Origin of the sequence: Gottfriedia luciferensis (assembly GCF_001712755.1) — a bacterium.
GTDB lineage: Bacteria > Bacillota > Bacilli > Bacillales > Bacillaceae_G > Gottfriedia > Gottfriedia luciferensis_B.
On the sequence record NZ_MDKC01000023.1, the window covers coordinates 115344 to 230686 of the forward strand.

General features: G+C 32.9%; 132 protein-coding genes, 3 tRNA genes and 2 pseudogenes (2 of these 137 cut by a window edge). 33 read left to right on the top strand and 104 right to left on the bottom strand.

Going from position 1 to position 115343, the window contains the following annotated elements:
- The 11 genes from BED47_RS13715 to BED47_RS13765 form a co-directional block, all read right to left on the bottom strand.
- On the bottom strand, window positions 1-487 hold the 5' portion of the coding sequence (locus BED47_RS13715; protein ID WP_069034131.1) for a 5-formyltetrahydrofolate cyclo-ligase. It extends 77 nt beyond the left edge of the window; the window shows 487 of its 564 coding nt (coding positions 1-487); its start codon is at window positions 485-487; its stop codon lies off the left edge, out of view.
- 117 nt (window positions 488-604) lie between these two features.
- Window positions 605-754: a 50S ribosomal protein L33 gene (rpmG, locus tag BED47_RS13720; protein ID WP_056475024.1), complete on the bottom strand. Its 150-nt coding sequence runs from the start codon at window positions 752-754 to the stop codon at window positions 605-607.
- An 85-nt stretch (window positions 755-839) separates the two neighbouring features.
- On the bottom strand, window positions 840-1826 hold the full coding sequence (locus tag BED47_RS13725; protein ID WP_069034132.1) for a sugar phosphate nucleotidyltransferase: 987 nt from the start codon (window positions 1824-1826) through the stop codon (window positions 840-842).
- 118 nt (window positions 1827-1944) lie between these two features.
- Window positions 1945-2598 (bottom strand): phosphate signaling complex protein PhoU, encoded by a 654-nt coding sequence (gene phoU / locus BED47_RS13730; RefSeq protein ID WP_069034133.1) that lies wholly within the window; start codon window positions 2596-2598, stop codon window positions 1945-1947.
- 23 nt (window positions 2599-2621) lie between these two features.
- Window positions 2622-3449 carry a phosphate ABC transporter ATP-binding protein PstB gene (gene pstB / locus BED47_RS13735; protein ID WP_286162566.1) on the bottom strand — a complete coding sequence of 276 codons (828 nt, stop codon included), beginning with the start codon at window positions 3447-3449 and terminating at the stop codon, window positions 2622-2624.
- A gap of 247 nt (window positions 3450-3696) precedes the next feature.
- On the bottom strand, window positions 3697-5865 hold the full coding sequence (locus BED47_RS13740; protein ID WP_069034134.1) for a peptidoglycan D,D-transpeptidase FtsI family protein: 2169 nt from the start codon (window positions 5863-5865) through the stop codon (window positions 3697-3699).
- 102 nt (window positions 5866-5967) lie between these two features.
- Window positions 5968-7185 carry an MFS transporter gene (locus tag BED47_RS13745; protein WP_069034135.1) on the bottom strand — a complete coding sequence of 406 codons (1218 nt, stop codon included), beginning with the start codon at window positions 7183-7185 and terminating at the stop codon, window positions 5968-5970.
- A 115-nt stretch (window positions 7186-7300) separates the two neighbouring features.
- Entirely contained in the window at window positions 7301-7909 is a 609-nt protein-coding gene (locus BED47_RS13750; RefSeq protein WP_069034136.1) for a superoxide dismutase, read from the bottom strand.
- A 225-nt stretch (window positions 7910-8134) separates the two neighbouring features.
- A tRNA-Ser gene (locus BED47_RS13755) sits at window positions 8135-8224 on the bottom strand.
- Window positions 8225-8236: 12 nt separating this feature from the next.
- Window positions 8237-8313: transfer RNA gene (locus BED47_RS13760), tRNA-Met, on the bottom strand.
- 12 nt (window positions 8314-8325) lie between these two features.
- Window positions 8326-8400 (bottom strand) — tRNA-Asn (locus BED47_RS13765).
- 314 nt (window positions 8401-8714) lie between these two features.
- On the opposite strand from BED47_RS13765, the gene BED47_RS13770 reads away from it, so the two are divergent.
- From BED47_RS13770 to ispG, 3 genes are all read left to right on the top strand, one after another.
- Window positions 8715-9473, top strand: a complete 759-nt coding sequence (locus BED47_RS13770) for a DUF1189 domain-containing protein (protein ID WP_069034137.1) — start codon at window positions 8715-8717, stop codon at window positions 9471-9473.
- A 119-nt stretch (window positions 9474-9592) separates the two neighbouring features.
- Window positions 9593-9925, top strand: coding sequence for a hypothetical protein (locus BED47_RS13775; protein ID WP_069034138.1), 333 nt, complete (start codon window positions 9593-9595; stop codon window positions 9923-9925).
- Window positions 9926-10042: 117 nt separating this feature from the next.
- Window positions 10043-11143: a flavodoxin-dependent (E)-4-hydroxy-3-methylbut-2-enyl-diphosphate synthase gene (gene ispG / locus BED47_RS13780; RefSeq protein ID WP_056475001.1), complete on the top strand. Its 1101-nt coding sequence runs from the start codon at window positions 10043-10045 to the stop codon at window positions 11141-11143.
- 59 nt (window positions 11144-11202) lie between these two features.
- Here the strand turns inward: ispG and BED47_RS13785 are convergent, their stop codons facing one another.
- From BED47_RS13785 to BED47_RS13800, 4 genes are all read right to left on the bottom strand, one after another.
- Window positions 11203-12285 carry a sulfate/molybdate ABC transporter ATP-binding protein gene (locus tag BED47_RS13785; RefSeq protein ID WP_069034139.1) on the bottom strand — a complete coding sequence of 361 codons (1083 nt, stop codon included), beginning with the start codon at window positions 12283-12285 and terminating at the stop codon, window positions 11203-11205.
- Window positions 12286-12296: 11 nt separating this feature from the next.
- Window positions 12297-13178 (bottom strand): sulfate ABC transporter permease subunit CysW, encoded by an 882-nt coding sequence (gene cysW / locus BED47_RS13790; RefSeq protein WP_069034140.1) that lies wholly within the window; start codon window positions 13176-13178, stop codon window positions 12297-12299.
- Between the two features lie 2 nt (window positions 13179-13180).
- Window positions 13181-14011 (bottom strand): sulfate ABC transporter permease subunit CysT, encoded by an 831-nt coding sequence (cysT, locus tag BED47_RS13795; RefSeq protein WP_069034141.1) that lies wholly within the window; start codon window positions 14009-14011, stop codon window positions 13181-13183.
- Window positions 14012-14119: 108 nt separating this feature from the next.
- Window positions 14120-15172, bottom strand: a complete 1053-nt coding sequence (locus BED47_RS13800; RefSeq protein WP_069034142.1) for a sulfate ABC transporter substrate-binding protein — start codon at window positions 15170-15172, stop codon at window positions 14120-14122.
- Between the two features lie 441 nt (window positions 15173-15613).
- Here BED47_RS13800 and BED47_RS13805 point away from each other — a divergent pair, with 441 nt between their 5' ends.
- Together BED47_RS13805 and BED47_RS24390 are read left to right on the top strand one after the other, a co-directional pair.
- The gene (locus tag BED47_RS13805; RefSeq protein ID WP_069034143.1) at window positions 15614-16378 is read left to right on the top strand and encodes an arylamine N-acetyltransferase family protein; all 765 of its coding nucleotides are present in this window, start codon (window positions 15614-15616) and stop codon (window positions 16376-16378) included.
- Between the two features lie 114 nt (window positions 16379-16492).
- A complete protein-coding gene (locus BED47_RS24390) occupies window positions 16493-16624 on the top strand; it encodes a hypothetical protein (protein ID WP_286143856.1) in 132 nt (43 codons plus the stop codon).
- 221 nt (window positions 16625-16845) lie between these two features.
- On the opposite strand, the gene BED47_RS13810 is transcribed toward BED47_RS24390, so the two are convergent.
- Window positions 16846-18456: a M20/M25/M40 family metallo-hydrolase gene (locus BED47_RS13810; protein ID WP_069034144.1), complete on the bottom strand. Its 1611-nt coding sequence runs from the start codon at window positions 18454-18456 to the stop codon at window positions 16846-16848.
- A gap of 239 nt (window positions 18457-18695) precedes the next feature.
- Window positions 18696-19151 (bottom strand): hypothetical protein, encoded by a 456-nt coding sequence (locus BED47_RS13815; protein WP_069034145.1) that lies wholly within the window; start codon window positions 19149-19151, stop codon window positions 18696-18698.
- A 280-nt stretch (window positions 19152-19431) separates the two neighbouring features.
- Between BED47_RS13815 and BED47_RS13820 the strand changes: the two genes are divergently transcribed.
- Window positions 19432-19863: a VOC family protein gene (locus tag BED47_RS13820; protein WP_069034146.1), complete on the top strand. Its 432-nt coding sequence runs from the start codon at window positions 19432-19434 to the stop codon at window positions 19861-19863.
- Window positions 19864-20027: 164 nt separating this feature from the next.
- On the opposite strand, the gene BED47_RS13825 is transcribed toward BED47_RS13820, so the two are convergent.
- Window positions 20028-20810, bottom strand: a complete 783-nt coding sequence (locus tag BED47_RS13825; RefSeq protein ID WP_217493001.1) for an SDR family NAD(P)-dependent oxidoreductase — start codon at window positions 20808-20810, stop codon at window positions 20028-20030.
- A 1049-nt stretch (window positions 20811-21859) separates the two neighbouring features.
- Here BED47_RS13825 and BED47_RS13830 point away from each other — a divergent pair.
- The 3 genes from BED47_RS13830 to BED47_RS13840 all read left to right on the top strand — a co-directional run bounded on the left by BED47_RS13830 (window position 21860) and on the right by BED47_RS13840 (window position 23508).
- A complete protein-coding gene (locus BED47_RS13830; RefSeq protein ID WP_069034148.1) occupies window positions 21860-22102 on the top strand; it encodes a hypothetical protein in 243 nt (80 codons plus the stop codon).
- Window positions 22103-22447: 345 nt separating this feature from the next.
- Window positions 22448-22822: a hypothetical protein gene (locus BED47_RS13835; protein ID WP_069034149.1), complete on the top strand. Its 375-nt coding sequence runs from the start codon at window positions 22448-22450 to the stop codon at window positions 22820-22822.
- Window positions 22823-23022: 200 nt separating this feature from the next.
- The gene (locus tag BED47_RS13840; protein WP_139116359.1) at window positions 23023-23508 is read left to right on the top strand and encodes a hypothetical protein; all 486 of its coding nucleotides are present in this window, start codon (window positions 23023-23025) and stop codon (window positions 23506-23508) included.
- 544 nt (window positions 23509-24052) lie between these two features.
- Here the strand turns inward: BED47_RS13840 and BED47_RS13845 are convergent.
- From BED47_RS13845 to BED47_RS13855, 3 genes are all read right to left on the bottom strand, one after another.
- On the bottom strand, window positions 24053-24766 hold the full coding sequence (locus BED47_RS13845) for a DsbA family oxidoreductase (RefSeq protein WP_069034151.1): 714 nt from the start codon (window positions 24764-24766) through the stop codon (window positions 24053-24055).
- 25 nt (window positions 24767-24791) lie between these two features.
- A complete protein-coding gene (locus tag BED47_RS13850; protein ID WP_069034152.1) occupies window positions 24792-25436 on the bottom strand; it encodes an NAD(P)-dependent oxidoreductase in 645 nt (214 codons plus the stop codon).
- A 155-nt stretch (window positions 25437-25591) separates the two neighbouring features.
- Window positions 25592-26251, bottom strand: a complete 660-nt coding sequence (locus tag BED47_RS13855; protein ID WP_069034153.1) for an SDR family NAD(P)-dependent oxidoreductase — start codon at window positions 26249-26251, stop codon at window positions 25592-25594.
- 329 nt (window positions 26252-26580) lie between these two features.
- Here BED47_RS13855 and BED47_RS13860 point away from each other — a divergent pair, with 329 nt between their 5' ends.
- Window positions 26581-27162, top strand: a complete 582-nt coding sequence (locus BED47_RS13860) for a TetR/AcrR family transcriptional regulator (RefSeq protein ID WP_069034318.1) — start codon at window positions 26581-26583, stop codon at window positions 27160-27162.
- Window positions 27163-27331: 169 nt separating this feature from the next.
- On the opposite strand, the pseudogene BED47_RS24180 reads toward BED47_RS13860, so the two are convergent.
- The 7 genes and pseudogenes from BED47_RS24180 to BED47_RS13885 all read right to left on the bottom strand — a co-directional run.
- A pseudogene (locus tag BED47_RS24180) lies at window positions 27332-27478 on the bottom strand (IS4 family transposase); the annotation flags it as partial.
- An 89-nt stretch (window positions 27479-27567) separates the two neighbouring features.
- Entirely contained in the window at window positions 27568-28077 is a 510-nt protein-coding gene (locus tag BED47_RS13865) for a DinB family protein (protein WP_069034154.1), read from the bottom strand.
- 424 nt (window positions 28078-28501) lie between these two features.
- On the bottom strand, window positions 28502-30550 hold the full coding sequence (locus BED47_RS13870; protein ID WP_069034155.1) for a LamG-like jellyroll fold domain-containing protein: 2049 nt from the start codon (window positions 30548-30550) through the stop codon (window positions 28502-28504).
- Window positions 30551-31001: 451 nt separating this feature from the next.
- Window positions 31002-31166 carry a DUF4083 family protein gene (locus BED47_RS23250; RefSeq protein WP_084006918.1) on the bottom strand — a complete coding sequence of 55 codons (165 nt, stop codon included), beginning with the start codon at window positions 31164-31166 and terminating at the stop codon, window positions 31002-31004.
- A 146-nt stretch (window positions 31167-31312) separates the two neighbouring features.
- Entirely contained in the window at window positions 31313-31723 is a 411-nt protein-coding gene (locus BED47_RS13875; RefSeq protein ID WP_069034156.1) for a Fur family transcriptional regulator, read from the bottom strand.
- A 7-nt stretch (window positions 31724-31730) separates the two neighbouring features.
- Entirely contained in the window at window positions 31731-32567 is an 837-nt protein-coding gene (locus BED47_RS13880; RefSeq protein WP_069034157.1) for a metal ABC transporter permease, read from the bottom strand.
- Window positions 32564-33340 carry a metal ABC transporter ATP-binding protein gene (locus tag BED47_RS13885; RefSeq protein ID WP_069034158.1) on the bottom strand — a complete coding sequence of 259 codons (777 nt, stop codon included), beginning with the start codon at window positions 33338-33340 and terminating at the stop codon, window positions 32564-32566. The genes BED47_RS13880 and BED47_RS13885 overlap by 4 nt, the downstream gene beginning before the upstream one ends.
- A gap of 266 nt (window positions 33341-33606) precedes the next feature.
- On the opposite strand from BED47_RS13885, the gene BED47_RS13890 reads away from it, so the two are divergent.
- From BED47_RS13890 to BED47_RS13900, 3 genes are all read left to right on the top strand, one after another.
- A complete protein-coding gene (locus BED47_RS13890) occupies window positions 33607-34476 on the top strand; it encodes a YitT family protein (protein WP_069034159.1) in 870 nt (289 codons plus the stop codon).
- A 318-nt stretch (window positions 34477-34794) separates the two neighbouring features.
- A complete protein-coding gene (locus BED47_RS13895) occupies window positions 34795-35046 on the top strand; it encodes a DUF2624 family protein (RefSeq protein ID WP_069034160.1) in 252 nt (83 codons plus the stop codon).
- Between the two features lie 118 nt (window positions 35047-35164).
- Window positions 35165-35464 (top strand): hypothetical protein, encoded by a 300-nt coding sequence (locus BED47_RS13900; protein WP_069034161.1) that lies wholly within the window; start codon window positions 35165-35167, stop codon window positions 35462-35464.
- 544 nt (window positions 35465-36008) lie between these two features.
- Here BED47_RS13900 and BED47_RS13905 read toward each other — a convergent pair.
- Window positions 36009-36902, bottom strand: a complete 894-nt coding sequence (locus BED47_RS13905) for a deoxyribonuclease IV (RefSeq protein WP_069034162.1) — start codon at window positions 36900-36902, stop codon at window positions 36009-36011.
- 127 nt (window positions 36903-37029) lie between these two features.
- On the bottom strand, window positions 37030-38337 hold the full coding sequence (locus tag BED47_RS13910; RefSeq protein ID WP_069034163.1) for a DEAD/DEAH box helicase: 1308 nt from the start codon (window positions 38335-38337) through the stop codon (window positions 37030-37032).
- A gap of 225 nt (window positions 38338-38562) precedes the next feature.
- On the opposite strand from BED47_RS13910, the gene vrrA reads away from it, so the two are divergent.
- Together vrrA and BED47_RS13920 are read left to right on the top strand one after the other, a co-directional pair.
- Window positions 38563-39351 (top strand): VrrA/YqfQ family protein, encoded by a 789-nt coding sequence (vrrA, locus tag BED47_RS13915; protein ID WP_069034164.1) that lies wholly within the window; start codon window positions 38563-38565, stop codon window positions 39349-39351.
- Window positions 39352-39432: 81 nt separating this feature from the next.
- A complete protein-coding gene (locus tag BED47_RS13920) occupies window positions 39433-40377 on the top strand; it encodes a 4-hydroxy-3-methylbut-2-enyl diphosphate reductase (protein WP_069034165.1) in 945 nt (314 codons plus the stop codon).
- Window positions 40378-40436: 59 nt separating this feature from the next.
- Here the strand turns inward: BED47_RS13920 and BED47_RS13925 are convergent, their stop codons facing one another.
- The 18 genes from BED47_RS13925 to BED47_RS14010 form a co-directional block, all read right to left on the bottom strand.
- Entirely contained in the window at window positions 40437-41555 is a 1119-nt protein-coding gene (locus BED47_RS13925) for a Nif3-like dinuclear metal center hexameric protein (protein WP_069034166.1), read from the bottom strand.
- Window positions 41552-42259, bottom strand: a complete 708-nt coding sequence (locus BED47_RS13930) for a tRNA (adenine(22)-N(1))-methyltransferase (protein ID WP_069034167.1) — start codon at window positions 42257-42259, stop codon at window positions 41552-41554. Before BED47_RS13930 ends, BED47_RS13925 begins: the two co-directional genes overlap by 4 nt.
- Before the next feature lie 107 nt (window positions 42260-42366).
- Entirely contained in the window at window positions 42367-42723 is a 357-nt protein-coding gene (gene cccA, locus BED47_RS13935; RefSeq protein ID WP_056474948.1) for a cytochrome c550, read from the bottom strand.
- A gap of 794 nt (window positions 42724-43517) precedes the next feature.
- A complete protein-coding gene (rpoD, locus tag BED47_RS13940; protein ID WP_069034168.1) occupies window positions 43518-44636 on the bottom strand; it encodes an RNA polymerase sigma factor RpoD in 1119 nt (372 codons plus the stop codon).
- 29 nt (window positions 44637-44665) lie between these two features.
- Window positions 44666-46474 carry a DNA primase gene (gene dnaG / locus BED47_RS13945; RefSeq protein WP_069034169.1) on the bottom strand — a complete coding sequence of 603 codons (1809 nt, stop codon included), beginning with the start codon at window positions 46472-46474 and terminating at the stop codon, window positions 44666-44668.
- Between the two features lie 543 nt (window positions 46475-47017).
- Entirely contained in the window at window positions 47018-47830 is an 813-nt protein-coding gene (locus BED47_RS13950) for a pyruvate, water dikinase regulatory protein (RefSeq protein ID WP_069034170.1), read from the bottom strand.
- 20 nt (window positions 47831-47850) lie between these two features.
- On the bottom strand, window positions 47851-48489 hold the full coding sequence (locus BED47_RS13955; RefSeq protein ID WP_069034171.1) for a helix-turn-helix transcriptional regulator: 639 nt from the start codon (window positions 48487-48489) through the stop codon (window positions 47851-47853).
- Window positions 48490-48586: 97 nt separating this feature from the next.
- Complete coding sequence (gene recO / locus BED47_RS13960) at window positions 48587-49372, bottom strand: DNA repair protein RecO (protein WP_069034172.1); 786 nt, start codon at window positions 49370-49372, stop codon at window positions 48587-48589.
- Window positions 49373-49399: 27 nt separating this feature from the next.
- The gene (locus BED47_RS13965; protein ID WP_069034173.1) at window positions 49400-49543 is read right to left on the bottom strand and encodes a YqzL family protein; all 144 of its coding nucleotides are present in this window, start codon (window positions 49541-49543) and stop codon (window positions 49400-49402) included.
- Between the two features lie 233 nt (window positions 49544-49776).
- Complete coding sequence (era, locus tag BED47_RS13970) at window positions 49777-50685, bottom strand: GTPase Era (protein ID WP_069034174.1); 909 nt, start codon at window positions 50683-50685, stop codon at window positions 49777-49779.
- Complete coding sequence (locus BED47_RS13975; protein ID WP_025671606.1) at window positions 50678-51076, bottom strand: cytidine deaminase; 399 nt, start codon at window positions 51074-51076, stop codon at window positions 50678-50680. Before BED47_RS13975 ends, era begins: the two co-directional genes overlap by 8 nt.
- Window positions 51077-51122: 46 nt before the next feature.
- The gene (locus tag BED47_RS13980) at window positions 51123-51503 is read right to left on the bottom strand and encodes a diacylglycerol kinase family protein (protein ID WP_069034175.1); all 381 of its coding nucleotides are present in this window, start codon (window positions 51501-51503) and stop codon (window positions 51123-51125) included.
- A complete protein-coding gene (gene ybeY / locus BED47_RS13985) occupies window positions 51484-51960 on the bottom strand; it encodes an rRNA maturation RNase YbeY (protein WP_056474934.1) in 477 nt (158 codons plus the stop codon). Before ybeY ends, BED47_RS13980 begins: the two co-directional genes overlap by 20 nt.
- 9 nt (window positions 51961-51969) lie before the next feature.
- Window positions 51970-54072, bottom strand: a complete 2103-nt coding sequence (locus tag BED47_RS13990) for an HD family phosphohydrolase (RefSeq protein WP_069034176.1) — start codon at window positions 54070-54072, stop codon at window positions 51970-51972.
- Window positions 54073-54145: 73 nt separating this feature from the next.
- Complete coding sequence (locus BED47_RS13995) at window positions 54146-55108, bottom strand: PhoH family protein (protein WP_069034177.1); 963 nt, start codon at window positions 55106-55108, stop codon at window positions 54146-54148.
- A 3-nt stretch (window positions 55109-55111) separates the two neighbouring features.
- Window positions 55112-56299: a sporulation protein YqfD gene (gene yqfD / locus BED47_RS14000; protein WP_069034178.1), complete on the bottom strand. Its 1188-nt coding sequence runs from the start codon at window positions 56297-56299 to the stop codon at window positions 55112-55114.
- Window positions 56300-56347: 48 nt separating this feature from the next.
- The gene (yqfC, locus tag BED47_RS14005; protein WP_091022830.1) at window positions 56348-56596 is read right to left on the bottom strand and encodes a sporulation protein YqfC; all 249 of its coding nucleotides are present in this window, start codon (window positions 56594-56596) and stop codon (window positions 56348-56350) included.
- A 343-nt stretch (window positions 56597-56939) separates the two neighbouring features.
- Window positions 56940-57404 carry a hypothetical protein gene (locus BED47_RS14010; RefSeq protein ID WP_069034180.1) on the bottom strand — a complete coding sequence of 155 codons (465 nt, stop codon included), beginning with the start codon at window positions 57402-57404 and terminating at the stop codon, window positions 56940-56942.
- Window positions 57405-57805: 401 nt separating this feature from the next.
- Here BED47_RS14010 and BED47_RS24395 point away from each other — a divergent pair, with 401 nt between their 5' ends.
- Window positions 57806-57934, top strand: a complete 129-nt coding sequence (locus BED47_RS24395) for a hypothetical protein (protein WP_286162567.1) — start codon at window positions 57806-57808, stop codon at window positions 57932-57934.
- Window positions 57935-58000: 66 nt separating this feature from the next.
- Here the strand turns inward: BED47_RS24395 and BED47_RS14015 are convergent, their stop codons facing one another.
- From BED47_RS14015 to BED47_RS14035, 5 genes are all read right to left on the bottom strand, one after another.
- Window positions 58001-58450, bottom strand: a complete 450-nt coding sequence (locus BED47_RS14015; protein ID WP_069034181.1) for a GatB/YqeY domain-containing protein — start codon at window positions 58448-58450, stop codon at window positions 58001-58003.
- Window positions 58451-58464: 14 nt separating this feature from the next.
- On the bottom strand, window positions 58465-58638 hold the full coding sequence (rpsU, locus tag BED47_RS14020; RefSeq protein ID WP_003152957.1) for a 30S ribosomal protein S21: 174 nt from the start codon (window positions 58636-58638) through the stop codon (window positions 58465-58467).
- A 162-nt stretch (window positions 58639-58800) separates the two neighbouring features.
- Window positions 58801-59472, bottom strand: a complete 672-nt coding sequence (deoC, locus tag BED47_RS14025) for a deoxyribose-phosphate aldolase (RefSeq protein WP_025569238.1) — start codon at window positions 59470-59472, stop codon at window positions 58801-58803.
- Window positions 59473-59625: 153 nt separating this feature from the next.
- Window positions 59626-60843 (bottom strand): MFS transporter, encoded by a 1218-nt coding sequence (locus BED47_RS14030; RefSeq protein WP_069034182.1) that lies wholly within the window; start codon window positions 60841-60843, stop codon window positions 59626-59628.
- Window positions 60844-61193: 350 nt separating this feature from the next.
- Complete coding sequence (locus tag BED47_RS14035) at window positions 61194-61805, bottom strand: sterol desaturase family protein (protein ID WP_069034183.1); 612 nt, start codon at window positions 61803-61805, stop codon at window positions 61194-61196.
- 172 nt (window positions 61806-61977) lie between these two features.
- On the opposite strand from BED47_RS14035, the gene BED47_RS14040 reads away from it, so the two are divergent.
- A complete protein-coding gene (locus BED47_RS14040) occupies window positions 61978-62289 on the top strand; it encodes a hypothetical protein (RefSeq protein WP_069034184.1) in 312 nt (103 codons plus the stop codon).
- 30 nt (window positions 62290-62319) lie between these two features.
- On the opposite strand, the gene BED47_RS14045 is transcribed toward BED47_RS14040, so the two are convergent.
- The 3 genes from BED47_RS14045 to BED47_RS14055 all read right to left on the bottom strand — a co-directional run bounded on the left by BED47_RS14045 (window position 62320) and on the right by BED47_RS14055 (window position 64886).
- On the bottom strand, window positions 62320-62787 hold the full coding sequence (locus tag BED47_RS14045; RefSeq protein WP_069034185.1) for an RDD family protein: 468 nt from the start codon (window positions 62785-62787) through the stop codon (window positions 62320-62322).
- A 144-nt stretch (window positions 62788-62931) separates the two neighbouring features.
- A complete protein-coding gene (locus tag BED47_RS14050) occupies window positions 62932-63645 on the bottom strand; it encodes a WxL domain-containing protein (RefSeq protein ID WP_025568177.1) in 714 nt (237 codons plus the stop codon).
- A 401-nt stretch (window positions 63646-64046) separates the two neighbouring features.
- The gene (locus BED47_RS14055) at window positions 64047-64886 is read right to left on the bottom strand and encodes an SAM hydrolase/SAM-dependent halogenase family protein (protein WP_069034186.1); all 840 of its coding nucleotides are present in this window, start codon (window positions 64884-64886) and stop codon (window positions 64047-64049) included.
- A 729-nt stretch (window positions 64887-65615) separates the two neighbouring features.
- On the opposite strand from BED47_RS14055, the gene BED47_RS14060 reads away from it, so the two are divergent.
- Entirely contained in the window at window positions 65616-66050 is a 435-nt protein-coding gene (locus tag BED47_RS14060) for a hypothetical protein (RefSeq protein ID WP_069034187.1), read from the top strand.
- A 148-nt stretch (window positions 66051-66198) separates the two neighbouring features.
- On the opposite strand, the gene BED47_RS14065 is transcribed toward BED47_RS14060, so the two are convergent.
- The 9 genes from BED47_RS14065 to BED47_RS14105 all read right to left on the bottom strand — a co-directional run bounded on the left by BED47_RS14065 (window position 66199) and on the right by BED47_RS14105 (window position 72995).
- Window positions 66199-66378, bottom strand: a complete 180-nt coding sequence (locus tag BED47_RS14065) for a hypothetical protein (RefSeq protein WP_025568179.1) — start codon at window positions 66376-66378, stop codon at window positions 66199-66201.
- Between the two features lie 6 nt (window positions 66379-66384).
- The gene (locus tag BED47_RS14070; protein WP_025568180.1) at window positions 66385-66681 is read right to left on the bottom strand and encodes a ferredoxin family protein; all 297 of its coding nucleotides are present in this window, start codon (window positions 66679-66681) and stop codon (window positions 66385-66387) included.
- Window positions 66682-67977 carry an FAD-dependent oxidoreductase gene (locus BED47_RS14075; RefSeq protein ID WP_025568181.1) on the bottom strand — a complete coding sequence of 432 codons (1296 nt, stop codon included), beginning with the start codon at window positions 67975-67977 and terminating at the stop codon, window positions 66682-66684. It abuts the gene before it with no gap.
- Window positions 67961-69001 (bottom strand): electron transfer flavoprotein subunit alpha/FixB family protein, encoded by a 1041-nt coding sequence (locus tag BED47_RS14080; protein WP_025568182.1) that lies wholly within the window; start codon window positions 68999-69001, stop codon window positions 67961-67963. The genes BED47_RS14075 and BED47_RS14080 overlap by 17 nt, the downstream gene beginning before the upstream one ends.
- On the bottom strand, window positions 69002-69829 hold the full coding sequence (locus tag BED47_RS14085; protein ID WP_025568183.1) for an electron transfer flavoprotein subunit beta/FixA family protein: 828 nt from the start codon (window positions 69827-69829) through the stop codon (window positions 69002-69004).
- 186 nt (window positions 69830-70015) lie between these two features.
- A complete protein-coding gene (locus BED47_RS14090) occupies window positions 70016-70879 on the bottom strand; it encodes a VOC family protein (protein WP_069034188.1) in 864 nt (287 codons plus the stop codon).
- Window positions 70876-71235, bottom strand: coding sequence for a DoxX family protein (locus BED47_RS14095; RefSeq protein WP_069034189.1), 360 nt, complete (start codon window positions 71233-71235; stop codon window positions 70876-70878). The genes BED47_RS14090 and BED47_RS14095 overlap by 4 nt, the downstream gene beginning before the upstream one ends.
- Window positions 71236-72170: 935 nt before the next feature.
- Window positions 72171-72620, bottom strand: coding sequence for an RrF2 family transcriptional regulator (locus BED47_RS14100; RefSeq protein WP_025568186.1), 450 nt, complete (start codon window positions 72618-72620; stop codon window positions 72171-72173).
- A 171-nt stretch (window positions 72621-72791) separates the two neighbouring features.
- A complete protein-coding gene (locus tag BED47_RS14105) occupies window positions 72792-72995 on the bottom strand; it encodes an alpha/beta-type small acid-soluble spore protein (protein WP_025568187.1) in 204 nt (67 codons plus the stop codon).
- 296 nt (window positions 72996-73291) lie between these two features.
- Between BED47_RS14105 and BED47_RS14110 the strand changes: the two genes are divergently transcribed.
- Window positions 73292-74326 carry an LLM class flavin-dependent oxidoreductase gene (locus BED47_RS14110; protein ID WP_025568188.1) on the top strand — a complete coding sequence of 345 codons (1035 nt, stop codon included), beginning with the start codon at window positions 73292-73294 and terminating at the stop codon, window positions 74324-74326.
- Between the two features lie 46 nt (window positions 74327-74372).
- On the opposite strand, the gene BED47_RS14115 is transcribed toward BED47_RS14110, so the two are convergent.
- The 5 genes from BED47_RS14115 to BED47_RS14135 all read right to left on the bottom strand — a co-directional run bounded on the left by BED47_RS14115 (window position 74373) and on the right by BED47_RS14135 (window position 77372).
- The gene (locus BED47_RS14115) at window positions 74373-74834 is read right to left on the bottom strand and encodes an SRPBCC family protein (RefSeq protein ID WP_069034190.1); all 462 of its coding nucleotides are present in this window, start codon (window positions 74832-74834) and stop codon (window positions 74373-74375) included.
- 196 nt (window positions 74835-75030) lie between these two features.
- Window positions 75031-75312 (bottom strand): type II toxin-antitoxin system RelE/ParE family toxin, encoded by a 282-nt coding sequence (locus BED47_RS14120; RefSeq protein WP_084006922.1) that lies wholly within the window; start codon window positions 75310-75312, stop codon window positions 75031-75033.
- Window positions 75312-75575, bottom strand: coding sequence for a hypothetical protein (locus BED47_RS14125; RefSeq protein ID WP_069034191.1), 264 nt, complete (start codon window positions 75573-75575; stop codon window positions 75312-75314). Before BED47_RS14125 ends, BED47_RS14120 begins: the two co-directional genes overlap by 1 nt.
- A gap of 206 nt (window positions 75576-75781) precedes the next feature.
- Window positions 75782-76210, bottom strand: a complete 429-nt coding sequence (locus tag BED47_RS14130; RefSeq protein WP_069034192.1) for a DUF4395 domain-containing protein — start codon at window positions 76208-76210, stop codon at window positions 75782-75784.
- 235 nt (window positions 76211-76445) lie between these two features.
- Window positions 76446-77372 (bottom strand): helix-turn-helix transcriptional regulator, encoded by a 927-nt coding sequence (locus BED47_RS14135; RefSeq protein ID WP_069034193.1) that lies wholly within the window; start codon window positions 77370-77372, stop codon window positions 76446-76448.
- A 169-nt stretch (window positions 77373-77541) separates the two neighbouring features.
- Here BED47_RS14135 and BED47_RS14140 point away from each other — a divergent pair, with 169 nt between their 5' ends.
- Window positions 77542-78000 (top strand): VOC family protein, encoded by a 459-nt coding sequence (locus BED47_RS14140; protein WP_069034194.1) that lies wholly within the window; start codon window positions 77542-77544, stop codon window positions 77998-78000.
- Between the two features lie 82 nt (window positions 78001-78082).
- Here the strand turns inward: BED47_RS14140 and arsC are convergent, their stop codons facing one another.
- From arsC to nagZ, 8 genes are all read right to left on the bottom strand, one after another.
- Entirely contained in the window at window positions 78083-78487 is a 405-nt protein-coding gene (arsC, locus tag BED47_RS14145) for an arsenate reductase (thioredoxin) (RefSeq protein WP_069034195.1), read from the bottom strand.
- Between the two features lie 22 nt (window positions 78488-78509).
- Window positions 78510-79553 carry an ACR3 family arsenite efflux transporter gene (gene arsB / locus BED47_RS14150; protein ID WP_069034196.1) on the bottom strand — a complete coding sequence of 348 codons (1044 nt, stop codon included), beginning with the start codon at window positions 79551-79553 and terminating at the stop codon, window positions 78510-78512.
- A gap of 19 nt (window positions 79554-79572) precedes the next feature.
- On the bottom strand, window positions 79573-80010 hold the full coding sequence (locus BED47_RS14155; RefSeq protein WP_069034197.1) for an ArsI/CadI family heavy metal resistance metalloenzyme: 438 nt from the start codon (window positions 80008-80010) through the stop codon (window positions 79573-79575).
- Between the two features lie 57 nt (window positions 80011-80067).
- Window positions 80068-80385 (bottom strand): ArsR/SmtB family transcription factor, encoded by a 318-nt coding sequence (locus tag BED47_RS14160; protein WP_069034320.1) that lies wholly within the window; start codon window positions 80383-80385, stop codon window positions 80068-80070.
- Window positions 80386-80587: 202 nt separating this feature from the next.
- Window positions 80588-81214 carry a sporulation-specific diadenylate cyclase CdaS gene (gene cdaS / locus BED47_RS14165; RefSeq protein ID WP_025568198.1) on the bottom strand — a complete coding sequence of 209 codons (627 nt, stop codon included), beginning with the start codon at window positions 81212-81214 and terminating at the stop codon, window positions 80588-80590.
- Between the two features lie 130 nt (window positions 81215-81344).
- Entirely contained in the window at window positions 81345-81731 is a 387-nt protein-coding gene (locus BED47_RS14170; protein WP_069034198.1) for a RidA family protein, read from the bottom strand.
- Window positions 81732-81809: 78 nt separating this feature from the next.
- Entirely contained in the window at window positions 81810-82046 is a 237-nt protein-coding gene (locus tag BED47_RS14175; protein WP_049813506.1) for a hypothetical protein, read from the bottom strand.
- 103 nt (window positions 82047-82149) lie between these two features.
- On the bottom strand, window positions 82150-83787 hold the full coding sequence (gene nagZ, locus BED47_RS14180) for a beta-N-acetylhexosaminidase (protein ID WP_139116360.1): 1638 nt from the start codon (window positions 83785-83787) through the stop codon (window positions 82150-82152).
- A 188-nt stretch (window positions 83788-83975) separates the two neighbouring features.
- On the opposite strand from nagZ, the gene BED47_RS14185 reads away from it, so the two are divergent.
- Together BED47_RS14185 and BED47_RS14190 are read left to right on the top strand one after the other, a co-directional pair.
- Window positions 83976-84893: an alpha/beta hydrolase gene (locus BED47_RS14185; protein WP_254664601.1), complete on the top strand. Its 918-nt coding sequence runs from the start codon at window positions 83976-83978 to the stop codon at window positions 84891-84893.
- A 189-nt stretch (window positions 84894-85082) separates the two neighbouring features.
- Window positions 85083-86039 carry a hypothetical protein gene (locus tag BED47_RS14190; RefSeq protein ID WP_069034200.1) on the top strand — a complete coding sequence of 319 codons (957 nt, stop codon included), beginning with the start codon at window positions 85083-85085 and terminating at the stop codon, window positions 86037-86039.
- On the opposite strand, the gene BED47_RS14195 is transcribed toward BED47_RS14190, so the two are convergent.
- From BED47_RS14195 to BED47_RS14210, 4 genes are all read right to left on the bottom strand, one after another.
- Window positions 86026-86253 carry a hypothetical protein gene (locus BED47_RS14195; RefSeq protein WP_025568204.1) on the bottom strand — a complete coding sequence of 76 codons (228 nt, stop codon included), beginning with the start codon at window positions 86251-86253 and terminating at the stop codon, window positions 86026-86028. The genes BED47_RS14190 and BED47_RS14195 overlap by 14 nt on opposite strands.
- 73 nt (window positions 86254-86326) lie before the next feature.
- A complete protein-coding gene (locus tag BED47_RS14200; RefSeq protein ID WP_025568205.1) occupies window positions 86327-86614 on the bottom strand; it encodes a hypothetical protein in 288 nt (95 codons plus the stop codon).
- Window positions 86615-86767: 153 nt separating this feature from the next.
- A complete protein-coding gene (locus BED47_RS14205) occupies window positions 86768-88039 on the bottom strand; it encodes a helix-turn-helix domain-containing protein (protein ID WP_069034201.1) in 1272 nt (423 codons plus the stop codon).
- Window positions 88040-88325: 286 nt separating this feature from the next.
- Window positions 88326-88892, bottom strand: a complete 567-nt coding sequence (locus BED47_RS14210) for a DUF1643 domain-containing protein (protein WP_025568207.1) — start codon at window positions 88890-88892, stop codon at window positions 88326-88328.
- Between the two features lie 216 nt (window positions 88893-89108).
- Here BED47_RS14210 and BED47_RS14215 point away from each other — a divergent pair, with 216 nt between their 5' ends.
- A complete protein-coding gene (locus tag BED47_RS14215; protein WP_069034202.1) occupies window positions 89109-89897 on the top strand; it encodes an HAD family hydrolase in 789 nt (262 codons plus the stop codon).
- A 526-nt stretch (window positions 89898-90423) separates the two neighbouring features.
- Window positions 90424-90987 (top strand): hypothetical protein, encoded by a 564-nt coding sequence (locus BED47_RS14220; RefSeq protein WP_069034203.1) that lies wholly within the window; start codon window positions 90424-90426, stop codon window positions 90985-90987.
- A gap of 68 nt (window positions 90988-91055) precedes the next feature.
- Here BED47_RS14220 and megL read toward each other — a convergent pair whose 3' ends face one another.
- Window positions 91056-92252, bottom strand: coding sequence for a methionine gamma-lyase (gene megL, locus BED47_RS14225; protein ID WP_069034204.1), 1197 nt, complete (start codon window positions 92250-92252; stop codon window positions 91056-91058).
- 748 nt (window positions 92253-93000) lie between these two features.
- Here megL and BED47_RS14230 point away from each other — a divergent pair.
- Window positions 93001-93186, top strand: a complete 186-nt coding sequence (locus BED47_RS14230; RefSeq protein WP_025568211.1) for a hypothetical protein — start codon at window positions 93001-93003, stop codon at window positions 93184-93186.
- A gap of 36 nt (window positions 93187-93222) precedes the next feature.
- Here BED47_RS14230 and BED47_RS24400 read toward each other — a convergent pair whose 3' ends face one another.
- From BED47_RS24400 to BED47_RS14240, 3 genes are all read right to left on the bottom strand, one after another.
- Entirely contained in the window at window positions 93223-93354 is a 132-nt protein-coding gene (locus BED47_RS24400) for a hypothetical protein (protein ID WP_282439847.1), read from the bottom strand.
- A gap of 552 nt (window positions 93355-93906) precedes the next feature.
- Entirely contained in the window at window positions 93907-94575 is a 669-nt protein-coding gene (locus BED47_RS14235; protein WP_069034205.1) for a response regulator transcription factor, read from the bottom strand.
- A gap of 21 nt (window positions 94576-94596) precedes the next feature.
- Entirely contained in the window at window positions 94597-94911 is a 315-nt protein-coding gene (locus BED47_RS14240; protein ID WP_069034206.1) for a sensor histidine kinase, read from the bottom strand.
- Window positions 94912-94940: 29 nt separating this feature from the next.
- Between BED47_RS14240 and BED47_RS23255 the strand changes: the two are divergent.
- Window positions 94941-95213: pseudogene (locus BED47_RS23255) on the top strand (IS3 family transposase); the annotation flags it as partial.
- A 58-nt stretch (window positions 95214-95271) separates the two neighbouring features.
- Here the strand turns inward: BED47_RS23255 and BED47_RS14245 are convergent.
- A complete protein-coding gene (locus BED47_RS14245; RefSeq protein ID WP_069034321.1) occupies window positions 95272-95967 on the bottom strand; it encodes an aspartate/glutamate racemase family protein in 696 nt (231 codons plus the stop codon).
- A 121-nt stretch (window positions 95968-96088) separates the two neighbouring features.
- Here BED47_RS14245 and BED47_RS14250 point away from each other — a divergent pair, with 121 nt between their 5' ends.
- A complete protein-coding gene (locus tag BED47_RS14250; RefSeq protein WP_069034207.1) occupies window positions 96089-96628 on the top strand; it encodes a helicase in 540 nt (179 codons plus the stop codon).
- 3 nt (window positions 96629-96631) lie between these two features.
- Here the strand turns inward: BED47_RS14250 and BED47_RS14255 are convergent, their stop codons facing one another.
- Both BED47_RS14255 and BED47_RS14260 read right to left on the bottom strand, forming a co-directional pair.
- Window positions 96632-97000, bottom strand: coding sequence for a DUF4180 domain-containing protein (locus BED47_RS14255; RefSeq protein WP_069034208.1), 369 nt, complete (start codon window positions 96998-97000; stop codon window positions 96632-96634).
- Window positions 97001-97307: 307 nt separating this feature from the next.
- Window positions 97308-97700 carry a spore coat protein gene (locus BED47_RS14260; RefSeq protein WP_025568217.1) on the bottom strand — a complete coding sequence of 131 codons (393 nt, stop codon included), beginning with the start codon at window positions 97698-97700 and terminating at the stop codon, window positions 97308-97310.
- A gap of 333 nt (window positions 97701-98033) precedes the next feature.
- On the opposite strand from BED47_RS14260, the gene BED47_RS14265 reads away from it, so the two are divergent.
- From BED47_RS14265 to BED47_RS14275, 3 genes are all read left to right on the top strand, one after another.
- The gene (locus BED47_RS14265; RefSeq protein WP_069034209.1) at window positions 98034-98669 is read left to right on the top strand and encodes a pentapeptide repeat-containing protein; all 636 of its coding nucleotides are present in this window, start codon (window positions 98034-98036) and stop codon (window positions 98667-98669) included.
- A 42-nt stretch (window positions 98670-98711) separates the two neighbouring features.
- The gene (locus tag BED47_RS14270; RefSeq protein ID WP_069034210.1) at window positions 98712-99596 is read left to right on the top strand and encodes an RCC1 domain-containing protein; all 885 of its coding nucleotides are present in this window, start codon (window positions 98712-98714) and stop codon (window positions 99594-99596) included.
- Between the two features lie 120 nt (window positions 99597-99716).
- Entirely contained in the window at window positions 99717-100235 is a 519-nt protein-coding gene (locus BED47_RS14275) for a cysteine hydrolase family protein (RefSeq protein WP_069034211.1), read from the top strand.
- A gap of 169 nt (window positions 100236-100404) precedes the next feature.
- On the opposite strand, the gene manA is transcribed toward BED47_RS14275, so the two are convergent.
- Together manA and BED47_RS14285 are read right to left on the bottom strand one after the other, a co-directional pair.
- A complete protein-coding gene (manA, locus tag BED47_RS14280; protein ID WP_091022383.1) occupies window positions 100405-101349 on the bottom strand; it encodes a mannose-6-phosphate isomerase, class I in 945 nt (314 codons plus the stop codon).
- Window positions 101350-101372: 23 nt separating this feature from the next.
- Entirely contained in the window at window positions 101373-102245 is an 873-nt protein-coding gene (locus BED47_RS14285) for an ROK family protein (protein ID WP_069034213.1), read from the bottom strand.
- Between the two features lie 380 nt (window positions 102246-102625).
- On the opposite strand from BED47_RS14285, the gene BED47_RS14290 reads away from it, so the two are divergent.
- On the top strand, window positions 102626-102865 hold the full coding sequence (locus tag BED47_RS14290) for a hypothetical protein (RefSeq protein WP_069034214.1): 240 nt from the start codon (window positions 102626-102628) through the stop codon (window positions 102863-102865).
- Window positions 102866-103278: 413 nt separating this feature from the next.
- On the opposite strand, the gene BED47_RS14295 is transcribed toward BED47_RS14290, so the two are convergent.
- The 6 genes from BED47_RS14295 to mobB form a co-directional block, all read right to left on the bottom strand.
- The gene (locus BED47_RS14295; protein WP_069034215.1) at window positions 103279-103965 is read right to left on the bottom strand and encodes an ABC transporter ATP-binding protein; all 687 of its coding nucleotides are present in this window, start codon (window positions 103963-103965) and stop codon (window positions 103279-103281) included.
- A gap of 460 nt (window positions 103966-104425) precedes the next feature.
- Window positions 104426-105076 (bottom strand): SMI1/KNR4 family protein, encoded by a 651-nt coding sequence (locus BED47_RS14300; protein ID WP_069034216.1) that lies wholly within the window; start codon window positions 105074-105076, stop codon window positions 104426-104428.
- Between the two features lie 400 nt (window positions 105077-105476).
- Window positions 105477-106721 carry an NAD(P)/FAD-dependent oxidoreductase gene (locus BED47_RS14305; RefSeq protein ID WP_069034217.1) on the bottom strand — a complete coding sequence of 415 codons (1245 nt, stop codon included), beginning with the start codon at window positions 106719-106721 and terminating at the stop codon, window positions 105477-105479.
- A 344-nt stretch (window positions 106722-107065) separates the two neighbouring features.
- Entirely contained in the window at window positions 107066-107713 is a 648-nt protein-coding gene (locus tag BED47_RS14310) for an MOSC domain-containing protein (RefSeq protein ID WP_069034218.1), read from the bottom strand.
- Window positions 107714-107852: 139 nt separating this feature from the next.
- Window positions 107853-108509, bottom strand: a complete 657-nt coding sequence (gene modB / locus BED47_RS14315) for a molybdate ABC transporter permease subunit (protein ID WP_025568234.1) — start codon at window positions 108507-108509, stop codon at window positions 107853-107855.
- Window positions 108510-108552: 43 nt separating this feature from the next.
- Complete coding sequence (mobB, locus tag BED47_RS14320; protein ID WP_069034322.1) at window positions 108553-109086, bottom strand: molybdopterin-guanine dinucleotide biosynthesis protein B; 534 nt, start codon at window positions 109084-109086, stop codon at window positions 108553-108555.
- A gap of 168 nt (window positions 109087-109254) precedes the next feature.
- Between mobB and tnpB the strand changes: the two genes are divergently transcribed.
- On the top strand, window positions 109255-110406 hold the full coding sequence (gene tnpB, locus BED47_RS14325) for an IS200/IS605 family element RNA-guided endonuclease TnpB (RefSeq protein ID WP_069034219.1): 1152 nt from the start codon (window positions 109255-109257) through the stop codon (window positions 110404-110406).
- A 265-nt stretch (window positions 110407-110671) separates the two neighbouring features.
- Complete coding sequence (locus BED47_RS14330) at window positions 110672-111028, top strand: DUF2294 domain-containing protein (RefSeq protein ID WP_069034220.1); 357 nt, start codon at window positions 110672-110674, stop codon at window positions 111026-111028.
- A gap of 40 nt (window positions 111029-111068) precedes the next feature.
- On the opposite strand, the gene moaC is transcribed toward BED47_RS14330, so the two are convergent.
- The 7 genes in view from moaC to BED47_RS14365 are tightly spaced (at most 43 nt apart) and all read right to left on the bottom strand, a layout consistent with a single transcriptional unit that may run on beyond the window.
- Complete coding sequence (gene moaC / locus BED47_RS14335) at window positions 111069-111551, bottom strand: cyclic pyranopterin monophosphate synthase MoaC (RefSeq protein WP_069034221.1); 483 nt, start codon at window positions 111549-111551, stop codon at window positions 111069-111071.
- Between the two features lie 35 nt (window positions 111552-111586).
- Window positions 111587-112156, bottom strand: coding sequence for a molybdenum cofactor guanylyltransferase (locus BED47_RS14340; protein WP_069034222.1), 570 nt, complete (start codon window positions 112154-112156; stop codon window positions 111587-111589).
- Window positions 112153-112647 carry a MogA/MoaB family molybdenum cofactor biosynthesis protein gene (locus BED47_RS14345; RefSeq protein ID WP_069034223.1) on the bottom strand — a complete coding sequence of 165 codons (495 nt, stop codon included), beginning with the start codon at window positions 112645-112647 and terminating at the stop codon, window positions 112153-112155. Before BED47_RS14345 ends, BED47_RS14340 begins: the two co-directional genes overlap by 4 nt.
- A 33-nt stretch (window positions 112648-112680) precedes the next feature.
- Entirely contained in the window at window positions 112681-112917 is a 237-nt protein-coding gene (moaD, locus tag BED47_RS14350; protein ID WP_069034224.1) for a molybdopterin converting factor subunit 1, read from the bottom strand.
- A complete protein-coding gene (locus BED47_RS14355) occupies window positions 112914-113384 on the bottom strand; it encodes a molybdenum cofactor biosynthesis protein MoaE (protein WP_025568241.1) in 471 nt (156 codons plus the stop codon). The genes moaD and BED47_RS14355 overlap by 4 nt, the downstream gene beginning before the upstream one ends.
- 43 nt (window positions 113385-113427) lie before the next feature.
- Window positions 113428-114717 carry a molybdopterin molybdotransferase MoeA gene (locus tag BED47_RS14360; protein WP_069034225.1) on the bottom strand — a complete coding sequence of 430 codons (1290 nt, stop codon included), beginning with the start codon at window positions 114715-114717 and terminating at the stop codon, window positions 113428-113430.
- Window positions 114718-114736: 19 nt separating this feature from the next.
- Window positions 114737-115343, bottom strand: the 3' portion of a protein-coding gene (locus tag BED47_RS14365; protein ID WP_069034323.1) for a molybdopterin-synthase adenylyltransferase MoeB. The gene runs 410 nt beyond the window's last position; only the last 607 of its 1017 coding nucleotides appear in the window; the start codon falls outside the window, past its right edge; the stop codon is at window positions 114737-114739.

Below are 115343 nucleotides of genomic sequence, written 5' to 3' on the forward strand. Positions count from 1 at the left end.
CAATAATTTGAATGTCATAAGCTAAGGCTAAGAGTTGTTTATTATAATCTTCTAAGTAGCGATCATAATAACCACCACCATATCCTAGTCGTTCACCATTTTTTGTATATGCTACTCCAGGAACAATTATTAGATCAATACGTTCTTTTCTTATTTCCTCGCATTTTTCTTCGATCGGCTCTTGTATTCCAAAATAACCTTTCTTTAAATCATCAAATGAATTGATTTTGTAAAAATGCATTTTTCTAGTCTCATGGTTGCATTTAGGGACAACAACTGATTTATTCATTTTCCAACAAGCAGTGATTAAGTACTTAGTATTTATTTCATGCTCCATCGGCATCGTTGTTGCTATTATGTCTGCACTCTTCATTTGTTCAGTATTTAATAATTTATCTATAATTTGTTTCGACTTTTCGTCTCTTTCCGAAACTGAAATATTTTTCAAGTTTTTCATCATAGAATTTCTAATTTCTTTTTTTTCCATAATATTGGCCTCCTTAGGTCAGAATCGAGTTTTCTAAAGTAAGTTTTACTGATATGTATTCTAATTAAAATTATAAGTATTTAAATATAAAAAAAACAGTAGGAAAATTCCTACTGTTTACTTTGTTTCGCGATGAACTGTAACTTTTTTAAGTCTTGGGCAATATTTTTTAAGCTCAAGACGGTCTGGGTTATTACGTTTATTTTTAGTAGTGATGTAGTTACGATCTCCGCATTCTGTACATGCTAATGTAATATTTACGCGCATTTTATTTTCCCTCCTGACATAGTGACATAATCAGACTTGTATATAATAACATTCTTTCGCGATAATTTCCATAGTTTTTATTGATTCAATGTATTTCTTTTGATATTTTTTTTATTGAATTATGTACAAACTTATTCTCATAATTCAGAGTATATTTTTGAAAGACAGCTTGATGATGTAATACACTGCCTGAATCGATTCGAATATTAGAACTAATCGACACATATGGGCCAATTACACAGTTCTCTTCAATCGTAACATCATTTCCAATAATAACGGGAGAAACAATCTTAACATTATTATTTATCGTTACATGCTCACCTAAATAGATTCTCGGTAATATTTGAACAGCAGGAATAGGTAAGTTTAATTTCTCTTCAATCCAATCTACGTTTAGCTTCGCAAATCTTCTAGGTGTTCCATAATCAATCCAGTAACCTTTTAAATGAAAAGCATTTAAATAGATATTATTTTTCAACATTAATGGAATCAGATCATTACTAATGTCAAAATAACGATTTTCTGGAATCAGATATAATAATTCAGGATTTATAATATAAATTCCAGTATTAACTAATTTACTAATTTCACTACCTTCATTCGGCTTTTCTATAAAATCGATTATTTGTCCATTTTTTACTTTTACATTTCCGTATGAACCACACTTTTCAACTTGTTTTACAAACATAGAAAATTTACTTTTACTTTCTAAATGAGTTTTTAATGCATCTCTAATATCACCGTCAAATAAAATATCACCATTCACTAATAGAAAAGGTTCATGAAGAAAATGCTTAGATAGTCTTAAACAACCAGCAGACCCTAAACTTTTTTCTTCTATAATATAATCAATTGAAACATTTTTTAATTTCATTGCATTGATCGTCTCGATTATTGCTTGGGACATATAATGAAGCTGAATAATAAATTCATTAAACCCAAGTCTAGTTAAATGTAATATTAAATGCTCAATTGCCGCTCTATTTGCGATTGGTAATAGTGGCTTAGGAATGTTGTTAGTAATTGGTAAAAGCCTTTGACCGTATCCTCCAGCTAAAATAACAACCTTCATTTATTACCACCTCAATATCTTATACTAGTTAAAGAAGTATGCTTAATATTACATAAATATGACAAAAGGGCATTCAGGTAAATTTTGTCTGAACACCCTTTTATCTTATTTGACTGTTTTATTGATTTAATAAATAATGTTTCCCTTTAACTAAATAATAAATATTCTCTGCAATATTAGTTGCATAATCTGCAATTCTTTCAAGATATCTACAAATAAATGCCATTTGCATGATATTAGATACATGCTCAGGAGAATCTGCAATGCTTGACATCAGTGTTCTAACAGTTGTTCCATATAATTCATCAACAATATCGTCTATTTCACCAATCTCTTTAGCTGCTTGTAAATCCTCTGTACGATATGCTTCTGAAGCTTTTGTTAACATATCTAAGCCAAGTTCATGCATTTTTTCTATATTCTCTAATGGTAAGTTTTCTTGACGACTACGAATACGAATTGTCGATTTTGCAATATTTACTGCGTAATCTGCAACTCGTTCAAGATCATGAGCAATCTTGATAGCAGTTAAATTTCTTCTTAAGTCGACAGCAACTGGTTGTTGTCTTGTAATAATGACTAAAATTAATTCATTTACTTCTTTTTCTAATTTATTGATGCGATCATCTTCGTCAATTACTTCTAAAGCTAGTTCAATATTTTCAGTACGAAATGCCTCCATACTTTTAATGACTGCTTTTTTTGTTTTCTCAGCTAATTCGATAATCATTTCTTGTAATGATTTTAAGTCTGCTTCAAATTGATTTCTCATCTCTTTTCACCTGTTCCCTTCTATTATCCGAATCGTCCCGTAATGTAGTCTTCAGTACGTTTATCTTTAGGTGTTGAGAACAGTTTATTTGTATCTGAGAACTCAACTACTTCACCGCTTAAAAAGAAAGCAGTTTTATCAGAAACACGAGCTGCTTGTTGCATATTATGCGTAACAATAATAATACTAAAATCTTTCTTTAAATCATGAATTAACTCTTCAACTTTTAAAGTTGAAATAGGATCTAGCGCTGATGTTGGCTCATCCATCAAAATAACATCTGGCTCGATTGCTAAACAGCGTGCGATACATAAACGTTGTTGTTGCCCTCCTGATAGACCAAAAGCATTCTCATGTAAACGATCTTTAACCTCATCCCAAATTGCTGCGCCTTTTAAACTTTTTTCAACAATCTGATTTAATGTGGCTTTATCTTTAATACCATGTATTTTTGGTCCATATGCAACGTTTTCCCAAATTGATTTAGGGAATACATTTGGTTTTTGGAATACCATTCCTACGCGTGTTCTTAATTCTTCAACAGGATAGTTTTTATCGAAGATATCTTGTTCGCGGTAAAGAATCTTCCCTTCTGTTCGAACTGAAGGAACTAACTCAACCATACGATTTAACGTTTTTAAGTAAGTCGATTTACCACATCCACTAGGTCCAATAATCGCAGTAACTTCATTCTCATAAATACTTAAATTTATATTTTTTAATGCTTTATCTTGTCCATACCATAAATTTAAATCTTGAGTATCATATACAATTGATTTTTTCACGTTTGTATTTGTCTCTTCAAGGTCATCATTTTTAATAATATTCTCTCTATTTAATGTCATTGTCATAACTTTCGATCCCCTCTCATCCTAAAGGAAGCTTTCTATTTTTGATATATAAAATATTAACTAAACAATAGATAAACTTTATAATCGTTAAAATTCATTAGTACTTACATGAATAATCATATTCTCAAACTATTAAACCTGTTTTAACCGAATGTAAAGATTATGTAAATAAGTTCAGAATGTGAAGGAAGGGTGTAGAAAAGGAGATTTCCAAATAAAAAAGAGAAGGGTTTAATCCCTTCTCTTCTTATTGATTTTTATTTTGAGTGTCTTGGTTATCTTGACTATTTTGATTGTCTTGATTATCTAAAACGTCTTTTGGTTCGTCATTATAAATTGATTGTCTATCTTTTTTCAATTTAAAGTATTCATCCATAATATCTCGACCAATGTATTTATTTACTGGCGCTTGGTCAGTTTGTAACCAAGGAACTACTACTACAAAGGCAATTTCTGGATCGTCATATGGAGCATAACCCATTAATGTTTCATTATAAGTTTTTTGTGGCCCATTGTATTTTTTACGATCTGGACCGTCGTATACAGATTGGGCTGTACCTGTTTTACCGGCTATTTTATAGTCTACCCCTATGAAGTATTTGCGAGCAGTACCACCAGTCTCATTATATACTTTGATCAAACCTTGTTTAACATGATCGATATATGATTGTTTCATATCTATTCGATTTAATACTTTAGGTTTTACTTCTGTTCTAATAACACCATTATCTTCACCTATAGAAGGCTGTCTTATTTCTTTTGCAACATGCGGTTGAATTCTATAACCGCCATTAGCGATTGTAGATACATATTGGGCTAATTGAAGTGGCGTATAAGTATCATACTGCCCAATCGCCATATCTAGAAGGAAACCTGGGCTTTTGTCTACACCTTTAAATCCAATTGCTTCATTTGGTAAATCAATTCCCGTTTTAACACCAAGTCCGAATTGACTGAAACTATTTCGGAATGTATCAAACGCTTTTACATCGATATCTAAAGGCCTATTCTCTACGTAATGTGCATGTCCAATAGCCATTGCCGTTCTGAACATATAAACGTTTGATGAATACTTTAGAGCATCTAAATCATTAATCCATCCGAAGTTTTTATATGACGCTTTTACTGGTGTACCAGCAATTTTAATCGGTGTATCGAATTGCCTTTGACCTGGAGTAATTGCCCCCGTTTGATAACCAGTTAAAAGAGTTGCACCTTTAACTGTTGAACCCATCTCATAAGATGAAGTAAGATTTCCAGTTGCGTAATCGACTACTTTATTTTTTCCTGTCTTTTTATCTTTAACAATTTGCTTTCCTGACATAGCTAAAATTTCACCCGTTTTCGGGTTAATCATCGTAACAAATGCTCTGTCCAAATATCGACCATTTGACGTGGCTTTAGCTTGTAAAAGCCTATCTTTAATTATTTCATCAACCTTACCTTGAAGTTCCATATCAATTGATAGTACTAAATCACTTCCGGGTTCCCCTTCTGTAATCACTTTCGTATCAACAACATTTCCATTTGAATCAATAACATTTTGTGCCTTACCTTTTGTACCACGTAAAACATCTTCATATTGCTTTTCAATATAACTTTTTCCTACACGATCATTACGGTCATAACCACGTGCTAAATAATAATCGACATTCTGAGCAGGTAATCCTTCTTTTTCAGAAGTAATATTACCTAAAATTGTTCGGAACGTATCACCATAAACGTATTTTCTTTCCCAATTAGTCGTTACATCTACACCTGGAAGTTGGTCCAAATGTTCACTAACTGTTGCATATTCTTTTTCAGTAACTCCCTCACTTTTAATTGTTTGTGGAGTTAGTGCATAACCAGCACTCATTTGCTTGTAAATTGCAAGGATCTGTAAGTCATTTGCACTAAGTGAATTGATATCATCTGCTGTAATTTTATCAAGCTGTAAGTTATAGTAAGCTTTATTGTAAGCAGCGTCATCATCTTTATTTTGAGCTTTTAGTGTTTTATCCTCTTCTTTTGATACTAATTTTTTTGCATCTTTAGGATTTGTTAATAACCAATAATCTTTTTTATCTCGTTCAGTTATTTTATTAGTTGGCATTTTTAGATAAGTTTTTAACTTTGTAGCCATTGTTAATAACTCACCTGAAGTTGTCCCTTTTTTTCGTGTATACGTAATTGTACGTAAAGGCGTATTATCTACGACAACCTTTCCGTTACGATCTAAAATTTTCCCCCTTGGTACAGCTTGATCGACGGTCATATTTTCTGTACGCTCTAATTCTAATTTATAGTCTTCACCTTTAACTATTTGTACGACACCTAATCTTAGAATTAAAAATGAAAATAAGACAAACACAAGAAAAAATAGTGTATTCAGTCGGGTTGGTAATGTGATTTTATATTTCTTAGGCTTATTCATTTTTTCTCCTCTTTTTTCTACAATTACTAATTCTACATATTAATATTTTAATGAGTCGGAAAAGGAATCACTGCTAAGTTTTTGACAATTTAGTGACAATACTTAAGCGTGCTTATATTCTAATTTCCTCATCACGAAATAGACCAAAAAGTGTCCTGCACCAAATAAACACATTAATAATGGAATAACTTGTTCTGGTTCGAATAGTGATGTACATACAATGAAAACTGCAATCGAAAACATTCTACCGCTATTTAAATACACTTCACGTATTACGATATATTCCACTCTATATTCCCTGGCCTTATACGATTTTCCTATTATATCATATGTTAAAGATAAGTAAGGTACTAAAATGATTGGATATGCCAAAGAAATTATTGCACCGTAAATGATTAATAAAGGAAACGAAACTTTAAAAGCGATTACAAAAACGGCGCAAAATAGTAAAAAGCCACCAATAAATATAGCTTTCATTCTAAAATTTTCTTTTATAATTCTTGTAACAATATAATAGGTAATAAAGCTAATTAACGATGTAATTAATCCGTATTTCCCTAAAGCAAATTCACTTCCAGTTGATAAGAAAATATAAATTGAAATAACAAACATAAAAATCCCTTCACGAATCCCCTGAAAGAAATTAGCATAAGTTACTTTCCGCCAATTTTCATTTAATTTTCTTTCCTGAATGACACGCTTAATATTGAACTCACTATCAAGTTCCCGTCTAACTAAGAAGCAACTTAAGACCACTGCACATATAAATAAAATAACAGCAGCAAGAAACACAAAATGATAACCTTTATTTCCAATCATTGAAGAAATAATTGCTCCGGCTATAAATGGGCCAAGCATTCCCGTGAACGAATTAATTAGCCCTAAAAAACCATTAAAAAATTGTCTAGTTTCGGGTTCAGTAACTTCAAACGTTAATAAGTTAAACGCCAAATAGTAACATCCATTTCCAATTCCTAAAATCGCTCCAATCAAAATTGTTGCTAATAATGTCTTCGTTTCGAAAAGTAAAACGACTATGTAGAATATTGCCAAAAAAGAAATACCCACCCTTAAAATGACTACTCGATCAATTGTTTTAGCTAATCTGCCTGCTATAACGAATGTAAGGGCTTGAAAAAATGCGATCGAAAATTGGTACGAAGCAATTGGTAAATAATTATTTGATTGCTTCCACAAATAAACATTTACAAATGTGCTAGATAAAGCGGTCGCTAGAGTAAACAATCCACCGACACTTAGTAAAAGAATTAAATCTTTATTTAAATCTACGTCACCTAATAAAAATTTCCACTTACTCATAATAAACTCTCCTTTGTCTCATGAACTAGTTTTCCGAGTAAATGAAAATTTATCCTTTTTTAAACATAAAAAAAACACTACTTAAATAAATTAAGTAGTGTTCATTTTTTATAAATTATTTAGCAGCTTGGTATAATTCTTCTACTTTTTCCCAGTTAACTACATTCCAGAATGCACCAACGTAGTCAGGGCGTTTGTTTTGGTAGTTTAAGTAGTAAGCATGCTCCCAAACATCTAAACCTAAGATTGGAGTTTTACCTTCCATTAATGGTGAATCTTGGTTAGCTGTGCTAGTCACTTCTAACTCACCATTGTTTACTACTAACCATGCCCAACCAGAACCGAAACGAGTTAATGCAGCTTGAGTGAAAGCAGATTTTAACTCATCTAAGCTACCGAATTTAGCGTTAATTGCTTCAGCAACTTCTCCAACTGGAGTGCCAGTGCCTTCTGGAGTTAATAAAGTCCAGAATAAGCTATGGTTAGCATGTCCACCACCATTGTTACGTACAGCTGTACGGATACCTTCTGGAAGTGCATCTAAGTTTGAAATTAATTCTTCAATTGAAGAAGCAGCTACTTCTTTACCTTCTAAAGCAGCGTTTAAGTTTGTTACATATGTATTGTGGTGACGAGTGTGGTGAATATTCATTGTTTCTTTATCAAAGTGTGGCTCTAATGCATCATAAGCATAAGGTAATTGTGGTAATTCAAATTTTGACATTTTTTATTTCCTCCCAAAGATAATAGTGAATTTCAATTTAAAGTTATCAAATATACTGAAAGATTTCAATAGTAATGCTCAGAAAAGGGAAAGAAAGTAAAAAAGATTAATTTTTGGAAGAAAAATTAATCTGGACCGTAAGCTTTAAAATCAACCTTTATTAATTTAAAAACTAAAACGAAAAAAGTCTTCAACATGATAGTTGAAGACTTTTTTCACTAATTAAGGAGTAAGAGGGATTCGAACCCCCGCGGGCTTTTACACCCCTGTCGGTTTTCAAGACCGATCCCTTCAGCCGGACTTGGGTATTACTCCATAATAAAATATTGGTAGCGGCGGAGGGAGTCGAACCCACGACCTCACGGGTATGAACCGTACGCTCTAGCCAGCTGAGCTACACCGCCAAAATATATAAATGGCTCCGCAGGTAGGGTTCGAACCTACGACCACTCGGTTAACAGCCGAGTGCTCTACCACTGAGCTACTGCGGAATAATTCTTGTTGTCCTTAAGACAATATTTAATTTACCATGTTTCAAACTAGACGTCAACACTTTTTATTATTTTTTTATTATTAATTTATAATAACTATTTTTTAGTGAAAATAAATTGGTTTAATGGGATTTAAAGCCAAGCTTAAATACAATTCTTAAAACCATTGTCTTACTCTTCTTATTTACTCTTATCATTTTAATTAAAGTTTAATATTCAATTACCAAAAAAAGATTATAATATACAAAATAGCCCGAAAGTTACATAATAAATTTCGGGAAGTGAAATAACATTATATAAGAAAGGATGAGTTTATGAATATATTTAAACAATTTTGGTTTAGTTTATACTCTCCAAAAACAATATCAAGATATAGACTCCAAAAAATCGGTAAAACAATCTTTTTTCTTTTCCTACTTGCAATTTTATATACTCTTCCGGGTTTCTTTTCATTTGAAAAAAACGTGAAGCTTCAGGTGAACAATGTTTCTCATTTGCTTAAAGATAATATTCAGTCAATTTCTTTAAACAAAGGAGCTATATCAATTAACGATAATACGCCGTTCGAACGAAATATCGGCGATTATAAATATGCTTTTTATCCAAATGAAACAGTTATTCCTTCAAAATTAAAAAATGAACAATTTGCTGTTGTTGTTTTAAAAAATAGAGTAATTATTAAAAATGATAAAGGCGAGCAAGATTTCCCTTACCCTTCATTAAAATCTAAAAAAATAAACAAAGCAGACGTTTCAAATTTTATTAAAAATATAAAAGAAGCTCTTCCAGTATTTTTAATCGCATTATTTTTCTTATTTTATTTAGGATCTAGTATCTTCATATTTATAGTTGCTACATTATTAGCGTTTTTAACAGCTTTATTTAAGTCGACTAAGCACTTACCTTTTAGACAACGCTTTGCAATGGTTTCATATAGCTTAACACTACCGACTGTTATCTATTTATTGCTAGGATTATTGAAAATCAATATACCATTCCAAACATTAATTTTTATTTTAATAACAGTTGCTATGTACACTTTAACAATTAAAAATTTACCTACTAAAAAATAATGTTTACTGAAGTGTGACTCACACTTCTTTTTTTTTTGCTAAAATATTTATTAGTCCAAGCTCCTAATAGGAATATTCGTTGTGGACAAGCATATAGTCTACAAAAGGAGTGATTATTAATGAAAAAAATAGCTTTTTTACTTGGTTCTTTATTGCTTGCATATATAATATTCTTTGATTTACAAGTAGGGACGATCCCAACTAAACATATTGCTACAGTGGCAAAAGCAACAAAATCTGAAACAAAATCAACCTCACTTCCAAAATTTGAAAAAATTCAAGTTAAAAACGGTGACACTGTTTTAGGAATTATCGAAGACCTTAACCCCGATTTTAACCAGCCAATTAGCCAAATCACAAAAGATTTTAGTGCGTTAAACAATGGTCTTTCACCTACTAAAATTCAAAGTGGAAAATCATATAAATTCCCAATTTACTCTTCACAAAAATAAAATTTGTGATATATTTCTTTAGAACCAGTTGATAAAATGAGTAATCATGAAGAAAATATGATAATGTAGATTTATACAAAATAGAAATAAAGTTATTTTTGAAGGAGCGAGTTACTCGTGAACGAAATTACACATAGAAGTAAAACACGTGCAGTTAAAGTAGGTAATGTGGTTGTTGGTGGAGCAAATGAAATTTCAATCCAAAGTATGACTACAACAAAAACACACGATGTTGAAGCAACAGTTGCAGAAATCAAACGACTAGAAGAAGCTGGATGTCAGATTGTTCGAGTGGCAGTACCTGACGAAAGAGCTGCAAATGCAATCGCTGATATTAAAAAACAAATTAACATACCACTTGTTGCAGATATACACTTTGATTATAAATTAGCCTTAAAAGCAATTGAAGGCGGAGTAGATAAAATAAGAATTAATCCAGGTAATATCGGTCGTAAAGAAAAAGTTGAGGCAGTAGTAAATGCTGCTAAAGCTAAAGGAATTCCGATTCGTATCGGTGTTAATGCTGGTTCATTAGAAAAACGAATCTTAGAGAAATATGGTTACCCAACTGCTGATGGAATGGTTGAAAGTGCATTACATCATATTAAAATACTTGAAGATTTAGATTTCCATGACATCATCGTTTCGATGAAAGCATCAGATGTAAACCTTGCGATTGAAGCATATGAAAAAGCTTCAAAAGCATTCGATTATCCTTTACATTTAGGTATTACTGAATCAGGTACATTGTTTGCTGGTACTGTTAAGAGTGCCGCTGGTTTAGGTGCAATCATTAGTAAAGGGATCGGAAATACAATGCGTATCTCATTAAGCGCAGATCCAGTTGAAGAAGTAAAAGTTGCAAGAGAATTACTTAAATCTTTCGGTTTATCATCAAATGCTGCGACATTAATTTCATGTCCTACATGTGGTCGAATTGAAATTGACTTAATTAGTATTGCGAATGATGTTGAAGAGTACATTTCAACATTAAAAGTACCAATTAAAGTTGCCGTTCTTGGATGTGCAGTAAACGGTCCTGGTGAAGCACGTGAAGCAGATATCGGTATTGCTGGAGCTCGTGGTGAAGGATTACTATTCCGTCACGGGGAAATCGTACGAAAAGTACCAGAAGCAACAATGGTTGAAGAACTAAAACGCGAAATCGACATCATTGCCAAAGAAAAACTAGCTGAACTAGAAGCAGCAAAAGGTTAATAATAACAAAAAGGTTAAGGACATTGCTCCTTAACCTTTTTTATACTTTTCTAATCTTGTCAGATCGAATAATCTTGAGGAATAAATACCTTCAATTCATTTGGACGGACAAATACCCTTTCTCCAAGTTGAATATTTAGCTCGTAAAATAATTCGTTCATGAGTTCAATTTCAACATAATCATTTGTATCCTCTCGTAGAACCTCCACATATACGATCGGTCCTACAGCATGAATATGGGTTACGATTGCACTGATCGAAGTTTGATTTGTTTCAAACTTTTCGATTGTAATTTGATGAGGACGAACATAACCGGTAACCTCTTTATGTTCTTTATGTTCTTGTTCAACTAATTCTGGTAATGGAATTTCTAATCCTCCACTTATTAAGCTTCCTTTATTTATTCTTCCATGAAATAAATTTACTTTGCCAAGAAAATCATAAACAAACGGACTTGCTGGTGTATGGTAAACTTCCTCAGGTGTTCCAATTTGTTCAATCGTCCCGCCATTCATAATGACAACTCGATCTGCAACTTCAAGTGCTTCCTCTTGATCATGCGTTACAAATATACTCGTAATATGAATTTCATCATGGAGTTTACGTAACCATCTTCTTAAATCCTTTCTCACTTTTGCATCCAATGCCCCAAATGGTTCATCTAATAATAATACACTTGGTTCAACAGCCAATGCTCTTGCTAATGCAACACGTTGTCTTTGGCCACCAGATAATTGAGAAGGAAATCGATTTGCAAAGCTTTCTAATTTTACTAAAGATAGTAATTCCATCACTTTCTCATTAATTTTTCTTTTTAAAGGACGTGTAGCTCTTGGTCTAACCTTCAAACCAAAAGCAATATTTTCAAAAACAGTCATGTGCTGAAATAAAGCATAATGCTGGAATACAAATCCTACATTTCTTTCTTTCACTTGCACATTTGCTACATCCTGATCTTCAAAAAATATTTCACCCAAATCTGGATTCTCTAAACCGGCAATGATTCGCAACAATGTTGTTTTACCAGACCCAGATGGACCTAATAAAGCAACTAATTCCCCTTTTTTAATATTTAAATCAATTCCTTTTAAGGCAGTTTCATTTTCATAACTTTTCATTACATTTGAAACTTTAATTGACATACAATCCTCTCCTATTGTTTCTCTTCCTTTAGAACTTTCCATTCAATAATATTTTTAATAACTAATGTCAGAATCGCAAAAATGGACATGAGTGACGCAACTGTATATGCTTGTGGAAATTGGTACTCATTATATAAATTTTCAATTTGAAGTGGCATTGTAATTGTTTCGCCGCGAATATGTCCAGATACAACAGATACAGCACCAAATTCTCCAACCGCTCTTGCATTGCATAATATAACGCCATACAAAAGTCCCCATTTAATTTTCGGAAGTGTCACCTTCCAAAAAATATGCCATCCGTTCGCACCCAAAGTTAGCGCAGCCTCTTCTTCAGCACTGCCTGTTGCCTGCATAACCGCAATTAATTCTTTCGCAACAAAAGGCAAAGTGACAAAAATTGTTGCTAAAACAATTCCAGGTGTTGAAAAAATGATTTTCAAATTATGTTCCTTTAACCAACCACCAAAAATCCCATTATTCGGACTAAATAATAGAACAAATAAAAATCCTGCTACAACTGGCGACACTGCAAAAGGTAGTTCAATTAAAGTTACTAATATATTTTTTCCTTTAAAATTAAATTTCGTTGTAGCCCAGGCAATCGAAACACCAAAAATTGCATTAAGCGGTAACGTAATAATCGTTACCAAAAACGTCAATTTAATTGCTGCTAACGTCTCATCATTTACAATCGCTTCTTTATAAACTCCAAAACCATCTTGTAAGGCCTTTATAAAAATTGAAACTAATGGAAGAAATAAAAATAACGCTAAAAAAAGTATGACAATACTAATTAACATGATCTGAATCGTATTGCCGTTCAATTTTGCTCTTTTATCAGTATTAGCATTCACTTCTAGTTCTCTCACAATCTTAAATTCTCTTTCCATTCTTAACCCTTACCCCCTTGAACAAAAGCACGATTTGCGTATCTTTGAAAAATACTAATGATCAATAAGAGTAAAAAAGAAGTTACTAATAACACAACAGCAAGTGCGGTTGCGCCCGAGTAATCATATTGCTCTAATTTTGTCATAATTAACAAGGGTGTAATTTCAGTCTTCATTGGCATATTTCCCGAAATAAACACGACAGACCCATACTCACCTAAGGATCTTGCGAATGCTAAAGAAAATCCAGTCAATAATGCTGGTAAAATCCCCGGAAAAATTACTTTCCAAAAAATTTGAAAACGGTTTGCACCTAGACTTGCTGCTGCTTCCTCAACATCTTTTTGAAAATTTTCAAGAACAGGTTGAACCATCCTAACTACAAATGGTAACCCGATAAATGTAAGAGCTATAATAATCCCAAGTGGTGTATAAGCTATTTTGAAAGAGAAAAATTTACCAACCCAACCATCAGGAGAATACAATGTAGTTAAAGTAATACCAGCAACTGCAGTCGGTAATGCAAAAGGTAAATCAATGAATGCATCTACAATTCGTTTACCAGGAAAACGATAACGTACAAGCACCCAAGCTACTAATAAACCAAAAACAGCGTTAATAATCGCAGCAATAAAGGCAGTTCCAAAACTTACTTTATAAGACATTAGTACTCTATGTTCACTAACAATTTTTATAAATTTTGACCAACCTATATCGAAAGAATGCAAAAACAGCACCGATACCGGAAGAAAAATAAAAAAACTTATATATAATATTGAAAATCCAAATGTTAATCCAAATCCAGGTAGGATTCTTTTCTGCTTCTTAAACAAATTTTGTCAATCCTCCTTAAAATAAAAATCAAATAAAGAAGACTTGGCTTAAGCTCTAGTAAAACGCCCAATAAAGTCCAATGTCCTCCTTATTTTCCACTTACGTGATTATTGATAAATTTGGTCAAATACTCCACCATCATCAAAATGCTTCGATTGAGCTTTACCCCATCCTCCGAAATCTTTATCAATTGTTAACAGTGGCAGGCTAGGATATTGTTCACTATATTTAGCGAGTATCTCTTTATCTCTTGGACGATAATAATTTTCGGCGATGATCTTTTGACCTTCTTTGCTATAAAGATAAGATAAGTACGCCTTTGCTACTTCTTCGGTTTTCTTTTCCTTCACATTTTTATCAACAACCGCAACAGGTGGCTCAGCTAGAATACTAATCGAAGGATATACAATTTTATATTTCCCCTCACCTAATTCCTTCTCTGAAAGTAATGCTTCATTTTCCCATGCAATTAACACATCTCCAATTCCTTTTTCAACAAATGTAGTTGTTGAACCACGTGCACCAGTATCTAATACTGGAACGTTTTTATATAATTTCTTCATAAACGCTTTTACTTTTTTCTCATCGCCATTATATTTTTTGTCTGCATAGCCCCAAGCAGCTAAATAATTCCACCTTGCACCACCCGAAGTTTTTGGATTTGGAGTAATGACTTGAACTCCTTTTTTCGTTAAATCATCCCAATCCTTAATATTTTTCGGATTTCCTTTCCTTACTAAAAAAACAATTGTTGATGTATAAGGAGTTGAATTGTATTTAAATTCTTTTTGCCAATTAGGGGATATTAGTTGTGCCTTTTCATTGATCGAATCAATATCATATCCAAGAGCTAGTGTAACTACATCAGCATCTAAACCGTCGATTACTGCTCTAGCTTGCTTTCCAGAACCACCATGAGACTGCTTAATTGTTACAGTTTGGTGATGTTCTTTTTCCCAATATTTACTAAAAGCTTTATTATAATTTTCATATAATTCACGAGTTGGATCATAAGAAACATTTAACAATTCCACTTTTTTATTTGCCGCTTCAGTATTAGTAGCCTCAGATTTATCATCCTTCAAGGTCGCATACAATACTCCCGAAACTGCTAATACAACAACTACTGAACTAATAACCCATTTCTTTGCCCCCACAATAATCTGCCCCTCTCAATTTCAATTTTCCGATTTTTATTTGTACCCACCTCTACACTTCAACACATTAAAATCTCCCCTTTAAGGCACAAATGTAAAGAAAACTCGTCGATTGCCTAGCCTTTTAGGCGAAGGCAGAGACGTAGTTGCACTTATACTTTATTCCTATAATTGGCCACTACGCCGAGTACTCCTCATCGCTGCCAATTTATCCTTTTTAAAGTGCAAAAAGACCCTTAACTAATGAAAATAGTTAAGGGCCTTTGGTCTTCCAATCAGCCATATTGATTTTTTATATAAGCTTAATAATAAACAGACTATTCCTATGTGTCAACTATGATTTTAGAAAATTTTAAATTATTTCTCTTATTTTTAACTTTTTATACAATCCTCATTGTATACTCATTATATTTACTATTTACATTAAATTTTATGGAGGATTTCATGCTAATTGAGTCATATTTTAAACACATCCGTTTAAATAAACCCCAAACAATTTCATATTCCTCATTAAAACAAATTCATAAACACCACTTACTTTCAATACCATTTGAAAATATCGATATTATTTCTCAAATACCGCTCTCAATGAATCCTTCTGAAATTATGAAAAAAATAGCAAATGGTAAGCGTGGTGGGATTTGTTTTGAAACGAATTCATTACTTTTTTCAGTTCTACAGGAATTAGGTTTCAATGTATCATTTATTTCAACTAAATTTTGGAATGAAGAAAAACAGTGTTGGAATCCCGAATTTTCACATTTATCAATATTAGTCAAAATTGACAATCAAAACTATCTCGCAGACGTAGGAATTGGTGGCGGTTTTTTAGAACCACTCTTGCTTCGTGACCATTATGAATACTCAGATTCAAATGGATCCTATCGAATGATTAAACAAGACGATTCGAATTTCATACTTCAAAAATTCAGTGGAATTTGGAAGGATTTACTTTTCATTTCAACTATCCCAAAACAGCTCCAACAATTCGAAGAACAATTTCTATACTTCCAAACTAGTAATGAAACAATTTTCACCCAATATAAAATCGTCAACTTATTAACGAAAGAAGGAAGAATTTCATTATCAGATCACCAATTAAAAGTAACGAAAAATCATAGAATCTGTCTAACTGAAATAAAAAGTCAAAATGAGTGGCAATCCATTTTTAATAATCTATTTAATCAAAAAGCAGAAATAAAAGGTTAAACGATTTTGCCATACCTGAATATTTCCCTTTTACTCCCTTTACTCCTAAAACTTCTAATAAATTAGTTAATTTTGCACAAATTAACTGTAATCGAAGTGAAGGGAGCAAATAAATTGAAAAATCGCGAAAAGCAAAACAGCAATATAAGAGAAAGAAGAGAAGACGAAATAAATAATATAAATCAGAGCCAAAAAAATAACCAACCACTTCCTCAGGCAAAGGATATTGAAGAAATAGAATATTAAATAAAAATAAACCTTCTTTTTTAGAAGGTTTTATTATGTAGACAAAATACTAAAATTTGATTTTCAGACTGATTGCAAGCGCTTGTCTTTCGAGGCGCGAAGCCTGGTGAGGAGCGGAGTTACCTTAAACGGTAATGAGCACCGCAGACAGGCGAAGCAACGAAGAAAGCGAGCGTTTGTCAACAGTCTGAAACCTTCTAATTTAGAAGGTTTACTTTTTGTCATCTCATTTTACTAATCATATGAATCACTTCTTCTACTATATAAGGCACTTCTTCAAAAGCATTTCTAATATGTAATCTCTCCGTTAACTTATGGGCATCTTTTCCGAACGGTCCGATATTTAATACAGGCGCATTTAATTTTTCCATTAAACTAAAAGGTAAATTATAACTATCTCCCCATACAGGTGTGTTCAACTCGAATGCCGTCCATCCGCCAGTCGAATCGCTGTAATTAACATAACTTAAGTCGCTTATTCCATTAAAATAGTGAATACGTTTTACAGGTAAATTAAACTGGTTATTAGCAAGCTCAGAAGAAAATTTAATACACTGCTCTACCAACTCATCTTCAGTAGAATTTATTGCTGGATAGTAAGGTGGCGCAAATAATATGATAATAGCAGGTGCAAGCTCCTGACATTCAATCATTAAATTGTCTGCAATTCTAAAGGACTTCTCACGATCATCCCACTCACTGTGCGAATGAATTTCTTTTTTTAGGTTCAACACATATTCTTCGCCGAGCTTTTTTATTGCATATTGCTGCAAGTCTGTATATTGGATAACTTTTACTTTTCCAATTGGATTTACGTTATGTCTTTTACAAATATTTTCATATTCAAAATTACATTCTTCAGCAGCTTCATGTGCTATTTTTTCGAATAAATTAAAAACCTCAGAAGCATTTCTTTTCATTAAAAACACATTGTATAGCGCACATGAACGAAAAGGTGTTTGAGTCGAATACTCTAACCTCAAGTCCTTCTGCTGTAGTGTAACTGGTAACGGAGTCTTCTCACCAAAATCAGTCTCTTGAAATTCCTCATTCCACTCCATTTTTCTAGTTAAAAAAGATGCAATATATGGAGATGTTATCCCACTTAATGGTTCCCCAGCATGAGTTTCTTTTCCATAAAATAATGCTGCTGGCATTATTTTACCAATTGTACCAGAGTAAATATAATACTTTGGATCTCCTGGTTCTTGTGAGAATACGGGCTCACCATTTAAAAATAACTTAATATTCAAATCATATTCTTCCTGTAGATTGACAAGTGTTGAGACTGCGTCACGCATTCCAGCCGAATTTACCTCTTCATCAGGAACAGTTAATAATAAAAGATTAATTGGCCATTCCTCAATACTAGCTTTCTCAATAAGACTCATATGCATCGCAAGTCCCATTTTCATATCCATCGAACCACGACCAAATATATATTCACCAGAATTCAAATCATTTTGAACTTCTTTCGAAAATTCATTTAGCCGTTCATGAAAAGCATTTGTTAAATCCTCAATTTTTGTAGACAGATGTTCAAGCTCACCATATTCTTCTGTATTTACCGTATCAAAATGACTGATCAGACAAATGGTATCTTTTATATCTGGCCTTTTATACAATGCAGTTAAAAATTTCCGACCTTTATCTGAATCATGTAACTTCAGTTGATGTGGTAGGTCTTTAAAATATTGCAAACCAGATAGCTTGTTAAATAAATTAATTGGAAATTGCCGTTCCCCATCTGTTAACGTTATACTTTTCCAACTAACTAGCTCTGTAAGTAATGTTTTCAAGTTTTCAGGTGAATTCCATAGCATCTTATTCATATCTGTCCCCCATAATCATTCTGTAGTTTAAGTTTCAATATCTCTAAGATTGTTAATAGGTAATTCGATCAATATCTCACCTATTCTAGAAATGTAACTTAATACCTTTTTTTAATAGTAGAAACGATAAAAAATAAAAAACCATCTATTACTAGATGGAAAAAATTAAAAGCAGTATATTGTCAGAGTAGTCCTTAAAACTTAATCTAATTACGAGCGCTTGGCAGGCTGTCTGACGCTTAATATTGAGCACCATTTATATTCCATACAATAAAAGTACACACAAAAATTAGTCCAAATAAGAACATCAATATAAATCCCGATAATTTTGCTAACCCTTTTTCTTCTTTTATAATTGCTATTACACCTGTAATTAAGCTTGCAAAAAGACAAATATAATAAATATAAAATGATAAAACTTTTATTGTATTTAAAGTTTCGATTGTAAATGCAAAAATTGCACTTATTAAACTCCCCAAAACAAAAAAGTATGCTAACTTACCAATTTTTTGGCTAAACTTTATTACGCCATTTGTAATAATTCCAAAACAACTAATTAAGGAAAGCCAAAAAATTCCTTCTAAGATTCTTCTACTAACAATTGGCAATGGCTTAGCAAAATGTCCTATTAATGAAATAAATATGACAAACAATAATATGAAGACATTTCTTCTATATTTTTTGAGCTCCTGCAAACCACTCAGCCTCCTAGGCTATAAGTTTATTAAACATCTTGCCCCAATGCATACTATTCAACAATAGAGACAATTCCCCTCTATTTAACAGATAAATTAATAAAAAAAAAAAGAACAAAAGTTCCCGTTTCATGTCGAAAAACTTTTATAAAGCCCACATTGCAAACGTATGTTCTTTATTTTATAATTTAGATATGGATAGAATAGAATATGGTACTGGATAGACAGGCGTTCAGAATATTTGAGTCATATTTCTTTCAAATTAAGGAGTGAAGTGGACATGTCATTAGAATTAATCCCTTATTTAATCATGGATGGAAATGCTCAAGAAGCAATCAATTTTTATGAAAAAGCACTTGATGCAAAGGTATTATTTAGTCAAACTTATGGAGAAGTTGGAGACGATTCAGAAGGAAAAATACCGTCTGATGCTAAGAATTTAATTATGCACGCAACGATCCAAATCGGAAAATCCGTATTAATGCTTTCAGATACTTATCCTGGTTACCCGTTCCAAAGTGGAAACCAAGTAACAATTTGTATTTCCACAAATGAAATTGAAATTTCAAAACGATTTTTTGAAGGCCTTTCAGAAGGTGGCGAAGTAGAATTACCTTTACAAGATACTGGATTTAGCCCATGTTACGGTAAAGTAGTAGACAAATTTGGCGTACTATTCCAAGTATTTACACACCCTGCTGGACAGCAATAATCTTATTATTAATTCCTCACCTATTCTTGAATACATTGCTTGTTTAATTTTACATATTTCTAAACTTCCAGGTACCAAAAAATTAAAATTTTTAGTTAGAAATTTATACATAATTTACAACAAAAAAACGACTCGGCAAAATATGTCTGAGTCGTTTTGATAAATTATATTCTTCTTTGGATATACCTTACAACGTTCGTAACTAATTTTCTTGGCATAAATCGAACAGAATTTGCTAGTATTTTATTCGTCATTCCTGGAATCACAATTGTTTTTCCACCTCTAAATCCCTTATATGCTACTTTAGCAACATCTTTTACATTCCCAACGCCACTTTGGAATAAATTTGATTCATGCATATTAGCACGTTTTCCAAAATTAGTTTCTGTTGCACCAGGACAAACAGCCGTTACATTAACATTTGTTCCTTTCAGTTCATTGGAAAGTGCTTCAGTAAAAGAAAGAACATAAGACTTTGTAGCATAATAAACAGCCATTAATGGTCCGGGTTGAAATGCTGCAGTGGATGCAATATTCATTACTCCACCTTTATTTCTTTCAATCATCCCTTTTAAAAACAGTTTTGTAAGATGTGTAACTGTACGTATATTTAAATCAATCATGTTTAACTCTTCGTCTAAACTTGTAGTTGCAAACTCCCCAAATAATCCAAACCCAGCATTATTCACTAAATAATCAATTTGTATATTTTTAGCATTTAGTTCCTTTTGTAAAGAAACTATTTCCTCTTCCTTAGATAAATCCTTTGAAAATAGTTGAATCTTTACTTTCGACATTGATTCAATTTCACTTTTTACTTTCATTAAATTATCAATCGATCTTGCTACTAAAACTAAATCGAATCCATCTTTTGCAAATAAAATAGCTAATTCTTTACCAATTCCTCCAGATGCCCCTGTAATTAATACGGTCTCGTTTGTCTTCATCATTTTTTCTCCTTACTGTTCACACTTATATTATTTATCGATTAATCCTAATTGAGATTATATGTTTAAACATTTAAACATATTGGATGAAACTTACTATACCTTATAAAAGATAAAAAGACAATCATATATTGCCCTGAGAATGTTAAAATAAGCAAGCATGCTTAACTTATTTCACAAGTTTCTTTTCAATCTGCTCTGTTAAAGCAGATTCTTGATTTTCTTTTGAAACTAAATGGCAGTAGATAACACAATAACTGATTATTTATATTATCTTAAATTAGGAGTGAACTATAATCAATACGATTATAAGAATAACAGGAATTGCTTTATTTATTATAAGTATACAAGTTTTAATTAGGGGTATTGTTCCTAGGTTCAATAGCGATCAGTTTAAATTCAAATTTATTTTATCACTAGTTCCAGATCAGTATGCTTTATTAGCTTATATCATTATCCTCATTATTGGCCTTTTCCTTATAACTATTACAAAAAAATTTGATAATGAGTAAAAGGATTATCAAAGCAAGGTAAAGTTATTGAACTAACTCATTGATTTAGTTATATAAGATATTAGGAGTGAGTTGGAAGAAATGGATATGATAATTAAGGAAATAAATGAACTTTTTCTGACCTTAAATTTTAATAAAATAGTGATTAATGATATAGAAAACTTTGAATTCAATGGCGAGTATTATATGCTAACAAATTCTGGAAGTAACTACTATCTAGAATGTGTGTGCATTATCATTAGAAGAAGCATATGAGGATTTGGAGGCATATTCTTCAAAACTATATTCATTTGATGAATTAAAAGTAAATATTAAGAATGATATTACGAAACTCTTATTCAAATAATGCAATGCATTGGTTAAAGATCACGAGTTGTTCACAGCTCGTTTTTTTATTCAACAAAATGGCAGATTAGTACAATAAGGAATTTGCAAACTTATAGTTAAAAATGGAAAAATATATTAATGTTAGTAGTATCATCTTAGGAAAATCTTCTTAGTGAATATAATAAATTGAGTAACTAAAGGAGAATAAAAATGAAAAAAATTCTTTTGTTTTCAGTAAGTTTTATCATATTATTTGTTGCTTTAAATGTATTCTCAGGTATGCTTTTAACGGTATTTTATCAGCCTGATATAGCTAATCAATGGAGTAATATTTCAAAATTGCCAAATGAGGTTGTTTTTGTGGAAAATTCATCTGTATCTCCATTCATTATTACAATGTTATCGGTTATTATCGCATTTGTTATACAAAACCGTTTTGCTAATGCTAATTAAAATATAATTGAGTTAACTAACTAATGCGATTCTTCAATAACGAAGGAACGTTTAATGAACTACTTCATATGTCCATAAATCATCTTTCATAGTTCTTAATGAAGTAATGAAACTACCTTTTTTCTTTATTTCAGTAGGAGAGATCACGAGTTGCTAACAGCTCGTTTTTTTTATGCAACAAAATGGCAGATTAGTTAAATAAGGATTTCGCTAAAAATAGTAGTTCTTTTTCTTCATGTAATAGGAAAATATCTTCCAATTGATTCATCTTTAGGTTCGTAGAAGGATGTTGTATTGCTTGAGTGGAATGTAACTTTAGAAAATAATTAAAAAAAGGAGATTTATATGAGGAAAATTTTAATGATGTTTTGTTGTACACTACTTTTATTTGGTTGTTCGATGAACTCGAAAACAGAAAGTAAAGCTAGTCAAACTGTTGCAATTGTTGCCGTTACGTCAGTTAACACAATTGTTTATACCTCAAAAGAAAACAGTGACCAATTAAAAGAAATTGAAAAAGGGTTTGACGCAAAAAAGGTGCAATCTGGACAAAACGAAACCCCAACGACTGATTTAACTCTCTCGTTTATCAATGATTCGGGTAAAAAAGTGGAATACAATGTGAACTACAAACAAAATTTAGTAACTGCTTTAGGTGGAAAAGTATACAAACTTGATTCTAAGACAATCCAATCTCTTCAAGAACAGTTTATGAATTAATTATGTTCAACTAACGCAGTGCATTATTTGATAAACGTGATCGACGATTTTGTCGGTCCTTTTTTATTGAACAAAATGGCAGATTAGTTCAATAAGAAAAAGAAAATTTTCACTATGGTATATCATTTCAGGACTAATTAATTGGTATAATCATATAGAATTAATTTTAATTAAAATACAATTTAATAAAGGGGTTCAATATGACTAAAATGAATTTACCGTATGGAGTAACAGGGGGATATTACATGCCTGGAGAGGATCCTGAGCCACCCTCAATAAATAAGTTCGATTTTTATGAAAGATGTAAAAAAATAGCATTAAAAAAACATATACAATATGAGATATTAAGATATTTAGAAGAAGATTGTAATAATTTCTATGCAGTAAAGTTTTTCTTTCTACCCCAACCTATATATGCAGTTGTAAATGCGGCACATCCATTTATAGCATTTTGTCTTGATGATGAATACAGTAAATTTGGAAACTCATTCCCATTGTATTTTATCGACTATGAAGAGTTGGCAGAAGAGTTTTCGGGGTATACAGTTATGAAAGTAATTGAATTGAACAAGCAATTTAATATTGAAGAACATGAGGAGTTAAGAAATATTCGTACTATTAAAGAACAAGTCAAATATTGGAACCCTATAACAATTGGTGATGTAATGTTTAATTATTGGGATTAATCTTGGTATCGCCTTTAAATTTCGTATAAATCAATTTAAATAAAGCTTTTTCTTGTTCAACTAAAGCATGCGTTAGCTTAACAAGCCACAGTAAAAAGTCGGTTCCTTAGCGCACAGGAATTCGACTTTTTTTAGATTGGAATTTACTTAGCGTCTGTTTCCCGTGTTTTGTTGGTAGGACCCGGGTACAGACAACAAGTCGGAAAAATAGTACGTTAAGGCTACAAGCTTTAATATGAAAGGAAAGTACCGTTAACGAGTGTTTTGGAACTAAAAACTAGTTAGTTTAAAATGTACCCAAAATCGCTAGTTTTTAGTTCCTAAACCTATTCCCCAAAAACAAAGTTCCATCAAAACAAATCAAAAACCTTTTTGAAAGTCTTTAGAGAACTCAAAAACAGTCCATTTCCTTCTTAAAATTTGCATAGGATACAAAAATTCCAAAATGATGGCGGCACCACTTCAAGATTTGGAACAACAATACCTGATCCTTGAAATACTATATTATTCTTTTGAGATTTCTGTATCTTTTTTTGAGTATTCATTAAAATTTACATGTTCCATCTGAACAATAATCATCGTGCGACGACTTTAATTTATACTTTTCAACCTTAGCATTCGCGTACTCTTCTTTCCAAACCCGTTGTAATATTTCTAAAAATACTTGGCTAGGTTGTGCTCCAGAGATGGCATATTTATCATTCACTACGAAAAAGGGCAAGCCCTGAATCCCAATTTTTGATCCCTCGGCTCTATCAGCTGCAATATTCTTGCTATATTTATTATTTGCTAAAACATTCAAAGCTTCGTTGGCATCAAGACCTATCTCACTTGTAAGTCGAGCAAGTGTTGCATGGTCACCGATATCTAGTGAATCCGTGAAGTGAGCTTTCATAATACGCTCCATAAACTCCTGCATCTTCCCATTCTTTTTTGCATAATAAGAAAGGAGAAGCGCATCATATGAATTCGTAGGAATCATTGTATCAAATTGATAATCTAACCCAACCTCTTTCGCTTTCTGTATAAATTGATTGTTCAATGCTTTTGCTTTTTCATATGGGATACCATGCTTGGATGATAATACTTGATGGATATCCATTCCTGTATTTTTTTTCGCATATGGATCTAATTGAAAACTACGCAATACGACTTCTACCTCTTCTTTGTGTTTAAACTGTTCTAACCCTATTTCAAATTGACGTTTGCCAATATAACAAAATGGGCAAACATAGTCCGACCATATCTCAATTTTCATTTTGAATGCTCCCTTTTAAGCTGATTTAATTATTATAGACAATGGGCATTCTTCTGATCAATTGGCTTTGTCGAGCAGCAGTATACATGAATTTCGCCACATTTTCCCTAGAGACGGACATTTTACCTGGCTGATCGCCGAATGAATAATCATAAGATTGCCCTTTGTATTTGACATTAGGATTAATAATTCGAACGACTGTCCAATCCAGGTTCGAATGTTTAATAATTCCTTCCAGCTTTTTCATTTCGACATAACCGTTTGGCAAAAAGATCTTGGCCAATATTCCCGGCACCACCGTCGATAAGTTTTTCTTATCGTCTTCAGATTGCAAGGCCGGTGTCGCGAGCGTAATCAACCTTTTTTTATTGAACTTCTTCATCGCTTTGACAATCAGGTCATGTCCATCGGCGACCGGCGTTCCTTTAAGCTTTCGCGACATATCAGACGGAGGTCCTAAGGCGCTGATCACGACATCCGCTTCCTCAACTGCCGTTTCAATGGCTGAAGCGTTCGAGAGTTCCCCCGTTACAAGCCTCAAATTGGAATGATTTAGCTTTATTTTCTCAGGGTTTCTAACATATGCCGTAACGAAATCTCCGTTGTCTAATGCAAATCGCGTTAAAAGTTGACCGATTGCACCGCTTGCACCAAAAATAGTGATGTTCATGGTCTTCTGCCTCCTTGTGTTATGGTGTCTTGAATAAAATCCTTCCATTTCTGTGCCTCGATTAGCGTAGCCGTTTCTCACATCAAAAACGGCTACCTTTTTGGTGATTGATGACGGATTTATACCCGAGATGATTGATTTTTAATCTACCCGATTCATACTTTATCTTCCGTAATAAATTCTTCGACTCGATCTCTTTTGGTGTACATGTCGTACCAAATTTCGGCGATTTTGTCTTGAACTCCCGAATTCGGCTGCATCCAGATTCCGATCGAAATGTGCCCTGCATAAATACCTTTGTCGTTTAATTCACTGTTCAAATTGAAGATATAATTACGAAGACCCGAAACTGCAATTCCGACATTGCCCATCATTGGTACTGGATTGATTGCGGCTCCACCTGTCGTAAATAACAGAGCTCCACTTTGTTTATCCAACATATCCGGAAGCACTTCTCGAATACTCGATATCGCACCTAAAACGTTGAATTGAAATTGGTATAGCGCATTTTCTTCTGTTACATCTAATGCGGTTGTTACTGTATCGATACTTGGAGTTGGACTGTATTCAACCACATCAATAAATCCGTATTTCTCTTTGATCGTTGCGAAAGCTAAACTAATTTGGGCTTTATTTAATATATCAGCTTGAAATGATGCTGCTTCAATGCCTAATTGTTCTAGTTCAATAACCAGTTGGTTCAACTTTTCTTCATTCCGGGCTATAAGCGCTACACGAAATCCGTTTTTTCCGAACTTCTTCGCAATAGACATTCCTAATCCTGGTCCTGCCCCAACAATTACAATATTTTTCATAATATAATTCCCTCCATAACTTCTTAGCTAATTATTTTTTCTAAGAGAGTTCATTTGATACAATAGGTACTACTTTATTTATTAAGAACCAATCGCATTTTCAATCTTTTGGGTATGATTCTGAATGATCACAACAATTTTCTTGATCAAAACCATTCCACAAAAACATGTGTTATTTAAGCAACGCGCGTTGTATAGTTGATGATAAGATGAAAAAGAACTATTAACAACCACCAAAATGGCTAATATGTTGTTTACACAACACTTCTATTGTATTGTCGTTTTTAAACACCATTGTGTAGCCTAAAAAGGAGAAGAAAAAATTGATTATGCCAAAAAAAGATCCGAGAATACTTCGTACTAGACAATTGATTGTAGACTCTTTTATTTCGTTAGCTAGTGAAAAAGATTTCAACAATATAACGGTACGTGATATCACTGAAAAGGCTGCTATTAACCGCGCTACATTTTATGCGCACTTTGACGATAAATTTGATTTATTACATTCCACCATCACCAATACTTTTACAGACAAATTGAAAAAAGGACTAAATGGTCACGAGGGATTCAATGAAGAAGTCATTACAAATATTTTTCTAGCCATGTGTGATCACCATAAAGAGTTAAGCGACTTATGTCCTAAAGGTTATAATTCTTTAGGAACTATTATAGAAAGTAAAATAAAAGAAGAGTTACAAAAGCTAATAGCTGATTTTGTGCTAAAAGGCACTAAAAATACCATTGTATTAGAGGATAAACATTTGGTAACGACCCTATCTACTATACTGAGTTGGAGTATATACGGAGCTACATACTCATGGAATAAGGATGGAAGACCTATTTCACCAGAAGAGCTAGTGACTAAGACCCTACCTATATTTAAAAATGGCATGAGTAAGTATTTCTTTTAATAAAACTTATGTTAAATATCAATTCTTTTTGGGGTTCAGCCGCATGTCCATCAAGGTAACGATAGAGAAAAGATATCCCAAATAAGATCGGGCTGTTTTCCATGAGCTTCAAATAACCAACCAGAATTTTAGGCATACTTAAATAAGCCTTCAGACATTACATTTTTTTCTATGCAATAGTTTGAAGTCTTTGTTTATGCCCATATACTACACCCAGGATGTCAAACACCGTTTTCTTCTCATACCGATGGAACTTGCGCCCATTCTTTTCGATCATTTGAAAATGTCGATGAAAAACTTGTCCGACATCCTGTGTTAAGGGGTGCAGTCTACAGGAAGATTCTTTTTTTGATGCTTCTTAACTAACAAATGCGAAATTAGGTTTTTTCATTAATTCAAAAATACTTATAAGTATTTATCAACAATCACTTTCATATGGTGTAACTCGTGCCCGGCAATGCCATAAGCAATGGTACTTAACGAAACAGGCTTGTTCATTACAGTTCCATTACGATTCCACGCTGCATCATCAATTGTGGAAATAAGGTTTAACGTGTTGGAGCGTACCGTATCTAAACCTGCTAGTAGTTTCTCCCAGGATAATTTGTTGAAGTTTGCCGCAGAAACGTATTGATCTTGATCCATTGCTGGGAGTGGTTCACTTTCATTTCGTGCAATGGCAAGCATTCGATACGACATAACACGTTCCGAGTCTGTCATATGCCCAATCACTTCTTTTAAAGTCCATTTTCCTGGTGCATATGCCTTCCTTGCTGACTCCTCTGATACGCTGCTTAAGAGGGTAATGGTCTTAGTTCGTTGCTTACTAAGTATTTCTATAATATCTCCCTCTGGTACAAGACTAACATACCTATCATTCTCTGGATTTTCAATAGATAATGGTCGTGGACGCACAAGAATCCTCCTTATCGGAATAATTAATTATGGTTCTAGGCAAATTATATTCGTCTGACAAGAAGATATTTCCATTATTTTTGATAACTACTAATACTATCATTTTATTGCTTCTTTATGCTCATATTTGAATAACTTTGTTTTTGTTAGACCTTTAGGAAGGTTAGCCATGTTCATTCGGGATGGTTCAACGGCTAATTATAATGTGTCTAGACTACGGATGGTTCCATCTTGATCCACAGGAAGTATTGTAATTTTTAATGCATAACTAAGTTTTTCTTCTAGACCTTTTAAGCAGACAGTCCTATTAGTCGTCACGATTTTAGAAATAACATTCCTCTTTTTATGAAAGGGACTAAAAGGAGAATTCATGAAATCAGGTACATTTTTCTTAATAATGAAAAATGTACCTGTTTTTTACTTTCTATTTTTTGACTTGAAACAGTCCTGAAGGAAGTTGTGCATCCCAATTTTCTGGGATATCTAAACGTAGAGCATGAGCAACGACGGCAGCAGTATCTATATTTTCTACATCCGACAATACGGTGCCAGGCTTTAGAGACTTTCCTTTAGCAGTCCAGAAAATGGTCTGTTCTTCTGGGGAGGAACCACCATGACCATAACCTTTCCCTCCATGATCCGCTGTGATGATAATTAGAGTATCTTCTATCAGTCCTTCTTCTTCTAAAGTTTGGACAATTTGCCCAACATGCTGATCCGCTTTTTGTAATGCCTCATACCATCTCTGGCTGCCATAGCCATAGTTGTGACCTGCTCCATCCACTTCATCCAAATGAACAAATATATTACGACTGTTTTTACCTTCTGCTTTGATGTAGTCCACTGTTTTTTGTGTCGTATTATTATCGTTCCCACCATTTACTTTATAAGCACCTGCAGAATCTTCAATAATTCCTTTGTTGATTGGAGACCACGTAGTAAAGGAAGCTTGATTAAGCATAGGACGCTCCTGTTTTAGTAGTTTCATATAAGATGGATAAGGATTTTTTTCAGGGTAAGGATTACCTAGATTGTCGTTGTTCAGACCATGTTTTGAAGGTACAACTCCATGGAGCATGGATCCCCAGTTATGCCCGCTAATCGTCGGCATCATTGCTTTTGCTTCATATGTTCCAGCGCCTTCACTCATTAGCGTCTTTATATTTATTGCATTTGCTTGTGGGTCTTTTACCCCGTTTCCTGCTCCATCGATTCCTATGAATACTACTCGCTTGTAAAGAAAATCATTCTTGTAAGGAGCCAGCTTATCTTTTATCATTTGCACATCTAATTTATCCACTTTTTTATCATTGTTAATATCCGCTATTTGTGCATGCTTCCAACGTTTGTCACCTTCACGACTATTTTGGTTTTTCAGAATGAGTTTTAGATCATTATCAGTTAACAACCCATCTCCCGACACGTCAATGGAGTTGGATACATGTACGTTAGCTGTAGCTGTTTTACCACCATCGACCGTTTTGGCTGTAATCGTTGCTTCGCCCGCCTTCACTGCAATAATCGTAGGACGGTTGTTAAGCATTTCGATTTTTGCGACTGATCCATTACTAGAGGTCCATTCCACATCTTTTACCGTCGCATCTGATGGAGAAACCGTTGCTGTCAGTGGCATAGGTGCTCCTGCCTTCAGATTGAGTTCAGTCTGATCCAAAGAAATTGATTCTACTGATGTCGGTTGAAGTGGAGGTGCATTATCATACATGGCGCGGACTTCCGATTCACTCAAAACATTTCGATAGATTTTAAGATTATCCACTGCTGCATTAAGAGTAGAACCATAATTTCCTGTACCATCTTGTCCGATTTTCGTCGTAAATGAGGTATCAAGAGTTCCTTTCATTCCAGAAATATCTATAGAATGAACTAAGCTACCATCTTTATAAAAGCGTGCACTCCCATCACGATCATGCGTTACAACAATGAAATGCCATTGATTATCAGCTACATTTTCCATATTATAATCTTTCCGATCGCTTCCGGATGTCTTGAAGTTCCAATCAAGTTGTTTTGAACTGTTCAACGCTAAATTCCAACCTGTATTGCTTCCAGAATTCCAATTCTTATTTGAAATGATAGCAGGATCTCCTTGAATATTGTCTGATTTAACCCAGAAGGCAACAGAAAAATCTGTGGTCTCTCCGAAACGTAAATCGTCACGATTGCCCAGGTCCACATATTGTCCTTTTGATGTAAATTTAATTGCTTGATTAATTCGTCCTTGAACATATCCTGGATTGCCTTTGATTTGAGGAGTTATAGTACTTGAAGAGCTATCCTCAACATTGTTGTCAAAATTAATGTCAAGAACTGTTCCCTCACTAGCAAACGCAACGGACGACATACTACTGTTGGATAAAACATTAAATGGGAGATATGTACTTTTTACAGAAAGTGATATCGCCAAAGTTAATGAAGTTCCCACTACTACTTTTTTAAACATGTTAGATTTCATTATTTTTTCCTCCAATTTAAAATAATCTGACATGTCAATTGTAGAGAGGGGATGTAAATATATGAGTAGATTTTTGTAAATCTTTTTAAAATATAGGCAAAAAATCGGCAATACTTTTGTAAATTCTATTAAAATGTAGGCAAAAAAATGGCAATAAAAGCCTGATCTACATATAATTCCTTTGTTATATAGCTATTAATCTACGTCGAAAAAATCAACATGAACGATAAGATAAGAATTGTTACTCTAGAAAAAGTTAAAAAACATACCGAATGAATAGATATTAATTTATATCAATCATTCGGTACGTTTTATAATATTCACTTTTTTCTACCCTGTTCAATTGTTTCCCAAATACATTTTCTAAATCCTAATTACGAGTTCTGTAGGATATTCAAATAGTGGTTTAAATACTGGTAAGACTTATTACTATAAAATTAGATAAGGCCAACTAATCTTTTTTTAAGTTTTCGTTTATTTTATCAAGCTTTGTTTCAACCCTTTGCATTTGAAGCCTATTTTTTCTAATAGAACGAAAAATAAATATAACAAAACTAATAATAGCAACTGGTATTAAAAATACAATCAACTGAAAGATTAAATCTCCTATAGCCATATTTTTATACTCCTTTGTTTTTTAGTGTATTAAATTGTTCTAATTTAAAGTATAAACAAAATTGGAAAATTATGTAATACACTATTTGTTTCTCGAACAAAAAAAAATAGAGAGTACTATTTGTACTCTCTAAAAGTGGATCGAATTCAACTACATTCCGGACAAAGTCCGTATATTTCAAATTTATGACTTTGTACTGTATAACCAGGTAAATCAACAGATAAATTGTCCATAGGGCATCGATAAATACTTTTTGTATTACCACAATCTAAACAAATAAAATGATGATGATGTTCTGAAGACGAACACTTCGATCGGAAACGTTTTTCACCATCTAGTTCTGTAACTTCTACTACATCAACCTCAATAAATGTGGATAAATTACGATAGATTGTATCGAAGCTAAGTCCTTTGTATTTATCTTTTAATGCTTGTTGAATATCTCTTGCAGTTACATATTTATTTTGCCTAAAAATATATTCAAGCATATCATATCGTTTAGGCGTATTTTTGAAGCCTCTTTCTTTTAATAATTTTGATGCATCTGCTAATTTCATTTAATCACTACCTTTGACTCGTTCTTAATTTCTTCAAACCTAAAGTAAAAATAAGAATAAGGATTTGCAGGATCACAATCGTACCACCAGGCGCGAGATTTAAATTATAAGAAAGCAAAATACCTGCAACAACTGAAAACTCTCCGAAAATAATTGAAAAAATAATTGTTTGCTTAAAACCTTTTGAAATTCGTATACTCGCTGCTACTGGCAATGTCATTAGAGAAGATACTAATAAAACACCTACAACTCTCATAGAAATGGACACTACTAAAGCAACTAATAAGATAAACAAATAATGAATCCATTTTGCATTAATTCCTGAAGCAACTGCATATTCTTCATCAAATGATAATAGGAACAATTCTTTATAAAGTACTATGATAGATATTACTACAAAAACAGCTATAATTATGACAGTAATTAAATCTTCTTGTGACACAGCACTAACACTACCGAATAAATAACTAAATAGATCTGTATTAAATCCATTAGCTAATGAAATTAAAATGACACCTAATCCCATTCCTCCTGAAAGAATGATAGGAATTGCTAACTCTTGATAATGTTTATAAACACTTCTTAATTTTTCAATTAAAAATGCTCCTGCAACTGAAAATGTCATACCCATAAATAATGGGCTAATAAAGCCAGATGTAAAGAAATATTTTTCAAGTAAAAGACTTGCTGCAACTCCTGATAAAGTCACGTGACTCAATGCATCAGAAATAAGTGATAATCTTCTAAATACAACAAATACACCTAATAATGGAGCCATAACTCCAATAATCATACCAGTGATTAATGTATTTCTTAGAAAATCATAGTGAAAAAAATCCATCATATTCTATCTCCTCCATCCTCGTGATTGTGAGATAGTACATGCACAGAATGGCCATATAGAAGAGACAAATCCTTCTCAGTAGCATCTTTAAACTTATCTCGACTACCATGGAAGTGTAATCTTTTATTTAAACATGCAACATGTGATACTTTATCAGTAATAATGCCTATGTCATGAGAAACTAATAATAAAGTAATACCAAGCTTATTATTTAAATCGCTAAGTAATTGATAAAAGCTTTCTACATTTTCAGCATCTACCCCAACGGTTGGTTCATCGAGTATTAATAGTTCGGGATTACTTACAAGTGCGCGCGCAATAAAGACACGCTGTTGTTGTCCACCTGAAAGTTCGCCGATATTACGATTTGCAAATTCATACATTCCAACTGATTTTAACGCTTCAGCGACTTTTTGTTTATCCGAATTTTTAAAACCGTTAAACAATCCAATTTTAGAAACAAGACCTAATGATACTACTTCAAAAACCGATGCTGGAAATCCAGAGTTAAAACTATTCGCTTTTTGAGATACATAACCAATCTTATCCCAGTTTTTCATTTTTCGAATATCTGTACCAAATATCTCTATTTTTCCTTCATCTGGTTGCTGGATACCTAATATACATTTTAGTAAAGTTGATTTGCCACTACCATTTGGGCCAACTAGACCTAAAAAGTCTCCTTTTTTTACTAGAAGATTAATGTCTGTTAATACCTTTTGACGGTCATAGCTATAAGACAAATCTTCAATTTTTATGATATCTTGACTCATTTATTAAAACACCTTCATCTATTTAGGAATAATTACGTTTTACTTCAAGTTCTTAGTATAAGAGAATACTTCTTATTTGTAAACAAAGAAAACTCGGCAAAATATATATTCGATTTTCAATTAATTTCATCCTCATCAAAACTTTAAATCCCTTAATTTTCCGATAAATTTTTTAATGTATTTTTAATAAATAAGCCTTATCACTTTGTGATGAAAAATACAATATGTTACAATTAACATATAAATATAGATAAAGAGGTGGTTTTTTGAACGCTATTACACATCGTAAGCTTTCAAACTTTAAGATTATTAGACGGGGGTTTTTTATTACATTAGGTGCTGCTTTGATGGCAGCTTGCTTAAAAGCATTCTTTATTCCAACTGATATCATTGATGGTGGAATCGTAGGTATCTCTTTGATCCTCTCCCATATTACTTCGATTAATCTCGGTATTTTTCTATTCTTGTTAAACTTACCTTTTGTAATAGTAGGTTATAAGCAAATCGGTAAAACATTCGCTATCTCAACTTTATTTGGTATCACTGTCCTTTCAGTATTTACCTCTCTTTTTAAAGACATTCCTCATTTAACTAATGACCCTTTACTAGCTGCATTATTTGGTGGATTAGGTTTAGGAATTGGCGTAGGTTTAGTAATTCGTAATGGTGGCTCACTTGATGGGACTGAAATTATAGGAATACTTTTAACAAAATCATCACCTTTTTCAATTGGTGAGGTTGTTATGGCATTTAATGTATTTATTCTCGGAAGTGCAGGATTTGTATTTGGATGGGATAATGCTATGTATTCATTAATTGCCTATTATGTAGCATTTAAAACAATCGATTTAACAATTGAAGGATTCCAGGATACTAAATCTGTTTGGATCATTAGTGATAATGATAAAGAAATCGGTGATGCATTAAATGCCCGATTAGGTCGAGGAGTTACATATTTTCATGGCGAAGGTGGCTTTATGGGTGAAGATAAAAAAATCATCTTTACAGTCATTTCAAGACTTGAAGAAGCAAAATTAAAATCAATTGTTGAAGACTATGATGAAAATGCCTTTGTAGCAATCGGAAATATAGCTGACGTTAAAGGTGGAAAGTTTAAGAAGAAAGCAATCCACTAATAGTAAACAATTAAGCTTGAATTCTATCGTGAATTCAAGCTTTTCTATTTTAATAGTTTAATTGAGTTGTTCATTTAATTCGCTTTTACAATGCTTTTGTTTTCCAGTAAGAAGATTTACTGCGAATAAGAGCTTATTTTGGTTGCTTCTGAATCTCCATGTGAAATCATAGAAAAGTCAAAGTTTTTTGCACTTCCTCCCACTGCAATACTTATTATTTTTGAAAAATCAATTGAGATTTGTGTCCTGTGCTCATTATTTAGAATAACCTCTCATAAAATTTATTGATGAAATATTTCACCTAAGAGGAGGTTCAGAATGAATATTATCCAAACTCTCATAAATAAAAAGGTAAATAGTATAACACCAAAGGATTTATTAAAATTAAGCCAACAATATCAAGTGTATATTACGCCAGATCAAGCCAATAAAGTGGCTGCAATATTAAACGGGAAAAATTATAATATCTATGACGCTGAACATAAAAAACAAATTCTTTCCCAAATTGCAAATGTTACCTCTAAAGCCACTGCACAACAAATTGATATTATTTTTCAAAAGCTAACTTAAGCTTGGTTAAAATGTTCATTAAAAAGCTTTAATTTATAACTCTACTCATTTCACAAATCATATAATGCTCATACAAAGAATCACCTAACTATTTTAAAACGAAATGAGAGGGATTAATATGGATTTGCATGAGCTACATTATGAAATAATTTATTTAGACAAAGAAACAGATGACGAAGTGAAATTCAAACACATGTTTCATATGGATGATTTAAGCCATAACTTAGCTCTTAATATCGCTAGTAGTTTAATCGAACGTGACAAGGCACATGTGGTCTATATTAAATTATTGCACTTAGACGAACATGATCACGAATTAGTTAGTAATGTTGTCACTGTGAAAAGAATTAAAGAAGGAAAAATAATCGCTTCATATTTGGATAGTAAGTTAAAGAAAGTAGTAGAAATAGAATTATAAAATAAATCGAATGGGCTATCTCTTATGTTGGATTAACTGACATATGGGTGCCCTTTTTTTATTACTGGGGGAGTATCTATACAGCGATTTTTATTTGTAGCTGATAAAACCGCTCTATTTAAAATATAATTAGCAGTTTTTTATTCAATTTAGTAAGAATAAGAGCAAATTTACTAGTTTTTCATTTAAAATTATCTTCTTATATCTGATTTTCATGTCGTAATACCTTAAGGGGTATGGGTAATTTTGGCTTTTATTTGCGATTCTTTGGAATTTAATTGCAGTTTTGCTAAATTTATTTGCGGTTTTCTAAATTTAATTGCAGTTTTACCAATTTTAATTGCGATTATCAGAATTTATTTGCAGTCTACATGCACTATGTCTTAATACGCTCAAAGACACCGTCTTTTTTTAATTAAGGATTTAATAGCCACTCATTATTTAGAATTCAAATCTGTTAAATTGAGCAACGATGAAGTTCGAACGATTAAACTAAGAAAATAAAAAACCAGCCCATTATTTAAAATGAGCTGGTTTCTTTGAATTAAGCTTTCAATAATTCTTGAATTAAGTTTTCATTGAACTCTTGATTGCGTAACATTTCGATTTCTAATTTATATGGTGGTACCTTGTTGTTTTTATCTTCACCAACATATGGAGTTTCTAAAATTTTAGGGATGTCCATTAGTTGTGGATGATGAACAATATAGTTTAATGCTTTAAATCCAATCGATCCAAAGCCAATGTTCTCATGTCGGTCTTTTCGACTTCCCATTGGATTTTTACTATCGTTAATATGAAGTACTTTTATTTTACCGATCCCGATTAATTGATCGAATTGCTGTAAGACACCATCAAAGTCATTAACGATATCATATCCAGCGTCATTAATATGGCATGTATCAAAACAAACTGATAATTTATCGTTGTAGTGTACACCTTCCATAATTCTCGCTATTTCTTCGAATGATTTACCACATTCTGATCCTTTTCCAGCCATTGTTTCAAGCGCAATTTGTACTGGAGTTTCAGCTGTTAATACTTCATTTAAGCCTTGAATAATTCTGTCGATTCCAGCATCTTCACCAGCGCCTACATGAGCACCTGGATGTAATACGATTTGTTTTGCTCCTAATGCTGCGGTACGGTCTATTTCTTTTTGTAAAAATTCAACACCTAATTCATAAGTAGCTGGATTTGTAGTATTTCCAATATTGATAATATATGGTGCATGGACTACTATATCAGCAATTCCATTTTCAGCCATATGTTTTAAACCTGCTTCAATATTTAAATCTTCAATTGCTTTACGACGTGTATTTTGAGGCGCACCTGTATACACCATAAATGTATTAGCACCATAGCTTGCAGCTTCTTCACTAGCGGCTAAAAACATCTTCTTACCGCTCATTGAAACATGAGATCCTATTCGTAACATTCTTTCAGCTCCTACCTTAATTAATCATACTTACCATTTTAACATGAAAATCAATCATGGTTAAATGGTTCGCCTGCTTATAAAATAAAAAGAAAGGAATATTCTTCCTTTCTTTTTTGCAAGCTATCTATCTACTCGTTTTTCTTTTCACTTTATTTTTAAATGATTCTCTTTGTTCATTCAGTTTACGTTTATAGCCAGGTTTAACTTTAGATGGCTTTTTAATCGCCTTACCAGCAACTGCATCAAGATTTCGATCAGTTCTTTTACGTAGCTTACGTTTTGAGCGAGGTCCTAAATCAACCCATTCACCTTTTTTTAGTTCACGATGCTCAAATGTAATTCCACGATCTTGAAGTTTGTCTAATGCTTGTTCGTCTTCTTGATCATAAATTGTAATAGCAGTTCCAGAGAAGTTTGCACGCCCTGTACGACCTACACGGTGGACATAAAAATCTAAATCTGCTGGTAGTTCAATATTTATTACATGACTTACCCCTTCAATATCGATTCCACGGGAAGCTAAGTCAGTGGCAACAATATATTGGAACTCTAAATCTTGAATTTGCTTCATCATTTTTTTACGTTCACGAGGACTTAAATCTCCGTGAATTTGACCAACTTTTAAGCCATATGATGATAATTGAGTAGCAACTTCTTCAGCTTTTTTCTTCGTATTTGTAAAGACAATTGCTAAATATGGCTGAAAACTTAATAAAATATCTTTAGCCATTTTAACTTTGTCTTTATGGCGACTTGGAACAATAATATGTTCAATTTTCTGAGCTGAAAGTTGTTGCGGATTAATATGAATATGTTCAGGATTTTCCATATACTTTTTCAAAAACGGTTTAAGCTTTTCAGGAATTGTCGCTGAAAAAACAAGCATTTGAAGTTTCTTTGGCATTTTTGATGCAACTTGGTCCACATCATGGATAAATCCCATATCTAACATTAAATCCGCTTCATCCACTACTAAATACTTCGTAGTATGAACTAATAATACATTATCATTTACTAAATCTTTAATACGTCCAGTAGTCCCAATTACGATATGTGGCTGTTTTTTTAGTTTTTCAACAGTACGTTTGTAGTCGGTTCCTCCAACGAAGTTTTTTGCAGTTAATTGCTCATCTTCTGGACAACATTCAATGATCGCTTGAACATCATTATAAATTTGAGTCGCTAATTCTCGAGTTGGAGCAGTTATTACTAATTGCACTTGATCTAAAGATGGATCTAATGTATTAATTGTCGGAATTAGATATGCATGAGTCTTTCCTGACCCTGTTTGCGATTGACCGATTACACTACGTCCAGTTTTAACTTGAGGAATGATCTTTTGTTGAATTTCTGTTGGTTCTGTAAAGTGTTTCTTCTCTATCGCTTCCAAAATAAATGGTTTTAATTGAAAATTTTTAAATGAAATTGCCATATAACTCACCTTCTTAATTTAAACTTTCTATGTAATGAGGAATCTATTTCCTCGTACAAAATAGCTACAATTATCTATTATACAATAGATTTGCCCAATAAAGCTAATTCTAATTTTTCTTTCTTCTTTAGTAGCATTTTTATTTTTATTCTGTCCTATACTAACCATTTCAAATTATGTGCATAGCCTAAGTAATAAAGAGTATTTTCGAAAGGAGGTATTAGATTGGGATTACTTGATAAATTTAAGAAAAAAAATAAACAGCCTTTTCCAATGAACGGTCCAAATTTTTATAATAGTTATCAACAGCCTTATCAAAATTTACAAAATCCATACAGTGCAGGACCAAATTTTGATCAGCGATATCCATATCCCCAATCACCGCAACAACCATATATGCAACATCAACAACAGTTTTATCCACCTGTCCAACAAATTGTTGGGCAACAAGGTCATTATCAGCAACCAATTTCATATCAACCGCAGTTAAACGCGCATCAACAATATATAAGCCAAAATAAAATTTTACAACCTGTTCCGTTTCAAAACCAGCCAGTAATGCAGCCACAAGGCGGTAGTAATTATCAGCAACAAGGATCACAGAATCAATACCCAATGACTGGGCAACCACCCGAAAAAGAAGATGATGGCAGTCCAGGCTTTTTCTCGCGATTAATGGGAGGAGACACTTCTATTACAGGTGTCATCGGTGGTATGCAAAAAGCTGTTCAAGCAGCTCAACAAGTCACGCCAATGATTCAACAATACGCTCCTGCTATTAAAAATTTCCCTTCAATCTACAAAATATTTAAAGCAGTAAATACCGACGACCCGGTTGATACAAAAAAAAGTAAAAAAAATGATTCAAATGGAATAATAGATGTTGTGCAAACAGAAGAAACAAAACCAAAAAAACGAAAAAAAGCTCCAATTAAGTCAGAAGTAGTAGAACCATCTAATATTATTGAAGAAACTACATCAAACATAAATCCAAAACCAAAATTGTTTATGTAAATTTTCTTTTTCTTTGTATAGTAGTATCTCCCTCCTTTATAATAAAAAATGAAAACAATATTATAAAGGAGGGGCTACTCCATGAAAGTTATTAAAGTTACCCCACGAGGCTATTGCTACGGAGTTGTAGATGCAATGGTCATTGCTAGAAATGCAGCTAAAGATCCATCACTACCAAGGCCAATTTACATACTTGGTATGATTGTTCATAATAAACATGTTACAGACGCATTTGAAGAAGAAGGCATCATTACTTTAGATGGTCCAAGCAGATTAGATATCTTAGATAAAATTGAAAAAGGGACTGTTATTTTTACGGCTCACGGAGTTTCTCCAGAAGTAAAATCAAAAGCAATTAAAAAAGGGCTAACGACGATCGATGCGACTTGTCCAGATGTAACGAAAACACATGATCTAATTAAAGAACGAATGGCTGAAGGCTATCACTTTATTTATATTGGGAAAAAAGGACATCCGGAACCAGAGGGCGCAGTTGGAATCGCACCTTCTATTGTTCACTTAATTCAAAATAAATCTGATATCGATGCTTTAGAAATCCCAACTGATAAAATTATCATTACAAACCAAACAACTATGAGCCAATGGGACGTAGTAGATTTAATTCAATACGCAATTAAAAAGTATCCGACTGCTCATGTTCATAAAGAAATTTGTATGGCAACTCAAGTTCGTCAAGAAGCAATTGCTGATCAAGCAGCCCAAGCAGATCTAACAATTGTTGTAGGTGACCCAATGAGTAATAACTCAAATAGACTTGCACAAGTTTCGCATGAAATTGCAGGAACAAAGGCATTTCGTATTTCAGATATTACTGAACTTCAGTTAAAATGGTTAGAGGGCGTTGAGACTGTAGCAGTTACGTCTGGGGCTTCTACTCCAACACCGATCACTCGTGAAGTTATCGCATTTTTAGAGAAATATGATCCAAACGATGAAAGCACTTGGAATACAAAATCAGGAGTAGAATTAAGTAAAATATTACCTAAAGTTAGAATTAAAGACTAAAAAATAGGACTTCTGGATTTTTAACCCGGAAGTCCTATTTTTTAATTCGCAAAAAACGTTTAAATAAAAGTAAATGGATCAGTATGGATCGTTGAAGCGATAATTTCGCAAGCCAGGTTTTTTTCTTTTAATTTATGATCTAAAAGACGTTTAACACCTGATTTCATTACTTTTTCGATATTATGACCTGCATCAACTATATTTAAATTTAGCATTTTCCAATCCTGTGCTACGTGGTAATAGATATCACCACTTAAATAAACATCTGCGCCATTTCTTTTTGCATGATAGGCAAACTTATTTCCGTCTCCACCTACAATTGCAACCTTTTTTACTCGATCGCTTAAGTTCCCAACCACTCTTACACCTTGTAAATCTAATTTTTCTTTCACATAATGCGCAAATTCTTCTAATGAAATTTCTTCTTTAAGGCTTCCAATTCTCCCAATCCCGAATGTTTTGCCTTCATTTTCTAATGTGTATGTATCATATGCTACTTCTTCATAAGGATGAGCCTTTTGCATCACTTTAAGAACTTGTTTTAATTTTAATTGTGGAACAACTGTTTCGAGCTTTACCTCATCAACTTCTTCTAATTGACCCTGTTGCCCGATAAATGGTGTTGTTCCCTCTAACGGCATAAATGTCCCTGTTCCATTCGAACTAAAGGTACAATGGCTGTATTGACCAATATGACCCGCTCCAGCATCACAAATTGCATTTAAAACAATTTCAGCATGTGTTTTCGGTACATATACAACTAACTTTATTAATTTTTCTACATATGTAGGAGCGAGAACATTCGTATTTTCTAATTGTAAAGCTTCAGCTAAAAAATCACTCACACCGTTTTCTGCAATATCAACATTTGTATGTGCTGCAAAAACAGCTATATCATGTTTAATACAAAGCTCCACAATTTTACCCGGTTCACTGTCTGTATCAATCTTTTTTAAAGGACGATAAATAATAGGGTGGTGAGCAATAATTAGGTTTGCACCAACTGAAATTGCCTCTTCTACCACCTCTTTTGTGACATCTAATGCAATTAATACCTTTGTCACTTGTTTTGATAATGTACCTATTTGAAGGCCATTTGGATCACCTTCCTCAGCTAAATGCTTAGGGAATAGTTCTTCGAATTGCTGTACTACTTGAAAACCATTTATCGATTTCATGAAAGCACCTCTTTTATCCACTCAAGTTTCTGATCAACTTCTTTCATTTTCTGAACCGATTCCTCTGTTTGTTTTGCTGACTCAAGTTGAGTTAAGATTCTTTCAAAATTATTTTTTTCATGCTCCCATTTCTTCTTAAATGCATCATTTTTGTTTTTTAATAAGTAAGGACCTATAAATAGCTCCATCTCTTTCTTTTCACTGTATGCACTATTCGGATTTGATTTAGAAGCTACTAGTATTTCATAGATTTTTCCATCCTCTTCTAATATATCTTCTTCCACAAGAGAATATCCTTCATAATCAAGCCAATTTCTAATATGATGTGCACCAATATTTGGTTGCAATACTAACGTTTCAACACCTTGAAGTTTTTCTTTGCCTTTTTCTAATATGCTAGAAATTAAAGAACCACCCATTCCAGCTATTGTTATGACATCCACTTCGTTTGGCACTAAAACCTCTAGCCCGTCTCCCATTCTCGCTTCTACGATTCCTTCTAAACCACTTTGACGGATCGTAGAACGTGCTGAATTATATGGACCCTCTGTAATTTCCCCTACAATTGCTGAGGTACATCTTTTATTTAAAACTGCATAACAAGGTAAATAAGCATGATCTGACCCAATATCAGCTAATTTCGTGCCCTCTGGTATGTAATCAAATACTCTTTTTAAACGCTTTGATAAATTTACTTCATTCATAACAAAATCACCATTTCAATTTATTTTTCATAACATCATTTTACACTATAGTAGTCAAGAAACCAAAATGACCTCTTCTTAACGAAGAGGTCATTTTATATGCTTGCTTATTTTTTCTCAGATAACCATTTAGCAACAGCATCCAATTGTGGTCCTTGAAGTAAACCAGCTGGCATTCCGCCTTCTTTACCGTTTTTAAGAATGTCTTTGATTTGATCTTCTGAGTATCTTGAACCTACTTTAGTTAAGTTTGGTCCTACTACCCCTTGTAATTGATCACCATGACAGCTAACACATGTTTGAGCATATATTTCATCTGGCTTAGTTGATGCTGTTTGCGCCGGTTTTTTATCACCGTTAGCAATCTCATCAGCCTGTTTTGCTCCTTTTAATGAAATAATTAGCATGACTGCGATTCCTAGTGCTGCAATTAGAGCAAAAGGAATTAATGGATTTCGTTTCATTATGATCCCCCTTATGTAACCCCTTAAAAAAATAAAATTAATTACTATAACATTATTATTGTATACGATTAAAAACAATAAAAAAAGTATTATATTGGATAAATTTAAAAATTGTTAAACGATTTCAAAATTATATAAACCTTCCTACTATAAAGAATTAAATTCTGTATAGCATATTTGCAAATTATATTTGTATAAACTCACCTCTTGATAAATGAAATAAGTAAGTTTTTTTAAGAAACCATTTAAAACCATCGTCACCCATTAAACTTTTACTTTGATCTTAATTATTTACACAATAATGCTTAAGCAAAAAATTTAACTTATTCTATTAAAAACGCTAATAAATAATTGCTATTACGATATAGGTAATATGTCTTCAAACCATTTATTTTATATTTAGTAGTATTGAACTAATTATAAAAATTATTAAAAAAGTAAAGAAAATGAGTATTTGCAAATTTAAAGACAATTCTGTAAAATAAAGTAAATAGGTATCCAATTGTTTAAAATGATGGAATTCGAACTAGCGTCTCCATAATAATTTATAATAACCATTTTTACTTAAATTATCCTTTGATTCATCTTTAGAAAAAATTATTAAAAGATCACCCGTTTTCGCAATACTTAGTATGTAGCATAGCACTACATTTATCTATTTAGTACGGACATTCGATATATTTTGACAAAATTTTAATCATGACATATTTACTAATTAAAACGTTTTCATTTTTAATTTTTTAAATGAAAATAAAAAAGTTTACCCAATAAAGGATAAACTTTTTTAAAACATCCTATTCTAAGAAATCTTTCAGACGTTTGCTGCGGCTTGGATGACGTAATTTACGAAGAGCTTTTGCTTCAATTTGGCGAATACGCTCACGTGTAACTCCAAATACTTTACCAACTTCTTCTAAAGTACGAGTGCGTCCATCATCTAAACCAAAACGCAGGCGTAAAACATTTTCTTCACGATCTGTTAATGTATCAAGAACATCTTCTAATTGCTCTTTTAGCATTTCATAAGCTGCATGCTCAGCTGGTGAAGTTGCTTCAGAATCTTCAATGAAATCACCTAAGTGTGAATCATCTTCTTCACCAATTGGTGTTTCTAATGAAACTGGTTCTTGAGCAATTTTAAGGATTTCTCTAACTTTTTCTGGTGGTAAATCCATTTCTTCTCCAATTTCTTCAGGAGATGGCTCGCGACCTAAATCTTGAAGCAATTGACGTTGAACACGAATTAATTTGTTAATTGTTTCCACCATATGAACTGGAATACGGATCGTTCTTGCTTGGTCAGCAATTGCACGAGTAATCGCTTGACGAATCCACCAAGTAGCATATGTACTAAATTTATAACCTTTACGATAGTCAAACTTTTCAACGGCTTTAATTAATCCCATATTACCTTCTTGAATAAGGTCTAGGAACAGCATACCGCGTCCTACATAACGTTTTGCAATACTTACTACTAATCGTAAGTTCGCTTCCGCTAGGCGTCGTTTCGCTTCTTCATCGCCTTCTTCAATACGTTTCGCTAAATTGATTTCATCTTGTCCAGAAAGTAAATCAACTCGGCCAATTTCTTTAAGGTACATACGTACTGGGTCATTAATTTTTACTCCAGGAGGAACACTTAAATCATTTAAGTCAAATTCTTCTTCCTTCTCTAATTGAGTTCCTCTAGGTTCATCATCAGCGTCACCAACAATATCAATACCTTGTTCACCTAGTTGCTCATAAAATTCTTCAAGTTGATCTGAATCAATTTCAAATCCATTTAAACGATCTGCAATTTCTTCATATGTAATTACACCACGTTTTTTACCATTTTCAATTAATAATGCTTTTACTTGATCAAGTGTTACTTCTGTTTCCGTATCTTTAGAACGAGCCGATTTATCAGCCATCTGTTCCCCTCCTTCGAAAAGTTCGCGAATCATTTAACATATTTCATACTAGATCTTAGCTGTGTGATTTGTTGGAGAATCGTTGCAGCTTTTACAAAATCTCCTTCACGTTCGGCTTTTTTCAGATCTATTTCTTTTTCACGTATACGTTGTTGTTTATCATAGTTGTTTAATGCATCTAAATAATCCTTTAACTCTCGCTCTGTTAGTTCAGGTGCTATCTGTAAATTGACAATTTTTGAAACTACTTCAAGTAACCTTTTTGAAGGAAGGTAATTCATAAATTTACTTATATTAGACTCATTGCCCTCTTCATAATAAGCATAAAGATGGATTATAATCTCGGAATAATCATTATTGTAGAATAGACCCTGATATTGCTGTCTTACTTTTTCAGCCACGTCGCTGCTATTTAACATATGAGCTAAAAGTAATTGTTCCGCTCGAACATGTGCAGGAAGAAGTGTCTTAGTAGTAATATCGCGTTTGATATCAGTTTTTACTTCTGTTACATTAGATATACGATTTGCCTGATTACTATATTGTCCAAATTCCTTCTTAAGTACTTCAATCGAGATAGAAAACTCTTTAGAGAGTTGGTTTAAGTAATAATCTTGTTCGATCAGTTGACTTAGTTTAGCAATTTCTTGTAGCATTTCTTTTATATACTGAAATTTAACAGTTTCATCTAAAAGATTTTTTCCTTTTCGATGATATTGCATTTTAAAACTCATTAATGATACACTAGCTTCAATAATAGAGGTATTAAATTTTTCTGGACCAAATTTTCTTATATATTCATCAGGATCTAAGCCATCAGGCATTTGTGCAACTTTAATTGTAAATCCTTCTTTTTGAAGAACTTTAGCTGCTTTATCAGTTGCGTTAATACCAGCTTGATCTGAATCATAGCAAATAATAATTTGATCAACAGATGTTTTCAAGACTTTCGCTTGATCCTCTGTTAATGAAGTTCCCATGGTTGCAACTGCATCATGGACACCAGCTCTAAACGCAGAAATGACATCTGCAAAACCTTCCATCAGAATTGCCCGATTTTGCTTTCGCATGACATTCTTTGCTTGGTAAAATTGATATAATAATTTTCCTTTATGGAAAATTGAAGATTCAGGACTATTTAAATATTTTGGTGACCCTTCACCCATTATTCTTCCACTGAATGCAACAATTTTTCCTTGATGGTTATGAATTGGAAAAATTAATCGATTTCGAAATCGATCATAGTAATTACCATCCCGTTCACTTCGAACAACTAGACCAGCTTTCTCCATGATCGGCATTGGATAGCCACGTTTTTCTAACACCTTAGTAACAGCATCCCAAGAATCTAAAGCAACCCCAAGCTCAAAATGCTTTATTTCCTCTCTAGAAATTCCTCTGTTAAGTAGGTATTCTAATGCCTGTTTACCTTCTGTTGTGTTAACTAATAGATGATGATAGTACTTTTTGACAAACTCATGAGCTTCAAGCATAATGCCTTGTTCAGTAGCTTGTGGATTCTTGACTGTGTCAACTGTATCTGAAGGTAAAGTGATATTTGTCTTTATTGCAAGCTGATGGACAGACTCTTGAAAGTTAAGTCCTTCAAGCTGCATAATGAAAGAAATCGCATTTCCTCCAGCACCGCATCCAAAACAATGAAAAATTTGTTTTTCAGGAGACACAGAAAAAGATGGTGTGCTTTCTCCATGAAAAGGACAAAGTCCAAAATAATTTCTTCCTTGTTTTTTCAGAGGAACATACTCACTTACTACATCAACTATGTCAACTGACTGACGAACCTGTTCGACAAGTTCATCGGGAATTCTGTTTCCCATACTGACAGCTCCATATACTATTTTATTCGATAAAACTCACTGTATTCCTTCATGATTCGACAAAAATATTTCCATATATTTTAACTTAAGTTAATTCACTTTATAAAGTCATATATGAATTAATAATTATCTAAAATGAAGTGCTAAACAGTAGTTCATAAGCATTGCATTCAACTGCTGGTTCTGGTTTTCTTAAAACCCATTTATTTATCGCTTATGATTAATTTCTACACGTCTTTTGTAATTCCTTCAAAACATGTATCGATTTATGTAGTTTTATTTCCATCTTTCAATAAACTAGGAAGCACATATTCATAGTTTATTCGTAAGTATAAAAAGTTAAACCTATTATTAGTTCATTTCATACAATTTTTTATTATAATCTATTTTAATTAAGAAATCTAGCAATAAGTACTAAAGAAATTTATCTTTTACAAACGCTCCTAATTTAGCTAAATTCCTATTTAAAAAAGATGAAAACACATTAGATTACTCTAATGTGTCAGTCTAAATAGATCGATCATCATTTTTAATTTTAAAAAATTATCTAATCTGCTTATTTTGGTAATAGTAATTTAATATTACATTAGCGGATTCTTCAACTGCCTTACTTGAAACATCTACAACTTTACAGCCAATTTGTTTAACAACATTATTGAAGTGTTTTAGTTCTTCTTCAATTCTTGAAATATTAGCATAACTAGCTCCGTCGTGAAGTCCTAATGAAATTAATCTTTCTTTTCGAATATGATTTAACTTTTCTGGAGAAATCATTAGTCCAATACACTTTTCTTTTGGAACTTTAAGTAGTTGTTCTGGTGGATCAACTTCTGGAACTAAAGGCACATTGGCAACTTTAAATCCTTTATGAGCAAGATATTGTGATAAAGGAGTCTTTGATGTTCTTGATACACCGATTAAGACTATATCAGCTTTTTCAATACCTCTTGGGTCTCTTCCATCATCATATTTAACCGCAAATTCAATTGCTTCTATACGTTGGAAATAATCTTCATCTAGTTTGCGAACAACACCAGGTTCATTTCTAGGTTCAAGTTTATGAATCGTTGAAATTTTGTCGATTAATGGACCGATTAAGTCATAAACGATTACACCAGCACTTTGCGATTCTTCTAATAATTTCTTTCTCATATCAGGTTTTACTAATGTAAATACAATAATACCATTATTTTCTTTTGCTACTTGAACTATTTCAATTAATGTTGCATTATCTTCAACGTATGGTACACGTCTAATCTCGAATTTTTCATGAAATTGACTAATAGCCGCCTTTACGACATGCTCTGCTGTTTCACCAACAGAATCTGATACAACATAAACGATTGAATTGCCCATATGTTCACCTCTTAACTTTACTAAAACATATCATTGTTCATTAAGTCTACAATCGCACGAGTAAAATTTGTTTTTGTAAATCGACCAATTACCTCAAGTCCATGCTCACTTTCACGAACAACAGGGACAGCATCAATTTGTTTTTCAATTAAACTCTTAGCTACATTATAAATTGTATCATCTTTATAGCAAATTGTAATGTTTGGCATTCTTGTCATGATAATATCTACGGGTAATGTATGCAAATCTTTATTTCCTATGCTTGCACGGAGTAAATCTTTTCTCGAAAGTACTCCTGTTAAAATCGAATTTTGATCAACAACAAATAACGTTCCTACATCTTCAAGAAACATTGTAACAATTGCATCATACACTGATGAACTTCGATCTACTACAACAGGAATCGCCTGAAATTCCTTTACAGTCAATTTTTTTATTCTGTCAATGACTTGTGCACCGCTTGTTCTTCCTGTGTAATAATATCCTACTCGTGGTCTTGCCTCTAAAAAACCAGTCATTGTAAGAATAGCTAAATCCGGGCGAAGCGTAGCTCTTGTAAGTGCTAGCTTATCAGCTATATGTTCACCTGTAATTGGTCCATTATTTTTTACAATTTCAAGTATTTGAGTTTGTCGCTTTGTCAGTTCGATTTCCCTCACCCCTAACTATCCAATATGTTATACTCTCTAATAAATATTATATACTATTTTTACAATTTAAAAAAGAAAGAAGGAAATAGGTAGCCTATTTCCTTCCTTAGGTTTCTGAATTTTTATTAGTTTTCAGAAAATTATCCATATTTTTTAATTGCTCTAAAAATTTGCGGGACTTTAAATAGATTCCACTATATTCATCATAATAAGAAAATAAAATTTGTTGTAAGTTCTTCTTTGTCGCTTCACTAACCTCAATTTTCCCAAGTCGATTTACATCAAAATGATAAAATAACCTCATTAACTTAACCGATTTTTCAGTAACAGAAAAAGCATATGGATCAGTGTGTTTACAACGCTGACATAAAAACCCACCTTCTTTAACTGAAAAGGCTACAAATATATTTTCATTTGCACTGCATCTACAATTCACACATTGATCAAAAAATGGATGATATCCTAATACAGGTATCATTTTCGTCATAAATAAATAAGTCAAAACTTCAGCGTCTGCACCTTCATTCATGTGCTGAAGTAATTGAAGGACTAATTCAAATAAATACGGATTATTTTTTTTCTCTTCAACCGCTTTATCAGTAAGCTCTACAACAATCGAACCATACGCAGTTGCAACTAAGTCACTTCTTAATTCACGAAATGAATCAATCAGTTCTCCTTGACTTAAAGTACCTAAGCCAGATCCTTTTTGAATTAAAAACGACCCATATGTAAAGAGTTGTGTAACAGAAGCAAGTCGACTATTTGTCTTCTTTGCTCCTCTTGCCACAACTCCTATCTTACCTAATTCTCTTGTTAAGAGAGTAATAATAACATTTGATTCTCCATAAGCGTTTGCCCGTAATACAATTCCTTCTACACGCTGTAACAATTAACTCACCATCCAATTGGATGAAGGTTAAGTATGTAGGGAATCAATATCAGCTATTTCTTCATCAATGTAACTTTTCTGATCCACATGTTCCTGTTCAAGCTGCTTAAACAATAAATATGTCTCAACATTTCCAGTTTTAGAAAAGACATCCCAGGTAAAATTCAACATTGAGAAACCACCTTTCAAGAATAGCTACAACTCATTGCTCATTACCTATAGCCAATTACTTTCCCTGCTTACTTATAATGTGACCTTCTCTCCCGATTTTCATGTGTATAAAATTTATTAAAATAACAAATAAAAAGCTTGCAAAACCAAGAAAAATATGTTGGGCCTTTTTGAACAAGTGGTAATATTACTGGACCCCTGATACTAAGCCCAAATTCCTTGATTTTTGCCTATTAATACTCATCCTCACGGAATCCTAAATCTCTTAATTGAGACATACGGTTACGCCAATCTTTTTGAACCTTAACCCATAACTCTAAAAATACTTTTGTATCAAGCAAGTTTTCTATATCTAAACGAGCACGCTTGCCAACCTCTTTTAACATGCTGCCTTGCTTACCGATAATGATTCCTTTTTGAGAAGACCTTTCAACGACAATTGTTGCATTCACGTAGATCGCATTTCCTTCTGGTCTTCTTTCAATTTGCTCAATAATAACAGCAATTGAATGTGGAACCTCTTCTCTAGTCAAATGCAATACTTTTTCTCTTATTAATTCTGAAATGATAAATCTTTCAGGATGATCTGTTACTTGATTTGCAGGATAATATTGCGGACCTTCTGGTAAATAAGTTTTAATAACTTTTAATAAGCGATCGACATTATTCCCTTGTAATGCTGAGATCGGAACAATTTCAGCAAATTGGTATAAATCTTTGTATTTATTGATTAAATCAAATAACTGATCAGGATGAATTGTATCAATTTTATTAATAACTAAAATAACTGGACTACGACTTCCTTGCAGCTTCTCAATAATGAATTCATCTCCACGACCAAATCCTTCATTGGCATTTACCATAAATAACGTAGCGTCAACATCCTTAATTGAGTCTTGAGCTACTTTTACCATAAAATCACCAAGTTTGTGTTTTGGTTTATGGATTCCTGGCGTATCGATAAAGACAATTTGTGCATCATCTTCTGTAAAAACGCCTTGAATTTTATTACGAGTAGTTTGAGGCTTATCACTCATTATAGCTATTTTTTGACCTATTACTCGATTTAGGAATGTACTTTTCCCTACATTTGGTCTACCTATAATTGAGACAAAACCTGATTTATAACTTTCTTTATTCATTCAAATCCTCCGATGTAAATGCTCCTGGCAATAATTCTTTTACTGATGTTTCTTGGATTGCTCCATTTAAGTTTGCTAAATATACGATTGTATCTGGACCACTAAGTTCAAATAAAACTTGACGGCATGCCCCACAAGGAGCAACAGGTCCCTCGGTATCAGCGACTACTGCTACTGCTGTAAACTCCGTAATGCCTTCTGAATAAGCTTTGAATAATGCAGTACGTTCTGCACAATTCGTTAGACCATATGATGCATTTTCTATATTACAACCACGAATAACTTGACCATCCTTCGTAAGTAATGCTGCACCAACTTGAAATTTCGAGTATGGTACATATGCGTTTACTCTAGCTTTTATCGCTTCATTTATAAGTTGTTGTTTATCCATTTATGTAGCCTCCTATTATAAGCCCGAACACGAAAGTGGGGTCTTATTAACGTAGTATAGTAAAATACGGAAAAAATAGCAAAGCACCTATAATGATTGAAACGATTGCAGCGACTAACACCGCCCCAGCTGCTACATCCTTCGCTTTTTTTGCTAAAGGATGTTTATTAGGTGATGCTAAATCTACAACTGCTTCAATTGAAGAATTAACTAGCTCTAGCGAAATGACAATTGTAATAATAAGCAGAAGGATTAACCAATCTATTCGACTAATATGTAAATAAAACGCAAGGCCGATTGAAATAAGAGCTGCAAATAAGTGGATTTTTATATTTCTTTCATCTTTAATGACTTTAAAAATACCACTAAATGCAAAACCAAAAGAATTAAATAATGGCGCTCTTTTTTTAGAGTCTTTCAAGGCCATATTTTTCTAATATTTCCTTTTGTTTTGTAAACATCACTTTCTCATCAGCTTCATTCATATGATCATAACCAAGTAAATGTAAACATCCGTGAACTGCTAAAAAACCTAATTCACGTCGGAACGAATGACCATACTCTTCAGCCTGTCTTTTAGTAGTGGGAATCGAAATGACAATATCACCTAAAGTACGTGGTAAGTCCACTCCAATGATTTCAATTTCTCCTTCTCCTAATTCTTCCATTGGAAATGAAATAACATCAGTAGCACGGTCTTTCTCTCGATACTCTTTATTAATTTCATGAATTCTTTCATCATCTACAAATGAAACTGCTATTTCAACCTCACCCGTTACACCCTCATATTCAAGTGCGCACTCTAGTAAACCCTTTATATCAGATTGTTGTTCATTAGTCACTTCATTTGTTTCATCTATAAAATCAATTTCTAGTTGAACCATTTTCTCACCTTATCTTTCATCTGGATACTGTATTCTTGAATGGAAAGTTCCTTTTAAAGTCTCACACAATGATTTCTCAACAATGTGTAATTCTTTTAAGTTTAATTCACACATTGCAAACTGACCATCATTCAAACGATCATGCATAATGGAAGAAACTAATACCTCGATTTTTTCCATATCAGGGTCCTTTAACGAACGAACTGCTGCTTCAACACTATCAGCAATTCCTACAACTGCCGATTCCTTTGAATGAGCTTTTGGACCTGGATATCTAAAATCACTTTCTTTAACATCAGGATTCGTTTCTTTTTCCTTATAATAAAAATACTTTAATAAAGTTGTACCATGATGCTCCGCTGCAATATCAATTATATCTTTTGGCAAATTATATTTTTTTAGTATTTTTACACCATCACTTACATGCCTTAAAATGATATCTTTACTTTGAATCGGTTTAATACGATCATGAGGATTATGACCACCCATTTGATTTTCAATAAAGAATCCTGGATTATTCGTTTTACCAATATCATGATAATATGCTCCTACCCTAGCTAACAAGCCATTTGCACCAATCGCTTCACAAGCACCTTCAGCTAAATTTGCAACCATTATACTATGATGGTATGTACCAGGAGCCTCTAATAATATTTTTCTTAATAAAGGATGATTTGGACTACCTAACTCAACAAGTTTAAATGAGGATACCATTCCAAACGAATCTTCTACAAAAGGTAAAATCCCCATCGTAATGACACTTGATAAAACTCCGGAAGTAAGTCCCATTAATAAATAAATCCCAATTTCCACTGATGAATATTGTCCATTTCGTATTAAAATCAAAGAAAACAGAGTAGCAATATTAACAAGCGAAATTAAAAATCCTGCATGGAGAATCATTGAACGCTTATTCTTGACCTCATTTAAAAATAAAACGGCGATTGAACTAAATAAAATATAAATTCCAGTCGAGTAATTAATTGCGCCATTTACATCTTCGTTAAACATTAAACTACCGCAAATAGAGAAAATAATAGAAGAAACCATTAAATATCGATTACCTAATAAAAACTTTATCAATAAAGTTCCAATCGCAACTGGAGCTACATATACAAGGCCAGAAAACTCAACTTTTTGAAACAAGCTTACAATTTTCAAAATTAAGATTGTAAAAATTACAATGCTATAGTATGTAACGATGTATATATTCCCTTTTTCTTTCAATGAAGCCGTTTGCTTCAATACGAAGTACGCCAATACTCCAATTAATAGAATTAATCCAATATACGGTTGAATCGACTGTTTGTTTTTTATTAAGCCAACTAATTTTAATTGATCATATTTTTCCTTTGTAATTGTCTCTCCAGCTTTTACTAAGACTTGTCCTTGTAAAATATAAACACTATCTACACTTTCACTTTCTAGACGTTTTCTCTCTTTTGTCTCCTCTGCATCAAAAAAGTAGTTTGGCACAATCGCAAATTCACCAATTGAGATCATCGCATCCTTTAGTGAGGGATTAACGCTTACATATGATAATTCGTTTCGTAGCTTCCCACGAGATTCTTCGATTTGGTTCGTCGTGATTTCCTCAGACATTACATTGTTAATCGCCGTATTTAACGAAGCTTTCGTAATATTTAACTGTTCTTCTGACGATCTAACTAAAGTGCTAAATACACTATCTTCTAAGTTTTTACGAATATCGTCAGGCAGTTTTTTCTTAACATCACTTGTTTCTTTATCAATTAATGCTTGTCCTGTCGGATTATCACTTTTTGCATTTTCATTTTTCACTTCTGTAACAATATCAAAAATTGAATTTACTATGTCGATCCGTTTTTGTGTATAACTTTCCTCATATTTATATACATCCTCAACTCTTGCTGCAGCCTCAAGTCGCTTTTTAGCCGTAGCTCCTTTGTCCTCAATCGTGATAGGTGAATAAATATTATCATCAGCAATTGATAATAGCTGAATGTCGTATTTTACCGGTCTAACATGACTAACTAAAAGAAGAAAACTTAATAAGCTGAATGCAACAGTACATAGTAAAATGACAAGAGTTTGATTCTTAAAACGCTGAATTAAAGCTTGCAAACTATTCATTGTTTCCCCTTTCTAGAAATGCACCTCATCATAAAAATACGAAATGACCCTATCAATGTAGGGTCACTACGAATCATTCTTTTGCTAAATCATAAGCTTGAATAATCTTTTGTACTAGTGGGTGACGAACTACGTCAGTTTGTTCCAAGATTGTCATACCAATACCCTCAACACCTTTAAGTGTATTTTGAGCTGATATTAAACCAGACTTTACTCCTTTAGGTAAATCAACCTGTGAAGGGTCTCCTGTTATAACCATTTTAGAGCCAAATCCTAAACGGGTCAAAAACATCTTCATTTGAGCCATTGTCGTATTTTGAGCTTCATCCAAAATGACAAAGGCATCTTCTAACGTACGTCCCCTCATGTAAGCCAAAGGAGCAATTTCGATTGTTCCTCTTTCAATTAAACGTACAGTATGCTCTTGTCCTAAAACATCGTGCAAGGCATCATACAATGGTCTTAAATATGGGTCAACCTTTTCCTTCAAATCTCCTGGTAAAAATCCTAAACTTTCTCCAGCTTCCACAGCAGGTCTTGTTAAAATAATTTTACTTACTTTATTATTTTTTAGTGCTTGAACAGCCATGACAACTGCAAGATATGTTTTACCTGTACCAGCAGGTCCAATTCCAAATACTAAATCATTTGATTGAATTGCACGAAGATAATGTCTTTGTCCAAAAGTTTTAACTCGAATTGGTTTACCTTTTGAATTCTTAATAATTTCTTCGTCATACAACCTAGCAAATGATAACAGCCTTCCTTCTTTAGCCATTTGAATTGAGTATGTAACATCCCTCGATGTAATACTCACTCCATTTCGAATAACCTCTAAAAGAGCTTGAATGATTTGCTCAACAGTTTTCACATCTTCATTCGTACCTGAAACTTGTACAGATTGACCACGTGACACAATCTTAACATCAAGCAAATTTTCAATTATTTCTAGATGCTTATCGTTTGTACCAAATAAGGCAATTGCTTCGTTTGGATCCTCTAGTTGTTGATTAATCGTTAGTAGTTGTTCTGGCATTACTCAGTCCCCTTGAACAATAGTTTTCGTTTTTGTGATATCTTCTAAAACTTTATAATACATTCTTAAATTAACTTTACCATTGTCTATTGACTCGTGCAAAACTTTTTCTTGTAAAATTTTGGCATCCGGACTTAACTTTTTCATTAATTCCTTCTTACCAATTTGTTTTCCAAGTTGAGCAGCCTGCATTTTAGAGTATGTTCTTACATATTTTTCACTTTCCAGAGTAGTCTTTTTACTGAAAAAAATCGGCAATTTCCATTTTAAAAATTTAAATTGATACGAACTATTTTCATCTTCAAAAGACTTATATTTATTCTTATCAAAACCCCAAAATTTTATTTTATTTTCCTTAGTTCCAATATAATAACTAGTTTTTCTCTCTCCTGTAAGCACCGTAAACGGAGTATCTAAAGGAACACTAATAATTTCCTCTCTCCAAACTTCCCCCATGATTTTGCCCACTGCGGGAACTAAAATAGGATGTTCTTCTGTTCCGATTATTCCAGATACTAATATTTGACCTTTTTTCACAAAGTCATTCTTTACGACAAGAGGTTTCCCCTTTTCGACAAACATACTTGAAATGACAGCTTCTTCACTTGCAATAATATGACGTGGACTTAACGCCTTCTCAGGCTTAGGTATATGCTTTTCAACTACCTCAAAATGAAAGGTAGTCCCATTTAATTGTACACCAATCCAGGTTAATGTTGGATTATCATCTTGGAGCTTTTTCTGGATTGTTTGCATTCTAGGTAAAGTAAATTGAGAAGCTCCAGTCTTAACACCCATCGCAGTTAAATCTTTCCGGAGTTTATATTCCACTTCAGGTGAAGCACCCTTTATATCTATTCGCCAAACCATATTTGAAAGTAAAAATAATACAACTAAAAAGCCAACAACCCCTACAACAAATCCAAAATACTTCCATGCTCGTTTAACTTCAAAAGGCAGCCCTTTCCTGCCAATAAAATAAACCTTATACTCTTTTTTGCGAGGAATATTCTTGATCCGTTTATAATCTTTCAACTCAATTGTAAACGTGATTGAATTTGTTCCACTTTTCTTCACATCACGAAGTGGAATCCCCTTTCGCATACATTCATTTAAAAAACGTTCTGGTCCAAGCCCAATCACTTTTACTTGAACCATCCCCGTAAGTTTTGAAGTCCATTGGTTTTTCATCCTAATCCCCCATGTTCATTAGACTGATCATGGTGTAAGTTCTAGATGTTATTCATTAATAAAATACACATGCTCAATTTCGCCTTCCAACAAAATCTCCTCAGGTAACATCGTCTTCAAAATAAAATCTTTCCCCTTAATCAACAACTGCCCTTGCTTCATTAACAAACGCAATTCATTGTCCGAATACACAAGTAAGCCTCTATGGTTTTCAATATAAATATGTAGTTGACCTAACATCGTAATACGTGGTAATTCCAATAGTACATCTGGTGGTAAGTCCATCTTACTTGACATCCATGTTTTTAAATTATGCGCTAATCTTTTCAAGATAGACTCCTCCCCCTTTCATATCATATTTATGATGAATTTTGAGAAGGTATGATATAAAAAGTAAAAGGTAAAGGAAATTTAAGATGTATAGTTGGATTTTATAAAGGTATGGGTTATTGATTTTTAAATGATGAAGAGGAAGCTGGGTTTTATGGGTACTGACGTCTGTGTTGTACGGAAGATCAATCAATGAATTTAGGGTTCGAATGTCTCTATAATGAGCCCACTTATAATTAATTTTCAGTTATGGCACATAGTAAAAAACCGAGAACAAATAACTATTCTCGGTTTAAATTTATTTACGTTTTTACATTCTTTTTTGGATTGTAACATCTTGATAAACATCTTGTTTTCCTTGTGAAGTAGCAACCCACCAAAGTACCCCTTGTGTGAGAAAGAAAAGACTCCACATTACTACAAGACCAATTGAAGTTAGATCACTTTTCCCATCACCGTATATCCCTTTGACTGTAACATAAGTGATGAGTACACTTACGATCAAAACTATCAACTTAATAAATATCGGCCTTTTAGCCATAGTTGTTTCCATTTGTGGTGAATGATTTGTTTCTGTTTTGACTAGTTTTTTATTTAATCTAGCATAGTCATGAACCCCTTGCTTAATCTCATCTTGAAGTCGTTCTTCATCACCAATTGCCATCTCTCTTGTAATATAGATTAATGTAAATGCAAATGGTACGACAATTATTAACCAACCTAAAGCAAATGCTATTCCACCAAGATCATTGTGTAAATCCCCGAACGGTGTCATTATTCATCTCTCCCTTACCAGTAGATGTTAAACAAATGCATTGTTTATCTGAATTCATCATACCGAATAACTTTAATTTTATATGTGATATAAATCACACACTTAGTTAAATATTGACTAAAATATTAATAATTTTTTCATTGACTCTTTAGATGGGATTTTTCTCTAAATTGGAATTATGCAGATTTTAAAAAGAAGGAAGAAATTTACAACCAAACTGGATATGGGAGCTTAATTAAAAGATAAAGTTTACACCTTGACTAAAGAAGGTGAAGCTGTGGGATTGTGGATAAAGAACTAATTAGCGGTTTTATAAGAAATTAGGTTATTTTTTTAGTGAACCGTATTGTTTTGTGAAAATTTAAGCAGATTTATGTGATTTAATGGACTGAAGCATCATTTTGAAGAAGTTAATTGCAGTTTTTGAATTTTTATTTGCACTTTCGATGATTTTAATTGCTGTTTCGGAAATTTTATTTGCACTTTCGAAGATTTTAATTGCAGCTGGTGAAATTTATTTGCACTTTTGAACATTTTAATTGCACTTCCGAAGTATTGCAGTACTCAAAAAAAAATAAACGTCTATAAATAGACGTTTATTTTAACAGACTTGCTACAGCTTTATTCACAGAAGAGCCATCAGCTTGTCCTTTTACTTTAGGCATAACTGCACTCATTACTTTCCCCATGTCAGCTTTTGATGTAGCACCGACTTCTGAAATTGTAACACGTACAATTTCAAGAAGTTCCTCTTCAGATAATTGTTGAGGCAAGTATTCTTTTAGAATCAGTAACTCTTGCTTTAATTTATCCACAAGGTCTTGACGACCAGCTTTTTCGAATTCCAGGAGGGAGTCTTTACGTTGTTTCACTTCACGAGTTAAAATTGTTAACTCTTGATCAGCTGACAATGTCACATTATTCCCTAAGCTAATTACTTCATTTTGTAATGACGCTTTCACCATTCGAATAACTGCTAACTTGTCTTTGTTTTTTTCCTTCATCGCTTGTTTCATATCTGAATTCAAACGTTCGAGAAGACTCATAGTAACACCCTCTCTTAGAATTTACGTTTTCTCGCTGCCTCTGATTTTTTCTTACGTTTTACACTTGGCTTTTCATAAAATTCGCGTTTTCTTGCTTCTTGTAGCGTACCAGTTTTAGAAACTGAACGTTTAAAACGACGAAGAGCATCTTCTAAAGATTCGTTTTTACGAACGACTGTTTTAGACATCTTACTTTTCCCTCCCTCCAAGCTACCACTTACAATCAATAAAACACTGTAAAAAAGAAACACTTTTCCACATGTCTTTTACGATTATAATACATAAACTATTGATAGGTCAACAGGTAAATGTCAAGTTTGAAACTTAACACCCTTTGCCATTAAAAGGAATCAATAGCCTTCTGTTGCTACGTTTCCTTGGACAATTGTGATTCCATTACTTGTGCCTATTCGAGTTGCTCCGGCTTTAACCATTTCATTGACACTTGCTAGATCACGTACGCCGCCAGATGCTTTAACTCCAATATCAGGGCCAACTGTTTTTCTCATTAATGCTACATCCTCTACAGTTGCACCACCAGTTGAAAATCCTGTAGATGTTTTAACGAAATCTGCTCCAGCTTTTACAGAAAGCTTAGAAGCCATTTCTTTTTCTTCATTCGTTAAAAGACTTGTTTCAATAATTACTTTTACTAATGCTTTACCTTTTGCTGCATTAACAACTGCTGCTATATCTTGTTCAACAGTGTCATAATCCTGATCTTTTAAAGCTCCGATATTAATCACCATATCGACTTCTCCGGCTCCATTTTCAATTGCATTCTTCGTTTCAAACGCTTTTGTTTCTTTTGTATTGGCACCTAAAGGAAACCCAATTACAGTACAAACTAAAACTTCAGAGCCCTTTAACAAATTTGCACAATGACTGACCCAAGTTGGATTCACACAAACCGAAGCAAAATTATGTTCTTTTGCTTCTTGACATAATTTTTCTATTTGAGATTTAGTTGTTTCAGGTTTTAAAACTGTATGATCAATCAATTTATTGATATTAGTTGTCATTTTGTAGTGCTCCTAACTAATGTTTTTTTCAAAAATACTCTTTAAAGACACTGAAATATCAGCATTGATTATTATTTGTTTTTTCATTTTAATTATGTGAAATCTGAGCTTAAAATTAAAAAAACTCAGCCAAAAAAATTCAAAGCATCAAATTTATATAGATGCATTTGAATTTTTTTCAACTGTTTTATGAATATCTTTTACTTTAAGCATCATAAAGAATGAAATTGTAATAAAGAAACAACCATACAAGAACATGAACTTGTATCCAATAAAATCCATAATTGCACCTAATAATGGTGGTGATATAATATTAGCAATTGATGAAAACAAATAATATAAACCTGTATATGTTCCAATAAATCCAATCGGTGCCATCTCGGCTAAGAAAGGATAAGAATTAATATTTACTAATGCCCATAAACATCCCATAATCAAAAAGACTATTCGGATGAATAATAAATCCTTTAAGAAAAATAAAACAACAAAACCAATGATAATTCCAAATATACCGATTAATATGCTTCGTTTCTTACCAATTTTTGTTCCTATAAACCCGGCAGGAATGGCAAAGATTAAAAATGCTAATGATATGAAAGCAAATGAAAACGCCGCTGCACTAACTTTTACTCCTAAATAAACTTCCCCATAACGTGTAAAAAAAGTTTCAATTCCATTAAATCCCGTGAACCAACTCAGAATTGCTAATAATAGAAATAATGCACTTTTATTTTGAATAGCTGAACGAAAACCTTCTCTTAATTTTACCTTTTCTTCAGCCTGTTCATAATATAGGACATCTCTTTTTTCTCTAATAAAGAAAAAAAGAATTAGAAAGCTAAATAACATTAAAAATCCTGCCAAGTAAAAAGGAAATCCTTTATTTAGATCCCACAAAATTGAACCTACAAAGAACGCAATTAAAGCACCAATTCCACCCATAAAATTAATGACACTATTCGCCTTGCTTCTTTGTTCAACTCTTGTTAAATCAGGCATAAGTGCTATTACCGGAGAACGAAAAATACTCATACTTAAATTCATAAACACAATAAAAAAGATCAACATAAAAAGTGTTTTATGCACTGGAATTAAAAAGGTAAATAGTGCTGCAAGTGGCATACCGACCATTAAAAATGGAATTCTTCTACCAAATCGTGTATCTAAACGATCACTATACATTCCTACGGCAGGTTGTAAAAATAGTGCAAAATAATTATCAAACGTCATAATAAATCCGATTAAAGCAGATGACTTTAAATAATCGCTTAAAAGTTTTGGCATAAAAGCATTATAGACCGACCAAGTAAGACTTATTGCAAAAAATCCAAATCCTAAAAGCATAATTTTTTTGTAATTTAGTTTAGGCATTCGAATTTCTCTCTTCTGATCTGTCTATAAACATTTTCTAAATGAGTTTGATCTAATGACACAATCATCCCCCCCTTATTCTCAGTATAGTAAGCACACCAATCAAATATTTACCCTTTTTTCAATTTTTATAAAATATTAATTTATTAGGAAAAGTTCATAAAATAGAGGTGTTTCATAATAAAAGAAGCTTTAAACCGACAAAAAAACCTAGTGTAAACACTAGGCATTTTCATTCATTATTTTAATAATATAAAACGTACAACCGGCAATAACGCAGCAACAACTACCATTTAAAAATGATAAAAAGTAAATCATTTTTCCACCAAGATACCTTTTTCCCTTGCAGTTTACATTCTTTCTTCTAAGGCTTTCGCGGTATTACTTGTTACTACTTCCTTCTCATCCTTTAATGTACCAAAAATCCCATCAAAAATAGGTGTCGATACACCATACCAAAAGTTTTCATTTTTGAAATGATGCAGGATATGTAGCTTTTTAATCTGTCGTCCTACTTTCGTTATAGGTTTAATTGGCCTGTGAGCTACATAATGTTTCCATTCGTACACGAGTAACATAAAAACTAAACCTGAACCAAATGCGATTGTTTGAATTAGATCTTTCGATATCAAAAAATAAATTATACAAAGTGATCCTAAATTCGGAATGCTATACCATATCGGTAAAAATAACAATTTCAAATCATCTGGATACGTATGATGATCGTAATGAATTCTTTTCATAAATTTAAGTAATAGTTTATTTTTTGGTGCCTTTATGTGAAAAATGAAACGATGTGTTACGTACTCACTAAACATAAAAAAGATTAATCCTATAATAAAAATTAAGACAGTAATCCACGAAAAATGAAATCCTATACTATAAATAATTCCAACTAAAAAAAGTACCCCCATTACAATAATATCGAAATGAAGAAAAAAGTCTCGATATAGTCCCTTCATAAAATCCCCCCTCATCTATACCTAAATTATCTTAATATCAAATTTATATTTCAATATTATTTATGTAATTCCTTTTTAAGTTCTATTTGAGCTGATTATTAATTTTGAATAAAGCACTGGTCGGTGAGGATAATAAAAACGATAACCAAAAATACGTAAAAGGGAGATTTATATGGAAAAAAGGAGATATTATGTGTCCGTTCAAGCAAAAACAATTGTTCCAAATCAAGGGGACGCACCTTATGAGTTGGAAATCGATGCTACAATCGATGAAAAACATAGACTCGAAAGAATTTTCCATCAGATTGACAGTTATGATGAAGCAGCAGGTATTCAAACTGCTTTCATCATTCCAATCACAAATTGGAGCCAAGAAAACAATGATGGATATGACTATTTTTTAAAACAAGCCTATGCAATGATTTATGAATTAGGTACTGAAGAAACACGTGCTCATATACAACAAATGAAAATTTTAAAATAAAAAGAAAGCTCACTGAGCTTTCTTTTTATTTTAAACATCAATTACTATTGTATTTGCAATTAAATCATGTAGTGTTCTTCGTTCAGAAGAAAAAATGAAAAACGGATCAATAAATGCAACACAACCTACTAATAATGAAAAGTATGGTATTTTTATGTATCCTAAAATGAAAAAAATTTCTCTAATAATCATCGTCTTTAAATTTACTTCTTGATCACCAATCTTAACGACTGCAATATTTAACCAGCGCTTTCCAATTGTTTGACCTTTCCAAACAAATGTAGGGATCAGTATAAAAACTATAATGATACTAATAATGGATAGTATGGAAGATCCAATATCAAATTTGTCTACTCTATTAGGATTAAAAAATGCTGAAAACTTTGTCATTCCAGTAATTATCGAAATGACAAAAATAAAAAGAAAAGTTATAAATCCATCAACCAATATTGCTAACAACCTACTTGATCTACTTGCTAATTTAGTATGCGATTCCAATAAAATCTCCACCTTTAGTTTCTAAGATGTTCTTAACGACAGTTTAAATTATACAGAATTTTTAATCGGAAAAATATAAAAGCCTAATAGAAAGTACCTATCAGGCTAATAAAAAATCGATTAAGCTTTTATATGTAGATTCAATTATACACCTGGAGCATCGACTAGTGTCCAAGTAACAACAGCTTCATGATTTCCTATTGTTGCAGAACCACCAGGAATTTGTAATGTTACATTATTATTTACTGCACCATCATTAACATCAGGATTTGGGCCTAACCATCTTGTTAACCAAGTACCAAGTCCCGTACCAGGTTCAGCTGTAACAACTGAAGATTCAGTTAATCCATCTGTATTTAGTGTAATCGTTTGAGCAGGCGTTGGGGGTGTTCCACTACCTGGTGTTACAACTGAACCATTTTTAAAAGTAAGAATCGCTCCAGGTAGTGTTTCAGTTGTACCGTTTGTAAACTTACTAGCTTTTGCTGTCACTTTCCACCCTGCACCAGTACCTCGGCGATCAGAAACTTGAATAAAAGGCTTTTTAGATGTAGAAGAATAAACCTGTTCACTTGTTGAAACTTCTTTCGAACCAAATTGAACTGAAGAAACAAAGTCCAAAGTTAACGGACCTGTTTCACCTGTAGGTGGATCTGTTGGATCAGTAGGACCAATTGGCTCTAATGGTGTTGATGGGTCGGTTGGATCTACTGGTGTTACAGGACCAGACCCTTCTGTAAAATTAATAGCTGCTTTTGAATTTGCTTGAGACGTAACAGCTGCAAAAGATGTATTTGCCGCTCCTACAAGTGTTGAAAAACTTACTACGCCAATTGCTACAATTTTTGAAACTTTCATTTAATCAAAACCCCTTACAAAAATTTTTCATATAAAGATGCTTTCAAAAAAGGACTTAGCATCTCTAGAAGTTACACCCAATTATAGTAAACGAAAATACAATTGTCTGTGAATAATTTGTGAAAACATTCACTAAAATTTTACTATTAATTTTACAAATCCCCTAGATATTAGAAATTTAATAGATTAAAAAATATATATTTCGTGAACTTTTTCACGTAATTGTATAAATTTTAATTCAAAATCTCCTATTTCCCGATTTAAATTCACTGCAAAAAAAGAAGCTTACTTAAATACAAGTAAACTTCCAAGTTAAAATTCCAATGAAAAATTACTTAAATTTTGAATTAGGAAAAATAAAACTATTTCTCCTAACCCCAAAGTACTTGTACGATCTTTCTCTACTTACTTTTAAGTGTTATTTCCCATTCTATACCTGTATCAATTCCGTACTCATCAGTAAATGAGCCTTGATTTACAGCAACTGCCATTTGATCTAGACTGTTTGCATATAAGATCGGTTCTCCAATTGCTACATCGGCAAATGATTTTCCATATTTTACTGCTTCTTTGTATACTTTTCTTCCTTGGTGTGTAATTAATACTTCGACAAAGTCTCCATGAGAAACACCTTGTTTGAGAAATTCTGATCGATCAATATTCGTCCAAATACTACCATAACGAACATCAAGTATATCAATTGTTCCTGTTATCGAATTATTTTCACTATGACATTCTTTAATTGGTAATTTTATGTAAGAATTTGAATCAACTTCTGGACCAATATTTTCGAAGTCGATTATTCCAGAAGCTAATCTTGCACCTGTAAAAGCAAATATATCTCTCCCATGGAAAGTATAGGATTCACTTGAATTTGGTAGTCTATTAATTTCTTCGTCAATAACTCTTAATTGGTCGATTCCATATATTTTGCCTACATGTGTTAACGTTCCGTTATCAGGTGTTATAATGAAGTGATTCGTATTTGTGCGAGCCACTATACTTCTACGATCTGAACCTACCCCTGGGTCTACAACTGAAACAAATACTGTTCCAACTGGCCAGTAATTCATTGTTTGTACAAGTCGGTAAGAAGCTTCCCAAATATTGTATTGAGGTATATCATGGGTCAAGTCGTAAATCTTAATATCTTGATTTACACTACAAGAAACACCATACATAGCGCTAACTGCTCCATCTAGTAATCCAAAATCTGACTGAAACACTAATGCATTTCCCATCTAAGCACCCCTAATTGTTCGAATATTTAAAATTAAATATAAATTCAATCTATTATTTAGTCAATGATATTATTCGTATTTTATTGAATGAATTTAATTATAGCTTTGCTTTTCTCAATTATTACGTTGGAATTGTATAGTTTTGGTAAATTCTAATTCTTTTAACCTTAATGTCTGTTTCGACGTTGCCCTTAAACTTCAAATAAAAAAGATATAGTTGTTAGATACTATATCTATTAATAACATTAGCACTTAAAAGTATATAGTTATGAAATGTTGGCACGTAATTATTTTATTATTTCCTTTAGTGTCCCCTAGGTTTGTGTAATAATGTATCCTAAATTAAAAAACTTAGATCAATTCGGGGACTTTTTCGTCTAAGTGGACAGGTGTTAATTTAAAATTTAACTAAACCCTAGACACTTCTATATTAATAGAAATCTTCCTATTAAATGTTTGAGTGGACGAACTTAAAGAAAAGATCATAAGTAGTTCTAAAGGAGTTATTTTTTTATGAACATTTTACGTATACCCCACTCCATCTTTAATTACAAGCCAATAACAACTAAAGTACTTAAAAAAAATAGTTACACATAGGAAAATAGCACCCACTATTTTATCCGATGGAATTTACCTATACTTTAGTAACGCTCCAATTAACTTTAAAAAGGGAATTTAGTCCTCTATCACGAATAGTTATTAGGTGGCGAAATATAGGGAGGCTAACGATTGTACACCTTTATTGAATTACTATGTCTTATAGGAATCCTATTTTTTATTATTAAGGGGATTAACTCTTTCTTTAAAATGAACGGAAAGTCTATAAAGAATTTTATTATTACTGGGGCCCTATTTGTTTTATTTATTTTTACCTCTTTTACAGATCCTTCAAATGAAGCAGAACAAATAGAAGCAACAGAAAAAGACACAACAACTAAGCCATCCAAAATAATTTATAAAATTGAAGACTCTAAGCTAGAAACTGGTCAAAAAGAAAAAACAAAATTATCTAAACCTAAAAACAGCGATAACTTAATTAAATCCTGTAAGAATAGAGTAGGATGTAAATCCAAATCTGATAAAGTACCTATCCAAGAACCAAAAAAAGTGAAAATAGAAAAAAGAACATATAGGATTGTTTTTATGATATACGGGTTAATGTGATAGATTTTTTCCGTTTTCCTTTTTTTAGTAGTAGTTGTCTTATTTTGAGGTTGTATCCGTGATTTAATATGTAAATGGGGGCTATATGGAGGTTGTTTTACCTCTCATATAGCCCCCAACTTTATATCGATTCATTTAAAAAAGTGAATTATTTTGGAGTGAAAAGTTGAATTAATTCTGCGCAACTAATTTTCCTTAGTAGATCGAAACTTGCCCAACTACAAACACGATCCTCCCAAGCTACTAAGCAATGATTATCTTTAGTTTCCATAACCGTTCCCACAGCACCATCTAAGCTAAACATAACATAGTTGCCTATCGAGAACATTTTCGATCACCCCAATCTAAATATAATTCCGTGCCCACCTTTCGGATATTCCCATTTAATATTTTGATGAGGACAGCCTATTCTACAACTTCCACATTCATGACATCCCTCATATCCAACATGCATTCGAATATTTTCCCATTTATAAACTTCTGCTGGACAAAAGATCGTACAGATTTTATCGGGACATTTTGTCATACAAATATCGGAATCTAGTACAGTTAAGTGCGATTTTGTATCAGCATTAAAACGAACGAGATACTGCTTTTCTTCGATTGTACTTTCTTTTTTTGTCTCACTCATTTATTTCATCACCTTCCATGCTTTGTATACATCTTTCGCAAGCTTAAGTTTAGCTTTTGCTCCTCCAATATTACTCATGATATTCTTTTGTTTTTCCCATTTAGATTTACCATCTACTGTAAACATTTGGCTGGCAGATTTATTTAATAGCGGAATATATTGCTCGAAATATTGAGGGAATTTTTCAAAATGATGTGTTGCATCTTTATATTTTTTCAAATCCTGTCCTACGAAGCTATTTAGTAATTTATCAGCGTACGGTTTTAAAGCAACATCAGAGTAGTTATCAATCGCTTTTGCTTCGATAATGGTTTCTGCTGCTAATCTTCCAGATGTCATTGCCATATTTGAACCTTCACGATGAATTGCGTTTACTAATTGTGCTGCATCACCAATTACTAATACTCCATTTCCTACCAATTTAGGAATCGATTTGTACCCACCTTCAGGAATTAAATGAGCAAGGTATTCTTGTGGTTCGCTTCCTTGAATATACGGTCTAATCATCGGATGATTCTTAACGTATTCAAGTAAATCATAAGGTTTCAATTTGTTTTCAATCATTCCTGATAATAATGTACCGACCCCAATACTAAGAGAATCTTTATTGGTATATAAAAATCCTGTGCCAACTATGCCTTTTGTCGCATCTCCAAATAGCTCGATTGCTACCCCTTGGTTACCTTCAAGACCAAATCGATCTTGAATTATTTTACTATCTAGCTTTAATATTTCCATTGTAGCTAAAGCGACTTCATCTGGTCTCCATTCTTTATGGAAACCTAAAGATTTTCCTAAAAGTGAATTTACGCCATCAGCAAGTACTACCACATCGGCATATAAATCACCATCAGGTCGATCTGTTCTTACCCCTACAACCATATCGTTTTCAACAATACACTCCAGAACAACCGTTTCATTGATTAATAATGCACCTTGTTCTACTGCTTTTTGAGCAAACCATTGATCAAACTTTGAGCGAAGAACCGTAAAATTATTATAAGGTTCTTCAGCAAATTCAAGACCTTTATAGCCAAAGGTTGTAGCGGATTGTTTATCAAGCATCATAACTCGCTGCTCTACAATCACACGCTCAATTGGTGCATCCTTCCAAAATTCAGGAATAACGTCCTCCATCATTTTTCGATACAATACACCACCCATAACATTTTTCGAACCTGGATACTCTCCTCTTTCAATAAGGACAACATTAACACCATTTTTTGCGAGCTCGTATGCACATGAAATTCCTGCTGGGCCTGCTCCAACGACAATTACATCAAATTTTTCCGGCATGATCGTGATTTTCCTCCTTTAAAGAAAAACTTTCTTGAAATTGGTTAATCAGCATTGGAACAATTTCAAATGCGTCTCCTACGATGCCGTAATGACAAGATTGAAAAATTGCCGCATTCGGATCTTTATTTATCGCAATAATGAGACCTGAATTTTGCATCCCAACAATATGTTGTATTGCGCCAGATATCCCAATTGCAAAATAAATTTTTGGTGTAACCGTCACGCCAGTCTGACCTACTTGATGATGATGTTCAACCCAACCTGCTTCAACTACATCACGACTTGCTCCAACAGCCGCTCCAATCGATTCAGCAAATAGATGAATCAACTGAAATCCGTCTTTACTACCTAATCCTTTGCCACCAGCTACGATAATATCGGCTTCATCAATGCGAACCTTCTTAGTTGTTGCACGTACAATCTCTAATACTTTTGTACGAATATCTTCTTCTTTTAAGTCAATTTCCTCTTCAATCACTACTCCTTCAGCACCAGGAACCGGAGCGAGCGCTTTCATTACTTTTGGACGAACGGTAGCCATTTGAGGTCTATATTTCTTACAAAGAATAGTTGCCATTATATTTCCACCAAATGCAGGACGACTAGCTAATAATAGTCCTGTATCTTCTTCAACATCTAATACTGTTGTATCAGCTGTTAAACCCGTAGGTAAGTCTGTTGCAACTGCACTTGCTAAATCCTTCCCTTTAGAAGTTGCGCCATATAGTAAGATTTCGGGCTTATATTTGTTACAGCATTCAAGTACTGCTTTCATGTAAGATTCAGTACGATAATCCTTAAAAATTGGGTCATCATATACATAAACGATGTCAGCACCGTATTCAAATAACGTAGAGGCTAATGATTTCACATTTTCACCAATTAATAATCCTGCTAGTTCGCAACCACGTTTTTCAGCTAATTCTTTACCAGCTCCAAGCAATTCAAGTGACACGGGTGCAATGACTTTATCGTTTTCTTCAATAAACACCCAAATACCTTTGTACTCTGAGAAATCCATTTATACCCCTCCTTTCACTTCAAATAACTCTTTCTTCTCATTTAAAATCTTCATCAGTTCATTTACTTTTTCTAATGAAGTTCCTTCAAAAACCGTTCCACCTTTAGCCTTTGGTGGAGCCCATACTTTTGATACAATTGTTGGTGAACCTTTTAAACCTAATTGTTTAATATCAATATCTTCTAAATCCTTCACGGCCCAAATGGTCGGGTTATACCTTGCAGCTTTTATCATATTTGTAAGTGATGAATAAGGAACTTCATTGATTTCCTTCTCAACTGCAAATAAACAAGGTAAACTCGTTTTAATTACTTCATGTCCATCTTCTATTTTCCGATGAACAATTGCATACCCTTCATCTTTATTAATTTCTTGAACCTTCTTAACTGATGTTAACGGCGGTATATCTAAACGACGTGCAATACCTGGTCCAACTTGTCCAGTATCACCGTCAATTGTCATCTTTCCACAAATGATTAAATCAATCGCTTGAATTTGTCCTATTTTCTCAATCGCTTTTGTCAAAGCATAACTTGTCGCTAAAGTATCTGCCCCAGCAAATGCACGGTCCGAAATCATATACCCTTCATCTGCACCGATTTCAATACATTTTCTTATAGCTTTAACAGCCGGTGGTGGCCCCATCGTAATAACCGAAACTGTTCCACCGTATTTATTCTTAATTCGAACAGCTTCCTCTACAGCATGAGCATCATACGGATTTAATATTGCTGGAGCACTCGCACGGTCCATCGTATTCGTTTTAGGATTCATCTTAATGATCTTTGTATCAGGCACCTGTTTTATACAAACCACAATATGTAACACTTTTTCACTCTCCCTTTTTCTTCCCGTCTCCCATAGTTAGTAAATGTACATGTTGTTCAAATATATTATTTTTATTGAAAAAATATGATAGAAAGCAACGAAAAAATGAGAAACGAAAAAAAGAGACATTTACAACATAGTAGTTGAAAATCTCTCTTCAGTCTGGTACTCAAATATTTTGTATTTTTATTTTTCATTACCAACTAAAAGTTGGATTGTTATGCCTGATGGGTCCTTTGTAAATGTTACGCCATTATCTACAAAAACAGAAGCGCCCATATTCTTTAAACGATTGACTACCACCGATTTTTCTTCTTCACTTGGATATAACAACGTAAAATTCTTTAATCCTGCACTGCTATCAGAAGATGCAACTCCTCCTGCGCTATGCCAAGTATTTAAACCGATGTGATGATGATAACGTCCAGTTGAAATAAATAAAGCCTGGCTTCCATATTTCGTTACAACATCAAATCCAAGTCCTTCACAATAAAACTTCTCTGTGCTATTTAAATCAGAAACTTGTAAATGGATATGCCCCATAATTGTGCCTTTTGGTAGTCCAGTAAAAGCTTCATTCTCAGCAAGTGCTAAAAGACCCTCTACATCTAATCGTTTACTATCCATAACAACATACTCATTATGCCATTGCCAATTCTCCGATGGACGATCTGCATAAATTTCAATTCCATTCATATCTGGATCCGCTAAATAAATTGCTTCACTCACTAAATGATCCGAACCACCTTGAAGTGGATTTCTAGTTTCAATCAGATGCTTAAGCACGATACCTAAATCTTTTCGAGTAGGTACTAATAACGCAAAATGATATAATCCTGTATTTTGCTCATTTTTAGGTGTAACATTGTCTGGCTGCTCTAATCTTATTAAAACATTTACCCCATCCGCAGTTAAGCTAGTATTTGTAGTTGAATGTTCCAAAACTTTTAAACCAATAACCTCTTGATAAAATGCTAATGAACGCTCTAAATTCGCAACTTTTAATTCGACTGTTGGAGCATAAACTTTAGGCTTTTGATGAAAATTCATTTTAATTTACCTCCTCTAGAAAATAGTACAATTAATGTTAACACTAACAGAATGAATGGAGCCATTGCAACACTCAGGCCTTGACCCGCATGTAAATGAGTAAATACAGCACCTACCATAATAATTGCCAATCCGACTGAAGCAAGCTTACCTAATATAATCTTCCAATAACCAACTAATAAACCAATTGCCCCTAACACCTCAAATGAACCAATCGTATACATCATACTTTTTGAATAACCATAAACCTCTTTAAAATCATGTAACATCTGAGTATTGCCACTTAATTTCACAAATCCAGACAGTAGAAATGCAATAATTAATATCCCTTGGATAATTCGGGTAAACCATTTCATTTAAAAATCTCTCCCTTTTTAGTTTTATACTGAACTTAATTTAAGCGCAGTTATTTTTAGAGTTTTATACTATATTTGATTTTATTTCGTTTACTGTTCTTTATTCGAAGACAGTAAAGTATAAAAAAATAGTGTGATTGATATTAAGTGGTTACTTTTTGTAAGTTAGTGATTTAAATACAGTATATGCGATAACTGTTCTCATTTCAAGTGCATTTTATTATTTTGATTAACCAATTTTTCAAAATTAGAATTTTACGCTTGTTGAAATCCTTTGAGAGAAAGAATTTTGTTAAAAAAAATGTATTATCAGTTCACTTTAATTCATTAAAAGAGTCCAATCGATCGTGTATCTGAACAAAAATCACTTCAATTGATACAAAAATTTGATATTTTCTAACGTAAACGATTCTCTTTTATATTTTAATAGCGATTTTGTTATTTTTAATTGCGATTTCCGAAAATTATTTACGATAGCACTATTTTAATTGCGATTGTTGATATTTATTTGCGATGGCTCTATTTTATTTGCGATTCCTGATATTTATTTGCGATGGCTCTATTTTCTTTGCGATTTTTGACATTTAATTGCGTTGGCACAATTTAATTGCGATTCCTGACATTTATTTGCGATAGCACTATTTTCTTTGCGATTCCTGACATTTTATTTGCGATGGCTCTATTTTCTTTGCGATTCCTGATATTTATTTGCGATTCCTGATATTTATTTGCGATTGCTCTATTTTCTTTGCGATTTCTGAAATTTATTTGCGTTGGCACAATTTAAATGCGATTTCTGAAATTTATTTGCGTTGGCACAATTTAATTGCGATTCCTGATATTTATTTGCGATGGCACTATTTTATTTGCGATGGCTCTATTTAAATACGATTCCAACAAAATAAAAATATCGTACATCCAAATGTACGATATTTTCAAAGTGATTCGATTGTTTTATGACTGGCACGTCTTACAAAATCCGCCAAAGTATAGTTACATAAAAAGCCAAGTAAGTGCTCTTCTGCTTCAATTGCAAAGTCTGAAAATACGTTGTTCATTACACGGCCACTAGTACAGTCAGATGTGGATTCAATTAATGCGGTTGATAGAGGTTCTGTCATTTGTAGGGCAATGTAGACTTGTTTTAAGGTAATTTCCTCTGGTGACTTAGCTAATAAATAGCCGCCATCTCGTCCCTCTCTTGCTTCTACTATTTTTTCTTTTACGAGGGGAGCCATGATTCTTCTCATAAATGAAACACCTGATCTAATATGTTTTGCGATTGCTTTACTTGGTGTAACCCCTTCTGTTGTTGCTAGTAAAACTAATGCCTGAATAGCAAATCCGAACCACTTAGGTGTAACGGAATTTTTACAACTTGACATCATTTATCACCATCCAGTGATATTATTATCCCCCGTTTTTGTTTCCCTTGCAAGTATATAGTAGTTTTGAATCTTGTTTAAATTAGTAGATAACGATTAATTGGATGGATCTAGTTGTTTTTAGACAATAAAAAAAGGATAGAAAGTTTGCTTTCCATCCTAATTTTTTATTTAACGAGCATATCCGCCTAGGCTTTGTTCTGCCATTTGAACTAGACGCTTCGTAATTTCTCCACCAACTGAACCGTTAGCGCGTGAAGTTGTGTCTGGTCCTAAGTGCACTCCAAATTCAGAAGCTATTTCGAACTTCATTTGCTCAATTGCTGAAATTGCATTTGGTGAAGCATATTGATTTGAAGATCTTCTGTTTGCCATGTTGTCGACTCCTTTGTCTTTTGGATGCTCTGATGTTGTTTATCAGATTAAAGATAGTATGATTCTAAAAATTTATTCTATACATTTATTTACAAATTTTTTTCTTTTTACCAAAAGTACTTCTTGTTACCATCTGAAGTTTTCGTGTATAAATATTTCCAAGTTCAAAAGCTTGTATTATCTCTTTAGATTTTCTATAATCTTAGCATACTGTATATAATTAAAACACAGTTTATCAAATGAAAACGTCTCGTTATTTCCATATATTGAAAATTGTTTTTTAGGAGGAAAATTTTATGATGAATAATCGTTTCCAAGATAAAGTTGCTAAGAATTTAAGTGAAATACCTTTATCTGTATTAGACTTAGCACCAGTTGTTGAAGGAAGCACTCCTGCTGATGCGTTTAAAAATAGTCTTGATTTAGCACAGCATGCAGAAAAATGGGGATATCACCGTTACTGGTTTGCCGAACATCATAATATGCCAGCAGTTGCAAGTTCAGCTACTTCAGTTGTAATTGGACATATTGCAAGTGGAACATCAACGATTCGTGTTGGTTCAGGAGGCATCATGTTACCAAATCATGCTCCATTAGTCATAGCAGAACAATTTGGTACACTAGAATCACTACACCCAGGTCGTGTTGATCTCGGATTAGGTCGTGCCCCTGGTAGTGATATGTCTACAACTAGAGCATTACGTAGAGATTTACGCAGCCACGAAGACTTCCCTGCTCAATTAGAAGAATTGCGTAATTACTTTAATCCGCCAGGTGGAATAGGCAGTTTAACGGTTCAAGCTGTACCTGGTGAAGGTTTAAATATACCAATTTGGTTATTAGGATCAAGTGGCTTTAGTGCTCAGTTAGCTGCTGAATTAGGTTTACCATTTGCATTTGCAGCGCACTTTGCACCAGACTATACAGTTCAAGCAATGCAGCTGTATCATAATAACTTTAAACCTTCTGAAGTATTAGATGAACCATATGCAATGATTGGTTTAAATGTTGTCGTTGCTGACACAGATCAAGAAGCAAAAAGACTTTTCACAACACAGCAACAATCATTTTTAAACTTAGTTCGAGGTGGTAAACCAGCTCTTTTAAAACCACCAGTTGATGATATGGATGAAATTTGGAATCCATTTGAAAAAGAAACACTTGAAAATCAAATGAAACTATCTGCTATTGGTACAATCGAAACTGTTACTGAAAAACTACAAACAGTATTAAATATAACAAAAGCGGATGAGATTATGGTAAATGGTTCTGTTTTCGATCATGCAGCACGTTTATATTCATATGAATTATTAAGTAAAGTATCAAAATAATAAAAAAGGAGAGCATTTGATGTTCTCCTTTTTGTTGTTTAGAAGCTTAATCCTGTTCCTTTAAAGCTTCTTGTTCGACTCTTTGTAAAAAATCATGTACTGCTTTTAAATTATTCCCCTTTGGATTAGCTAGTTTTAACATTGCTCGTCCGATAAAATTTACTCCAGCATTCGTGCCTTCATAAATAAATTTTGTATGTGTTTCGTCGATTTTTTCTACTGTAAATGTTAGATTCGTTTCAAATGCATTTGCTAAAACAAAATGGATTTGCTTTTTTTTATATGATTCAGTATCTTCGTATGCTAAAGTTTCAACAATATAAGATTCTACACGTTTTCCTTCTCTATAACTCTGCTGATGCTTTGCACCTACTTCGTTTTCGTTTTTTTCGATTAAATTATGCTCTTCAACTTTTGGCATTATTTTCTTAATATTTTTATCTAAAAATAGACTCCATACTTTTTCGATATTTGTATTAATCACAATATCTTCGTTCCATTTAATCATTATTTGTATTCTTCCTTCCTGAAGCAATCATTTTATCTATTTCATTTATTTTTAAAGTTACCCCTTATTTTTCGTTTAACTTTCCTTAAAATCCTTGGAGAACACCACAATTTCAAATATTAGTTCTATTATACCGAATTATGTTTTCATATCATAAAAAAAGCCCTCTCATTTAATGAGAAGGCTCTGATTTTTATTATTTTTCACCTGGAAATACGATTGCTACAATAACTATATCGTTATTGACCCTTTCAAAATAAATTCGAAATTTTTTAATTACGACTCTTGATATTCCTTTATAATTTCCAAATTCTTCAGTATATGCTTTTCCAATGACTTCATTTTTTAATAAATCTTCTGTTTCTAAGACTATTTGTGAAATAAAATCAAATGTTTCTTCTGGAGTAAATCTTATACTTCTAAATTGGGTAAGTTTATTTCGTACATTAGGAAGCCATATAACATTTCTAAAAATCATTAAATGAAATCCTTAGGGGAAATTGATTTTAAAAACTCAGATGTTGACACCCCTAATCCTTTTTTGTACTCTTCCTGACTTTTCCTAATCATAATCTCTATTTCAGGATTTGCTTCGATGTCTGCTTTAATAGAATTTTCTTCTTCTTGAAGAACAAGTGTGAATCGTCCTTTGCCTGGAACAGAAAACTGAACAACAGAATTCTCACGATTCATATTTGAAATATATCTCATAAGTTCTTCTGAGAATTGAGCTTTTTCCATCCAAATCACCACCAATAAAAGACTTATTATTATATCATAGCATATATCATACAAATAATTGGAATAAACCAATTAATTATATGTTACGAGTTTCAATTATTCTTCCATATTTTCAAAATCAACTTCTATTTATGATAAGAATATTGGATTTCATATCATAAAAAAAGCCCTCTCATTTAATGAGAAGACTCTGATTTTTATTTAATTTACCTTAAGCTTTTTCGGTATTTATATTGGTTCCATTGAAAATGAATATAACATCCAATACAAAATCCATTGATTGCGATTAACGATGCTAATGCGACCATAATTGAAAACACATAAAATAATACGTTCCAACCAACTAATGCACCAATAAATGCTAGAGATAAGCAGGTTACTGCAATTGTTTGATTAAAATTTTGTTGGCCTTTATCTTCTTGCGGATAACTCGATGGTTTCTTTTTTAAAAAAAGTTTAGCAAATTTTATGATTGGATGGAAATCAAAAAGTAATCCACTAAGACCACTAATTAAAGGAATAAGTAGTAGCCAGTACTGACCAGTGACCCAAGTCAAAATAACAGAAATAAAGATCGTCCATTGATTTGTACGAACTAAAGGTAATGGAATTGTATTTATTTTTGAATTAGACATACATAAAACCAACCTTTCGTATCGGAATAATTAAGTATAATCATAGTATGATTTCAAAAACAATACAATCCATAAATCTGAAAAAAGTAAAATAATAATAAACAAAAGTCTCGTAAATGTTGATTTTTGAATTATAAAAGGTTGTCTAATTTGACAACCTTTAGGAACTCTTATTCAACTAAAGCATTGCGTTAATTGCTTAAACCCTTTTCTTTTTCATGATGGAACCCGTCGATTATATATTTTCAAGAAGATCTCTATAATATTGTCGTAAAGTTTCCTTTAAATTAGTAGGCTCTATGATTTTTACTGTTTGTCCTAATCTGGCAAGATATTTAATGATAAAGCCAAGTTCATTTGGCTCATATGTACCAATAATATATGCATTTTCCAACTCGTAGATTAATTTCATGGATGGATAATGTTCCTGTTCAAATAGTTCTATTCCTGCTTGATTAATCAACCATTTAAATTGTATTGCATTGTCTGACGGCTTCCAAAGCGAATGCGAATTTTGCTTAGTAATTACTTTTAATTCCTCCAAAGGTTGAATGGTTGTTATTTCAGCCGAAGTGATACGATCACAGCGAAAAACACGGTAAGCGGTTTTATCCATATCATATGCTTGACAATACCAATATCCCTTCATTACGTATATAGCAATCGGATGAATAGTACGAACGCTGTTTTGATAGGTTATTTTTAGTACAATATTTTGAACTGCTGCCATTAATAATATTTCTAAATGCATGCTTTCTTTAATTTGTTCAGTATGTTGAAAGGATACGCGATTTTGCATCCTCTCTATATCTTGTTTTTGACATTCCGACAGTACATCTATGAATTTTTCATGAATTGTACGATAGGATACTTGAAAAGGTAAATTTGAAAAGCTTCGAAGTGACTGCATTGCAAAGTAAAGCGCAAGGATTTCTTGATTATTAAAATAAATAGGTGGAAGCTTCATTTGATTAAGTAAACGATATCCTCCATAACGACCATATTCTGCGTATATTGGAGCTCCAATTTCTTCTAAGGAAGCTACATCTCTAAGCGCTGTCCTTTTTGAAATCTGAAATTCCTGCATTAAATCTTGAAGTGTAAATTGCTGTTTTTGATTGATGAACCGAAGTATTTGATTTATTCGTTCTGATTTTTTCATAAAAACACCTCTTAATGGTGCCTAGATTTGTCACCTTTAGGCACTACACTAGTAAGTGTAATCAATATTGATGTAGGAAACAATACAGTCTCATTTATATATTTGATTACTAACCTGACCAAAGATTTAAACAAACATAATACACTAAAATCTAAAGGAGTTGTTTAGTTTGACAGTACAACTGAATTCATTTTTGATGATGGATGGAAATGCGAAAGAAGCTATTGATTTTTACAAGGAATCACTCGATGCAAATCTTTTATTTTGTCAATCATTTGGGGATGCACCAGAAGATCCGAATTCCCCTCTACCAGAAAATTTAAAGGACTTAGTAGCACACGCAATCTTAAAAATCGGCGAGACCAATGTTATGATTGCTGATATGTTTCCAGGTTTACAATATCGAAAAGGTAACAATGTTAACATCTGTATTACTACAAATGAAATAGAGAAAACAAATAAGTTTTACGAATTATTGAAAGAAGATGGTCAAGTGGTGATGCCACTGAAACAAGTTCATTTTAGTCCTGCCTACGCTATAGTAACCGACAAATTCGGTATTACCTTTCAAATTTTCACAGCACTATCAGAAGAGGCTGTAAAAAGAGGTCACCAAAAAGAAAATTGACCGTTTTGAATCTTTTGGTCAATACCAGAGTTCCATTGATCAATGAAAACAAAAGAACCTTCCATGATAGAAGGTTCTTTTACTATTCCCCAGTTTCAGCAAATTGTTTAATACGAAGTCCAATTTGATCACGAACTCTTTGGAATACTCTCCATTCTTGACCTGCTGGATCATCAAATCCCCAATGAACACGTTTCACATGTGGTGGTGTTACTGGACATACATCATTCGCATGACCACATAAAGTCACGATTAAATCTGCATTGTTTAAGATGGTATGATCGATTACATCTGATGTTTGATTTCTAATATCGATACCAACTTCATCCATTGCTTTAATTGCATTTGGATTCACACCATGTGCTTCGATCCCAGCTGATAAGACATTCCATTCATTTCCTAAATATTGTTTCCCCCATGCTTCTGCCATTTGGCTACGGCAGGAGTTTCCAGTACATAAGAAGTAAATTGTTTTTTTATCTGCCATATTTATTCCACCTTTATTAAAATTATATTGTTGTTTCTTTTGAAAAATATTTTCTTCTCATCCACAACGCTGCGTTAACCAACGCAATCATTACGGGTACTTCAACTAATGGACCAATTACTGCTGCAAATGCCGCTCCTGAATTAATTCCAAACACTCCAACTGCAACTGCAATTGCTAATTCAAAATTATTACTTCCAGCTGTGAAAGCTAAAGTTGTTGAAACTCCATAACTTGCTCCCGATTTCTTCCCTAAGAAGAAAGAAACAAAGAACATAATGATGAAATAGATTAATAACGGAATTGCGATACGAACAACATCTAAAGGTAGCTCTACAATTACTTCTCCCTTCAAAGAGAACATCACAACAATTGTAAACAATAATGCAATTAACGTAATTGGACTGATTTTAGGAATAAATTCTTTTTCATACCAATCTCTACCTTTGGCTCTTACAAGAATTAATCTTGTAAATAGTCCTGCTAAAAACGGAATTCCTAAATAGATGAAAACTGATTTTGCCACTTCTGGCATTGTAATATCGATTGACATTCCTTCTAAACCAAAAACTTTTGGTAATACTGTTACGAAGAAATATGCGTAAACAGAGAAAAAGATCATTTGGAAAATGGAGTTAAAGGCTACTAATCCAGCCGCATATTCACGATCTCCATCAGCTAAGTCATTCCATACGATCACCATCGCAATGCATCGTGCTAAACCGATCATGATTAAACCAACCATATACTCTGGATAATCTCTTAAAAAGAAAATTGCTAATAAAAACATTAATACTGGTCCAATTAACCAGTTTTGAATTAATGATAAAAATAATACTTTTACATCTTTAAATACTCTTCCGATCTCTTCATAACGTACTTTTGCCAGTGGCGGATACATCATTAAAATCAATCCGATAGCTAAAGGTATTGAAGTCGTTCCAACTTGTAATTTGTTTAAGTTATCTACAAATCCAGGTGTTGAAATGCCAAGAATTATCCCAATTGCCATTGCTACGAATATCCAAAGCGTTAAATATCTGTCTAAAAATGATAATCGTTTCATTCTTTTCTCCCTTTACACACTAACAGCAAGAATTAACTTTAGATTCAGTGGAAGTTTTACAACAAGACGTGCTCTCTATTTTTTGAACTTCACTATCTGCTTTTGTATAGAAGAATTCCCACTCATTTCCGTCTGGATCTGTTACCCAAAACTTATCTTGTACCGCATAGCAACAAGTTGTATCCATTTCTTCACGAGCAAAGAAACCTTCTTTTTCTAGTCTTTCCTTATGAGTTAAAATTTCTTCAGCTGTTTCAACTTGGAAACCAAAGTGATTTACTTGATTCCCTTCAACTTGATCACGAACGTTTAATGTGAAATTAAGACCTGGATTTTCTAACAGGAATTTCGCATAACCCTCTTTCACTTTAACAGGTACTAATCCAAATACCTTTTGATAAAAGGCGATTGATGCCTCTAAATTCGTCACGTTAACTCCTACATGAACATATTTCATACAGAATCCTCCCTTAATTTATTATATCAAAAAAAGTTGATTTAACGATTAAAAAAATTAGCAACAATTACTGTTACGTTTACCGTTATCTGATTTTCGGAAAATACAACAAAGCTCTTCTGATAGCAAACTGTTAACTTCTGTATCGTTTAAATCGTAATAGCTCCATGTCCCTTTTGTCTCTTTAATAATGAGCCCTGCGTCTAGTAAGATTTTTAAATGATAAGAGAGCTTTGATTGTGTCATATCAAACGTTTCCGTTAAATCACATACACATGTACTTCCTCTTTGGCAAAGCTCATACATGATTTCTAGACGCTTCTGATCTGCTAACGCTTTAAATTTCTGCTCATATTTCTGGAACTGTTGTGTCATCTCAGTCATGTGATTACTCCTTAATCAAATTTTCTTGATGAATTAAGTATATGTTAGTTTATCAAATAAATGCAATATATAAATCAAAAAAAGTTGATTTATAACTTCTTATGAAACTAAACTGCCATTTTAGTTAAATCCAAAATCACCAATCTACTTTGCAAATCCAACAAAAAAACGATCAAAAATGACCGTTTCAGTTTCAATTAATAGGTGCTCCATATTTAACAGGATATAAGCTTCCTTTATAAGCGAAAGATATATTTCCTGTTTCTTCTGATACAACTAGGGCAAGTGCATCGCTTTGTTCGGAAATTCCAACTGCTGCTCGGTGCCTTGTTCCAAGTTTTTTATTATCGTATGTAATTTTAGAAAGTGGAAGTACATTACCTGCTGAAATGATCATGTTATTTTCAACAAGTACTGCTCCGTCATGTAACGGGCTACCTGGATAAAAAATTGATTCTAGCAATGCTGGAGATAGTTTTGCACCGACGTGGATCCCTGAACTCATCAATTCTTCAAGCGAGTCGTCTCTTTTTACAACAATTAATCCGCCATGTTTGCGTTTAGACAAGTGTTGAACTGTGATTGTCAATTCATCAAAGATATCAGTATACGGAGCTAGGTATGAATTTAAATAAAATGAGGCAGCATCCATTTGTAAATCATTAAAGACACGATGAATATTTTCAAATTCCGTTAATATGCCGCATCCTTTATTTTCAATTCTTCCAATCATACCGTCGATTTTTAAATTAAGTTGAGTTAATGTATTTGTTATATTTTTTCTTAAAGTGGGATTTAATTGAGACTCGAATTCATCCATTTCAATTTTTCATCTCGCTTTCGAACCGAATTACCTCCACTTAAGTTTCCCAAAGTTGGCTATGTTATACCAATCATTACCACCTTGTTTTTTTCAATAATAATTGATGGTTTGTAACGAAGTTAGTTGATTATCTTGCTGCCCATGCTTCAACTTCTATTTTAATGTCTGGATTTGCTAAAGCTGATACATAAGCATAAGTTGTTGCAGGTGGATTACCAGAATGAAATTGGCTCCAACAGTCTAGAAAGAATTGACGATCGATTTTCTCTGTTAGCCAAAAGTTTAGTTTAAAAAGATTAGTAAGCTCGACTTTCTCACTCTCAAGTATGTTTTTTATGTTCTCAAGTGCATTGACAAATTGACTTTCGATATCATTTGGAAATACTCCGTTTTTGTCGTTTCCTACTTGACCTGATAAAACAACTAGCTCTGCATGTCTTGGAACAATTGTGACATGACTATATTGGCCAACAGGTGCGGCAACAGATTCAGGGTTTACTTTTTTAATTTTCATATTTATTTCCTCCTTTTTTCTTTCAAAAAACCTCAAATGTCTTAAACATTTGAGGTAGTCATTTTTTATGTATACATATTATCTTAATAATTCTATTACTCTCGCTAACCCTGTAGGTGTAATTGAAATATTAAATAATGAAGCAATTTCCTTTTGATCTATATCACTTTTAATCCAAGTTAAACCGTTTATAAATCCTTGCATTTCTAATTCAATTAATGCAGGTTCGACATCATCAATTTCTACTCCTACTTCATTATGAAGCCCTTTTTCAAAATCTGGCTCTTTTTCTTGAAGTTCTTTAAAAATGGCCAATAGCATTAATCCTGCATCTGAAATCTTACTACCCAGAAAGAACACCACCTTTCAGACTATTTATTCGACAAAAGGTGGTAATTTCCTTTTTTTGCTAATTTTTCTACTTATTTAATAACTTATTTGTTTTTTCAACGAGCTTTTGAAGATCTGCCGGCTTTACCTGATTATTATCTAGTTTATACTTTTGTTTAAGTAAAATGATTCGTTTTACACTCTCGTTTATACGTTCCTCTGAAATTGTTTTGTTTTTCACGGCTGTTTCGATTTCTTTATAAACAGCTTTTACTTTGTTAGGATCATGGGCAACCATAATGATATCACTTCCAGCTAAAATGGAAGTAACCGCTGCTTTTTCTAAATTATAATTTTTTCCTATTGCATCCATCGTCATATCATCCGTCATTACTACTCCGTTATACTTTAAATCATCCCTTAACATTGAAGTAATGATCATTTTAGACATTGAAGCAGGGTATTTAGGATCAATTTTTGGTAATAAAATATGTGCAACCATAACAGCATCTGCGTTTTGGTTGATCGCGTCCTTAAACGGTATTAATTCCAATGATTTTAAATCAGTATACGATTTGTTTACAACTGGTAATTCTAAATGGGAGTCAACTGAAGTATCACCATGGCCCGGAAAATGCTTTACAACTGGGATGATTTTCTCTGATTGAATCCCTTTCATTGTTTGTATTCCTAAATTACTTACAGTTTTTGGATTATTACTAAATGAACGATCACCAATAACCGGATTTTTAGGATTACTATTTACATCTAAAACAGGCGCAAAGTCCATATTTAAACCAAAAGCTTGTAATTGTTCTCCTAGTATCTGGCCAATTTCAAATGAGAATTGTCCATTATTTTTCTTTCCAATTATTTCATTTGATGGTATCTGACCAAGATTTCCTGGTAAACGAGAAACCCTTCCACCTTCTTGATCAACTCCGAATAAGATCGGTAAATGATTATTTTTATTAGCAGCCTTTATAGTATTTACAAGTTTAACCGTTTGACTGTTATTCGTTAGATTTTCATTGTAAAAAATAAATCCACCAATATGATATTGTTCAACTAGTTCTTTTAAACTATTTGAGTAATTCGGTCCGTAAAAACCTGAGATAATCATTTGACCTATTTTTTCTTGAAGTGTCATCGCATTTAAAAGCTGATCTAGTTTAGCGCCAGTACTAGGAGTAAGCTCATCAATCATTGATACTGACGTATGATGAAGTGTTGGATTATTATTCTCACTAGTTGGTCTTGGTAAGATAAACTTCAATTCAATTTGATTTGGAAGTTCATAAACTAAAATAATTTGATCAACTTGTTGATCCTTATAATATTTAACCTTAGATGGCTTTTTTAATTGTTTCATAATATCGTCATAGTGAATTTGTTGTAAATTAGAATCATATGATCTTACTTCATAAATTCGATTTTGATGATCATATCCTACTGTAAATCCCTGTTTTTGATAAGTTAAGTACGTACCATTAGCTACCTGATCTTTTTGAGTAGACTCCCCAAACTGCTCCGTTAGCTCCTTTAAAGAAGTATTCCCTACTTGTATATTTTTTTGGTTTGGAATTTCTCCTTGTTTAGCGCTTGAAAGTATATTATTTAAAATTTCTTCGGTTGAAAGTTGACTCGAATGATTAGTCTCCGTTTGATGATTTGTATTTTTATTTGGATTCGATTTTGATGAATCTTGGAAAACTTTATCTTTCACCGCAAAGTAAACACTTGTACAGATAATTAACAATAGTATTATTAAAAAAACAGTTTTTTTGATAATATTCTCCTCCTAAAATATTATTTTCCCCTCTTTACTTACTTATATTTCCATTAGTTAAGTGGGCACCTTCTAACGAATAGGTGCATACGATGAGAAAGATTAACGAGGAGGGACTAATTAGCATGACCAATAAAAAATCCCATGAAATAATTCAACCTATAAACTACAAAAATCAAAATATGCATCCAAATCAGAATAATCCTTACTATGATTATCACCAATATTGGTATAACGAATATCAATCATATCCTATTCATCAACAGCATCATTCAATTGACCAATCTGACATTTTTTACCGTCAGCATGCTCAAGCTACTTTCGTTTTAGTTCACGGCTCATGGGTTGATCCATTCTTTTGGCATGGAATAACACGAGAACTACAAAAAATGGGACATATTGTTCACACACCACAGTTGCCTGGACATGGTACAGATAAAGATAAAAATGTAAATCATGAGATGATTACAAAACAAGTTGTTCACTATATAACGTCTAATAAGCTTAATAATATTATTTTGATCGGTCACAGCTTTGGTGGCACGGTCATTCAAAAAGTCGCTGAGCAGCTTCACGACCGAATTAAACGATTAGTTTTTTGGAATGCTTTTGTTTTAAATGACGGCGAAAGCTTAGCTGATCAATTTCCACCACAAGCACAAAAATTCCTTTTAGACTTAGCAAAACAATCTTCTGATAATACAATCAAACTACCATTTCAATACTTCAGGGATGTGTTTGTTAACTTGGCTGATTTACAAACGGCAAGGCAAATTTATAATGCGACAACACCGGAACCAGTAATGCCTCTAGTCGAAAAGCTAGATTTAAAAACGTTTTACCAATTATCTACTCCAAGAAGCTTTATTAATTTACAAGAGGATACAGTAGTACCCGCAGGAGAAAATTCTGGTTGGTACCCTCATATGGCTAGTAGATTAGGAATTTATCGTTTTATACAAGGAAGTGGCGATCATATGTCAACTGCAAAAATATACCCAAGAAGAATGGCACAATTAATTGTAAATGCGTCACGAGACTAAAAATGGACTTTGCTAGTTTATGATTGTATCACTTAATTTCCTTACCTTTAAGTGAAGTGAATTTTCTTAACTTCATTTAAAGGTAATTTAAATTAGATTTAATCCTATTAATATATATTTAATATTCTTGTAACATGTAATATACTAATAGTATGAAAAATTTTAATATTATATTATTAGGAGACCGAAATGAATAAAATAAAGAAAATCGCAACTATAGCAACTGCAACAACTCTATCAGCAGGTATTCTATTAGGTATGCTACCAACTGAAACACAAGCTGCAACTAATACTAAAGTTGTCCAAGCTCAAAATGATTTAAAAAAACAAGTTAGCTCTTATATTAAAGTTTTGAACAATTTAAAAAGTGAAATCTATTATACAGATCAAGAGGTTTATGATTATTATAAAGAATTACAAACTGATGTTACTTTATTTAATAAGTACGGATATACAGGTAAAGATGCACTAGTGACAAAAACTACCAGCTTTAAAACAAGAATTGATAAAGCTCGTAAAGATAATGCAGCAGTAGATATGAAAAAAATAACAGCACAATTTAATACATATATTAAAAAAGTAGATTCAAAAAATGCTAAAACTTACTTTACTACACAAAAAAATAAATTGATGGCAATTAGAAATTACCAAAACCACACATACGATACGATCGAGTCATATGTATACGATATTGAAGACCAAATTCTTACTGAAAATGAAATTTATATTCGTAAGCAGTTACCTGTTGAATATAAAAACTATGAAACTGAAAAGACTTTAGTAAATCAACGCTTTTTTGGAATGACATCTAAAGAACAAGAAATTATTAGCTATGCATATGATGTTCTTGATATGGATTACACAACACATCGTCAAATCGAAAAAGATCTAGACTCTATGTTTGATCAGTATTTTAAAGATGGTTTTGATGAGATCTATGATGTAGAAGATAATGAAAGCTTAGATTATGCACTTCAAAAAAGAGATGTAGCAAAAGCAAAAGTTGCTCTTGTAAATTATACTGCCGTTTATAAAAAATTTAATAATACTTACAATCAATTTGAAGCTGCGGCCGATGTATATAAAACAAATCTAACAGTTAAATTTGCTAATAAAGTAAAAAAAGCGCCATCTACACAACAATAAGATCAGCATCTAAATAAAAACAGTCCTTTGTATGAAAATCATCTTTTCCAAAGGACTGTTTTTTATGTTTAACTTGATTTAATTTTTCTTGTTTCGTTTTTGTTCTACGTGTATTTAAATCTAACATCGCAAATGAACTTCTACTTAATTCTGGATTTCGTTTACCTTCTCTAACTAGTTTGTCTCGTAATTTTCTTGCTTTTGATTTGCTCATTCTTTCCACCTCTTTTAACTTTATTCTTCTATTATATACAAGCAATCAATGTTTTCCACTACCACTTCGTAATTTATTTTTTTGAAATTGGAATAAAGTGATTAAATAAACCGACCACTTTTATGTCTTTATCTAAAGCCTTAACCTCGTAAACTGAAAAAAAGACATAATCTTTTTTAGTTGTAACCTTACTTATAAGTTTTTCTCCTAGCAAGTCAATTCCAAAATCCAGATATTTATTTTTTGATTCCAATTTAAGTTGATCCTTTGCCCAAGTGACAAACTCTCCCTTTGATGGATTTGTTTGTGCAGAAATAATTAGACAGATTGCTAAAACTCCGATAACAAGTAATTTTTTCATAAAGTCACCTTTTCATTATTTTTACTAATTATATGATAAAGGATATTACTGAATTGTCCAGAAAATATCTTTTTTTATTAATAAAATGTCTAGAAAAAATAAAAAAGGGTCTTAATTGCGACCCCTTAAAGTAAAAACAAGTTCAATTTGAAACTATTTAATTACTGCATTTTTTACAATTTTTGAATCTAAAAATGGAATCACTGAAAAAATTTCATTAATGCCATGTTTTGATATAGCATCTAAAGCCAGTTCATTAAGTAAGTCACCTTCAATAAATGGACAAATTGGTGTTAATGACTTAATCCCGTTTAATTCATAACTCTTTCTTGTGCATTCATTAATTATGTCATTACTAATATATGGTGCCATCGATGCTAGTCCTTTTATACCATTTATTTCAAACTCTTTCTTTGCACATTCATCAATTATTTCGTCACTGATAAATGCTGCCATTGATGTTATATCCTTTATGCCATTTTGCTCAAACTCTTTCTTTGCACACTCATCGATGATTTCATCGCTAATAAATGGTGCCATAGACGTTAATCCTTTTATACCATTTGTTTCAAATTCTTTCTTTGCGCATTCATTAATTACTTCTTCACTAATAAATGGTGCCACCCCAGTTAATCCCTTAATACCATTCGTTTCAAACTCTCTCTTTGCGCACTCACTAATTACTTCTTCGCTGATAAATGGTGCCACCCCAGTTAATCCTTTAAGACCATTCGTTTCAAACTCTTTCTTTGCGCATTCATTAATTACTTCTTCGCTAATAAATGGTGCCAAAGTTGTAAATCCTTTTATACCGTTCGTTTCAAACTCTTTCTTCACTAATTCATCAATTAACTCTTGAGATAAAAACGGTGCAACTCGTGATAATTCTTCAATTCCATTGGACTCAAACTCTTTCTTCGCAACTTCATCTATTACATCGTTACTAATATAAGGTGCCATCCGCGATAATTCTTTGATTCCATTGGAAGCAAATTCTTTCTTTGCACATTCATCGATTATATCTTCACTAACAAATGGAGCTAGATCCGCTGTATCAAAAATCGTAAGGTCATTTTCAACGTTTCTAAAAACTAAGTCGGCTTGATCGATATTAAGAATCGGTGCAACATTTAAAAATTCTTCTTTTTCAACTTCTAAATCATTTGAAGAATCAGGATCATCTTTTTCAATTAAATTATTGATCAACTTAACACCTTTTTCATTTCCTAAAATTTCATCAATGCTTACATTAAATATCTCAGCAAGCTCTGGTAATTTTGAAATATCAGGCATTGTCTCTCCACGTTCCCAGTTACTAATAGCTTGAAAGCTAACACCTAATTGATCAGCTAGTTTCATCTGTGTAATTTTCTTTGCCTTTCTTAATTGAGCAATTTGTCTACCTACTTTTTTCATATCAAACATATCTTTCACCTCTATTTAAAAGTTAATTTCATTGTATCTAGTTAATTGAATAGTTAAAATCAAGTGTTACTTGAATTGAGGTAAAATGGACTCAAGTAATAATTGAGTTTCTAGAAAGTCAGCAATTTTAGTAAAGTTTTGTAATTAATTTAAAGTGTAGCTTTCTGCCTTGTACTTAACTTAATGCTCAATTTATTATAACAATTTTTATAAATATAAGTATTTGAATTTTCAAGTAATAAAAAAAACAACCCAAAATGAGTTGTCTTCATAAATATTATTTAGATTAATCTTTTGTAGTCCATTCATAAAGTGCTTCAAAATTTAATTTTTCTAACCAATGTCGCTCCGCTAAAATAACTGGGTGAATCAAGATATCCTTCCGATTTGAGTCATCACAAAAATTAAATAATTTATCTTTATAAGGTTCTAGCAGATCTAGAACTTCTTTTATTCTCCATTTAAATCGTTTACTTGAACCCCAGCCTACTATAATAATGTCTGCATTACTAATCGCTAATTTAATCGCTTCATCGTTATGCTCGCCAACTTCGCATTCTTTTCCTTTTAGCTTTGTTGAATCCGGTTCCATTAATGCAAAAAGATTTACTAGTTCTAGCGATCCGAAGTTCCCTTTCTTATAATCTATAAAAAAGTTAAGACATCTCGCCAATATATAATCACTCTTTAGATGATTTGCTCGACAAGGATTAAGTAATACAAGCGTAGCTTTCTTTTTTGATTCATCCCAAGTTCTTGTAAGCGAATATCGCATTAATTTATTTTGTTTATCGAAGACCGCCTTCGTATGAATTTGCATTGAATGACAGTTTACAAAATCTTCAAATGACATATACTCACTCTTTTCATCATTAATTAAAACAAAATCAACAAGGTATTATATTCCATCTAATCGTCATTTGTACTATATTATTAATTTAAAATAAATAATCCATACTTTGTATCTAAAAAAAAAGTTAAATTTTAGTAGCTTACTATTTACTAATTCATATTTTCCTAGTACGATAGTGGATAATTTATACAGTTCATATTTGGAAGGGGCTTTTTTATGATTAAGGGAATCATTTTTGATTTGGATGACACATTACTTTGGGACCAAAAAAGTGTTCAAGTTGCATTCACAAATACATGCAAGCTAGCAACAGAAAAATACGGTATTGATCCAGCTGAATTTGAAAATGCCGTTCGTGATGCGGCTAGAAAGCTTTATGAATCATACGATACATACGAATTCACTAAATTAATTGGCATTAATCCATTCGAAGGACTTTGGGGGAATTTTTTAGATGATCATGATCAATTTCCAAAAATGAGGGAAAATTCACCTACCTATCGAAAAAATGCATGGACGCTTGGCTTAAAAGCATTCGGAATAGATGATCCAGAATTTGGTCGTTTATTAGCCGAAACATTCCCTGAAGAACGCAAAGGAAATCCTTTTGTATACGATGAAACATTTGATGTGCTTGATCGATTAAATGGACAATATAAACTACTCTTACTAACAAACGGCTCCCCTGATTTGCAACATACGAAGCTTTCAATTACACCAAAGATAAAAGAATATTTTGATCAAATTCTAATTTCTGGAGACTTCGGAAAAGGAAAACCTGACCCAAGTATTTTTGAACATGCCTTATCATTAATGGAACTATCAAAAGAAGAGGTCATTATGGTCGGAGATAATCTTATGACTGATATTTTAGGCTCAAGCAGAATTGGAATGAAAAACGTATGGATTAATAGGCATAATAAAGAGCGAAATGAAGTTGTACCTACATATGAAATTACTCATTTAGAAGAGCTTTATCCGATTATTGATTCTTTGAATAAGTAGGTTTTGTTTAAAAAATCTAGTGGTCCATTATTATGGGGACTTGCTGGATTTTTTTTATTGATTGGAATTTGGATTAAGTCGTAATTTATTCAAGCAAGTGCAATTAAATTCTCGGTATCGCAATTAAAAATGGCATTTCTGCAATTAAATTCCCGGTATCGCAATTAAAAATGGCATTTCTGCAATTAAAAGTATGAAAAACGCAATTAAACTAGATATATACCAATACTAGTATCTGTATTTTTGGCCTCTTTTCAACTTAAACTGGTGTCTTTAAATGAATATTTTAGTCTAACCAGTCAATTGAGCCAAAAATCAAATCAAACTTGCAATTTCACAACGACATTATTATAAACTATTACGATTTTGACTAGATATACCCCCTATTTATGTCAAAAATCTTAAAAATCTTCCCTTTGACCGACTGCTAGTCCAAAAAAATTTTTAAACTAATGATAATGACCGTTTCGGCTTATATGATTCGTTTCATAAAATGTAGTATCAAACTCATGGAGGTTAACTACTATTGTCGGAACAACATGGAATTAGCATATCTAAAAGCACTTCACCAGAGAATAGAAGTCATATTTTAAAAAGAGCTCAGAAATTAATTGGGAAAAAGGTTTTTTTGGAGACTTTTTTATTTAATTATAGAGGAAGATTAGTATCAATTAATGAAGACCATTCATTAAATTTGATCATTTTGGCCTCTGATGAGGTGTTTAGACAAATTAGAATTGATTTAGCGTTGGTGATTGAGATTGGAAAATTATCCTGTAAAAGTGTTTCTTCAAGAAATGAGCAAGGAGATTTTACAAGTGATGAGTCATCGCAGGCGAAGCGACATTATATAACTGTATCTGAAAGAACGTCTCCTCAAACACAAAAAAGGATTAATCGTCTTGCCAAAGATTTTAAGGGTGAGGTAGTCATCGTAAAAACACTAATTTATCATTATGTAGTTTGCATTAATGAAATTCATGATTCATATATAACAGTCCACCAACTAATCGATTTTGATCCGCATTTTGCTATTGAGTTTAGGATTGATAAAAATATTATTTATGAAATTGTTGATTTTCCAAATTAATTTTTTGAGCGAAAATAAAAAGTACTTTCTAAGAAAATTTTAGAAAGTACTTTTTTATCAACTAGCGATTAACATACAGTATTGCTATTAGATTTAATTAATGCTTGTTGTAAATCGGCTACGATATCTTCCCATGCTTCTAACCCAACTGACATGCGTAGCATATTATCTGTTATGCCCATTTTTTCTCGTAACTCTTTTGGAACGACTGCATGTGTCATCGTCGCTGGATGCTGAACTAATGTCTCTGTATCACCTAGACTTACAGCTATTTTTATCATCTCTAAGTGGTTAATAAATTCCTGCGTATCTTTCTTCGTTCCGTCAATTGTAAATGCGAAGACTCCTCCACCTTTTTTCATTTGCTTACTTGCAATAAAATAATTTTGACTTTTAAAATCTCCAGGGTAAAATACTTCCTTTACCATTGGATGTGATTGTAAAAATGAAACGACCTTTTTTGCATTTTCACATTGACGGTCCATTCGAACAGCCAATGTCTTTAATCCTCGAAGCAGGAGCCATGCATCAAATGGTGACATAATTGCTCCTATATCTTTTCGGATGGGAATCATTCGATCAGCTAGCTCTTTTGCTTTACAAACAACAATTCCTGCAACTACATCACCATGACCACTAATATATTTCGTTGCACTATGTAGCACAATGTCACAGCCTTGTGTTAATGGCTTTTGTAAATAAGGTGAACAAAATGTATTATCAACTACGACAGTAATATTATTTTTCTTTGCAACTTCGACAACCATTTCAATATCAATTACTTTCATTGTAGGGTTGATCGGTGTTTCAATAAAGATAACTTTCGTGTTTTCTTGGATTAAGTTTTGAATTTCTTCTTCAGTATCCATTTCACAAAAATTATGTTCAATTCCAAATTTATTCTCTAGCATTTCTAAAAAACCATACGTACATCCATAAATACCCTTTGAACATAAAATATGGTCCCCGGTGCTAATTAAAGAAAAAATTGTAGCAGACACAGCAGCCATTCCAGAACCAAATGCTAACGCTACTTCTCCTTCTTCTAACGCAGCCATTCGTTCTTCCAAAATTTGTACAGTTGGATTTCCTAACCTTGAGTAAATAAAGTCATCTCTTTCACCAGCAAAGGACTGTTCTCCATGTTGTGCAGTAGGAAACGTATAGGTAGACGTATGAAATAATGGAGGAGTTAAACTCCCGTGATACTCACTAGTTTTGTAGCCTTCGTGAATCAACTTTGTATCAAACTGATTTTTCTTCATTTCTAATTAGCCTCCTTAATTAAGTACGTATTGATCAAACGTTAATTAAAGCAAAAAACCAAAATGAAAACCCTTACAAAATATTCACTTAGACTACTTCTAGAAATAGGAAAGCAATACCTTTTAATAGATCCTACTATAGGCAAAATTACACGCTCTTAATTCAATAAAATACTTAAATACAAAATAGAAAGTAGCAAATTGTTCAATTTCATATTGGTTCTTTGTATTTATTAACATTTCTTACCTAACTTTTTTCCTATTACTTTTTTCGTTCGGTTGAATTGTAATGATTAAATCTTCCTCTTTAACTAGGTTGATAATCTTAATTTAAAATGGAAAAAAGTACTTTCTAAAAATCTAAAAAGTACTTTTTTCAGAGTGTTGAAATATAAATTGATCTATAGAAAAAACGAGAAAACTGACATTAAATGAACATTAATTTAATGATGAAATTATCATTTTTGGGGTGATCTATTAATGTTTTTAAATGTTAAGATGGTTGAATAATTTCATGATTCCATTAATCACTAGTAATGAATTTTTTCAGAAGTTAAAAATACGATGGACTAATTTTTAGAAAAACAAATTTAGTTGATTAGTTTAATTAAAGCTCGATATTTATTGACCTATAGGCTGATTAATATACAATAGTTGAGTTACTCTAAGTAAAGGCAATTTGATAATGATTTATTGCAGACTTTTTTCGATGAATAAGTTGATTGGAGCGGAGGGGTGCTCGACTCCTATGGGATATGCGGGAAGGCTGAGACCCCGCAGGCTTGCCGAGGAGGCTAAAGAATCTCGCCCCATGGAAAGCGAGCATCCTGTAGTGGAAATCAACATCACTTTACCCCTTTTACGAAAATTTGGTAATTTAATTGACAAGGTTGTTTTTCAACAGCGTGAAAAAAAGTACTTTCTAAAAATCTAGAAAGTACTTTTTTATTTTCAAATTATTCTCATCTCGTTAATCTTCTAACCACTTCAGAATTTCATCAATTCCAATCGCTTCTTCAACTTCTGGAAATTTCTTAATAAAATTTAAATCGGTATCATTTGGTATCAATTCATCAAATTCGTTTGGATCATGGAAGCTCATTGACTACACCTCTTTAGTAAATTTTATTTAATTTCTGTATTGTTAACAAACTTACTTAATAAAATACATATCCAATTTTTAATGAAAAAATTACTTCGATTAACGAATGAATTAATAATAATAATAGTTCGTAGTTTTTTTAATTTTCCCTCTTTTTTTCATAAAAAAACTTGTACAAAATAGTTCAGTGTCTAGAACAAACTCTTGCTTTCGACCATTTAATATTATATCTAATTAATTAGATGTATTTTATGCTCACATTTATCACCGAGTCTATATAACGAAGATTTTCTATAACATTTTATTACTAATTATAAAGTCATCCTTATAATTACTTCTTCTAGCCTTAAATTTAATCTAAAATAAGCACTTTTCAATTCGAAATGTCTTCTCCTAAACTATCCTTTCAACTTATTCCCCCGAATTGATTTTAAAAGTAATACAAGCCATTTTGAAAAATTTCATTTATGTAGATTTCGGTCCAAATAAAGTAGGTGTTATCTCAGATAGAAATAACATCTACTTTTTTATTTACTTTCCAAAACGTCCTTCTTACTTCACCATTCCATTCCTAAGTGCCGTTACGACTACTTGTGTTCGGTCTTCACAGCCAAATTTTTGTAATATACGATGGACATGTGATTTAACAGTACCTTCCGTTATAAATAACTTCTTACCGATTTGGTCATTTCGAAGTCCATAGGCCATTTCCTGGAGGATTTCCTGTTCACGATCAGTTGGTTTTTCGATTAGGATTGATTCACCTTTTTTACTTGGCATTGCAAATCCAGAAACAATCGCTCTAGAAAGTGCATTAGCTGCAAGAGTTGTTTTAAAAATAGCTTCTCCTCGATACGCTGAGCGAATCGCATCAAGCATTTCTTCAACTTCGGCATCTTTTAATAAAAACCCTACAGCTCCTGAGCGAATTCCTTGGTAAATATATTCTTGATCATCAAATGTAGTTAAAATAACAATTTTCGTCGTAGGTAATTGTTTCATTATTTCTTTTGTAGCATCTATTCCTGAAAGATTTGGCATTTGTATATCCATCAGAATGACATGTGGGAGTTTTTCTTTTGCTATCTTGATTGCTTCTATTCCATCAGATGCCTCACCAATTAAGTTCATATCATCTTGTAGATTTATTACATAACTAAACCCTTGCCTAATCATCGTTTGGTCATCAACTAGTAAGACCTTTATTTTTTCATTTGACATATTTTCTCACCCTTCCCTTCGTCACAATGGTATTTTTGCAACGATTTCAAAGCCATGTGGAAAAATAACTGAATACGAAAGACTACCATTCATTTTCTCTAGTCTTTCTCTCATTGATTTTAATCCAAATCCTTGACTAATTTTTTGAACATTTTCTAAATCCCCATTATCCCTAATAGTCATATTGATGACATCAGCTTCCTTTTTCAATACAACATCTAGTTTTGTAGCTTGAGAATGACGTATAACATTTGTAATTGATTCTTGTAAAATTCTAAACAGTATTTTGTAAAAAGTATCGTTCTTATCGTGGAAACGTTGGTAGAATAGCTCCAAATCTACTTAATCGTGAGTTTTACGCATATTACCAAATGAAAAAATATCAGCATCTACTCAAAGAAAACAAAATTATCCAAAGTATGTCCCGAAAAGGTAACTGTTTAGATAATGCAGTTATGGAGAACTTCTTTGGTTTATTAAAGTCTGAATTATTTTATCTTCATGAATTTAAGAGTATCGAAGATTTCATTTTAGAATTAGAAAAGTATATCCACTACTACAATCACAAACGAATTAAGACAAAATTAAAAGGATTGGACCCTGTACAATACAGGGTCCAATCCTCCCTAGCAGCATAATTAAATTACGTGTCGAACTATTTGGGTTCACTTCATACCTTGTGGGTTTCTTTTATGATTAAATACTTAAAGCAAAATCCACAGCACTTTCAGCATGAATTCTTGTTGTATCAAAGACAGGGATACTGCAATTTTCCTGAGAGATTAACATCGTTATTTCAGTACACCCCAAAATAACCGCTTCCGCTCCGTGTTCAATTAACTGATCGATTATGTTTAAATAAACTTGCTTAGATTCTTCTTTTACAATGCCAAGACAAAGTTCTTCATAAATAATATTATGTACTAGTTTTCTTTCAGCCTCATTTGGGACGATAACATCTAAACCAAACTGCTCAATTAATCTTCCTTTATAAAAATCATGCTCCATTGTAAATGCTGTTCCTAACAAAGCAACTTTTTTAATCCCATTATTTACAATTTCTTTAGCAGTTGCATCAGCAATATGTAATAAAGGAATTTTAACTGATTCTTCCACTTCCTTTGCCATCTTATGCATTGTATTCGTACAAATAACAAGACAATCTGCTCCACTTGTCTCTAGCTTTTTAGCAATATCAATCATAATTTTCGTTAACTCATCCCATCGATCCTCAAACTGAAGTGTTTTAATTTCTTGAAAATCGACTGAATACAGTAAGCTTTTTGCGGAATGATGACCGCCAAGCTTTTCTTTCACACGTTCGTTCATAATTTGATAGTACAGTAATGAAGACTCCCAACTCATACCACCAATCAATCCAATTGTTTTCATCATCATTCAACTCCAATTTTCCAAAAATTTTGACCTATTATTATCTCTTAGTTTAACAAGGAAATTTAACGAGAACTATAGAATAGTTTAAGCACATTAAAATAAAGTAGGAGAGACCAAAATGCATGTAGAAAAAGAAAAAATATACCCTAATTGTCCGTTTATTACTAGAATAGTAGAAATTGGTAGCCAAACGAAATCCCAGTTAATCCAGAAACTTCAACAAGCTTCTATCTCAATGAATGAATATGGTGAGATGCTATTAAAAGATGAGCACTTTACAATATCAAAAACAAAGTACAGCCTTCAAACAGTTGAACTAACGGTTGGCGATCTTGGATTTTTAGAAGGAGCTACAACACCTCAAATTTATAAAAAAGCAAAGGAACTAAATTTGCAATTGTGCCCTCTCGAGCTAGGACCTTACTTAAGACTGTCATACTTAGATCAACCAGAAGGTTTTGCAGGGAATTCTGTAAAGCAGCATCAAGCTCCATCCGGTTCTATCACAATTGCATCTGAGGCATTATCTGAAGATGAAGATTTTCCAAAAGGTTTTTACATTAGACGGATAAATGGTGTACTATGGCTTCGAGGATACCGTGCTGATCATCTCCATGTTTGGAACAATGATAATCATTTTATCTTTTGTCAAAAATAGTGTTTAATTTGCTTTTGATAATCGATCAATTGCTTCATGTTCTGTTGATACAAAAAATACATTATTTCCTTTATTACACTCAAAAATGAAATCTTTTAGTGCCTTACTTGTATAACTAGAAAAGTCACCTATAATCCCAAACTTAATATTGTAATTAACGAACTTTTGAAGCACTGCTCCTGCAAGTTTCGTACTAAGATTGAAAAAGTCTTCTGAAATTGCTTCTTTATTAAGTGCTATATGATTACTTCTATAATCATAACTTATTGTCATAATAAGATCTAAAGCACTTTTTTCATCCATAAGAATTACTGAATCAGCATTGGCGATTGCAATTACTTGCCCATTTACTTCTGTTGTTTTAATATTCATCTACTCTTCCCCTTTTCAAAGTTTTTATTATTTCTACTATTTTAAAACAAAGAATATGTAGCGTGAAGCGATACTTTTGTTTTTATTTTTAATAATTAATGATAGATGAACACTAAAATACCATCTATTTTTGTCGGATTGATAAAAATAGATGGTATTAAAATCAAAATCAGGATAACTTTCTTTGAAGACGGGAGACTACCAACATCTTCAAAAAAAGTCATAAACCCTAGCAAAAAATCATTTAACAAATTTGTATAAGAGGTTTAGGACATAAACAGTTTGTCCTTTTCTTCTCCAAAAATTATTAGCCGATTTTTGCTACTATTTGTGCTAATAATGCAATTGCAGCTTGAATAACTGCTTCAAATTGAAGTTCAGTTTGTGTTACTACAATTGTATCAGCTTTTTCAATCAAAACAGATTGTGATTGTAATTGAAGGTTCTCTAAGGACTGAGCAACTTTTTGTAGCTGACTAATTCTTGGATCATCACCAAAAATTAGAATTACAGCTTCAATTGCTGCACTTAGTGAAAGTTGTACTAAAACTAAAGCTTGAGCTTCAGTCTGAGCAACTGTAATGTTGTGTGAATCACGGATTACTAAACGTTGCAATTCTGCTTGTGCATTTTCTATTCTATTAAAAGATCCTTGTCTTTGAGCTACACTAGCTCTAGATACTGGACGCATTGAATTCATAAAATCACCTCCTGAGTTTTAATATAATTTATTCAAAATAATAGAAAGTAGATTGGACAAGTATCCTAGTATAAATATGGAATTTTTAATAGATTTCGATTTTTTAAAAAGCAAAAATTAGAATAAGTGACTTAATATTCAATAGTAAATTTTATTTATAATAGGAGAGAATTTGACAATAGAGTTAACGTTTCCACCTCATAAAATAAGGTGTTTTGTACACAGACCTACTAAAATTAAAAGTCTTTTTTTAAACCTCAAAGTTCTTTATAGTAATGAGTAGTTAATCATAGATGTAAGTTTCATCTAACTTATTTAAAGAGAGGAATCAATATGAAAATCGATACACCTACTATCCCCAAAGAATTAATAGCAAGAAGTTTTTATGATATTTTTTATGAAGAGGATCCAGAATTAGGAATGTGTGAGGTCTCTGGCTCTGTTTTTGAAAATGAAGTTGTAGATCGAGTATTTTTATATAAAGCCGTTATCAAGAATTGTAAATTTACAAATACAGATTTTAAAAATATCAGTATGACTGATGTATATTTCGAAGACTGTGATTTAGCAAATTGTAATATGAGAAATTCTTCCATCCACAAAGTTATCTTTAAAAATTGTAAATTATTAGGTGCAAATTTTACGGAATCTAGCATTGGTAATGTACAATTTGAAAATTCCGTTTTAAATTTGGCACTATTCGGAGAATCAAAACTAGAAAAAGTAATTTTTCGAGACTCTGTTCTAAAAAGTACTGATTTTTATGATTGTAAATTTAAAAAAGTAGATTTTAATAGCTGTAATATTGATGGATCAAATTTTGAACAAACATCTCTCAATGGTATAGATATTAGTAGTTCTACTTTTAATGAATTAACAGTTTCAATTAGTAATTTAAATGGCTGTAAGGTTTCATCAAATCAAGCAGTTCAATTTGCAACATTGATGGGTTTAAAGATTGTAGATTAGAAGTACGATTTAAATCCTGTTAGGAATTGGAGTGGTAAAAACATGGATTCTACAACACCAAACGAAGCGGAGTTAAAAGTGAAAATGTGGCTTAAAGCTGCTATAGCCGCTGGTTATCGTCATTCCGTCGGGCTTAAATCAGATGGTACTGTGACAGCTGTTGGTGATCATAAATATGGCAAACTAGAAGTAAACGATTGGAGCGATATTGTGGCGGTTGCTGCGGGTAACGCTCACACGGGTAATTCTCATACGATTGGGCTTAAATCAGACGGCACTGTTGTGGCTGTAGGATGGAATAAGCATGAACAATGTAATGTAAGCGGCTGGTGTGATATTGTGGCGATTTCGGCTGGTTGGCGTCGTTCTGTCGGGCTTAAATCAGATGGTACGGTCGTAGCTGTAGGTCGAAATAACGATGGTCAGTGCAATGTAAGTGATTGGCACAATATAGTAGCAACAGCGGCAGGTGACTGGCATACTGTTGGACTTAAAGCGGATGGCACAGTTACAACTGTAGGTAATAATCGGTATGGCCAATGTAAAGTGAGTGGATGGCAAGAGATTGTAGCGGTTGGAGCAGGTTATCTCCATACCGTCGGGCTAAAGTCGGACGGCTCAGTTGTCGCTGTGGGATTGAATAAGGATGGTCAATGTGATGTAAGCGAATGGCACGACATGATAGCGATCTCGGCTGGTAGTAATCATACGATCGGACTTAAAGCTGACGGCACAGTTATGGCTACCGGGTTGAAAAGTCATGGCGAATGTAATGTACGTGACTGGTGCGATATTGTAGCGATTTCGGCGGGTTGTACACATACTCTTGGACTTAAATCAGATGGCACAGTTGTAGCTGTAGGCAGTAATGAATTTGGCCAATGTGATGTAAGCAACTGGCACGGTATTCAACTAACTGCAAAATAGTTTTTAAATTACAACAAGCGAAATCTTCTGGAAATAACCCTTCTCCTATGTTGTTAATAATGATATATTTTCTTCTATAAGGTGTAAAAAATAGCCAATTTTCTAAGGGGAGATTTATAAATGAAAAAAACAGCTCTTTTAGTAATTGATGTACAGGCTTTTATGTTCTCGGAATCTAATCCGGTATATAACGGGAAAACATTATTAAATAATCTCAACAAATTGATTGATAAAGCAAGAGCTACAAATACGCCAATATTTTATATCCAACATTCTGAAGAAGGTTCTCCACTTGAATACGGTACACCTGGATGGGAAATTCAGTCAGATATAGCTCCAATTGATGGAGATATCATTATACATAAAACAACACCAGACTCATTTTTCAAGACGAATTTAAAAGAAGAGCTGGCAAAACAGGAAATTAATCATTTAGTAATGGCGGGAATTCAAACGGAAATCTGTGTTGATACAACGACTAGAAACGCCTTTGGAAATGGCTATGAAATTACACTTGTTACGGATGCTCATAGTACATGGGATTCAGATGAGCTTACGGCTGATCAAATTATTAAACACCATAATCAGACTCTGCGCTGGCTAGCTGAGCCTAAAACTACTTCTGAAATTGTATTTTAAAAAGGCAGCTAATAAGCTGCCTTTTTTCTTAACAAACCCTCACTTACTTATTTGCCTCACCCTATCTGCGGTGCTTTTTAAGCCTTAGAGAAATTCACACATCATAAGGCAAGCGCTTGCATTCAGTCTGAAAATCTTCTGAAAGGATGCCTTTGTTTTCCTTTAATTTTTAAGTATGCGAAACAATTATTTCACAATCTCCATCTAAAACAAATTCCCCAAATCCAACAGGAATGATGAAGTTTGAGCCTTTTGATAAACTATATTCTTCTCCGCTATGGATCAGTTTTCCATTACCGTTTATTACACTTAAAAGTAGATATTGATCATTATAAGTTAAATAAGCCTTACCAGTAATATCCCATTTATATACGGTGAAAAATTCAGAATCTACGAATGTATTAATCTTTATATTTTCCTTTTCTTCCGTCTTAAATTCCACTTCTGTTTCTTGATGAGGAACTGTTGTTACATCGATTGCTTTATTTAAATGAAGCTCTCTTAAATTTCCTTTATGGTCTTTTCGATCATAATCGTAAACCCGGTAAGTTGTATCAGAGCTTTGTTGAGTTTCTAATACGAGAGTCCCTTCACATAAAGCATGAATCGTTCCACTTGGGACATAGAAAAAATCACCCGGCTTTATTTTTACTCGGCGAAGTAAATCTGACCATTCACCTTCTTTAATTTGTTTAATTAGTTCTTCTTTTGTTTTGGCATTATGGCCAAATATCATATGTGCATCTTCTTTACAGTCAAGTATATACCAGCATTCTGTTTTACCGAGATCACCATTTTCATTCACTTTTGCATAAGAATCTTCAGGATGTACTTGAACAGATAAATCCATATTTGCATCTAATATTTTCGTTAAAAGTGGAAAAACTTCTTCCTTTGGGTGACCAAATAATTCTGGTTGGTTTTTCCACAATTCATTTAATGCAATACCTGTAAATGGACCATTTTCAATAATGGAAGCACCATTAGGATGAGCCGAAATTGCCCAGCATTCACCCGTATTTTCATTCGGTATATTATAGTTAAAATCTGATTTTAAAGCTGTTCCTCCCCAAATTCGTTCTTTAAATACTGGTTTTAAAAATAATGGTTGCATGGTAATTTCCTCCTATAGGCTATTTAAACTAGTGCATTTTTATTTAAAGCATGATGTGCAAGCATAAGAGCTCCAGTAATTCCAGCGTTATTACCTAAACCAGGTGGTACAATATACTCATTCAAATCCGGTAAACTAACATAATCGCAAACTAGCTCTTTTAAATATTTGTAAACACTTTCAAAAACTTGCATTTGATTCATTACGCCCCCACCAAGAATGATTTTCTTAGGTGAAAGAATTAATATGTATTGCATAAGTGCTTGGGCAATGTAATATCCTTCTAAATCCCAAACCTCTTTTCGATTGTTTAGATTTGAACCTATTTCCCCCCATCGCGCTTCAATTGCAGGTCCAGAGGCTAAGCCTTCTAAGCAATCACGATGGTATGGACAGTTCCCTACAAACTCATCATTCGGATGACGTCTCACTAATATATGTCCCATTTCCGGGTGTGTGATTCCTTGAAGTAAATTGCTATTTACGACAGCTCCAGCTCCTATACCCGTACCAATCGTTATATATAAACAGCTATCTAAACCTTTTGCTGCTCCAAAAGTAGCTTCACCTAGTGCCGCTGCATTCACATCCGTATTAAAACCAATTGGAACAGAAAAATGCTGCTTAATTGCTTGTACGAAAGGAAAGCCTTGCCAAGCCATTTTAGGAGTTGATGTAATCGATCCGTAAGTAGAGTTCGCCTCGTTTACATCAATCGGACCAAATGATCCAATACCAATTGCTTTTATGGGATAGTTCTTAAAAAATTCAATAACTTGTGAAATCGTTTCATCTGGCACAGTTGTCGGGAATTGAATACGCCTAATTAAATTGCCATTTTCATCTCCGATAGCACATACAAACTTTGTTCCACCTGCTTCGATTGCACCTAACATTTGCCATTACCTCCAATTAAATTAAACTAATTAAACCTTACATTATTTAAAGTAGTTAGAAGCTCGCCTTACTTTTTTTGTATATAGAAACATTTTTAAAGTTGATTGGTGATCGATTTCAAATATTCTATTGAACAAAATATATTTTTAATCCATATATACTTATGAAAGCTATATAAAAATAAGACTCTTTTCATGTACAAAAAAAGAAGCCCCTCTCCCTCGAGCGACTTCCTTTTTTCGTAAATTTAAAATTAAACTCCAACCGCCTATTTGCATAACATATTTATTAAAATCAAACACTTGTCCATTTCTTTTTGCTTGTCCAAACATAGGATGTGATGTTGAGATGAAATTAAAAAGAAAAGGTGTTGTTTTTAATGAGTTGTAACTGTAATAATGAAAGAAATAACGAAAGAAATAATGATTGGCATAATAATAGAAATAATGATTGGAATAATAATAGAAATAACAATAGAAATAACAGAAGAGATAGAGAGATTACATTTAATGCGAAAGTTACGGTTAATCAAGAAGAATTCTGTCGTGCAGTAGATCGTTGCGACAATGAAAGACGCGATAATAACGGTCGTCGTAGTGACAGATGGTGGAACTTTTAAGTTCAAAGAAGCAAAAAAAGGAAATTCATTTTTTTCCTATACTATTAATTGATTGAATGATAGGATTAATTTCTTTGACTAAATGAAAAAGACCACAAAATATATTTGTGGTCTAACTTTTCTTTATTGAACCAACGCATTGCTTTAGTTGTACAAGAAATCATCATTTTACATTAATCACTTAGATAAAAGGTAGGAAAGCACAGAAATATTTCTGTGCTTTTTTACTACCATGTCTACCAACAATTCTCTATTATTCTATAAATAATTTAAAAAGCATATTTTTAAACATTTCGAGTTTAAATCCTCAATATCATAGCCCTCAATTTTTATACTTGTTGTTCAATTCTTTACAATTAGAAGGATGGATATCTTAAAATCACGCCATATTTTAATCTAGTAATTACTAGTTCCTACATTACAGAGTTTTTTATTGATAGTACCCCATCCTCCATATAATAAACTTTGTCACAATAACCTAGCATTCGTTCATCGTGGGTCACCATGATGGCAGCTTTTTTTCTTTTCCTTACTTTACTGGCAATTAATTTTACAACTTCATGGGCTCGGTTTGAATCTAGACTTGCAGTGGGTTCGTCAGCTAGGATAATACTTGGTTGATTAAATAGTGCCCGAGCAATTGCTACACGTTGACGTTCACCACCAGATAATTCATTTGGCATTTTTGTCAACTTATTACCTAATCCAAGTTCAGTTAGTATTTCAACTGCATATTGCTGGTCTTTTTTATTAAACTTTCCTCCCATTTTTTTTATTAATATGAGCTGGTCATATACAGATAAGTACGGAATTAAGTTTGAAGATTGTAAAATAAACCCAATTTCATTTAAACGAAAGTCTGCAAGTTGTTTAGCATTTAACGTTGTTAAATCCTGATCATTTACACTTACTATTCCTGACGTTGGTTTTAATAATGCGCCAATCATTGATAATAATGTACTTTTCCCAGAACCAGAAGGACCAACAATTGCAATCAACTCTCCAGAATTCACGGTAAAAGAAACTTCTTTTAAGACTGTTACACTCGAATGTCCCTCTGTAAATTGTTTAGAAACTTTTTGTAGCTGAATACCACACATTTATTCCACCCTCCCTAAGGCTGTTAACGGATCAATTTTAGTAATTTGTCTTACTGAAATAATTGAACTTAATAGGCTAATGACTAATAATCCTAGTGCATATATTCCTACAAGTTTAGCATCCAAATCAAAAGGCATATTTTTTGGAAATGCAAGAGCAGTCAAATAAGTGAATGCAATACCAACCACAATTTATGTGATGAGTACTGGATATGGCATCAAACATGATTATGTATACGTCAAATATGCTGGAAAATACGTCGGTTATCTACCGAAAGCATCCGTTAAATTTTAAAATAAAGAGAAGGCTACTTTGTTGTAACGGGTTCTCTTTTCGGAGGGAAAGTTAATTATATTGTTGTAAATCTCAGTATTTTTAGCACCGCAATTAGCATTACATTTAACAGTAAATTAGTATAAAAAAGAGCATTGAATAAACCTTCAATGCTCTTTTCACTAATTATATTTCTAATCCAAGCCAAGTTCTAAACCGATTGGCAGCCACTCCATCTGAAATTATCCCACTTTCGGGGCTTGTTGTGAAAGATAGCCATTGCCAATCCTCACACCCTACAAATGCTAATCTTGACCAATTATCGATGAATTCCACAAAGTTATTTGCAATTTTAAACCCGTGACCTTCTCCATCGTCGTGACTAAGATAGACAATGGGGGCATCACCACTGTTTTTCATATCAAAGGCTAAGTAATCACCATTGCGTACCTCACAAAAAGCTAATTTGTTATGCCAAACTACATCATAATCATCTTTTGGATTAGGAAAAACATTTTCAATCCAACCTATACGGTCTTCTTCAAATTGGGGAAGAAGTTCTAAGCTCCAGTGTGGTGTTCCGCAGAAGATTTCTCTAAATTCATTCGGCTGCTCCATATTGTCGGGTAAAAACCAACGTAAGCTGAAATTCCCAGAAAACTCATTGAGAACTTTCTTGAAACTTTCAGGGAGAGTAACCCCAAGTTGTTCCTCTGTTTTGATTATTTGTTCAAGTGAAACTGGTTCATCGATAACCACTTCTTGAACTTCTCCACCAATCTCATTAATCCTAGTAGTAATAGCTTGAATTCTTTTTCGTATAAGTTCGTAATCCATCTAATCACCCCGAAATTATCCATTAAAATCGCACAATAAACGGTAAGGTCAATAGTTATTGTCCACTTTCATTTTATATGCTAATTTCAATACAATTTGAAAAAAATCTTGATTTGGCAATAAAAAAGACAGACTAAAATTTTGCTAATCGGTCTGCCAATTTATTATTTATTTTTATCTTTTCTCTCCCAAAGGAGAATCCGTTAACTTTGTTGTAGCCCTTCTTTTTTGTTCAATGTTCTGCCATAGAATACCTTCTGATCTTTCGATATTCCTGTAAATACAAAACTCATCGGAATTACTTTTTCCCAATGATCAAGGAAACCCTCAAATGGGGTTTCCTCTATTTTTATGTAATGATCAACATTAAAGTTTAACAGAGTCTATCTGGTAAATAGAATTAATTGGAAGAAGTAAAAAATCCATTGTTTAGCAAAGGTCGCTCTTGCAAGTATAGAGCTAAATCTGGACAGCTCCCTTCAACAATTTCCTTTGCAATAAGCTTTGATAGCAGCTGGCTGTAAACCGTCCCGTTATCACCAAATGCGAATAGGAAATAACTGTTTGGAAATGCTTCATATTTCCCAATAATCGGAATGCCATCGATTGTGCCTCCATAAAATGCAGCTAAGAAATATTCTGGCTGTACTTTAATAGTTGGAAACATCTTATTAAACTCTTCAATCAGTTTCTTCTTTTTGTGAATCAGTTTACTATCACGATCTTCAGAATACGAAGTATTATCATCAAGTCCGCCTATGATAATCCGGTTATCTCTAGTTGTACGCATAAATAAATATGGACGAGCGGTTTCCCAAATGAGTGTCCTATTATACCATTCGGAAAGATCTTTGACTGGGTGGGTAGTTACCGTATATGTACTTACAAAGGAAGCTTTTTTCTCCTTTTTTATCTCTACTCCTTCATAACCTGCTGCAAAAATAATATATCGTGCTTTGATAGAAAAACCATTCTTTGTAGATGCAATCATCTTATCTTCTTCTTTATCATAATGGTGACCGTTCATTTCTGTATGTTCAAATATACGGATTCCTTTGCTTGCGGAGTAATCCAGAAGTGCATGAGTGTATCTGAAAGGATTAATTTCTGCATCATTATATGAATAGATAGCGGCATCCCTGCTAAAAGGATATTTCGCTTCAATATCTTCCTTAGTTAAAAAAGTAAGTTCACAGTTTTGCTGTTTTAAAAATTCATATTCCTTTTTAAGACTTTCAACATCAGCCACACAGCTTGCGGAATAGAGCGTATCTCTTCTATTGAACTCACAATTAATGTTTACTTTCTTTGAGGCTGCTTCAATTTCATTTATGGCTTCTTTCAAAAGTTGTAAATGCCTTTTTATGTAACCTTCACCAAAGGTGTTAATCATATCTGTAAACATTTTTTCACCGGAATATTGAAGGAGGGCCGTATTCGTACTAGTACTGCCGCTGCCAATGGTTGATTTTTCAATTACAACCACATCTAAATTAGTATCGGAAAGATAATATGCACATTGTGCCCCTGAGCTTCCACCCCCAATGATTAAAACATCACAAGATAGGTCTTCATCCAATGTTGGATATGATGGAGCATCAGGAAATGTAGTAGGCCAATAATAGGTTCCAGAGTGTAGATTCATTCATCTATATCCTCCAATTATTAAAAAGTATAATGTTACTATTTCCAACCTCTTTTTGTGTATGCAAGGAATTCTACTCAGCACTGTATAATATTAAATAATTGAAACAACTTAATGTCTTACAATATTTATTCCCAATTGAACAATTATGGAGGAAATATTGAATCTTCCATTCTCCATGTGGAATCAAATGGTTGGCAGATATATGTATTAGAATACTTTTCTTATTGAACGATCCTGCCATTTTAGTTCAATAAGAAAATCAACAATATATTTTAATAGAACCCTAATAAAAAAGAAGCCGCTCCAACAAAAGCGACTTCCTACCCGTTATCATAAAATAGTTAAACTAAACTCTCCAAACGCTTATTTAATCGAATTCTCCAATCCTCAGCTAACTCGGGAACTTCCAATATCGCTTTTATTCCTTCAACATTTTTTGGATCATGGAAATAAATCTCGTTGCAATAAAGAACTGAAATTTTATTTTTTTGAGTTTCGATTAATTCTATTTTCGAATCTTTTCTGATCGTTCCCTCTTTTAATACACGGCATAAGTAGCCTGTAAAACCAGTTTCTACGATTTTCTTAAGTGCTACATTCGTTCTCCTTGTAATTGTGTCACAAGGTATTCTGCTTTGTGTAATTTGTATAATTGCATCCCCAATTTGGTAGATATCGCCAATGCATACGTCTTTTTCTAACATATTTGTGACTGTAATATTTTCTCCGAATGCTGAAAGTGGTAAATTTAGATTAAACTCTTTTTCCCAAAGTGCGTAGTGTTCATATGGGTACACACATACAGCTCGATCGGGCCCACCGTGATGTTTTAAGTCAGCTACTCCATCACCTTTAAAGCCATCTTTTGATAAGTAAACTTCTTCTATTCCTTCTTTACAAATCCCCGTTATCATTTCTTTGTTTTCGCCGTATTCCATTTTACTCGGTAATCCTACTGCAAGATTAATTAACTCAACTTTATTTGCCATGCCTTCCACCCTCTCATTTTTAAGTTTCTAATTGTAAAACTCGGTTTTATTTTATGTAAACTAAAATTTTGGAATAAAAAGGAAAAACACCCTACATACAGCATTATATACTAATTTGAGACAATACCAATCTGCAAAATCATTTTTGTTTCAACTGTACGACTAACAGCATAATAAATGAAATTAAGACCATCGAAAGTACCCATAGCCAAGCCATTTTCATATTTCCAGCATCTATTGCTAAATAAATTGCTGTCGGGACAGTTTGTGTTTTTCCTGGGATGTTTCCAGCAAACATAAGTGTAGCACCGAACTCGCCTAGTACTCTTGCAACGCTTAATATACTTCCTGAGATAATAGCTTTTAATGAAAGTGGAATTGAAATCAAGAAAAAAACATTCCATTCACTTGCTCCGCAAACTCTAGCTGCCTCTTCAATCTCAATGTCTACACTTTGAAATCCAGTTTTTGCAGATTGATACATAAGCGGAAATGCTACAATAATTGATGCAATTACAGCAGCCCACCATGTAAACACAATAGGCTGTTTAACTAACCATTCGATCATTTTTCCAATGAAGCTTTGTCTTCCGAAAATGACTAATAGTAAAAATCCCACAACTGTAGGAGGAAGAACTAAAGGTAACATTAAAATTGTTTCTAGAAGTGTCTTACCTTTAAAGGATTTCATAGAGAGAATTCTTCCAGCTATAGTTCCTAAAATTATAACGAAAAATCCTGCCACGATCGTAACCTTAAGGGAAATCTTAAGGGGAATTAAAAACTCTTCAAACAATTAAATTCCTCATTTCAAAATAAACCATATTTTCCTCTATTTTTTAATCTTCTATGAAATTACCTTTTGACATTTCATTCATCAAGAAATTTAAATAATTTTCTTCATCATAAAGATGGAAATATTGATAATCTTTCAATCTACCCTCTTCAATCTCAAAATGGCTGATCACACAAATAATATTCGTTAATGACCTTAGTAAATTCAGATCATCCTCACTTCTTATTAATACTACTTTTGGATAACTTTCCCTTTTATAACCTTCAATAAAAATGATATCTGTTGAAAAAAAGCGATATAATTCAATTGTTTTCTTTAAATCCCAATTGATAAAATTTGTTCTTAACTGCAAGACTCCATCACCTTCAACACTAGAAACGATTGCTCCAGCATCCAAGTGACGACTACTGTCTTTACGTTCTATTTCTAAATCAGGCGTACCGCCATGACCATGATGTTTTATAGTAGCAGCTGATAGTCCTTTTTGATTGGCCTGTTTAATGAGTTTTTCAGTAAGTGTTGTTTTTCCACTATTTTGATAGCCTACAATTTGCAAAATGGAATAGTTCTTTTTCATCGCTCTCAATTCCTTTTTATTATTTTCCAACAGAAGACTCCCTCTTCAATCGTGTGAAGGGCAAAGCCTAACGATAAGGGGGAGATGAATGTCGGTTGGCGATAGCCAAAACTTTCCTCTCCATGATACAATAGGAACAAATGTTCTTGTAATGTGAGGTGAAAAACAGTGTTAGTCAACAAGGCTTACAAATTCCGTATTTATCCGAATAAGGAACAAGTGGTTCTTATCAATAAAACAATCGGATGTAGTCGTTTTGTATTCAATCGCTTTTTAGCGCAATGGAATGAAACATACGAAGAAACAGGCAAAGGATTAACCTACAATACGTGTTCTGCTGAATTACCCCAACTTAAAAAAGAATTAGTATGGCTAAAAGAAGTGGATAGCATTGCCCTTCAATCTTCATTAAAAAACCTTGCTGATTCGTATGCACGATTCTTCAAGAAGCAAAACAAAGCACCACGCTTTAAGTCTAAAAAGAATAGAGTACAATCCTACACGACAAAAGAAACAAACGGAAATATTGCCATTGTAGGCAATAAAATCAAGTTACCAAAACTTGGTCTTATTCGTTTCGCCAAAAGTCGTGAAATAGAAGGACGTATTTTGAATGCAACCGTTAGACGTAATCCTAGTGGTAAATATTATGTATCCGTTCTTGCAGAAGTAGAAGTACAACCCTTAGAAAAAACAGGCTCTTCTGTTGGTCTTGATCTTGGAACAAAAACCTTTGCTATTCTTTCAGACGGAACAAAATACAAAAATCCAAAATGGCTTCAAACATTAGAAAAAAAGTTACTTGATGCACAACGCGTTCTGTCCAGGCGACAGCAGTTAGCCTTGAAACGAAAATGTAAATTGGATGAAGCGAAAAACTTTCAAAAACAAAAACGTAAAGTAGCTCGCATCCACGAAAAAATCACCAACGCACGAACAGACTACTTGCAAAAAATCTCTACTGAAATTGTCAAAAAACACGATATCATTGGTATTGAAGATTTGCAAGTCTCGAATATGCTAAAGAATAAAACACTAGCTAAGGACATTAGTGAAGTATCTTGGGCAAAATTTCGAACCATGCTGGAGTACAAAGCGAAATGGTATGACAAGCAAGTAATTGCTGTATCGAAAACCTTCGCTAGTTCTCAACTTTGTTCGAGTTGCGGATACAAAAACAAAGACGTTAAGACTAAAAACCTTCGTGAGTGGGATTGCCCTTCCTGTGGCACACAACACGACAGGGATATTAACGCAGGACAAAATCTTAAAGATGAAGCGATAAGACTTCTAACCATAGGGACTACGGGGATAGCCTAATCAATTAGAAGCCAATAGGCTACTGTACTTAGGAATCTCCCACTTCAAACAACCCGTAAGGGTGTTAAGTGGTGAGTAGTTCAATATAAGGAGCCTACTGAAAAAACACCATTCATACAAAAATCAATTTAATCGATTCTTGTATTGATGGTGGAGCAGTTTAGTAAAGTCTTTAAGTAGGTGTTCTTTAAAAGTTTTTTCCTTTAAATTTTCTAATCATTGTTTTATGATAAGAAAAACAGAATTAAGTTAAGGGGTATATGTAATGGCTAAAGTCATCCATGAATTTAATGACTATATACGAAAACTGCGTAAAGAATTATTTGGAAAAGGCCCTGAAAGAATCCATACTGTTTTTGTTGAAAATATGGCTGTTTCAACTTTGTATGGAAATCTGACACCTACTGAGCTATTTATTGCTCAAACTTCTGAAGGGCGTGATATCGTACATAATGCTAGAACGAAGATGATTCAAGATGTATATGCGAAAAATCATCCAGTTAAGCTAGAAGAAATCGTTGATGCTAAGTTTATCAATCTTTTCTCGGATATGAAGGTTGAAGAAGATATTGCAATTTCAGTTTTTGTATTTAATAAAAAATTAGAAAACTTAATTGATTAGATCTTAAATGCTTCTAATCAATTAAGCTTTTGTTCCAATCTTATTTATGGAAAAAGTCGCCGCTTTTACCACCTTTTTTTTGAACTAAAAACGTTTCTTTTATAACCATACTTTTATCAACGGCTTTACACATATCATAAAATGTAAGGCCAGCTACACTTACTGCTGTAAGTGCCTCCATTTCAACTCCAGTTTTTCCGCTGCATTTCACTGTCGCACGAATGATTAAATCATATCCATTAGGTGCCTCTACATATTCGAACGTAAAGTCCGTTCCTGAAAGTGCGATTGGATGACACATCGGAATAATGTCAGAAGTTTTTTTAGCTCCCATAATTCCAGCGATTTGTGCAACATTTAGTGGATCACCTTTTTTTATTAATCCATTTTGAATTGCTTCATATAATTCCGTTGAGATCGAAATTGTACTTTGTGCAATTGCAACTCTTGTAGTGATGTCTTTATCTGATATATCGACCATTTTAGGTCTTCCTTCTTCATTCCAATGTGAAAATTCACTCATGGGAGTACCTCCGGGTAAGTCTTAAATTTGATTAATTAAATCCAGTCATTCGGACTATTTATATTCTTAAAGATGAGATCGTCACTTGAAAATTGAACAGTCATTATATTTACTTCACTAAATAATAACTGAACTTTTCGATTGTTTTTATCTAAAATCTCTTTCATTTTTCCGATGCAATTTCGATGATAGAGCGCAAATAGTGGTTGAAGTTTATCGGACTGGATTGGAACGATTGCATCAACATTTGTATTTGCTACCCTTTCGATCATGTTTTTTACAAAGTCAGCTGTAATAAAAGGTGTATCGCAGGCCAGGACAAAATACCAGTCATTGTTTGGTCTGTTGGAAAATGCATTGAACATCGCATACAAAGGTCCTTGGTATTCTTTGGCTTCTCCTTCAATGACAAAGTCTAGATCGTTTTTACTAAAATACGGAACTAGTTTTTCGTTTGTTGAAATGATAATCGGTGAAATCGAATTTTCCTTTAAGGCTTCTACACTATATTCATACAATAATTTGTCTTTATACATTTCAAACATTTTTGGTTTACCGTAACGGGATGACTTTCCACCTGCTAAAACGACGCCAGCTATATTCATTGCCTGTTTAATTCTTCCACAAAATGTTGGCATGTCGGTAAAATTAGTTTTGTCATTGCTAGATTTACTGCGTTTTTTGAACCTGGAATTACATAAATCGCTTTATCATGAAAGCTACCTGCGATTGCTCTACTAAACATAGCCTTTGGACCGATTTCTGTATAACTTAATGAACGAAACAGTTCTCCAAATCCTTGCATTTCTTTATCGAGCATTTTTGAAATTGCTTCATATGTAACATCTCTTTTGGTAAAACCAGTACCACCTGTTATGATGATCACTTGAATCGTTTCGTCTTCACTCCATGTTCTAACAATCGAATCGATCAATGCTATATTATCTTTTGTGATTTTATAATCATGGACGATATGTTTTTGCTCTTCTAATAAATCTTTAATAAGTTTTCCGCTCTCGTCATTTTCAACAGTTCTAGTATCACTAACTGTTAAAACGGCAGCGTTAACAACCGCTTTTTCATTATGTTTATGCATCATTCTACCTACTTTCAAGCTTTATGGAATCCTTCATCCCCCACTTACTGGTGGAATAAATGCGACAGTATCTCCATCATTAACGATTTCTTCATCCGTTACAAACTCTTCATTTATAGCAGTCATAATCTGATTCAGTTGAGGTAAATCATATTTATTCATAAGCCAGTCTTTTAACTCTTTTACGTTTATTCCATTTTTATCAGTCACTGTTAATTCATCAGTTCCCGCTTTCTCTCGTAAATGAGCAAATAATAAAACTTTAATCATTTTGATTCCTCCACACTTGGTTTTCCTTCTTGGTATGATGTATTTTCTAATTGGTCACCAATCCACATCGTCCCATCTTCCCAAAACTCTTTTTTCCAGATCGGAACGATTTGTTTAATTCGTTCGATTGCGTATTCATTTGCTTCGTAAGCCACTTTACGGTGCGGAGAAGAAACTGCAATAACAACGGCAATATCACTAATCTCTAATCTTCCAACTCGATGAGTAATCGCAACAATTGCTTCCGGCCATTTCTGCTTGATTTCATCACCAATTTGAGCAAGTTTTTTTACGGCCATTGATTCATATGCTTGATACTCTAGTGACAAAGTCTTTTTTCCTTTTGTTAACTCTCTAACGGTACCAATAAAAACAGTAATGGCTCCTGCATTTCTACTTTTTACTTTATCTGAAACTTCCTCAACAACAATCGGTGTATCGACAATATTAAATAATGTTTGTTCCAAGTAAATCACTTCACTTTTCTTAAATTAATAGCATTCTATTTATTTACTTATATGCAGGTATGAAATCATGCCAAGGCCATTTACTTCCTTCGTGGTCTTCTAATAATAATAAGTCGACCGGCATACCTTTTTCATATTTTCTCGTTCCTCCAGGTAAAACAATAAAAGTATCTGTATAAGCTAATGAGGATACAGCGCTAGACTTATCAAAACCTGCTGGAATTGCTGTTAATTGACCTTCATGATAAACAATTTTACCTCTTACAAATCTTGTAAAAGGATTTGGCTTTGGAAAGTTTTCGCCTAAAATTGCCCTTACTCTTTTTAAATGTGGTGTTTCGTTAAATAAATAAGATTGGATAATCGGTCTAACAAATAGCTCAAACCCAACAAAACAAGCAGAAGGATTTCCAGATAAACCGAATAATAATTTATTTTCAAAATGCGCTACTGTTGTTACACTTCCTGGACGCATAGCAATTTTATTAAATAAAACCGTAGCTCCTAATCTTGCATAAATATCTGGTAAATAGTCATAATCACCGACAGATACGCCACCGGTCGTAATTAGAAAATCAACTTGCTTTAACGCATTTTGAACTTCTGAAAAACAAGTATCCAAATCATCGCTAAACTTTCCTAAATATTTTGGAATTGCACCTGCTTTTTGAATTTGAGCAAGAATCATATAGGAATTACTATTGCGAATTTTACCAGGTTCAAGTGGTTCATCTAGATCTAGCAGTTCACTCCCTGTCGCAATGACTCCGATGACTGGCTTTTTCGCTACTGGAACTTGACTATACCCAAAAGTAGCAAGTAAAGCGATCACTCCTGGGTTGATTTCAGTTCCTTTTTTAACAAGAATATCGCCTTTATGCGTTTCTTCTCCTTGAAATGAAATATTATCGCCTTTTTGATAAGAGCGTTTAATTTCAACAAAAGTTTTACCTACAGATTTAATCTCTTTCGCTAATTCGAGCATGACAACGGCCGTGCAACCTTGAGGTATTTGTGCTCCTGTCATAATACGAACGGCCTGTAATGGTTCTACTTCATTTGGAAAAACTGAACCAGCTCCAATTTCACCAACGACTTCAAAGATTGTTGGATTTTCATTGCTTGTAAGAATAGTATCTTCAGATCGAATCGCAAAGCCATCATATGGAGAACGGTCAAAAGCAGGTATATCCTGATCAGCTTTTATGTCATCAGCTAATACTCGTCCATATGCTAAATCGATTGATAACATTTCTTTAGTTCCGTGTTTGGCAAAATCCATCACTTTACGAACTGCTTCTTCGATCGGTAGTGGTACTCGTTTTTCAACCATTCTTTTCATCCTCCTTCTATTAACCTAATAAACGATAATATAGTTTTTTAGCTTCCTGTATATCATGTGTTCCGTGAACAAAAACCCGTCCATCCTGAAAAACAACAAATCGATAATCTTCTATCTGACAAGAGATCAAATAAGGGTTCCGTACTACTTGTCCGTGTTGTTTTAGTTGAATTTCTAGTTCATTAAAGTCGTAATTTTTAGTAGTTGAAGGTCTAATTTGAACCGTGTTTCGCCCACAAAGTGTACTTGTTTTCGTTTGATTTTCAAAGGCTAAATAAGGATACGTCCTATTTGTTCCACATGAAGGACAATCGTCTGATTTAAGTTTCGTCACTTTAAAGGAAAAATGTTGATTATTCCATAAATCAAATGTTAGGAATTTTGTATTAACGGCTGAATAATCCTCAACTAATAGTTTTAATACTTCAGCAACCTGGTATGCCGCCACTAATTGTACCGCAGGACTAATAACCCCGGCTGTGTCACATGTCACACCAGGTACTGGTAATCTTTTTAATATACAATTTAAACATGGCGTTTTACTTGGTAGGATCGTACAACACATACCAAAGCTCCCGACACAAGAGCCATAAACCCAAGGAATGTCATATTTCTGA

What these genes read in the sequence shown, in the direction of transcription:
- BED47_RS13965 (WP_069034173.1), bottom strand. Translation starts at nt 49,543, where the DNA reads ATGTTGAATTTTACCTGGGATGTCTTTTCTAAAACTGGAAATGTTGAG.
- BED47_RS14345 (WP_069034223.1), bottom strand. Translation starts at nt 112,647, where the DNA reads ATGCATAAACATAATGAAAAAGCGGTTGTTAACGCTGCCGTTTTAACA.
- rpmG (WP_056475024.1), bottom strand. Translation starts at nt 754, where the DNA reads ATGCGCGTAAATATTACATTAGCATGTACAGAATGCGGAGATCGTAAC.
- BED47_RS13925 (WP_069034166.1), bottom strand. Translation starts at nt 41,555, where the DNA reads ATGAAATCGATAAATGGTTTTCAAGTAGTACAGCAATTCGAAGAACTA.
- megL (WP_069034204.1), bottom strand. Translation starts at nt 92,252, where the DNA reads ATGAAGAAAAATCAGTTTGATACAAAGTTGATTCACGAAGGCTACAAA.
- BED47_RS13895 (WP_069034160.1), top strand. Translation starts at nt 34,795, where the DNA reads ATGAATATTATCCAAACTCTCATAAATAAAAAGGTAAATAGTATAACA.
- ybeY (WP_056474934.1), bottom strand. Translation starts at nt 51,960, where the DNA reads ATGGTTCAACTAGAAATTGATTTTATAGATGAAACAAATGAAGTGACT.
- BED47_RS13885 (WP_069034158.1), bottom strand. Translation starts at nt 33,340, where the DNA reads ATGAGTCAAGATATCATAAAAATTGAAGATTTGTCTTATAGCTATGAC.
- yqfD (WP_069034178.1), bottom strand. Translation starts at nt 56,299, where the DNA reads ATGAAAAACCAATGGACTTCAAAACTTACGGGGATGGTTCAAGTAAAA.
- cccA (WP_056474948.1), bottom strand. Translation starts at nt 42,723, where the DNA reads ATGAAACGAAATCCATTAATTCCTTTTGCTCTAATTGCAGCACTAGGA.
- BED47_RS13830 (WP_069034148.1), top strand. Translation starts at nt 21,860, where the DNA reads ATGAAAAAAATTCTTTTGTTTTCAGTAAGTTTTATCATATTATTTGTT.
- BED47_RS14135 (WP_069034193.1), bottom strand. Translation starts at nt 77,372, where the DNA reads ATGAAAAAATCAGAACGAATAAATCAAATACTTCGGTTCATCAATCAA.
- manA (WP_091022383.1), bottom strand. Translation starts at nt 101,349, where the DNA reads ATGCAACCATTATTTTTAAAACCAGTATTTAAAGAACGAATTTGGGGA.
- BED47_RS14270 (WP_069034210.1), top strand. Translation starts at nt 98,712, where the DNA reads ATGGATTCTACAACACCAAACGAAGCGGAGTTAAAAGTGAAAATGTGG.
- BED47_RS13775 (WP_069034138.1), top strand. Translation starts at nt 9,593, where the DNA reads ATGAAAAAAATAGCTTTTTTACTTGGTTCTTTATTGCTTGCATATATA.
- BED47_RS14170 (WP_069034198.1), bottom strand. Translation starts at nt 81,731, where the DNA reads ATGAAAATTAAAAAAGTAAACCCTGAATCTGTTGCCGCACCTGTTGGC.
- BED47_RS14330 (WP_069034220.1), top strand. Translation starts at nt 110,672, where the DNA reads ATGGCTAAAGTCATCCATGAATTTAATGACTATATACGAAAACTGCGT.
- BED47_RS14285 (WP_069034213.1), bottom strand. Translation starts at nt 102,245, where the DNA reads ATGTTAGGTGCAATCGAAGCAGGTGGAACAAAGTTTGTATGTGCTATC.
- BED47_RS14105 (WP_025568187.1), bottom strand. Translation starts at nt 72,995, where the DNA reads ATGGCAAACAGAAGATCTTCAAATCAATATGCTTCACCAAATGCAATT.
- dnaG (WP_069034169.1), bottom strand. Translation starts at nt 46,474, where the DNA reads ATGGGAAACAGAATTCCCGATGAACTTGTCGAACAGGTTCGTCAGTCA.
- BED47_RS13745 (WP_069034135.1), bottom strand. Translation starts at nt 7,185, where the DNA reads ATGAGTAAGTGGAAATTTTTATTAGGTGACGTAGATTTAAATAAAGAT.
- BED47_RS14115 (WP_069034190.1), bottom strand. Translation starts at nt 74,834, where the DNA reads ATGATTAAATGGAACGAAGATATTGTGATTAATACAAATATCGAAAAA.
- moaC (WP_069034221.1), bottom strand. Translation starts at nt 111,551, where the DNA reads ATGAGTGAATTTTCACATTGGAATGAAGAAGGAAGACCTAAAATGGTC.
- BED47_RS13770 (WP_069034137.1), top strand. Translation starts at nt 8,715, where the DNA reads ATGAATATATTTAAACAATTTTGGTTTAGTTTATACTCTCCAAAAACA.
- BED47_RS13740 (WP_069034134.1), bottom strand. Translation starts at nt 5,865, where the DNA reads ATGAATAAGCCTAAGAAATATAAAATCACATTACCAACCCGACTGAAT.
- rpsU (WP_003152957.1), bottom strand. Translation starts at nt 58,638, where the DNA reads ATGTCTAAAACAGTCGTTCGTAAAAACGAATCTTTAGAAGATGCTCTT.
- BED47_RS14310 (WP_069034218.1), bottom strand. Translation starts at nt 107,713, where the DNA reads ATGGCAAATAAAGTTGAGTTAATTAATCTTGCAGTAGGATTACCGAGT.
- BED47_RS14120 (WP_084006922.1), bottom strand. Translation starts at nt 75,312, where the DNA reads ATGATTTTTAGAAATGTTATATGGCTTCCTAATGTACGAAATAAACTT.
- cdaS (WP_025568198.1), bottom strand. Translation starts at nt 81,214, where the DNA reads ATGGATGAATTCGAGTCTCAATTAAATCCCACTTTAAGAAAAAATATA.
- BED47_RS14050 (WP_025568177.1), bottom strand. Translation starts at nt 63,645, where the DNA reads ATGAAAGTTTCAAAAATTGTAGCAATTGGCGTAGTAAGTTTTTCAACA.
- BED47_RS14035 (WP_069034183.1), bottom strand. Translation starts at nt 61,805, where the DNA reads ATGAAGGGACTATATCGAGACTTTTTTCTTCATTTCGATATTATTGTA.
- deoC (WP_025569238.1), bottom strand. Translation starts at nt 59,472, where the DNA reads ATGACAACTAATATCAATAAATTGATTGATCATACAGTTTTAAAACCT.
- rpoD (WP_069034168.1), bottom strand. Translation starts at nt 44,636, where the DNA reads ATGGCTGATAAATCGGCTCGTTCTAAAGATACGGAAACAGAAGTAACA.
- BED47_RS13920 (WP_069034165.1), top strand. Translation starts at nt 39,433, where the DNA reads ATGAAAGTTATTAAAGTTACCCCACGAGGCTATTGCTACGGAGTTGTA.
- BED47_RS13880 (WP_069034157.1), bottom strand. Translation starts at nt 32,567, where the DNA reads ATGATGGATTTTTTTCACTATGATTTTCTAAGAAATACATTAATCACT.
- BED47_RS14100 (WP_025568186.1), bottom strand. Translation starts at nt 72,620, where the DNA reads ATGTCAAGTTGTAAAAATTCCGTTACACCTAAGTGGTTCGGATTTGCT.
- BED47_RS13840 (WP_139116359.1), top strand. Translation starts at nt 23,023, where the DNA reads ATGACTAAAATGAATTTACCGTATGGAGTAACAGGGGGATATTACATG.
- BED47_RS13820 (WP_069034146.1), top strand. Translation starts at nt 19,432, where the DNA reads ATGTCATTAGAATTAATCCCTTATTTAATCATGGATGGAAATGCTCAA.
- BED47_RS13990 (WP_069034176.1), bottom strand. Translation starts at nt 54,072, where the DNA reads ATGAATAGTTTGCAAGCTTTAATTCAGCGTTTTAAGAATCAAACTCTT.
- BED47_RS13725 (WP_069034132.1), bottom strand. Translation starts at nt 1,826, where the DNA reads ATGAAGGTTGTTATTTTAGCTGGAGGATACGGTCAAAGGCTTTTACCA.
- BED47_RS14015 (WP_069034181.1), bottom strand. Translation starts at nt 58,450, where the DNA reads ATGAGTCTTCTCGAACGTTTGAATTCAGATATGAAACAAGCGATGAAG.
- BED47_RS14210 (WP_025568207.1), bottom strand. Translation starts at nt 88,892, where the DNA reads ATGTCATTTGAAGATTTTGTAAACTGTCATTCAATGCAAATTCATACG.
- BED47_RS14075 (WP_025568181.1), bottom strand. Translation starts at nt 67,977, where the DNA reads ATGCCGGAAAAATTTGATGTAATTGTCGTTGGAGCAGGCCCAGCAGGA.
- BED47_RS14250 (WP_069034207.1), top strand. Translation starts at nt 96,089, where the DNA reads ATGCATGTAGAAAAAGAAAAAATATACCCTAATTGTCCGTTTATTACT.
- BED47_RS14080 (WP_025568182.1), bottom strand. Translation starts at nt 69,001, where the DNA reads ATGGATTTCTCAGAGTACAAAGGTATTTGGGTGTTTATTGAAGAAAAC.
- BED47_RS13825 (WP_217493001.1), bottom strand. Translation starts at nt 20,810, where the DNA reads ATGAAGACAAACGAGACCGTATTAATTACAGGGGCATCTGGAGGAATT.
- BED47_RS14340 (WP_069034222.1), bottom strand. Translation starts at nt 112,156, where the DNA reads ATGAATATAGCTGGCGTCGTTTTAGCAGGTGGAAAGTCATCCCGTTAC.
- arsB (WP_069034196.1), bottom strand. Translation starts at nt 79,553, where the DNA reads ATGAAACGATTATCATTTTTAGACAGATATTTAACGCTTTGGATATTC.
- BED47_RS14090 (WP_069034188.1), bottom strand. Translation starts at nt 70,879, where the DNA reads ATGAATTTTCATCAAAAGCCTAAAGTTTATGCTCCAACAGTCGAATTA.
- BED47_RS13875 (WP_069034156.1), bottom strand. Translation starts at nt 31,723, where the DNA reads ATGAAATTAGCAGATGCATCAAAATTATTAAAAGAAAGAGGCTTCAAA.
- BED47_RS14215 (WP_069034202.1), top strand. Translation starts at nt 89,109, where the DNA reads ATGATTAAGGGAATCATTTTTGATTTGGATGACACATTACTTTGGGAC.
- BED47_RS14295 (WP_069034215.1), bottom strand. Translation starts at nt 103,965, where the DNA reads ATGTGTGGTATTCAGCTACAAAAAGTTTCTAAACAATTTACAGAGGGA.
- BED47_RS13860 (WP_069034318.1), top strand. Translation starts at nt 26,581, where the DNA reads ATGCCAAAAAAAGATCCGAGAATACTTCGTACTAGACAATTGATTGTA.
- mobB (WP_069034322.1), bottom strand. Translation starts at nt 109,086, where the DNA reads ATGAAAAAGAACTATTCCATTTTGCAAATTGTAGGCTATCAAAATAGT.
- BED47_RS13900 (WP_069034161.1), top strand. Translation starts at nt 35,165, where the DNA reads ATGGATTTGCATGAGCTACATTATGAAATAATTTATTTAGACAAAGAA.
- BED47_RS14255 (WP_069034208.1), bottom strand. Translation starts at nt 97,000, where the DNA reads ATGAATATTAAAACAACAGAAGTAAATGGGCAAGTAATTGCAATCGCC.
- pstB (WP_286162566.1), bottom strand. Translation starts at nt 3,449, where the DNA reads ATGACAATGACATTAAATAGAGAGAATATTATTAAAAATGATGACCTT.
- BED47_RS13750 (WP_069034136.1), bottom strand. Translation starts at nt 7,909, where the DNA reads ATGTCAAAATTTGAATTACCACAATTACCTTATGCTTATGATGCATTA.
- BED47_RS14160 (WP_069034320.1), bottom strand. Translation starts at nt 80,385, where the DNA reads ATGACACAACAGTTCCAGAAATATGAGCAGAAATTTAAAGCGTTAGCA.
- BED47_RS14290 (WP_069034214.1), top strand. Translation starts at nt 102,626, where the DNA reads ATGAGTTGTAACTGTAATAATGAAAGAAATAACGAAAGAAATAATGAT.
- BED47_RS14195 (WP_025568204.1), bottom strand. Translation starts at nt 86,253, where the DNA reads ATGAGCAAATCAAAAGCAAGAAAATTACGAGACAAACTAGTTAGAGAA.
- BED47_RS14205 (WP_069034201.1), bottom strand. Translation starts at nt 88,039, where the DNA reads ATGTTTGATATGAAAAAAGTAGGTAGACAAATTGCTCAATTAAGAAAG.
- BED47_RS14245 (WP_069034321.1), bottom strand. Translation starts at nt 95,967, where the DNA reads ATGAAAACAATTGGATTGATTGGTGGTATGAGTTGGGAGTCTTCATTA.
- BED47_RS13905 (WP_069034162.1), bottom strand. Translation starts at nt 36,902, where the DNA reads ATGTTACGAATAGGATCTCATGTTTCAATGAGCGGTAAGAAGATGTTT.
- BED47_RS23250 (WP_084006918.1), bottom strand. Translation starts at nt 31,166, where the DNA reads ATGGCTATAGGAGATTTAATCTTTCAGTTGATTGTATTTTTAATACCA.
- BED47_RS14065 (WP_025568179.1), bottom strand. Translation starts at nt 66,378, where the DNA reads ATGTTCTCGATAGGCAACTATGTTATGTTTAGCTTAGATGGTGCTGTG.
- BED47_RS13980 (WP_069034175.1), bottom strand. Translation starts at nt 51,503, where the DNA reads ATGGCCTTGAAAGACTCTAAAAAAAGAGCGCCATTATTTAATTCTTTT.
- BED47_RS14070 (WP_025568180.1), bottom strand. Translation starts at nt 66,681, where the DNA reads ATGAGTGAGACAAAAAAAGAAAGTACAATCGAAGAAAAGCAGTATCTC.
- BED47_RS13835 (WP_069034149.1), top strand. Translation starts at nt 22,448, where the DNA reads ATGAGGAAAATTTTAATGATGTTTTGTTGTACACTACTTTTATTTGGT.
- BED47_RS14275 (WP_069034211.1), top strand. Translation starts at nt 99,717, where the DNA reads ATGAAAAAAACAGCTCTTTTAGTAATTGATGTACAGGCTTTTATGTTC.
- BED47_RS14055 (WP_069034186.1), bottom strand. Translation starts at nt 64,886, where the DNA reads ATGGGAAATGCATTAGTGTTTCAGTCAGATTTTGGATTACTAGATGGA.
- BED47_RS14300 (WP_069034216.1), bottom strand. Translation starts at nt 105,076, where the DNA reads ATGGATTACGAACTTATACGAAAAAGAATTCAAGCTATTACTACTAGG.
- BED47_RS14360 (WP_069034225.1), bottom strand. Translation starts at nt 114,717, where the DNA reads ATGGTTGAAAAACGAGTACCACTACCGATCGAAGAAGCAGTTCGTAAA.
- BED47_RS13845 (WP_069034151.1), bottom strand. Translation starts at nt 24,766, where the DNA reads ATGAAAATTGAGATATGGTCGGACTATGTTTGCCCATTTTGTTATATT.
- BED47_RS14235 (WP_069034205.1), bottom strand. Translation starts at nt 94,575, where the DNA reads ATGTCAAATGAAAAAATAAAGGTCTTACTAGTTGATGACCAAACGATG.
- BED47_RS14260 (WP_025568217.1), bottom strand. Translation starts at nt 97,700, where the DNA reads ATGAATTCAATGCGTCCAGTATCTAGAGCTAGTGTAGCTCAAAGACAA.
- phoU (WP_069034133.1), bottom strand. Translation starts at nt 2,598, where the DNA reads ATGAGAAATCAATTTGAAGCAGACTTAAAATCATTACAAGAAATGATT.
- BED47_RS13810 (WP_069034144.1), bottom strand. Translation starts at nt 18,456, where the DNA reads ATGAATAAGATGCTATGGAATTCACCTGAAAACTTGAAAACATTACTT.
- cysW (WP_069034140.1), bottom strand. Translation starts at nt 13,178, where the DNA reads ATGGAAAGAGAATTTAAGATTGTGAGAGAACTAGAAGTGAATGCTAAT.
- moaD (WP_069034224.1), bottom strand. Translation starts at nt 112,917, where the DNA reads ATGATTAAAGTTTTATTATTTGCTCATTTACGAGAGAAAGCGGGAACT.
- BED47_RS14200 (WP_025568205.1), bottom strand. Translation starts at nt 86,614, where the DNA reads ATGAAAAAATTACTTGTTATCGGAGTTTTAGCAATCTGTCTAATTATT.
- yqfC (WP_091022830.1), bottom strand. Translation starts at nt 56,596, where the DNA reads ATGTCAAGTAAGATGGACTTACCACCAGATGTACTATTGGAATTACCA.
- BED47_RS13995 (WP_069034177.1), bottom strand. Translation starts at nt 55,108, where the DNA reads ATGCCAGAACAACTACTAACGATTAATCAACAACTAGAGGATCCAAAC.
- BED47_RS13930 (WP_069034167.1), bottom strand. Translation starts at nt 42,259, where the DNA reads ATGAATGAAGTAAATTTATCAAAGCGTTTAAAAAGAGTATTTGATTAC.
- BED47_RS13850 (WP_069034152.1), bottom strand. Translation starts at nt 25,436, where the DNA reads ATGAACATCACTATTTTTGGTGCAAGCGGTGCAATCGGTCAACTTTTA.
- BED47_RS24400 (WP_282439847.1), bottom strand. Translation starts at nt 93,354, where the DNA reads ATGAGCTTCCATGATCCAAACGAATTTGATGAATTGATACCAAATGAT.
- BED47_RS14265 (WP_069034209.1), top strand. Translation starts at nt 98,034, where the DNA reads ATGAAAATCGATACACCTACTATCCCCAAAGAATTAATAGCAAGAAGT.
- BED47_RS14110 (WP_025568188.1), top strand. Translation starts at nt 73,292, where the DNA reads ATGATGAATAATCGTTTCCAAGATAAAGTTGCTAAGAATTTAAGTGAA.
- BED47_RS14010 (WP_069034180.1), bottom strand. Translation starts at nt 57,404, where the DNA reads ATGACACCGTTCGGGGATTTACACAATGATCTTGGTGGAATAGCATTT.
- BED47_RS14095 (WP_069034189.1), bottom strand. Translation starts at nt 71,235, where the DNA reads ATGAAATGGTTTACCCGAATTATCCAAGGGATATTAATTATTGCATTT.
- BED47_RS14130 (WP_069034192.1), bottom strand. Translation starts at nt 76,210, where the DNA reads ATGTCTAATTCAAAAATAAATACAATTCCATTACCTTTAGTTCGTACA.
- BED47_RS13855 (WP_069034153.1), bottom strand. Translation starts at nt 26,251, where the DNA reads ATGAAAAATATTGTAATTGTTGGGGCAGGACCAGGATTAGGAATGTCT.
- BED47_RS14305 (WP_069034217.1), bottom strand. Translation starts at nt 106,721, where the DNA reads ATGAATCTACACTCTGGAACCTATTATTGGCCTACTACATTTCCTGAT.
- BED47_RS14125 (WP_069034191.1), bottom strand. Translation starts at nt 75,575, where the DNA reads ATGGAAAAAGCTCAATTCTCAGAAGAACTTATGAGATATATTTCAAAT.
- BED47_RS13805 (WP_069034143.1), top strand. Translation starts at nt 15,614, where the DNA reads ATGCTAATTGAGTCATATTTTAAACACATCCGTTTAAATAAACCCCAA.
- BED47_RS13975 (WP_025671606.1), bottom strand. Translation starts at nt 51,076, where the DNA reads ATGGATAAACAACAACTTATAAATGAAGCGATAAAAGCTAGAGTAAAC.
- BED47_RS14040 (WP_069034184.1), top strand. Translation starts at nt 61,978, where the DNA reads ATGGAAAAAAGGAGATATTATGTGTCCGTTCAAGCAAAAACAATTGTT.
- BED47_RS13950 (WP_069034170.1), bottom strand. Translation starts at nt 47,830, where the DNA reads ATGGGCAATTCAATCGTTTATGTTGTATCAGATTCTGTTGGTGAAACA.
- BED47_RS14230 (WP_025568211.1), top strand. Translation starts at nt 93,001, where the DNA reads ATGGGATATGCGGGAAGGCTGAGACCCCGCAGGCTTGCCGAGGAGGCT.
- BED47_RS14190 (WP_069034200.1), top strand. Translation starts at nt 85,083, where the DNA reads ATGAATAAAATAAAGAAAATCGCAACTATAGCAACTGCAACAACTCTA.
- BED47_RS14155 (WP_069034197.1), bottom strand. Translation starts at nt 80,010, where the DNA reads ATGAAATATGTTCATGTAGGAGTTAACGTGACGAATTTAGAGGCATCA.
- BED47_RS14185 (WP_254664601.1), top strand. Translation starts at nt 83,976, where the DNA reads ATGACCAATAAAAAATCCCATGAAATAATTCAACCTATAAACTACAAA.
- BED47_RS13785 (WP_069034139.1), bottom strand. Translation starts at nt 12,285, where the DNA reads ATGTCAATTAAAGTTTCAAATGTAATGAAAAGTTATGAAAATGAAACT.
- BED47_RS13910 (WP_069034163.1), bottom strand. Translation starts at nt 38,337, where the DNA reads ATGGCAATTTCATTTAAAAATTTTCAATTAAAACCATTTATTTTGGAA.
- BED47_RS13870 (WP_069034155.1), bottom strand. Translation starts at nt 30,550, where the DNA reads ATGAAATCTAACATGTTTAAAAAAGTAGTAGTGGGAACTTCATTAACT.
- BED47_RS14030 (WP_069034182.1), bottom strand. Translation starts at nt 60,843, where the DNA reads ATGCCTAAACTAAATTACAAAAAAATTATGCTTTTAGGATTTGGATTT.
- arsC (WP_069034195.1), bottom strand. Translation starts at nt 78,487, where the DNA reads ATGGCAGATAAAAAAACAATTTACTTCTTATGTACTGGAAACTCCTGC.
- era (WP_069034174.1), bottom strand. Translation starts at nt 50,685, where the DNA reads ATGAATAAAGAAAGTTATAAATCAGGTTTTGTCTCAATTATAGGTAGA.